This window comes from Castellaniella sp. FW104-7C03, assembly GCF_040276085.1.
Lineage (GTDB): Bacteria > Pseudomonadota > Gammaproteobacteria > Burkholderiales > Burkholderiaceae_B > Castellaniella.
Window position 1 is genome coordinate 287316 of the sequence record NZ_JBELOK010000002.1, and the last position, 113597, is coordinate 400912.

The following is a 113597-nucleotide window of genomic DNA, read 5'->3' on the forward strand; positions in this document are numbered from 1 at the left end:
ATAATGCCAGAGAGGCCAGTTCGAGGAGATCGTTGGATCCGTTGCCCAAGGTGACCCACTGTGCCGGCACTTGATGATGCGCTGCGATATCGATCTTGAGATCAAAACCGTTGGGATCGGGATAACGCCCTTGCAGGTGTTCAACAGCCTGCGCCAGGGCTGCCCGCACGTGCTCGGAGCATCCGAGCGGGTTCTCGTTGGACGCCAGCTTGATGATGCCGGCTGGATCCAGCCCGTACTCGCGGGCGAGCTCTTCGATGGGCTTGCCTGCCTGATAGGGAGCGATCGCCTGCACATGCGCAGGCGCCAAAATCTGGCTCATAGGAATACCTTATTGCCGCGGGTAAGAACCCAGAATCTTGAAGAAAGCCACTTGTTGTCGTAGTTCGGCCAAGGCCAGCGCAACGGGTTCGTCTTGGTGGTGGCCCAGGATATCGACATAGAAATAATATTCCCACTGGCCGGTTCTGGCTGGGCGGGATTCGAAACGCGTCATGGAAACACCGTACTGCGACAGGGGCGCCAACATGTCGTAGACCGCGCCAGCACGGTTGGGGACGGCGAGAATCAGGCTGGTTTTGTCACGCCCGGTAGGGCCGGCATCACGCGGCCCCACGGCCAGAAACCGGGTTTGATTTTGTGGGTCGTCCTGAATACCGCTGGCAACAGCACTGAGGCCCCAGGCGACTGCGGCAGAATCGCCCGCAATGGCGGCGCAACCAGGATTCTCGGAGGCAACCCGGGCGGCCTGTGCATTGCTGGCTACCGGCATGCGCTCGAGGCCTGGATAGTGACGACTGAGCCAGGCCTGGCATTGAGCCAGTGCCTGAGGGTGACCCAGCACCTGGGTAACGCCTTCGAGGCCCCCCGTGCGCGTGAGCAAATTATGGTGAATACGGATCGTGCGCTCGCCCAGCACCTTGAGTGAGGTATTGAGCAGGAGATCCAGACTGTGATTGACAGCACCTTCGGTGGAGTTTTCGACCGGCACCATGCCGACATCGGCCTGCCCGGCCTCGACAGAACGAAAGACTTCGTCGAAAGACTCGCAGCGCAAGCTCTCGATGGCATTGCCAAAGTGCTCAAATGCGGCTTGCTCGGAGAAGGAGCCCTGCGGCCCCAGAAATGCCACAGTAAGAACGCTTTCGAGGCCACGGCAGGCCGAGATGACCTGCCCCCAGATGGCGGCCACTGCCGCCTCGGGGATTGGCCCGTTATTGATGGTTTGCAAGCGTCGAACGATCAGGGCTTCGCGCTCGGGCTTGAGCACCGGGCCCGTGACATCGAAGCGTTTTTTGACATCACCCACCTGCAGGGCTGTCTGGGCCCGCTGGTTGAGCAATACCAGGATTTGCTCGTCGAGCGCGTCGATGCGGGCACGCAGGGGCTCGAGGCTGGCCTGGAGCTTGGCATCAGCCATGGCGCGCCTCGAAGTCCTTCATGAAAGTGATCAGTGCCTGGACGCCGTCGAGGGGCATGGCGTTATACAGGGACGCCCGCATACCACCAACAGACTTATGCCCCTTGAGTGCCAGCAGGCCTGCTGCTTCGGATTCGGCCAGAAAGGCAGCATTGAGGGTTTCGTCACGCAGGAAAAACGGAACATTCATGCGCGACCGCACTGCCGGATGAATCCGGCTCTCGTAGAGTGACGAGGCGTCCAGATATTGATACAAAGTGCGTGATTTGACTGTGCTCGCAGCGTCCATGGCCGCCACACCGCCCTGCTTGATCAACCACTTGAAGACCAGCCCCGCCACATAGATGGCAAAGGTGGGCGGTGTGTTGAACATCGACTGGGCCTTGGCCACTGGGGCGTAATCAAATACCGAGGGGCATTGCGCAGACGCATGGCCGATGAGGTCTTTGCGCACGAACACCAGTGTGACGCCCGCAGGGCCGGCATTTTTTTGTGCGCCGGCATACACCATGCCCAGCCGGGAGAAATCAATGTGCCGCGACAGGATATTGGAGGACATGTCGGCCACGACAGGGACTTCTGGCGCACCCAGGGCTGCCATATCCGGCATCACGGGCTGCTCGATGCCGCCGATGGTTTCATTGGCACACAGATGCAGGTATGCCGCATCCTGGCGCACCTGCCATTGGCTTTGCTCTGGCAGCCAGCACCAGGAGCCATACGTGGCGCCGTCGATTTCCTGGGAGGTCTCTGCGGTGGCGGCGACGGCTATATCACCATAACGCTGGGCCTCGACAAAGGATTTTTTTGCCCAATGGCCACTCAGGACGTAATCAGCACGGCCCAAACCATTGCGCCCAATCAGATTGAGCGGCACCAGAGCATTTTGTGCAGATGCCCCACCCTGCATGAACAGGACTTCAAAATCATCAGGTACTGCCAGCAATGTACGCAAATCGGCCTCGGCCTCATCACGAATACGGCTGTAATGCTTGCCTCGATGGCTCATTTCCATGACGGAGGTGCCACTGCCCTGCCAATCACAGAGATCAGCGGCAGCCTGTTGCAAGACATCCAGAGGCAGGGTGGAAGGCCCTGCCGCGAAATTCCAGGGGCGGTTCATGCGGGATCCTTGGGTGTAACGGAATCATCTGCCGCCGGCGCCGCAGGGGCGGCATCTCCACCCTCGCCACCTGGCTCGTCGGAAGCGTCTTCGGGGGCTTCGTCATCGGCATCGCTTTCGGCCACTCGACGCACCCCAATGAGGCTGCTGTCTTCGTCGACATTGATGAGCGTGACACCCTGAGTGGCACGCCCCATCTCGCGAACTTCGGATACCCGGGTGCGCACCAGTACGCCCGATGTGGTGATCAGCATGATCTCGTCTTCGGGTTGCACCAGTACGGCACCCACCACCTTGCCGTTGCGAGCGGATGTCTGGATGGCGATCATGCCTTTGGTACCACGCCCATGGCGCGTGTACTCGACGATGGAGGTGCGCTTGCCATACCCGTTTTCGGTGGCAGTCAGCACACTTTCGGCTTCGTCTTCAGCCACCAGCAGCGCAATGACAGTCTGGCCGTCTTCGAGGAACATGCCACGGACACCGCGCGCCGCGCGCCCCATCGGGCGCACGTCGTTTTCATCAAAGCGTACCGCCTTGCCGGCATCGGAGAACAGCATGACATCATGCTTGCCATCGGTGAGCTCGGCGCCGATGAGGAAGTCGCCCTCGTCGAGGCCCACTGCGATGATGCCGGCCTTGCGCGGATTGGAGAAATCAGACAACGGTGTCTTTTTGACCGTACCGCGCGAGGTGGCCATGAAGACGAATTGATCTTCGCTGAAGGCCTTGACAGTGAGCACCGCGGTGATGGTTTCACCATCCACCAACGGGAACATATTGACGATCGGGCGCCCCCTTGAGTTACGCGAACCCTGTGGAACCTCCCAGACCTTGAGCCAATAGACCCGACCGCGATCGGAGAAGCACAAGAGATAATCGTGGGTGTTGGCGATGAACAGCTGGTCGACCCAGTCGTCTTCTTTCATCGTGGTTGCCTGCTTGCCGCGCCCGCCACGTTTTTGCGCCCGGTACTCGGACAAAGGCTGGCTCTTGATGTAGCCGCTGCGCGACAGCGTGACCACCATGTCCATGGGGGTGATGAGGTCTTCGGTTTCGAGCTCGGTGGCATTGAACTCGATCTCGGAGCGCCGCGGATCGCTGGCGCTGCCGGAGAATTCGGCTCGGACAGCCTGGAGTTCTTCGCTGATGATGGTGGTGACGCGATCAGGACGTGCCAGGATATCCAGCAAATCAGCAATGATATCCATGATGTCGCGGTACTCGCCGATCACCTTGTCTTGCTCGAGCCCCGTCAGGCGTTGCAGACGCATGTTGAGGATTTCTTGCGCCTGAACCTCGGAGAGCCGGTACAGACCATTGGCCTGCAAGCCAAACTGGGGATCCAGGCCGTCGGGCCGGTAGGCCGATCGCCCGCCAGAAGCGGCGTTGGCGTCTGCACGCGCAAGCATCTCGCGTACCAGAGAGGAATCCCAGTCTTTCTCCATCAGGGACTGACGCGCCACGGGCGGTGTCGGTGCAGCCTTGATGATGGCAATGAAATCATCGATGTTGGCCAGGGCAACCGCCAGGCCTTCGAGCACGTGGCCGCGCTCGCGGGCTTTGCGCAACTGAAAAATGGTGCGACGGGTAACGACTTCGCGGCGGTGCCGCAGGAAGTAGTTCACCATCTGCTTGAGGTTGAGCAAACGGGGCTGGCCATCAACCAGCGCCACCATGTTCATGCCAAAGGTTTCTTGCAGCTGGGTATTTTTATACAGATTATTGAGCACGACTTCGGGGACTTCGCCACGCTTGAGCTCGATCACCAGACGCATGCCGTCTTTGTCGGACTCGTCGCGAATATCGGAGATGCCGTCGATTTTTTTCTCGTTGACCAGTTCTGCAATACGCTCTTGCAGGGTCTTTTTATTGACCTGATACGGAATGGCGTCGATGACGATGGACTGCCGGTTGCCGTGAGGGAGGTCTTCGAAGTGGGCTTTTGCACGCATCACCACCCGGCCACGCCCGGTGCGATAGCCTTCACGGACACCGGCGATGCCATAGATGATGCCACCCGTGGGGAAATCAGGCGCCGGAATGCGCTCGATGAGCTCATCGATGGTGCAATCAGGGTTGCGCAAACAATACAGACACCCTTCAACAACCTCGGACAGGTTATGCGGCGGGATGTTAGTAGCCATACCCACCGCAATACCGGCACTGCCATTTACCAGCAAGTTGGGCAGACGCGAGGGCAGCAACAGGGGCTCCTGTTCGCTGCCATCGTAGTTGGGGCCAAAATCCACGGTGTCCTGATCGATGTCGGCCAGGATTTCGTGCGCAATTTTGGACAGGCGGACTTCGGTGTAACGCATGGCTGCCGCGTTATCGCCATCGATCGAGCCAAAGTTGCCCTGGCCGTCTACCAGCATGTAGCGCAGAGAAAAATCCTGAGCCATCCGGACGATTGTGTCGTATACGGCTGAGTCGCCGTGAGGGTGATATTTACCGATGACGTCACCGACAATACGCGCTGACTTCTTGTAAGCACGGTTCCAGTCGTTGTTCAACTCGTGCATGGCAAAAAGGACACGCCGATGCACAGGCTTGAGGCCATCGCGTACGTCGGGCAATGCCCGCCCGACGATGACGCTCATGGCGTAATCCAGGTAACTACGCTGCATTTCGTCTTCTAACGAAACAGGCAGGGTCTCTTTGGCGAAGGATTCCATTGATATGTCCGAAACCGATAGGCGGGAAACAGCCCGAAGCAATCGGTGATTCTATCATTCACCACCAGAGAGCGATCAGACAGGCAATCTTCTGTGGCAATCGGGCTGCGCGGCCTCATCAACCGACGATCGTTGTGAAAACCCCACAGCCTGGGCGCCCGGCCCGTCTAAATAGGGCTCAGAGTGGCCGACAAAGGGATCAATACTTAACTGCGGCGGCAAAAATGCCTTAAGATTTCGGCTAACACGCATCAAACCCAGCGCAATTCATAGTTTTCCAACTAGACATTGCTATACTGGAAATGTTCTTTCGATATGCGGCGGGGGTTCGCTGCGGTCACTTTCAAGCATCATGCTCAAACGAGGAGAAACATGAATAAACCCTCCAAAATCGCTATTGGACTCGCCATTGCTGCTATGGCTGTCGTGGGTACCGCATCGGCAAGCGACAACTGGGTCAACGTTGATGGCCATGTGTGGAAAGATGCGAGCGGCCAAAACTGCTGGCGCGATGCATTCTGGACTCCGGCAACTGCTGCCGAAGGTTGCGGCTTGCCCGTCGCTGAAGCGCCTGTCGTTGCACCGACTGCCAGCAAGGTCGTGCTCAACGCTGACACATTCTTCGACTTCGACAAGTCCACAATCAAACCCGAAGGCCGTCAGGTCCTGGATCAAGTTGCCCAGCAAGCTGGCACCATCAATCTGGAAACCATCATCGCCGTCGGCCACACCGATTCCATCGGTACCGAAGCCTACAACCAGAAACTCTCCGAGCGTCGTGCAAATTCGGTCAAGCAATACCTGATCAGCAAGGGTGTTGCCGCTGATCGTATCTATGCCGAAGGCAAGGGCGAAATGCAACCCGTCGCGTCCAACAAGACCCGCGAAGGCCGTGCCCAAAACCGTCGCGTGGAAATCGAAATCGTCGGTACCCGCAAGTAATACTGCAGACCGCACGTACTGCCACACCTTCGGGTGTGGCAGTTTTCAAGGCTCCGCGCATGCGCGGGGCCTTGTTCATTTTCGGAACCCAATTCATGCAAACAGCCAACGCCAGCCAGGCGGAGCTCGACAAGTTCAGTGCACTGGCTTCTACCTGGTGGGATCCCGCCGGCCAGCTTAAAACCCTGCACGACATCAATCCCCTGCGTCTCGACTGGATTCGCACCCAGGCGGGGACGCTATCAGGCCAACGCGTCCTGGATATCGGATGTGGGGGCGGCTTGCTCTCCGAGGCACTCGCAGCCGATGGCGCAGAGGTGACCGGTATCGATCTGTCGCAGCCGGCCATCCAGATTGCCCGTTTGCACGGGCACGAATCCAATATCCACGTGCAATACGAGTGCACCAGCGCTGAGTCCCATGCAGCAGAACACGCCGGACAGTATGACGTGGTAACCTGCATGGAACTGCTGGAGCATGTCCCCGACCCCGCTGCCATTGTTCAGGCCTGCGCCCAGTTAGTCCGCCCAGGCGGGCTGGTATGTTTTTCCACGCTCAACCGTAATCCAAAATCGTTTTTGCTGGCGATTGTGGCGGCCGAATACCTGCTGCGCATGGTACCCAGGGGTACGCATGCGTACCAGCAGTTCATCACGCCCAGCGAGCTTGCCAGTGCTGCACGCCAGGCAACGCTAGAAGTCAGCGCACTGGACGGCATCGAATACCATCCCCTGACCCAACACTACTCACTTGGCCGGGACACCAGCGTGAACTACATGATGGCGGCTCGCCGCCCGGAAGCCGACGTATGACACCGCGCATGATTCTGTTTGATTTCGACGGCACCCTGGCAGATACTGCCCCCGACCTTGCAGCAGCCGCCAATTTGCAACGCGGATATCGCGGCTTGCCCGCCCTGGATTACGCCCTGTTGCGTCCACATGCCTCACATGGGGCCCGGGGCCTGCTGAAAGCAGCTTTGGACATCGATGCCAGCCACGCCGACTACGAGCAGTGCCGCCAGCAATTTTTGCAGGATTACGCAAAGACCATGCTGGAACACGCACGGTTGTTTGCCGGGATCGACGAACTGCTGGAACAGCTGTTTCAGGCAGCCACGCCTTGGGGGATTGTCACCAACAAGACTGAGGCACTGACTCTACCCATGGTGCACCATCTGGGGCTTGAGAGCCGCTGCTGTGTCACAGTGGGGGGCGACACCACCGCCCACACCAAACCGCACCCCGAGCCACTGCTGCATGCCGCCCGGCAGACAGGTTTCTTGCCCCAGCACTGTCTGTATGTGGGCGACGATGAGCGCGATATTCTGGCCGGCAAGGCGGCTGGCATGGCCACTGTGGCCGCCGGCTACGGATATTGCTCGCTGGATGACCCCGAGCGTTGGCAGGCCGACGCAGTAGCCCACCAACCCGCCGATCTATGGCCGATTATTCAGGGCTGGACACAGGACGGAAAGATCCGGCCGCGGTAAACAGCACATCAGTGGATGAGTTCAGGGCAGTTTCTGCAGAATCCTGCAGCACGCCAATAATGAAGCCCACCCCCACTACCTGCATGGCGAGATCGTTGGAAATCCCGAACAGGCTGCATGCCACAGGGATCAGCAACAATGATCCGCCAGCAACCCCCGAGGCCCCGCAGGCACACACAGCGGCCACCACGCTCAACAACAATGCCGTAAAGAGATCAACCGAAACCCCCAAGGTATTGACGGCCGCCAGCGTGAGCACGGTAATGGTTACCGCCGCACCAGCCATGTTGATGGTGGCACCCAGAGGAATCGACACTGAATACGTATCTTCTTCCAGGCCAAGTTTTTCGCACAAGGCCATATTGACGGGGATATTGGCCGCCGAGCTGCGTGTGAAAAACGCCGTGACGCCGGATTCGCGCAGGCAAGTGAACACCAGAGGGTACGGATTGGAGCGGATGCGCCAGAAGACAATCAACGGGTTGACCACCAACGCCACAAACACCATACACCCCAACAACACCCCCAGCAGGCGGGCATAATCCAGCAAGGCGTCAAAGCCGGTATCGGCGATGGTGGCTGCCACCAGGCCAAAGATCCCTACGGGTGCTGTGCGAATCACCACACGCACAATAAACGACACACTCTCGGACAAATCCAGCAACATGGTTTTGCTGGCGCCATGCGCGTGACGCAACGCAATCCCCAGACCAACCGCCCAAGCCAAAATACCAATGTAATTGGCCTCCAGCAAAGCATGAACCGGGTTGTCCACGACACTCAGCAAGAGATTTTTCAGCACTTCCAGCACACCGCTGGGCGGGCTGACGGCAGCATCCGTGAGCTGCAACTGGATCGTCAGGGGAAACATAAAGCTGGCCACCACTGCCACCAATGCGGCTGCAAACGTACCCACCAGATACAACATAAGAATGGGGCCTAGCTGCGTCTGCGAACCTTTATGGTGATTGGCAATTGACGCGGATACCAGCACAAACACCAAGATGGGTGCAATCGATTTAAGCGCAGTAACAAACAGATTGCCCAAAAGCCCCACAGATTTGGCCGCCTCAGGGAAACCATAAGCCAGGGCCACACCAGCAAGTAAACCGATGAGAATTTGGCCGACGAGACTCCCGTGTGTCACAAAATGCAGCAAGGGGTGGGATGAATGGGCAGATCGCGCCATAAGAGTGTTCCATACCTGACAAAATTTGGCCGCCATTCTAGCACTCCCCTGCCAGACTGCCGGACGACGAGTGGATACAATAAGCGGAGTGCATTCTGCACAGGGCCTAGATACATCAAATAAGGAACTTCATGGATTCATCCCCGATTCGCATCGGCATCGCCGGCTATGGCAACCTCGGACGTGGTGCACAGGCCGCCATCGCACAGCAGCCCGACATGCAGCTGGTGGGCGTATTTACGCGCCGTAATCCTGCCTCGCTGCAACTGGCCGATCCTTCCATACCCGTGTGGTCGATCGACGAGGCTGCCGCCCGACGGGATGAGATCGATGTCCTGATTTTATGCGGTGGATCCAAGGATGATCTCCCCGTGCAAGGGCCTTCCCTGGCACAGTGGTACACCACCATCGACAGCTTCGATACGCACGCCAAGATCCCGGAATACTTCAGTTCGGTAGATGCCGTGGCGCGAGCACACGGCAATATTTCGATTCTGGCCGTCGGTTGGGATCCGGGCCTGTTTTCCCTCAACCGCCTGATGGGCGAGGCCATCCTGCCTCAGGGCGCAACCTACACGTTTTGGGGCAAAGGGCTCAGCCAGGGGCATTCTGACGCCATCCGCCGGGTGCCCGGGGTAGCCGCCGGCGTGCAATACACGCTTCCGGTACAAGACGCTGTCAATCAGGTTCGGGCCGGGCAGCAGCCCCAGCTCAGCACCCGCCAGAAACACACCCGTGAATGCTTTGTGGTGTTGCAACCCGGTGCGGATAGCGATCAGGTGCGCCAAGCCATTGTCACCATGCCCAATTATTTTGCCGATTACGACACCACGGTGCATTTTATTGATACTGACACCCTGCAGCGCGAACACTCCGGCATGCCACACGGTGGTTTTGTCATCCGCAGCGGGCAGTCTGGCCACGGCGATGGCCAAGTCATGGAGTTTTCACTGAATCTGGCCAGCAATCCGGGGTTTACCTCGAGTGTGCTGGTGGCCTATGCCCGTGCCGCCTGGCGCCTGAAAGCAGCGGGCGAAACCGGCGCCCGAACTGTCCTTGATATTGCTCCCGGCTTGCTGTCACCCAAATCTGCGGCCGATTTGCGCCGCGAACTACTCTAGAGTCTGTTTCATGCCCACACGCCGTCCCGCAGCCAAGCAAGCAAGCGATGCCCACGCAATGGTCGATTTTTGGCAGACGGCGGGGCCAAGCAAATGGTTTGCAAAAAACAAGCAATTTGATGCGGATTTTCGTGAACGATTTGCCCAGGCGCACTTTGCCGCTGCGCATCGAGAGCTGTCCGGCTGGTTGCAAGAACCAGAGTCATCCCTGGCTTTGATTCTGCTGCTGGATCAATATCCACGAAACGCTTTTCGGGACACCGGGCATATGTTTGCCACCGACGGCCTGGCGCTGTGCTATGCCCGGCAAGCACTTCGGCACCTGAAAGACATCGAGCCTGATCTGCGCAATTTTATTTGCCTGCCTTTCATGCACTCCGAAAACCTGCTCACACAGCAGGAATCCATCAATCTTTATCGCCAGCATGCGCCGGACTCGATGCGCTGGGCCCAGGAGCACCACGATATCATCGCGCGCTTTGGCCGGTTTCCCCATCGCAATGCGGCGCTGGGCCGCACCACCACCCTGGCAGAACAGGCGTTTCTGGATGCCGGCGGGTTTTCAGGTTGAATGTGCCCGCCACTGAGCGTACCAGCCATAGCCACTGAGCAACACAACCCCAACCACAACCAGTGCGGCACCCAGCAAAAAACCCGGGCCTATAGGTTCATCCAGTAACCACGCACCCAGCACCACACCAAACAAGGGGGTTAAAAACGAGAAGACCCCCAGGCGTGACGCCAGGTATTTGCGCAGCAACCAAAACCACGTCAGATAGCTGATAAACGCCACAAATACAGTCTGAAACGCCAGGCCGGCCCACACCAGCGGGCTCGGATGAAACGTGGTTTGCCCGGTTGACACGGCAAAGAGCATGATCAAAAAAGAACCCACCACCAGCTGATACATCAGCGACTGGCTGGCGGGCAAAGCAGCCAAAGGCGTTACCCTGACCACCACCGTAGTGGCTCCCCAGGCGGCGCCGCCCAGCAGGGCCAACAGATCCCCCCAGAGCATGGCCGATGCCATCGGATGGGCAGCGGGGCCTTTACGCACCAGAAACGCAATACCCACGCCGGCAAATGCCACCACTACCCCGCTCCACTGAATCCACGCCAGGCGTTCTTCGGCCAGCTTCCAGTGCAAACCTATGGCGGCAAAAATGGGGGCGGTATAGAGCAACACCACCACATGACCCGCCGTGGTAAAGCGCAGGCTCTCACCAATAAAGACGAACTCAAGTGCATACAGGGCACCCACACACATCCCGGGGCGCCAGAGCGAGAGCGCCTGGCTGATGGATTCCCGGCGCCACAACATGACCAGCGCCACCAGCACGCCGCCAAATGCCGTGCGCCAGCCAATCTGGAAAACCGGTGAAAAATCATCTGTGGTGGCCTTGAGGGCAATTTGCTGCATGGCCCAGATGAGACACAACAGCAGCATCAGCCCCGATGCCCGGCCGTCCATGGGTCGACGTTGATCCACCAGAATTTCCTTGGGTAAAGAGAGCCATTGTAGGGCCCCTGTTGCCAGAAGGGCTTCGCTGGCCGGGACAATCCGGGCGGTCTATCATGAACCCATCATTGTTCAACCTGTCCCTCCAAAGGAGTTGCCCCCATGGATTCACCTATGTACCCCAATGCCACCGCCGACCTGGCCAAACGGCGTGCCGAACTTGCCCCCGAGCCTCTGGCTGCTTTCAAGGCATTCAGCAAGGCGGTATTTGCGGCTGGCGCCCTGGACGCGAAAACCAAGCAACTGATTGCCGTGGCTGTAGCGCACGTCACTCAATGCCCGTATTGCATCAAGGGTCACACCGAAGGTGCCTCACGGGCCGGGGCAACCGACACCGAGATCATGGAAGCAATCTGGGTGGCCGCCGAGATGCGCGCAGGCGGTGCGTATGCTCACTCCAACCTGGCGCTGCAAACACTGGATCACCTGCACAACAAATGACACGGCTGGTGCCAAGGCATGCGGTATAGGGCGTGGCCCCACCCACTGATGTGGGGGGCTCGCCTCAGGGTACCTTGCTGATCCAGCTGAAGGTACCAAATTTCTCCTGGATCAGGCGGTTTGCCGTGGCAAGCTCGGGGGGTGTCAGGGTGGATTCCTGCAAGCCATTACGCTGTCGGAAAACATCGATCATCTTCTGGATCAGGCTCTCGCGCGAGAGCCCGGTTTGGCTGCGCAGGGGATCTACCCGCTTGGCGGCCGATGTCGTGCCTTTATCCGAGAGTTTTTCACGGCCTATGCGCAACACCTGCAACATCTTGACCGCATCGATATCGTAGGCCATGGTGACATGGTGCAATACCGCCCCACCCCGGCGAGCCTGTGCCGCCCCACCGATTTTTCCAGCCTCAGAGGTAATGTCGTTGAGCGGCTGATACCAGGCCTTGATGCCTGCGTCGTCCAGGGCCTGCAGCACAAAATCATCCATATAGGCGTATGCATCCTTGAAGCTCATCCCCTCAACCAGGGACAAGGGGGCATAAATTGAGTAGGTGATGGTGTTGCCTGGTTCGATAAACATGGCGCCACCACCACTGATACGGCGCACCACCTGAATCCCGTGGGCTTCGGCTGCGTGGGCGTCTACCTCGTTTTTGAGCGACTGAAAAATACCGATAACGACGGCGGGCGTCGCCCACTCCCATATCCGCAAGGTGGGTGGCCGGCGACCGGCGGCAACCTCGTCCAGCAAGACCTGATCAAGGGCCATATGCTGCAATGGCTGCAAGGGCTGGGGATGCACCAGTTGCCAGTTAAAGTCTGTCCATTGACTGCGCGCGGCTGGGGTTTTCATGCCAGTGCCCTCCGGACAACCACGGCAATGCCCTCTGGGCTGATGCCAAACATCTCGACGTTGGCATCCAGCGCCTGCCGGACATGGCGGGCGATGCCAGCCTCGTCAGTCTCTGCGGGCAAGCCCTCGAGGGCGGCATTGATGCAATCCAGCGCCTCGGGAGGTTCGAGGAAGAAATCCCCGGACAGGCGAACCTGGGCCAGGAGGCCGTTATCAACCGCCAGATCAACCACCACCAGTTTGCCCCCGGGTATTTTGTACTCGCCGTGTCCTGGTGGATGTTCTGGTGTTGTGCTGGTCATGGGAAATCCTGTGTGTGGCGTCGGCTAAGATAAGGTCTTACTTTCCAGCCGCCATTATGACTGCGAACCCCGGCAAAAAACAGGATTCACCCCAAGACGAGGCAGGCCAAACGATGGATCGCTGCGGCCGGCCAAGCGCGGGGTGATGCGCACCCTGCAGGTACGGCCACACCTGGCCGATGATCATCTGGATCATGATTCCCTCCACAGATTTCTCGGCAGCCGTCCGCGGTCCAGTTTGGCCTGGACCAGGCTGGCGGCGTCGGCCTTGGTGATGTCGTGGTCATCGTTGACGTCCCTAAACCCCCCGCCATCCGCGCCCTGATCAAGTAACCTGGCCAACAAAAAGCCGAACCCAATGTTTCAAAAGGTTCGGCCACATTCGACTGCTCTATGTGCCCGCCAACTCAGGCGAGCAGAGCTATCAAATAACTTTGATCATTGACGCTTGAGGGCCTTTCTGCCCTTGCTTTGCTACAAACGATACGCGCTGATTTTCTTCGAGGCTCTTGTGGCCCTGCGCGCCCTGGATGTCGCTGTAGTGTGCGAAGAGGTCCTTGCCACCCGATTCGGGCATGATAAAGCCGAATCCCTTGTCGTTGTTGAACCACTTCACGATGCCGATTTCTGTATTCAATGTAAGTCCTAAGTAGAAGGGAAAAATATCCCCGTACTTACTATAGGGCCTGGGGCAATATAAAGCCAGCTCTGTTACTCAATAACACACAGCGCTACCCCGCCCGCCAAAAGCTGGGGCCAGCAAATAGGAGATCGCCATGCTCACCTATGCGTCCTAAACCTGCATCCTGCGCGCGATCGTTTCGCACCGCAGGCCCAACACACGACCCTTACCCCAACACGCGAATTGGGAACCTCAGAGCCGGTCGCGCAACGGCAAGAGGATCAACAGTGGGGATGATCGGATGTTCGCCAAGGCTTGCACGGATTCGGGCATCAAGAACTTCCGAACCCGAAACGGAAAAAGCAAACGGCACTCAGGTGAAATCCTGAATGCCGTAGCGGCTTGATCTTATTTAAGGCCTGGCGGACAGGGTGGGATTCGAACCCACGGTACGGGAAAACCGTACGCCTGATTTCGAGTCAGGTACATTCGACCACTCTGCCACCTGTCCGGACTTGAATGCGGTCAAGCTGCGCATTCTAGCACAAAACAGGGCGGCTACCGCGATGCGGCGCCTGGCAGAAACGTGCATCAAACCCACCGTGACCATACCCGGGGGGCGCCAGCCGCATGTCAGTTACGCTGCCTTAAGCTCGAAGCTCGGTGAGGCCACCCATGTACGGTTGCAGGGCTTCGGGCACCCGCACGCTACCATCGGCTTGCTGGTAGTTCTCGAGCACTGCCACCAAGGCACGGCCAACCGCCAACCCGGAGCCATTGAGCGTATGCAGGTACTCGGGTTTGGCCTTGGGGCCATCGGGGCGGAATCGTGCCTGCAGGCGCCGTGCCTGAAAATCCAGGCAATTGGACACCGAGGAGATTTCGCGCCAGGTGTTTTGAGCCGGCAGCCAGACTTCAAGATCATAAGTTTTGGCTGAACCAAAGCCCATGTCACCCGCACACAGCAGCACGACCCGATAAGGCAGGCCCAGCGCCTGCAGCACGTGCTCGGCATGGCCTACCATTTCGTCCAGCGCCAGCCAGGATTGCTCCGGATGCACGATCTGCACCATTTCGACCTTGTCGAACTGATGCTGACGGATCAGGCCACGCAGGTCGCGCCCGCCACTGCCCGCTTCCGAGCGAAAACAAGGGGTGTGAGCGGTGAGTTTGAGCGGCAAATCATGCACATCGACGATGCGATCGCGCACGGTGCCAGTGAGGGGGATCTCGGCGGTTGAGATCAGATAAAGGTCTTCGGACTGGCCTTCGTCATCCGGGGTGCTGCCCTGGCCGCCCCGGGTAACCCAAAACATGTCTTCCTTGAATTTGGGCAACTGGCCTGTGCCAAACAAGGTGGAGCTATTGACGATATAGGGGGTGTAGCACTCCTGGTAGCCATGCTGGGTGGTTTGAAGATCCAGCATGAACTGCGCCAAGGCCCGGTGCAGGCGGGCCACAGGCCCGCGCAGCATCATGAAACGGGCCCCCACCAAAGAGCGGGCCGACTCAAAATCCAGCCCCATGGGCTCGGCCAGTGCCACGTGATCTTGTGGCTCGAAGCCCAGGGGCGCCGGATTACCCTCGGCGTCTGCCTTGCCCGGCAACCAGCGACGCACCTCGACGTTATCGGCCTCGGAGGTGCCGTCTGGTACGCTTTCATCGGGCAGGTTGGGAATAGTCATGAGCCACTGGGCAAGCTCTTGCTGCACCAGAGAAAGATCCTGCTCAAGCGCTTTGAGACGATCCGGGAGGGCCTGGGACTCGGCCAGTGCCACGGAGGCATCCTCGCCACGAGACTTGAGTTGTCCAATCTGTTTGGCCAGGGCATTGCGGCGGGCCTGCAGCTCTTCAGTTTGAACCTGCACCGCTTTGCGGCGGGCCTCGAGGGCGTGGTAGCGATCAGTGTCGAAGCTCAGGCCGCGTCTGGCCAGGGCACGTACAACTCGGTCCAGGTCTTTGCGCAACAGATTGGTATCTAGCATGATGGTGGCAGAAAAATGAAATCGCGCCAGAAACACCTGGCGCATTGGGAACAGCATATTGTATTAAATTAAACCACGACACTTAAACCTTCACCGCGTTGCCTCCTGATACCCTCTTCCGATGCAAGACATACACCGCTTTATCCCCGCCAGCCAACTGACAGACCTCCCATCTTTGGACGGCCATCCAAGCACCCGTACTATCGTGACAAGCCCCGATGACGAAAGCAGCCAACCCTTGTGGTGCGCACAGATGCTGCGCCTGGATGCCAGCGGGCTGGTCGCAGGCCAGGAGGGCATGGACTGCATTGGCGTCCTCACCAGTGGCGGGCCATTGCTGCTGATCCGGACAGCATCAGGCAACGAAACCACGGTAGCATCGGGCGGGCGCCTGTATTTTGCAGGCGAAACGCAGTTTCAGGCGGCCAGCCCCGACGGCCCCACCGAGTGGTTTCAGCTGATGCTGGCACGCAAGCAGGCCCATGGCTGTGTAGATGTGCGTAGAGGCGATCAGGCACTGCCCCTGCGGCCTGGCGAAACCCTTTTGCATTGCGTACAGGGCCAGTTTCGGGCCGAGCTTCCGGCGCACCTGGGGGGCCATCAAACCTTGGCGGCCGGTGATACCGTGCACCTTACTTTGGATTACGTGCCTTTTTTTCGTTTGAATCTGCTTGCCCTGACGCCGGATGCGCGCCTGGTGGATGCGCGTGTGAATCAATATCCCACTGCCTGAGCTGATTGAGCTTGTCGCCGATCTTGATTTCGAGCCCCCGGGGAACCGGCTGATACCAGCCGGGCTCATCCATACCATCGGGCAGGTAGGTTTCGCCCGCGGCATAGGCGTTGGGCTCATCGTGGGCATACCGATAGGCGTGGCCATAGCCCAGTTCTTTCATCAGGCGCGTGGGGGCATTGCGCAAATGCACAGGCACTTCGCGGCTGCGATCTTTTTGCACAAACGCCCTGGCCTGCTTGTAGGCCATGTAACCCGCATTGCTTTTGGCCGCGATTGCCAGGTAGATGACTGCCTGTCCCAGCGCCAGCTCGCCTTCAGGGCTGCCCAGGCGCTCGTACGTAAGTGCGGCATCGTTGGCAATCTGCATCGCGCGCGGGTCTGCGAGGCCGATATCCTCCCACGCCATGCGCACGATGCGTCGTGACAGATAACGGGGATCCGCCCCCCCATCGAGCATCCGTGTCAGCCAATAAAGTGCCGCATCCGGATGAGATCCGCGTACTGATTTGTGCAGGGCAGAGATCTGGTCGTAAAACTGATCACCGCCTTTATCAAAGCGCCGGGCATTGAGCATCAGGGCGTTTTCGATGAATGCGGCATCTATCTGGTTGACATCACTGGCCCCGGCCGCTGTGTGGCATTGCTCCAGCAGATTAAGCAGCCGGCGAGCGTCACCATCCGCATAAGCAATCAGGGTATCCACCGCGTTATCGGAAAAACTGAGCGAAACAAGACAGGTTTCTTGTGCCCGCTGAAACAACCGCCTGAGTTCGGGATCTGAAAGTGGCTTGAGCACATAGACCTGTGCCCGGGAAAGCAACGCCGAGTTGACTTCAAAGGACGGGTTCTCGGTGGTGGCACCGATAAAGGTAACCAGACCACTTTCGACAAACGGCAGCAGTGCATCCTGCTGCGCCTTGTTGAAGCGATGAATTTCGTCGACAAACAGAATGGTGGCGCGCCCCTGTGCCTGCTGCTGCCTGGCCTGCTGCATGGCCTCACGAATATCCTTGACCCCGGAAAATACCGCTGACAGGGCAATGAAGGCACAATCAAACGCAGTGGCCATCAGGCGGGCCAGCGTGGTTTTACCCACGCCTGGAGGCCCCCAGAAAATCATGGAATGGGGCTTGCCCGACTGAAACGCCAGCTGCAGCGGTTTGCCTGGGGCCAGCAAATGAGGTTGCCCAATGACTTCGCCGAGCGTGCGCGGGCGCAGGGCCTCTGCCAAGGGAATATTTTGGGGTGCTGCACCCAGCAGCTCGCCTTGTGTGGCCATCAGTTCATCTTGACGAGGTCAACACCCTCGGGCACAACGAACTGAAACTGCGAAGCCGGAATATCCGGATTTGCCTTGAGTGCCATGAACTGAATGTGCGTGGTTTGCCCAAAGGCGTCCAGAAGCTCGAGCCGCTTGGGCAAGCCATCCGCAAACCCGATGTCTACATAGGTAAATCCGGCATCCGGCGTTTTGGGAACGGCCCGCAACCATTGCAAGCCATCACGATCCGGCTGTGACTGCACATTGAAGGCGTCATCCAGAGAGCCCGAGCCAAATAGCAAGGCGGCAGGTGATGCTCCCACCGCCTGCCCGGCCTGGCGCTGGGTCACCTGAGCGAGATCGGGATCGTATTGATAGACGTGCTTGCCGTCGGAGACAATGAGCTGGGCATAAGGTTTACGCACCTGCCAGCGAAATTTGCCAGGCCGCTGAAACGCAAATGTGCCCGTCTGCGACCGCGCCTTGCCGTCTGGGCCTTTTTGCTCTTGCTGAAACTCGCCGGTGGCCGATTTCACCTGATCGACAAAGGTTTGGAGCTGCACCTGAGCGGTATCGACCGCGTGACTGACGCCCGGTGCCAGTGCCAATGCGCAGGACAGCAACAGGCCGGCCCACAAAGGTTGACGCAAAAAAATAAGGGAACTCATGGGCATTACTCGTCTTCGCCGGATTTAGCCGGCACAAGGAGATCGCGGTTGCCATTGGGCTGTTGGGGGCTGACCAAACCCGCACGCTCCATTTGTTCGAGAATGCGTGCCGAGCGGTTATAGCCGATCCGCAGATTACGTTGGACAAACGAAATGGAGGCTCGCCGGCTACGCATAACGACTTCGACCGCCTGATCATAAAGGGGGTCGTTTTCCTGATCGGTGAAGCCCGTGACAGAACTGACGCCATCGCCGGTTTCACCCTCGAGTGTGCCCTCGAGCAGGCCCTCGACGTAATCAGGCTCGCCGGATTCTTTAAGAGACTCGACGACACGATGGACTTCGTCGTCGTGCACAAAGGCCCCGTGTACGCGTGTGGGCACACTGGTGCCTGGCGGCTGATACAGCATGTCCCCCTGCCCCAGCAGGGTTTCGGCACCCATCTGATCCAGAATGGTGCGTGAATCAATTTTGGACGACACCTGGAAGGCAATGCGCGTGGGGATATTGGCCTTGATCAGGCCGGTAATGACATCCACACTGGGACGCTGGGTAGCCAGAATCAGGTGGATGCCTGCAGCCCGCGCCTTTTGCGCCAGACGCGCAATCAGCTCTTCGACCTTCTTGCCCACCACCATCATCAGATCGGCGAGCTCGTCGATCACCACCACGATCATGGGCAGGGTACCCAGGGGCTCGGGCGCATCGGGCGTCAGAGAAAAAGGATTGGGAATGGGTTCGTCTTTTTTCTGGGCGTCGCGAATCTTGGCATTGAATCCCGCCAGATTGCGCACGCCCAGCTTGCTCATGAGCTTGTAGCGTTTTTCCATCTCGGCCACACACCAGTTCAGTGCATTGGCCGCATGGCGCATATCGGTAACTACCGGCGCCAACAAGTGAGGGATGCCCTCGTAGACGGACATTTCGAGCATTTTTGGATCAATCAGGATCAGCCTGACCTGGCTCGCATCGGCCTTGTACAGCAAGGACAGGATCATGGCGTTGATGCCCACTGACTTACCTGAACCCGTGGTACCCGCCACCAGCAAATGCGGCATCTTGCCCAAATCGGCCACCACTGGATTGCCAGCGATATCCTTGCCCAGCGCCATCGTCAGCAACGAACCACTGCTGTGATAAACCTGCGACCCCAGGATCTCGGTGAGACGCACCATCTGCCGGCGCGGATTGGGTAGCTCGAGCCCCATGAGGTTTTTTCCGGGGATGGTCTCGACCACCCGGATGCGCACCAAACTGAGTGCACGCGCAAGATCCTTGGCCAGGTTGACGATCTGGCTGCCCTTGACGCCTACCGCCGGCTCGATCTCGTAGCGTGTGATGACCGGGCCCGACTGTGCAGATACGACCGTGACGGTTACGCCGAAATCGGATAGCTTTTTCTCGATCAGGCGGGAGGTGAATTCGATGGTTTCGGGTGAAACGCTTTCTTGGGCCTGCTCGACGGGATCCAGCAAAGACAAAGCCGGCAAGCTGCCGGCCAGCGCGGGATCTTCTTTGGCGGTAAACAGGGCCTGTTGCTTTTCTTGCTGTACCCGTGGCGAGATAGGCACGGTTTTAACAGTGGGTTCGATGCGCACGGGCTGCTCGTGCACCAGCTGTGTCTGGCGGGTTTCAACGATTTCCTGGCGCTCGGCGGTGGCGGTTTTGCCAGCCCGACGATCCTGCAAGGCATTTTTCCAATCCAGGAGGCGACGAAAGAAGAGCTCGATGCCCAGGCCAACGCGCTCGGAGACATTAAGCCAGGAGAAACCAAAAAACAGACTGGAACCAACAATAATGAAGGCCAGCAAGAGCAAGGTGCCTCCGGCTTGCCCCGCCACCTGGGCCAGGCCGGCCGCCAGCAGATGGCCCAGTTGCCCGCCCGCCCCGGCAGGCAGCGTTACCCCCCAGCTTTGCAAGCGCAGAGACTCGATACCCATGCATCCCAGAAACAACAGGGTAAAGCCGATACCGACCTCCCAGCGAACCCGGGGGAGGAGCTCGGGCACCCGTGTGGGCAGCACGATGCGGGTAAGCCGATAAAAACCCGCCACCACGTGGCGCAGCATCAGGAGCACCCATAGCCAGGCAGAGGCGCCAAACAGATAAAGCAGCAAATCAGCTACGTACGCGCCGAAGGTGCCTCCCCAGTTATGGGTGACACCGGTATAGACCGAATGCGACCAGCCGGGGTCAGCCCGCTGCCAGGTAGCCAGCACGAGGATCAGCCATGCGGCGACCGCAGCCAAAAGGATCCACCGCGCCTCGCGTAGCAGACTGCTCAGGCGTGTTTGCAGTGCTGACGGGCCGTTGCGGACATTGCGCGTCGAGCGCGGAGTGCTTACCGGAATTCTTGCCATCTGGCCATTATAATTGCGGGGTTGATCATGAACGGATTTTCTGTGATGTCTAATGTAAAGCACGCCAAAGTGATGATTTTGGGCTCTGGTCCGGCTGGTTACACTGCCGCAGTGTACGCAGCCCGCGCCAACCTGTCTCCAGTTTTGGTTACTGGCCTCGAGCAAGGCGGCCAACTGATGACCACCACCGAGGTGGACAACTGGCCGGCCGACGTCGCCGGCGTCCAGGGCCCAGACCTCATGCAGCGCTTTATGGAGCACGCCCAGCGATTTAACACCGAAATGGTGTTCGACCACATTGCCAGCGTTGATCTCTCCAAGCGCCCGTTTGTCCTCAATGGCGACACAGGCAACACCTATACCTGCGATGCCCTGATTATCGCCACCGGGGCATCGGCCCAGTACCTGGGCCTCGAAACCGAGCAGGCTTTCATGGGCCGCGGGGTATCCGCATGTGCCACCTGCGACGGCTTCTTCTATAAAAACCAGGACGCGATCGTGGTGGGTGGCGGCAACACAGCCGTCGAAGAAGCCCTGTACCTGTCCAACATTTGCCGTACGGTCACCTTGGTGCATCGTCGCGACAAGTTCCGCGCCGAGCCCATCCTGGTCGACAAAATGATGGAGAAGGTCAATAACGGCAATATGCGGCTGAAGCTGTTCCACCAGTTGCAAGACGTGCTGGGCGACGATTCCGGCGTCACCGGCGCACGCCTTGTGGACACACAAACCGGGAAAACCGAAGATCTCGCCGTCACTGGCGTCTTTATTGCCATCGGCCATAAGCCCAACACGGCCATCTTCGAAGGCCAGGTTGCCATGGAAAACGGCTACATCACCACGCGCAGCGGCCTGCAAGGCCTGGCCACCATGACATCCATACCGGGTGTCTTTGCCGCGGGTGACGTCCAGGACCACGTCTATCGGCAAGCCATCACCAGTGCCGGCACGGGCTGCATGGCTGCCCTGGACGCTCAGCGCTGGCTGGAGAATGAAGGACTCTAAACCAACGCTGTCTGATTTACGCCAGCTGCAGGCCAGTGCCAAGCAGGCTGCGGCGCGCCAGCCCGCAAAGCCTGCCGCCACCCAGCCCCGGGCCAACAACCCGCAGCGGGCCTCTGGCACAGGCGCCAACCCGCCTGCCGGGGCAGTCTCGTCAACTGTTTCCATACTGGATGCAGAAGACCGGGCACTGTTCAAACAGGCGGTGCGGTTTGTGCGCCCGCTGGCCAACCGTGGCCCGAGGTCGCGCGCACTGACACCCCGCGCATCAGAATCCCAGCTGCAGGCCAGGCGGGAACACGCACAGGGTGGGCCTGAAGCACCCCGCCCTGCATTTGGGCCCAGCCACCAAGCTGAGGCTGCCTACCGGTTCTTTAACCCGGACGACCAAGAGTTTCTACGTCATGGATGCGGGCCAGACCTTTTGCGCGGCCTGCGGCGCAACAAATGGCCAAGCCAGGCCACGCTGGATCTGCACGGAAACTCACAAGAACAGGCGGCTGAACGCCTTGACCGCTTCCTGGATGCTTGCCTCACACACCAGATCCGCTGCGTTCGTATTGTGCACGGCAAAGGTATCGGATCTCGTGGAGAGCCCATCCTGAAAGCCTTTGTACGCCAACACCTGTGCCGCCTGAGTGCCGTACAGGCCTGGATCGAATGCGCCGAACGGGATGGCGGTTCAGGTGCCGTCTCTGTCTTGCTGCGGACACCCAAAGAGTCTCACCACACAAGGGAAGCCTCATCTGATGAATACTAGCTGGCTGTATCTGATCATCGCCATCGTGGCCGAGGTGATCGCTACATCGGCACTAAAAGCCTCCAATGGCTTTAGCCGCACGATTCCTTCTGTGATTACCGTCATCGGCTATGGGGTGGCGTTTTACCTCCTGGCACTGGCCCTGCGCACGATTCCTGTCGGGGTTGCCTACGCAGTGTGGTCAGGGGTGGGTATCGTGGCCATTGCCCTGATTGGGCTGGTGTTTTTTGGCCAGGCGCTGGATACCGCCGCAGTTATTGGTGTCGGCCTTATTTTGGCAGGCGTACTGGTGCTGAATGTTTTTTCGGGTGCAGGCGGGCACTAACAGGAATAAAAATCGGGCGTACAAATGAACAGGGCCAACGATGATATCGCTGGCCCTGCTGTTTTTTGTTTTTTATGAGTACTGCCTACAAATGAAAGCGCTGTCTATGCTGCGCTGGTGCCCGATCAGGGCTGTCTCCTCACCTGCATGCTCAGCATTATGCAGGTTGAACGGATAAATAACACCTAGGGATGTCCCGTAGGCTTGTGAGGCTCAGCACCCTCGCCCCCTGGAGGGAGGCCTCCAGGGCGGTTCTGGATCTGCCAATGCTCTGCGGGCTGGGCACTACCGTATAGCAAACCTTGTGCGCGTTCACAGCCCATGGCCATGAGATGGTCACGCTGCGACACAGTTTCAACCCCTTCTGCCACCATATGGATATGCAGCGCACGGGCCAGACCAATCACAGCCGACACAATTGCGGCACTGCGCGACGGTCGCCCCGAGCCTAGCTGGGAAATAAAAGAGCGATCAATCTTGAGCGAGTTGAGCGGAAATTGATGCACATGGCTAAGTGACGAAAATCCGGTACCAAAATCATCCAGCGCAACCCGTATCCCCGCTTTGTTCAGGGTACCCAAAATACGGGCAGCAGCCACCGGGTCTGACAACAGGGAGCTTTCAGTGACCTCGGCGCAGACCTGTTTGAACGGTATTCGATGAAACGACAGCAGCTCAAGAAAGCGGCCGGCAAAATCCTGTCCGTGGAAATGATGCGGGGACAGATTGAGATTGATGACTTGATCAGCCCCCAGAAAGCTGGGGACGACCTGACAGACCTTGTCGTAGATATGCCAGTCGAGGGCCTCGATGAGGCCGGTTTTTTCAGCCACGGGTAAAAAGAGATCAGGGCCCAATACCCCCTTGTCGGGATGAAACCAGCGGATGAGCGCCTCGAAGCTGACAACACGGGCGTCTGCCAGCTGCACGATCGGCTGAAAATACGGTACAAACTGCCCAGTTTCAAGCCCGACACGCAACTGCTGCTCGACATCCAGCACGTTGGTTGCGGTGTCGTGCACCCTGGCATCAAACATCACAAAGCAGCGGCGCCCAGCCGCCTTGGCCTGATACAGGGCAGTATCGGCGTCATGCAGCAGTTCATCGACAGAACAGTAATACCCCTGACCCATGGCAATGCCAATACTGAGGGAGACATGCAGCCGGCGCCCGGCAATTTCGATGGCTTCCTGCATGCGCGCCTGTATTCGCTGCGCCACCTGGCATGCATCAGCAGGCTGTCGGCAATCCACTAAAATAATTGAGAACTCGTCTCCGGCCAGGCGCCCGAGAATATCGGGCGAGCGGACGCAGTCGGCCATCCGGATGGCGACCTCCTGCAAGACACGATCACCTACCTGATGCCCCAACCCATCGTTAAACAGCTTGAAGCGGTCTACATCCAGATATAACAGGGCAAATTGGCTGTCGGTCTGCTGCTTTTGCCGGGCCAGTGCAATTTCGAGCTGGTCGCGCACATAAACCCGATTGGGCAGGCAAGTAAGGGGATCGTGCATGACCTGATGCTGGAGCTGTTGCTGCACGTGCTCGCGCACGGCTATCTGGTGCTGGAGCTCGATGGTGCGCTCACGCACCCGTTGCTCGAGCTGGATGTTCAGCGCCTGCAATGCCTGATCCTGCTGACGCCGCAGCAAGGTAGCAGCGATCTGATACGAAACGAACGTGAGGAGATCGGCATCCTGTCGGGTGAAATGCAGATTGGTGCGATAGCTTTGCACAACCACCACACCAATCACCCCTTGGGTGCCTGTCAGGGGGGCCCCTAACCAGCAAACTGCCGGCTCGCCGTAAGTAGCGGCATGTACTTCACCTCGCGCAATCAGCTGACTGATTTCAGTGTCCGAGAGCAGCACGGTTTGCGCACAACGCATAGCGTACTCGCTCATCCCCCGTCCGAGTGGGCGCTCCCGAGTTCGACAGCTAAAATTCCAACCTGTTGATTTCATGGAGTGTTTCTTCAGAACGCTCCATTACAGATTGGCGTAGGCGGCGTCTGCGGTCGGCTTCTTGACCTTCAGGCTTGCGAGCACCGCCACCTGCTGCGCGTCCATGGCGGAGATCCCGGTGACCGGCGCCTGCCCGGCGAACGCCACTTGATGCGTCTGGATGCGGCTCAAGGCCCAGAGCGCGCGATCAGGGGACTGCACGTCGGGCACGGGCGTCTGCCTCAGGCGTGCGCGCATCACGCGCGCGAGCACCAATGCGATAAAACAGATATAGGCATGCGCCCGAATGCGATCAGGTAGCCGGTGGTAGACGGGGCCGATCTCAATGTCGGATTTGAGCATCTTGAAGCCGCGCTCGATGTCGGCGAGTGACTTATAGCGGGCGATGACTTCGGGGGCTACCAGATCCGGCGTGTTGGTCACCAAGAGCAGCTTGCCGTCCATGGCCCGCGCCAAGGCGAGCGCCTTCGGATCGATGTCGTAGGTGAAGAGTTCGCTTTTGAGATCCACCCGAACGATGCGCCGCAGGTGCGCCTCGCACACGGCGTGATAGAACCGGGCGCGTACGCCCCCGTCCGAGAGCTTGCGGCCCCGATTGCGGCTACCCGAGTCCTGAGCATCAAGCTTGCCGACCCACTGCGCGGCCTGGGCTTCGAGGCCGGCGATCATGACATCGCGCTGGGCCGCCTGCTCGGCAGCCCGTGCACGGTCGTGGGCGACCACCAGGCGCAGATCGTTCCAGCGCAGCTCGTCGACCACCTCCGGATCTTCACTGGCGGCGGCCCGCGCGTTGATAGGAGCAAGCAGTTCTGCGAATTCACCGTACCGGCGCCCAGGCACTGCCAGGATGAATTCCAGCGGAGCTCCCGAGGGCAGCACAACTTTCTGCAGCTCCTCCAGATTATCGAGCGAGAGCAGCCCCCGGTCGGCGACCGCAATCACCCGCCGGATGGGGAAGCGCTCCAGCACCTTAGAGAGCGAGCTCTTCAAGGTTCCCACCTCGGCCGTGTTGCCGGGGAAGACCTCGTGGTAGAGCGGGATACCGTCGGCCGTCTGCACCAGCCCCAGCATGAACTGGCGGGCGATGATGGACTCCTTGGACATGCCGAACATACGGATGTCGCCCGCTTCCTCGGAGAGCCCCTCGGCACGAACAGTCGTCATGTCGTAGAAGACCACCGAGAGGTCATTGTCCACGAGCGGGCGCACGGCTTGTGCCAGCGCCTCATCGATTACGTCCTTATGCTCCAACACCGCGTCCATGGTGCGCAGCAGCTGCTGGTGGGTGACCGCTTCAAGATCCAGCTCGGGAACGCTCACGGTCTTCGTCCAGCGCAGCAACCCGAGCTTGGAGTGGGCGTCGCACAGGCGGTTCATCACCATCAGCCGCAACAGCGCCTCCAGGTCGATTCGGTGACGGGTGCGCTGGCGCAAAACGTGACGCAGGCGATCGAGCCCGAGCTGCTTCCAGATCTGAGTGAGCGCCCAAAGGTCGCCAAACGCCCGAGACGAGTCGAATGTCGCTGTGCCATTACTGGCGTTCAGTTCCAGGCCGAGGATGCGTCCAAGTCCGTCATGCACGGACTTGAGCGGCTCGCCGCTCAGTTGATCGAGACGGCCGAGCGTGGCCACGGTGCGCTGCTTGGGGCGCCCAGCCTCATCGCGATAGGCCTCGACGAGCTGCACGTAGCGGCGCGGGCCTGACTTGGTGACTTTGACGAACATGCCACTACTATATCATCCAACATATCTCCATCACAAGAGGAAGATAGGCTATTACGTGCCATTACAAATAAAAGATCAAAAGTGTTGTGAACCCTCATGAATAGGTGGTCTGCAAGGAAACGATCAGATCAAAGTGTCGAACTCAGGGGCGCTGGCCAATGCGGCCTCCCAGCTCGTCTACATAATAGGGGAAATCCAGCCATCGATTATCAGCAGATTTAAGTGCAATATAAAAATTTTCGACGTTGATGAGCTCGCCCACAGCCTGATGCAGGCTGTGATAAAACTCTTTGGAGCTGATCTGCTCGTGGCTGAGGGCCGCAATGCGGTACAGGGTTGATTGCAGATGTGCTGCCCGCTCGCGCTCTTGTACTTGCTCCTGCAAGCGGGCGTTTACCTGGGCAAGCTCTCTGGTGCGCTCGGTCACCCGGCGCTCGAGAGCCTCCTGGCCCATCTTGCGTTCGACAGCATTGAGCACATGTTCGGCCACAAACGCCAGCACGTCTTGGTCGGACTGCGAATACCCCCTGCCCTTTTGATAGCTTTGTACGGCAAGCACGCCGTACACCTGGCCATCACGACGCATGGGCACGGCCATAAAGTCTATCGACGGGCTGCCGACATTATGGTGACGATCCAGCCCGAGGGCTGTTGTAATTTGCAGCGATGACCCGCGCATGGGCTTGCCATGACGAATCATGCCCACCGTGATGCTGTTTTGAAGTTCTGTTGCGGTGAATTCCTGATCAGGGTGATAAAGCTCGCCGTCGACCTCATCCACAAAATATATAAACCGAAGCGTATCGTGCTGCGGGTTATACAACGCAATAAAGAAATTCTCGGCGTACATCAGCTGCGCAATGCTGCGATGCAAGCCGCTCAGCAGGCTTTGCATGTCGGACGCAGACCCGGCCATATCGGCAATGTCAAACAGCGCCCTCTGCAGGCGCTCGGTGTGTCTGAGCCGCTGCAAGGATGCACGCAACTGCTTCACCAACCCAGCCTTGGGAGGTGTTGCCCCCGCTGATGCGTTAGGATGCACGCGCGCCATGATGCCTCCCGGTGACGCCGAGACGAAATTATTATTAGTGCAGTATAGCGGTAGTAAAAAGCCTGGCGAACACCATCCGTCTATTTATCCAGCACACACACAAAGATACCTACCACGCGATAACGGGCCCCATCATCTGCAGATAACTCGATTGTCCTGAATTCGGGATTATCCGATCGTGGTTTCAGACGGATCATCGTATGCTGCCAGCCCTCTGCAGACGCAATCTTCAGGCTTTCGTATTCTTTAACCGTGTACCTTGAACCCAGATCCGCATCTTCTGGTGTATCGCACTCGACAAGCACAATCCTGCCCTGGCGGCTGCCCCCGTGATCCAGCCGAAAAAGGCAAATGGCACCGTTGGGGATCACTTGGTTCATGGACTCACCGGTTACCTGACAGGCAAAGAGATCCCTGGCAGCCTTCATACTAGGCGGCACACCAATCCAGGTAGTGTCTTGCACAGCCTGCAGTGCGCCAAAGCCTCCTGCCGCCGCTTTCAGATCGTACAGTGGCACCGCGTTTTCATAGGGAAGCAGCTTGGGGGCCTGCCGCAGTTGCACACGGGACGCCGCTGGCTGATATTGCGGAATATATTGCCGCAAGTATTGACGCAGGCCGGTGTCGCAGGCATAAACGAAAGTACCCCGAATACCACGCAGCAGGATCGTTTTATAAATATTCAGGATGTATTCTTTGATGGTCTGATCAGGCATCGCGCGCTGTTGGCCGTTACGGTCGTGGTACTGCGCACGATCAATGGTCAGACAACGCTGCGTCGGGTCATAGCGGATTTCAGGGCCAAAAATAATACCGGCATAATTCAAATCGTAGCCTTGGGTGGTGTGGATGCAGCCGACATCTTCGTGGGCTCCCTGAGTATTGATCCAGTCGTTTGCCGTGCGGTTCCAGCGCAGGGAAACCCCATCGAGGGTCATATCAAACTGATCCGGCTGCTTTTTGCTTGCCCACGGCCAGGCATAACCGGCAATCAGGCGGGACAAGCCAAACGATTGGTCTCGCACACGGACCTCCCGAACCATATCCACCATCGAATCAAACAGCAGAAATTCATAATCCGGTGACCGATATGGCGCACTTTGGCCCAGCTGGATGCTTAATAAACGGTCAATAAACTCAACATACGAAACACCTGCCTTGACCCGAAACTGGGACGACAGCGTCAGATTTCGGGTGTCACGTGAGGTACGCAGCCGCTCGAAGACGGCAGCCGGCGCATCCGAAGGCTTGACAGACTGAGCCTGGTCGTAGAAAAACACGGCCTGGCGGGCTTGCTTGCCTACCCAATCCACCTCCGAACATGTTTGCGGATCCAGACCAAGCGTGCGGCATGCGTTATCAAAGACACCAAAATAAGCCCCCAGATTGACCCGTCTACGCAAGCGATGTGATTCATCAACCAGCACAAGGTCGTACTGATTTCGAGCAAGCTCCGCAGGTGCAATCACCATGCCGGGACTTAAGCCGGCCACTTGCCTGAACGCCTTCTTGAGGGTGGCGCGGAAAGAAGCCATGGGCACAACCAGGGCCATCCGCAAGGCTGGATGGCGGTCACGAAACTGGGTGACCAGATCACGCAAAAGCAGTTCGTCTTCGGAGAACTCACGCAGACTAAGCTCCTCTGCCTTTGAATTCAGCAGCTTGAACAGGAAGATCGCCAGCACCGTTTTACCCGTGCCCGCACCGCCTTCAACCATCAGGGTTTTGATGCCGGGTTGCAAAAGCGATTGCAAAACTGCCAACAGGCCCTGGCGCTGGTCGTATGACAAGGATTTATAAGGTGAGTACTTGAAGATGTCCGAATTACCAATGGACTCGAGCGAGTGCTGTGCCAGGCCCGCCGCCTGCAGTTGATCCCAGGTTTTACGGAAAATACCGTCGTAGAGCTCGTCTTGCTGATAATAATGATGGCTGGCGAGCCCCAGATTGCCGTTCAACAACCGAAACCGGCCATCTGCCGCCATATATTTGATCAGACCTGATTCAATATCCAGCGTGGCCGATTTATTGAACAGGCCGCTGCTGATCAAATGAACGGTATCCAGCCCCTGCTTGGCCGGCGTCTTCAGGTGTGTGGCCATGCGGGTGCTCGTATCACTGGTTTCGCCCACATAAGCAGTGCCAGACGCCTGATTACTGAGCACGTACACCAGCGGCCAGTGGTTGGCTGCATACACGTTGTCTTGCCAGGCATCCAGCTGTGACAGCGCCAGGGGATACCAATCGACGCTAACCAAGGGCGGCTGGTTCATAGCTCGGTGTATTTCCTGGCAGAACCTCGGGCGAGATCCACCGGGTAACGTGATTCGTTTCTGGCAATCTTGGCCAGCACAATATCGCGGACATTCAGCTGGCAGGCATCGGCCAACAGCAAGGCATAAGAAAACACATCGGCCAGCTCATCTGCGATCCGGTCTTTATCCGCAGCCTCGGCCGATTTCCAGAGAAAGGTTTCAAGCAGCTCGGCGGATTCGACATTCAGGGCAATGGCGAGATCCTTTGGATTATGAAACTGTTGCCACTGACGTGCATCTCTGAACGCCCGCAGTTTCTCGATAAGCTCGTCCATCTGTTTGCCCTTGAAAAATCCCCTCAAGCCGCATCATAACGTGGGCAGTCGGACAAGGTACCCGACACGGAGACAGCCAGAAAGGTACGTCGTTGATGCTCATGCGCCCAACTGCGTTATTTGGAAGCACAAATGTCAAACATCACGTCTTTCCAATGACTTTAGCTCGGCGCCTACCTATCATGACCCAACGCTTTTGACGACAGGATGTACGCACAGATGAGCGCTTCAAGCAGCACACAGCAAACCCTCTGGATACGCCAACCCCTGGCCTGTTCAGACCCGGCCGCCTCAGGCGGCATCGTTGTCATGGGCGACAAAATTATCGAACAGGTCGCGGCTGGACAACAGCCCGCACAACAGGTGGATACGGTGTTCGATGCCTCGCAGCATGTACTCCTACCGGGGTTGGTAAACACCCATCATCATTTTTACCAGACGCTGACACGGGCCTACACGGCTGCCCTGAACAAGCCACTGTTTCCCTGGCTAACCACGCTATATGACGTTTGGGCAGGGCTGGACGACGAGCAACTGCGCGTAGCCAGCGAGCTGGCCATGGTTGAGCTGCTGATGTCAGGCTGCACAACGATAGCCGATCACCACTATGTGTTTTCAGGGGCCTTGCAACACGCCATCGACAGTCAGGTAGAGGCAGCCCGATTGGTAGGTGTGCGAGCGGCCCTCACCCGGGGTTCGATGAGCGTCGGACGCGACGAGGGCGGCCTGCCACCGCAATCTGTGGTGCAGGACGAACAAACCATCCTGGATGACAGCGCCCGCCTGATCAAGCAATATCACCAGCCAGGCAACGGCGCCATGGTGACGGTTGCACTGGCACCTTGCTCTCCGTTTTCAGTCAGCCAGGCGCTGATGCGTGCCAGTGCTCAATTGGCCCAGGCGCAGCAGGTACGCCTGCACACCCACCTGGCCGAGACAGAAGCCGAAACCGCATATTGCGAGCGGCTGTTTGGCATGCGTCCACTGGATTATCTGGACGACTGTGGCTGGCTGGGCAAACAGACCTGGCTGGCACACGGCATTCATTTCAACGACAGCGAGATCCGGCGCCTTGGCACCGCAGGCACCGGTGTGGCCCATTGCCCTTCTTCCAATATGGTGCTGGGCAGCGGCCTGTGCCGGACCATCGAACTGGAAGCGGCAGGTGCGCCAGTTGGGCTGGCCGTCGACGGCTCGGCCTCCAACGACCACTCCAACCTCGCCCAGGAGATGCGCCAGGCACTGCTGCTGGGCCGCTTGCGATATTCGCCTGACCAAGTGACTCACGAAGCGGTCATCCGCTGGGCCACACAGGGATCTGCCCGCTGTCTGGGCCGCACGGACATTGGCGGCTTGAAGCCCGGGCAACAAGCCGACCTGGCACTGTTCGGGCTGGACGGCCTGCGATTCTCGGGCGCCGAAAACCCCTTGGCGGCCTTGCTGTTATGCGGGGCTGACCACGCAGACCACGTCATGGTGGCAGGCCAGTGGCGCGTCCGTTCGGGCCAGCCCGAGGGCATCGATCTGGCGGCTCTGCGTAGCCGGCACGAGGCTGCGGCACGACGGCTATGGAGGCATATCCGGCACTGACCAATCCCCTTGCCTACTTACTATATTTCTGGTCGGCAATGCACCGGCCACTGATCTGCACACCAATCTGGAGACACTTCATGACCAACACATTGGAAATACATAAACAAGGACGTCCGGAAGACGAGAACCCCGGACTCCTGGCCAACCTTGCTTTCGGGTTTCAACACGTACTGACGATGTACGGCGGCATCATTGCCGTGCCACTGATTATCGGGGAAGCGGCGGGACTGCCACCGAATGAGCTGGGGCTGCTGATTACCGCCTGCCTGTTTATGGGCGGTTTGGCCACCTTGCTGCAGACACTGGGCATCCCTCTGTTTGGCTCCCAACTGCCTCTGGTTCAAGGCGTCTCGTTCTCGGGCGTCGCCACAATGATTGCCATCCTGAATACTGGCGGTGGTCTCCCGGCAATCTTCGGAGCAGTGATTGCATCTGCGCTCATTGGCTTGCTGATCACTCCGGTGTTCTCGCGCATCATCCGTTTCTTTCCGCCACTGGTTACAGGGATCGTCATCACCACGATCGGCCTCACATTGATGCCGGTGGCAGCCATGTGGTCAATGGGTGGCAATCAGACAGCCCCCGATTTTGGCAGCATGGGGCATATTGGTCTTGCCGCCGGAACGCTGGCAATCGTGCTGGTGTTCAGCCGCATGGGCAATGCCACGCTATCACGCCTGTCAATTTTGCTGGCCATCCTGCTGGGCACAGTGATTGCCGCAGCCACTGACCAAGCTGATTTCTCGCACGTCACCCAGGGTGACTACCTGGGCCTACCCACACTGTTTCATTTTGGTTGGCCTACCTTTGAGGCTGCCGCGATCGTCTCAATGACTATCGTGATTTTAGTGACCCTGGTTGAAACCTCGGCCGACATCCTGGCTGTTGGCGACATTATTGAGACCAAAATTGATTCACGTCGCCTGGGTAATGGCTTACGGGCCGACATGCTTTCCAGCATGATTGCGCCGGTCTTTGGGTCATTCACGCAGAGCGCTTTTGCTCAAAACGTAGGACTGGTAGCCGTTACGGGCGTGAAAAGCCGCTATGTCGTGGCCTTTGGCGGCCTGATCCTGATTGGTCTGGGTCTGGCACCTGTGATGGGCAGGCTGGTGGCCAGCATTCCCGCACCAGTGCTGGGAGGTGCGGGCATTGCGCTATTTGGCACAGTGGCTGCCAGTGGGATCCGGACTTTGGCCCGGGTTGATTACGAGAACAATGCAAACCTGGTGATTGTGGCCACAGGCTTAGGCGCCGGGTTGATCCCGATTATTGCGCCAGGGTTCTATGACGCGTTTCCCACTTGGTTTTCGACCATTTTTCAATCGGGCATCAGCTCTGCAGCAGTGGTCGCCATCATCCTGAACCTGGTGTTCAATCATATGGGCAGACATCAGGCATCCCATGCGGCGCAACCCCCCGCAACCATGAAAGCAGCGGGTTAAGGCTGCACACGCGCCGCCTTAAGGCCTGCACCTGGCGATCCGCGTCCGGGCGGTCAGCCAGACAGCCCGGACACAGCCTTAATTGGACAGCAAGACCGGCACTGTCATGGTAGACAGCAGCGTACGAGATGCACCCCCCATGATCCACTGCCGCATCCGGCTATGCCCGTATGCCCCCATGACAATCAGATCGCTGCCGAGATCGGTGGCGGTATTGAGAATGACATTACCTACGCCAAAGCCTTCGCTGTCTTTTAGCAAATGGCGTGGCTGCGGATAGCCCAGGCTGACGCAGTAGTGGTCGAAATCGGCCTCGGTGAGCCCTTGCTCTTCGAGCATTTCAACGTCGCGGTCGATTTCTAGCACTGCCAGCTTGCGGCACTGCTGCAGCAAAGGCGCAGCGTCGGCAAACGCACGGGCAGCCTCACGGCGCTGATCCCAGCAATACAGGATTTCCTGGCCGATTGTCTCAAACGTACCGTAATTGGGGATCATCAATACTGGACGCCCGGCAGCCATCATCACGGTTTCAGGCAAATTGGGAGCCAGCGCAGCCATACGCTCGGAGCTGGGATTCTTGCTCATGATCAGGAGATTGCAGTAGCGTGCGTGCAAGCTAAGGGCAATGTCGGTTTGCCCGGTAAGACTACGCCATTGTGAGCGAACGCCCGCAGTGGCAGTTGTATCGAGAAACTGCTGGCGCACTGCGTCGTGATCGGTTTGGTAGCGCTGCCGCAAAATGTCTGTGACGTCGGGTGGCAGCATGGTTTCTCCGTGCAAGCGCCCAAAATTGCCGCCCGGGGCATATAGCCCGACCAGCTCGGCATCATGGTGTTTGGCCAGCAGCAAACCGGCATCAACACGACGGCTGCAGTCGTGATCATCACTTAAGTGGACGGCAATACGACCCAACATGACGGTTCTCCTGGTGTTTTAAAACCCACAAACGAAGAAGCTTGGCAACATGATCATCCTACCGGCAAGCACACAAAGGGTAAACAGAAGTGCCTTGCACTGCCAACAGACAGTTTAAACAGGCGATTTCACGAGCAACACCGGGCATTTGGAGAGCGACAACACCCGCCCTGCCACCGAGCCGATGACAGCATCGAGCAACATCCCGCGCCCATGCGCACCCATGACAATCATGCGTGCATCGATTTTTTGGGCATAGTCGACAATTTGCTGGGGTGCGAACCCCACCAGAGAATGGGGCTCGAAGGGTACTCGAGCTTCTTTGAGCACCTGGGTGGTGGGATCGAGCACCTTGGCAGATTCTTCGGCGTACCAGTCGTGGATGGTGTCGTTGTCGATAAATCGCCTGACGTGCACCGGGAGCTCTGGGGTGACGTGCAAAACATGCACTTTGGCGCCTTCAGTTAACAAGCCCTGGGTGACAAACCTGGCAGCGGCAAGGCTGTAGCCCGAACCATCTGTTGCCAACACGATATCAGACATAGTGCACCTCGATGTGTAGAGTGATGAGCCATCACGGGCTGTCGAAAACGGCTGAACATATCAAGCACAAAATGATGATAGCAAAAAAGCTTCGGGCTTCTATTGATCCTCGTCAATCAAAGACGTCATACAAAACATCGGCGACAACGGCTGTGGCTACTGCCACCAGGATCAAGTCCGTGCCCGCGACACGCCATTCGTACCCGGGGTATCTTGGCAGGCGACCCAAGAGCGAGCCAGGCACCATTTTCTTTGCAATTCCCGGAGGGATGGGTTTGCCTCATGCGAGGTTTTGCCGGATACCAGGAGGCAACGCAGAATAGCCGCTCAGGCCGAAATCCAGCGCATACCCGTGCGCCAGGGCAGCGGTTATCCCAGCATAGGCGAGATCGCCAAAATGGTTATCACCCTGCAATCGGCCGTGACGATCTCTATGATCGTCAAAATAGCCAAAATAGCGACCCTTGTCGTCATAACGGCGACCAGCATCATCACCGCGCTGATTGCCCGCGGCCCCACGGCCAGCCTGGGCGCCGTCATCGCGATAGCGGCGTGCATCCGCCCCACCCTTGCTTGCATTACCAGCGCCCACATTATTCTTGCCTGAATTTCCCTGACCAGAATGCGCAGACGCATGCGGGTTGCCCTTGCCGCCATTACCCCCGCTGACAGAATTACTTGCGTGGTTGCCAGACCCTTTGCCTTCAGGTGGTGCCGACTGAGCCGGTAGCGCCACTACACAAGCGGCCAATACGGATGCTGTTAACGCAATACGTGCTTTCATGCTGAGTTCCTCAAATACCGAGACAACTCAAGGGTACCGTCTGTTTTGGGCCAGAGGGTACCCATCATGTAACCGCTTGTAGGGCCCGCCCCCCACAAGGTTGACAGCTTATTTTTTGGGGCTCAGGCGGCCTTGCGTGCCAGCATGGTGGCAAACCGCAACCGGGCGCCATTGTGCATGGTGCCGACGTCCTCGTTGTATTTCACCAGATCCCAGCCTTTATACGCGGCACTTAACTGGCCTTCTCCGAAGGTGAAGGGGAAGTTCATAGGGCAGGGGTAGTCGGGCGTATCCATGGCGCACACGATCAGGTTGTACCCACCAACGCAAGTGTGCTGTTGCATATCGGCCAGTACAGCCTCCACCTTGGCGGCATCGATAAACATCAGTGTCACCGTGCACGCGATAAAATCGTAATCAGTGTCCAGACCGGCCTCGGCGATGTCGTACAGGCGCGGCGTGAGGGTATCGAGGCCCTCTTGGTCGACGACAGACTGCAGCTGCTGGATGGCAGATGGGTTGATATCTACGGCAGTGACCGTAAAACCTTGCTGGGCCAGATACAGTGCATTGCGCCCCGTAGAGCACCCCATATCCAGAGCCAGGCCAGGCTTGACAAGCTGACAGGCTGAGACAACTTCGCTATGTGCGGGGTTCAAGCCATATTTTTGATTCAGATCTGCAGACACGTGCACTCCTTGTTTGATACCCCGGTAGTGTAGGACACGCCTGCCTGATCCGGCCCTAAAACCATGCTTCCGTGATCAGCTCAGACACTAAAAAGCCCCGTTCTCCTGGGAAAACGGGGCTTTTATGGACCTTAATGGATCAGACCAAAACCGCTCACATGTTGTCGATCATGACCTGACCAAACCCGGAGCACGATACCTGGGTAGCGCCTTCGAGCAGACGGGCGAAGTCGTAGGTGACCTTTTTGGACAGAATGGATTTTTCCATGCTGCTGATGATCAGGTCAGCGGCTTCTGTCCAGCCCATGTGACGCAGCATCATCTCGGCCGAGAGGATCTCGGAACCCGGATTGACATAGTCTTTGCCAGCGTACTTGGGGGCCGTGCCGTGAGTGGCTTCGAACATGGCCACGGAATCGGACAAGTTGGCGCCCGGTGCAATACCGATGCCGCCCACCTGGGCCGCCAGCGCGTCGGAGACGTAATCGCCGTTGAGGTTAAGCGTGGCAATGACGTCGTACTCGTTGGGGCGCAGCAAGATTTGTTGCAGGAAGGCGTCGGCAATGACGTCCTTGACCGTAATGTCGCGGCCGGTTTTGGGGTTCTTGAACTTGCACCACGGGCCGCCGTCGATCAGTTGGGCGCCGAACTCGCGTTGGGCCAGACCATAGCCCCAATCGCGGAAGCCACCTTCGGTGAACTTCATGATGTTGCCCTTGTGCACCAGGGTAACCGTGGGGCGATCGTTGTCGATGGCGTACTGGATGGCCTTGCGCACCAGACGCTCGGTGCCTTCGCGCGACACGGGCTTGACGCCAATGCCGGAAGTCTCGGGGAAGCGGATCTTGTCGACACCCAGTTTTTCTTGCAGGAACTGGATCAATTGACGGGCCTTGTCGGATTCGGCCTCGAACTCGATACCTGCATAGATGTCTTCGGAGTTTTCGCGGAAGATCACCATATTGGTTTTCTCGGGCTCACGCACCGGAGAAGGCACACCCTTGAAGTAACGTACCGGGCGCAGGCAGACGTAGAGATCGAGTTGCTGGCGCAGTGCGACGTTAAGCGAGCGAATGCCCCCGCCAACCGGCGTGGTGAGCGGGCCCTTGATGGACACGACGTAGTCGCGCACAGCCTCGAGGGTTTCTTCGGGCAGCCAGACATCAGGGCCGTAAATCTTGGTGGATTTTTCGCCGGCATACACTTCCATCCAATGGATCTTGCGCTTGCCGCCATAGGCTTTGGCTACCGCCGCATCCACCACCTTCAGCATCACTGGGGTGATGTCCTGCCCGGTTCCGTCGCCTTCGATGTAGGGGAGGATGGGTTCATCAGGAATATTGAGGGAAAAATCCGCATTGACCGTGATTTTCTGACCACCGGCCGGGACTTTGATGTGCTGATAAGACATGAGTGCTCCAGTGTTGCTGGGGTTGTTGTTCAAAAGAGGGATCTGTGCGTGGCGTCGCAGTCTTATATAAGAGTTTAACGTAAAGTGGTACGAATGGCCTGACAAACCACCACTGCACCCCACACGTGTTGGAATCCCGCTCCTAACATCTTTTAAAATGCCGCCCTTAAAATATAAGGCATTCGCTCACTATTGGCACGCAATCTGACCCATGTTCAATCCATCCAAAGAGCAAGTCCGGGAATTTTTTACCGGCGCGTGGCGCAAGCGCCGGGACGGCGGTGTGCTGACCCCCCTGGAAACCATGGCTGCCGACCTCGTCGAGCGCCATCCCGAGTACCACGATGATGTGCAAGATCCAGAAGCCGCCACACGCGACTATCCTGTAGAGGCGGGCCGCACCAATCCGTTTTTGCACCTTTCCATGCACCTGGCCATCCAGGAGCAGCTCTCCATCGATCATCCGCCTGGGATCCGGGCGGCCTGGACAGCACTGCTGCACACGCACGATGAACACGAGGCGGCCCACATCATCATGGAAGCACTGGGCGAGGTGGTGTGGGAGGCCCAGCGGCTGGGCAAGCCCCTGGACAACGAACACTATCTTGAACTCATCCGCCGCCACGCCACGACAGGCCCTTCAGCCGGGCGTGGGACGTAAAAAAGGCCCTTTGACTGGGCCTTGATTGCACCGGGCGAACCGCCCGGATACCGCACTTACTTGCGCACAGCCAGCGGCGTGGGCAGCGTGGCCAACCAGGACGAGATGTTGTCGATATCGGTGGCGGACAACTGCATGGCCATCGCACCCATCACTGCATTTTTACGGACATTGGCAGAAGCAGGCTCTCCTCTTTGGCCACGTTGATATGCCACCAAAGCATGCGCCAGATAATCCTGGTGCTGACCCGCCAGGATGGGGTACTCGGGCATGATGGGCGACTTGGCATCCGCCCCGTGACACGACGCACAGGTGAATTTCTCGAAGGCAGCCTTGCCAGCAGAGAGATCAGCTGCTTGTGCGCTGACAGCAAAAAAACCACAACCCAACAGGGCAATCCAGAATGTTTTCATGGGGTCTCCCTATTTGAGGCTGGAGTAATAGGCTGCGACATCGGCCATGTCCTGCTCGGACAAGGTCTTGGCAATGGCATCCATGGTGGGGAAGGATCGCGCACCATTTGAGTATTCTTTAAGTGCCGCCACAATATAGGCCGCGTTTTGGCCGGCGATCATGGGGACATGGTACAACTCGGGATATGCTGCCTTGTACTCGGGGATGCCATGGCAACCAATGCACATGGACACCTTTTGAGCACCCGCCTGAGCATCGCCCTTGATTGCCGGGGCGTCTGCCGCCAGAGCCGAGCCTGCAAACAGGCAGGACACCAGCAAGGCAGCAGCCTGAAAGCCCTGCCCTCTTATTGCTTTTGACTTCATATGGCCTCTTGTCTCGTGTTTCGAATTTTAATGTCGGCATCGACCACCCAGTTTCGGGCCGATGAGGCATGTTGATTGTACGATAGTTGCCCTGACACAGACAGTCATTAACCATTTACCCTTAAAGCATCGACTTAACGACGCGTTTGCACGCCTTTCAACCATGACAAACTTTGCAGTTTCCAGCGAATCCCCGCGTTTTGAGGGCAGCAGCCGTTATGTTGCCACCAGCGCCCTGAAAATGGCCGTCAATGCGGCACTGACGCTGCAGCGCCCTTTGCTTGTCAAGGGAGAGCCAGGCACTGGCAAAACCCTGCTGGCCGAAGAGGTGGCCGCAGCCCTGAACCGGCCCTTGCTGCAATGGCACATCAAATCCACCACCAAGGCGCAGCAAGGCCTGTACGAATACGATGCCGTGTCGCGCCTGCGCGATTCGCAACTGGGAGACGCACGGGTCCACGATATTCACAACTATATTGTCCAGGGCGTGCTGTGGCAGGCGTTTGCTTCCGAAGAACCCTGCGTGGTGCTGATCGATGAAATCGACAAGGCCGACATCGAGTTTCCCAACGATCTGTTGCGCGAGCTCGACCGCATGGAGTTTCATGTATATGAAACCCGGCAAACCATTCAGGCGCGTCATAAACCTCTGATCATCATTACCTCGAACAACGAAAAAGACCTTCCGGACGCTTTTTTGCGGCGGTGTTTCTTTCATTACATCGAGTTTCCGGATCGTGCCACCCTCAGCGAAATCGTGGCCGTTCACTTTCCAGTATTGCAAGAGGACATTTTATCGGCCGCACTGGATGTGTTTTTCCGGCTACGTGAAGTGCCTGGCCTGAAAAAACGCCCCTCTACCTCCGAGTTTCTGGACTGGCTGCGCCTGTTGCTGGCCGAAGCCACCCCACCCACCTCACTGGCCCAAGGCGACATCCCCCCGCTGGCGGGTGCCTTGCTCAAAAACGAGCAGGATCTGTCGCTGCTCAAACGTCTGGCAGCGATGACCCAACGCGGGCGCTAGGACGCAACGGCCATGCCAGGGATCCGGTGGTCAGGGACATATGTGCGGGGTCTGGCAACATGCTGACCGATTTCTTTACGCAGCTGCGGGCAGCCGGCATCCCGGTGTCCATCCAGGAATACTTGAGTTTGCTGGAGCTCCTGTGCAGCCCGGCCGCCCCCATCAGCACTGAAGAGTTTTATCACCTGGCGCGCATGGCGCTGGTAAAGGACGAGACCCGCTACGACCGATTCGACCAGGTGTTTGCCCAGTTTCTCGGGCAGTGGCAGCAACGGGCGGGCCAGCAGGCCATCCCCGAGGAATGGCTGGTCCAGACATTTCGCAAACACCTGACAGACGCCGAAAAAGCAGCCCTGCAAAAACACGGCTGGGATCGCCTGATGGAGATGCTGCGTGAGCGCCTGGCCGAGCAGAAAGAGCGGCATGCAGGTGGCAACAAATGGATCGGTACAGGGGGCTCATCACCCTTTGGACACGGTGGCTATCACCCCGAGGGCATCCGGATCGGCGGGCCTTCCGCCGGCAACCGCACTGCCGTCAAGGTGTGGGAGCAGCGCCATTACCGGGATTACGACGATCAGCAAGCCCTGGGCACCCGCAATTTCAAAATGGCCCTGCGGCGTCTGCGCCGCTTTGCCCGGCAAGGTGCACAGATGGAGCTGGACATGCCTGGCACCATCCGGGGGACGGCCGAGCAAGCGGGCCTGCTGGACCTGCACTGGATGCCGGAGCGCCACAATACGGTGAAAGTACTGATGCTGCTGGATGTGGGTGGCAGCATGGACGACCACATTGCCCGGATCGAGGCGCTGTTTTCTGCTGCCCGCAGCGAGTTCAAGCACCTGGAGGTGTTCTATTTTCACAACTGCGTGTATGAATCCGTGTGGCGGCACAATGGGCGCCAGCGCGATCAGCAGCTATCCACCTGGGATATGTTGCGCACCTATGGCGAAGACTGGCGTCTGATCCTGGTGGGTGATGCCTCGATGAGCCCCTATGAGCTCCTGTATCCAGGCGGATCGATCGAGCATGACAACGAAGAAACCGGCGCAACCTGGCTGCAGCGCCTGCTGGGCCGGTGGCCCCATGCGGTATGGCTGAACCCCGAACCGGCCGGCTCGTGGCCCTACCGGCAATCCATCGCCATCGTGCGCGAACTGATGCACGAACGCATGTTTGGCATGACGATGGACGGCCTGGAGCAGGCCATGCGCTTGCTATCAAAGTAGGCACATGGCTGGCTGCATGGATCAGGCCACCGTGGCCAGCACCTCGGACAAGGTCTGGAAGATCTGCGTGATCTGCTCTTCGGTGATGATCAGCGGAGGCGAAATGGCGATGATGTCGCCCGTATAACGCACCAGCACACCTTTTTCGAAGCATTTTGCGAAGACTTCAGCTGCCCGCGCGCCGGGGGCACCGTCTCTGGGAGCAAGCTCGATGCCGGCCACCAGACCCAGATTGCGCACATCAATGACATGCGGCTGGCCTTTGAGCGCATGGGCAGCAGTCTCGAAAGGCACCGACATTGTCTTGGCACGATCGAAGAGTTTTTCGTCGTGATAGATCTTGAGTGTGGCTCGAACAGCTGCGGTTGCCAGCGGGTGCGCCGAATACGTGTAGCCGTGGAAGAATTCAATCCCCGTGGCACTGGCTTCGATAATGGCGTCATGCACCGACCGGCGTACGGCCACCGCGCCAGCAGGTACTGCGGCATTGCTGATGCCTTTGGCCATGGTGATGAGATCAGGCGTGACCCGGAAGAATTCGCTGGCGGTGGCCGCACCCAGACGCCCAAAACCGGTGATGACTTCGTCAAAGATCAGCAGGATGCCGTGTTTTTCGGTGATTGCACGCAGGCGCTCGAGATAGCCTTTGGGCGGCAACAGCACACCGGTGGAACCCGCCAGAGGTTCGACAATCACGGCGGCAATGGTAGAAGCATCATGCAGGGCAATGATGCTTTCGAGGGCGTTGGCAAAATGCTCGCCACCCCAGGCCGGCTGGCCGTGCGACCAGGCGTTATGAGCCAGATCATGGGTGTGGGGCAGGTGATCCACGCCCGGCAGCAAGACACCCGAAAACGCCTTGCGATTAGGAGAGATACCCCCCACGGAGATACCACCAAAGCCCACACCATGGTAGCCACGTTCGCGGCCAATCAGGCGGGTACGCTGTCCTTCTCCGCGGGCACGGTGATAGGCAACAGCAATCTTGAGTGCGGTATCCACGGACTCGGAACCCGAGTTGGTGAAAAACACGCGATCCAGGCCCTTGGGCATCAGTGCAGCCACGTCTGACGCGGCTAAAAAGGAATCCTCGTGGCCGATCTGGAAACTGGGCGCGTAATCCAGATTGGCGGCCTGCCGGCTGATGGCATCCACAATGGGTTGGCGGCCGTGGCCCGCATTGACGCACCACAAGCCAGAGGTACCATCCAGAATGGTATGGCCATCGCCCGCGGTGTAATACATGCCCTTGGCAGACGTCAGCAACCGAGGGTGTGCCTTGAACTGGCGGTTGGCCGTAAACGGCATCCATAGGTTGGAAAGATCAGGAGCGTGTTTGGCTTCGGTATTCATGGCAGCCTCGTGAGACAGAAACTAGAAAGAAAAGAAACGTGAACGGAATGAACCCATTCTGGTCCGGGCATATACCGAAAGCCATAGACGGTGATACGATCACGAGATAACTGTATTGCTATACTGGCATGCACTGTATTGGCCAGGGCGCCTGTACCCCGCATCGGGGGGCCGGTGAAAGCAAACGCCACCCTTTCAGCCCCTTAAAAAAGATGATTCTGTTCACTCCGGATCGTCGGCGCAAAGATGCACCGACCTTGGTCGAGCAAACGGTCTCGGCAATCGAATCCTCGATCCGCGAAAAGACCCTGCGCCCCGGCATGATCTTGCCCTCGGTGCGGCAGTTTGCCCGCGATCACGGCCTGAGCACCTTTACGGTGATGACGGCTTACAACAGCCTGGTGGCTCGGGGCCTGCTGCAATCACGCCCAGGCGCCTGCTTTCGGGTAAGCCGGCAACGGCAAGTGGCTGCCACACCCGTACCCGATTGGGTCGTCCCCCGCATTGGGGCCTCCTGGTTGCTGGCCGATGTATTTGCCGATCACTCGATTTCAATCAAGGCAGGCTGCGGCTGGCTGCCGCCAGACTGGCACGACGAGTCCGGCCTGCCCCATGCCCTGCGCCAGCTCAGCCGGGTACCCGTGAGCCAGCTGTCTTCATACGGCCATCCGCAGGGCTACCACCCGCTGCGAGAGCACATTGCACACGGCCTGCTTGAGCACGGCCTGGATGTGGATGCCGCACAGATTTTGCTGACACACGGCGCCACGCAAGCACTGGATATCGTTGTGCGCACACTGCTGCGCCCGGGAGACCATGTCGCTGTCGAGTCTCCCTGCTATTCCAACCTGTTGCAGATCCTGGCCATCAATCACATCACTGTGCATGCGGTGCCACGCACCCACGATGGCATCGACGAAGCCGTATTGCACAACCTGGCCCAGCACCACCCGATACGGGCCATGTTTGTAACCACTGTGCTGCAAAACCCGACGGGAGCCAGTTTCTCCATGGCTGGTGCTTTCCGGCTGTTGCAACTGGCCGAGAAGCACTCGATTCTGGTGATCGAAGATGACGTGTCACGCGATCTTCTGCCTGAACCTGGCCCTCTGCTGGCCGCACTGGCAGGGCCTCATCGCGTCATTTATATCTCGGGCTACGCAAAAAGCGTGATGCCCTCCATGCGCGTCGGCTACCTCAGCTGCTCACGCGAACTGATCGAACAATTCACCCGCACCAAGATGTCACTGGGCCTCACCTCGGCTGAAATCATGGAGCGCGCGGTCTACCATGTGCTCAGGGATGGCCGGTATGGCACCTATTTACGCGGCATCCGTGAACGCCTGCACGACGCGCATGATGCAGTTGGCGCCACCCTGCTCAAGCAGGGATTCGAGATCCTTGAAGAACCGGGTGCAGGCCTGTTTCTGTGGGCACGCCCCAAAAACCGGCCTTGCACCAGCAGTGCCATGACAACCCGGGTGGCACGCGCACTCGAGGCAGGCATCTGGCTGGCACCCGGCCACTATTTCCATCCCGAAGGCCGTGAAGAAGGCTGGATGCGTTTCAATGTGGCCTACTCGGGCCACCCGCGTCTCTGGCAGTTTTTCGAGGACGAAGCCCTATATCAGGACGAGGCCCTGCCCTCAAAGCCGCCTGCAAACGCCTCCAGCAGGTAATCCAGCAAGACGCGGACATTGCGGGGAGTACGGGCGGCATACGGACGCAAGGCAAAAATATGATGCCCAAATACACTGACCGGCCGCCAGTCGGGCAGCAATTCAAGCAACTCTCCCGCCTGCACGGCATGTTGTGCGGAGAAATCCGGCAATAAGGCAATCCCCTGGCCCGCGCATGCCATGTCGCGCAGCACTTCACTGTTATTCACGATAAAGACCGGCCGCACCGGAATAGTCACGGCGCGATCCTCGGGCTGCCCATGCCGACGCTCGAAAATCCAGTGCGCAGCGCCCTGCTGGCGCGGATAGTGCAACTGCAGGTGCGTTTCCAGCTGCCAGGGATTCTCGGGTACACCGTACCGGGCCAGATAGCCTGGGCTGGCCACCAGCAGTGTGCGCGTGCGACATAGCTCGCGAGCCACGTAGGTATCCGGCGGTACCTCAATATGCCGCAAGGCCAGGTCAAAGCCCTCGGAGGTGAGGGACACCAGACTGTCGCGCATATCCAGCTCGAGGCGGATCTGCGGATAGCGCTGCATGAATCCCGGCAATCGCCGCACCAACTGCTGGCGGGCAAAGGCCACCGGCGCGGTGATGCGCAAAGTGCCTGCGGGAACAACCGACAGCGACTGCACATCTTCGAAACTACGGGCAATCTGTGCAAAGGGTTCGCGGGTATCTTCCACCAGCCGCCGGCCGGCGTCGGTGAGGCGCACCGATCGGGTGGTGCGAAGCACCAGCGGCACACCCGCGGCTTGTTCGAGCTCGCTGATTCGTTGGCTGATGGCTGACTTGCTGACTGCCAACCGGCGCGCAGCAGCCGTAAAGCTGCCCTGTTGTGCCAACACAATCAGGCAGTGGATGTGCGGCCAAAGCCTGTCAATATTCTTGTAATCCATCTGTCTATTGTTCATTAAATCAAACAATGATTCCAGCGTATCTGGCTATGCAGCGTGAAGACGCATTCCTACACTGGGTTCATACCCAGTTAAACAGCAAACCGAATGCGGAGATTTTCATGCAGGCATATACAGACACAGCCGACGTAGGCCATTACATCAACGGCCAACGTATGCCCGGCAAAGGCCAGCGGACCCAGGCCATCTACAACCCGGCCACCGGTGAAGTGGCCCGCACATTGAGGCTGGCCAATCCAGACGACGTGGAGCAGGCCGTCAGCACCGCGATAGCCGCGTTTCCGGCATGGGCCAATACACCGGCGCCACGCCGCGCCCGTGTGATGTTCAAGTTTCTGGAACTGATGAATGCGCACCGCGAAGAACTGGCGGCCATCATCACTGCCGAGCATGGCAAGGTGTTCAGCGACGCCATGGGCGAAGTGGCCCGCGGCATCGACATCATCGAATTTGCCTGCGGCATCCCTCAGTTGCTGAAGGGTGATTACACCGAGCAAGTGGCCACCGGGCTGGACAACTGGACCGTGCGCCAACCCCTGGGTGTGGTGGCGGGCATCACACCATTCAATTTCCCGGCCATGGTGCCCTGCTGGATGTTTCCGTTGGCGATCGCCTCTGGCAACTGCTTCATTCTCAAGCCCAGCGAGCGTGACCCGTCGGTGTCGCTGCGCGTGGCCGAGCTGCTCAGTGAAGCCGGCCTGCCGGCTGGTGTCTTTACCGTGCTGCAAGGCGACAAGGACACGGTTGACGCGCTCCTGAGCCACCCGGACGTCCAGGCCATCAGCTTTGTGGGCTCTACCCCCATTGCACGCTCCATCTATGAGCGCGGCGCCCACCACGGCAAGCGGGTGCAGGCATTGGGTGGGGCAAAGAACCACATGGTGGTGATGCCCGATGCCGATCTCGAGCAGGCAGTCAATGCCTTGATCGGATCAGCCTACGGCGCAGCAGGCGAACGCTGCATGGCGGTATCCGTGGCGGTACTGGTGGGCGATGCAGCAGATCGCATCGTGCCCATTCTGGCTGAACGCACGCGCAACCTGAAGATCTCGCACGGCATGGATCCCCAGGCCGAAATGGGGCCTGTGATTACTCAGGATGCCTTGCATCGCATCCGCAACTACCTGGACATCGGTGTCAGCGAAGGCGCCCAGCTGGTGCTGGACGGTCGGGATCTGTCCGTGGCGGGTCATGAAAACGGCTACTTCATCGGCGGCAGCCTGTTTGACCACGTTACGCCGGACATGCGTATTTACAAAGAAGAAATCTTCGGCCCAGTGCTGGCCTGCGTGCGTGCACCGGACATTGATGCCGCCATCCGGATCATCAACGAGCACAGCTTTGGCAACGGCGTGGCCTGCTTTACCCGGGACGGCCATGCCGCCCGCGAATTCTCGCGGCGCATTCAAGTAGGGATGGTTGGCATCAATGTACCCATCCCGGTACCCATGGCCTGGCATGGCTTTGGGGGCTGGAAAAACAGCCTGTTTGGCGACATGCACATCTACGGCGAAGAAGGGGTGCGCTTCTACACTCGACAAAAATCCGTGATGCAGCGCTGGCCGGAAAGTGAAACCAAGGGGCCCGAGTTTGCGTTTCCGACGCATAATTAAATAGGTCCATCCCTGGTCGCCCGCCTTCTGCGGCCAGGGGTTTTATTGATCGCTGCCCCCGGCAGCTTTTTTTTTGGCAATCCGCATGTCTGTCGGCCATGTTATGGTCAGAACACTTTGTTCAACGCTTCTGCGCCACCATGATTCGATCCAGCTTTTTGCGGTTTTTCCTGACGCTATCCGGCATTCTGGCCGGCATCGGCCTTGTTCCGGCGCATGCCGGCCAGGAGGCACCACAAACAACTGCAGCGGCGGCACAAGAAATCGTCATGATCGAGGGCGTGACAGAGTATCGGCTACACAATGGCCTGACGATCTTGCTGGCACCCGATGATTCTGCCGCGCAGACAACGGTCAACATGAGCTATCGGGTGGGTTCGCGCAATGAAGGGCCGGGAGAAACCGGCATGGCCCACTTGCTCGAGCATCTGATGTTTCGGGGTAGCCCCGCACATCCCGACGCACTTGCCGAGTTTGCGCGCCGGGGCCTGGCCGCCAATGGTTCAACCACGGTAGACCTGACCAACTACTACGCGACGTTTGCCAGCAACGAAGACACCTTGCGCTGGTATCTGGCCTGGCAGGCCGATGCCATGCTCAATGCACGAATCAGCCGCGCCGACCTGGATGCGGAGATGCCGGTCGTACGCAACGAGATGGAGCAAGGTGAAAACAGCCCCTTTGGCACCCTGCTACAGCAAACCGATGCCGCAGCCTATGTCTGGCATGCCTATGGTCGCAGCGTGATTGGCGCACGCTCCGATGTTGAACACGTGAATATCGACCAGTTGCGGCGCTTTTATCACCGCTACTACCAGCCTGACAACGCCGTGCTTATCGTGACGGGAAACTTCAAACCCGCCCAGGTCCTGTCATGGATCACAGAAGATTTTGGGACGATCCCCCGCCCCGAGCGGCAACTGCCGCCTGAGTACACCGTCGAGCCCGTGCAACAGGGCGCCCGCGCAGTCACCCTGCAACGCATTGGCGGCAGTCCGCTGGCGATTGTCCAGTACCATTTTCCTGCAGCCAACACAGAAACCTATACCGCCTTGTCCATGGGCGTGGATATGCTGTCCGACAGCCCGGCAGGCCCCCTGTATCAGGCGCTGGTTCAGCCAGGCACAGCCAGCGACGTCTTTGGTTTTGCACGGGCGCTGCGCTACCCCGGCTATGCTGTCTTCGGGGCGCAATTGCAGCCCGATACCGACCCTCGCGCAGCCTTGCAAACACTCGAGACCACGCTCGAAACCAGCGGTATCCAGCAACTGGATCAGGCTGCCCTCGATCGCAACCGCACCGCCTGGCTGAATCGCTGGGAGAAAATCTACAATCAGTCGGCGCTTCTGGCAGATGCACTATCCAATGCCGTATCAAGCGGCGACTGGCGGCTATTTTTTACCATGCCCCTGCAGGTCAAGGCGCTGACACTCGAAGACATCCAGAAGCGGCTGCATCAATGGCTGCTGCCCAGCAACCGCACCAGCGGCTTGTATCTGCCTACCGACAAGCCCCGTTATGCCCCCCAGGACACCGCAGATAGCCTGCAACACTGGGTCAGCCAGCTGAAAACCGGCACGCCCCGCCCGGATATCGCGGCCTTTGACACCCGCCCCGAAACGCTGGACTCAGCCACACAGCGCAGCACCCTGGATCTGCCCAACGGCACCGTAAAACTGGCGCTGCTGCCCAAGCCCACACCCGGCCAGCAAGTGCATGCCTATTTGCAGATGCGCTCGGGCACCGTGCAGGAAATGCAGGGATTGGGCCTGGTTCCCGAGGTCACCGCAGCGATGTTGCGCCGAGGAGCCAAGAATCTTACCCGCCAGCAAATCGATGATCGCCTGACGGCGCTGGACACCAATCTGCAGTTCAGCCAATCGGGCAACACGCTTACCATTTCCCTGCGCAGCTCAAAAGCCCATTTGTCCGATGCCTTGGCGCTTACTTTCGAACTGCTGCGCACGGCCAGCTTTCCCGCTGCCGAACTGCAGGAAATCAAAAACAGCGTACTGGGCAACCTGACAGACCAGGCCGCCAGCCCGGCCTGGCTGGTGCGCAATGCCTTGCAGCGCCACGACCAGCCCTGGTCGCCCGAGGATATCCGCTATACCCCCACCAGCGAAGAGCTGCGCAGCGACGCCCAGGCGCTCACCCGCCAGCGGCTTGAAGATTTCTATCAGCGGTTTTACGGCGCCGGCAATATGCTGGCCTCGTTTGTGGGCGACTTCGACCCGGCAGAAGTGAAGCAATCCCTCCAAGCCGGGCTTGCGGGATGGCAGCAAGCACCTGCTTATCAGCGGATTCCCGACCCCTGGTACGCTGTTACCCCAAAGACATATCTGATCCCCGCACCAGGGAAAGCCAATGCCAACTACCTGGCCAGTGTGCCCCTGAAAATCCAGGATGATGACGCACAATGGCCAGCGCTCTGGCTGGCCAATTATCTATTGGGGGGATCTGAGGACTCCCGGCTATGGCAGGCAATCCGGGTGAAAGGCAGCCTGTCGTACACCGTGGGCAGCAGCCTGCAGGTATCGGCCTGGGAGCCATCCGGGTCTTGGACTTTCTTTGCCACCATGGCCGCACAGAACAGCCAGACCCTGCAGAAACAGATGCGTCAGACCCTGAATGACACGCTGCAATCCGGCTTTACCCAGAAAGAGGTTGACCAGGGGGTCAAATCTCTACTGAACTACCTGAAGCTGGGCCGGGCCAGCGACCGCTGGCTGGCTGACCACTGGCTTGAATATCTGGACACGGGCCGCAGTTTTGCGCATCAGCAAAAAGTCATCCAGCAACTGCAGGCGCTGACCGCCGATGAAGTTAATGCGGCCCTGCGATCCTGGCTCAAACCCGATGAACTCAGCATCGCCGTGGCCACTGACGCGCCCGGTTAAGGGCGCGCATTCAGGCCTGATCAGGAGAAGAAATTCTTTACCTTGTCAGTCCAGGATTCGCTTTTGGGCGAGTGACGATCCCCCCCGGTGCTGAGCGAGGCTTCAAACTGGCGCAACAGAGTTTTTTGCTCGTCATTCAGGCGCACAGGGGTCTCGACAGCCACATGGCAATAAAGATCACCGGGATAGCTGGAGCGAATCCCCTTGATCCCCTTGCCACGCAAACGGAAGGTCTTGCCCGTTTGAGTACCCTCGGGGATTGTGATCTCGCCACGGCCGGCCAATGTGGGCACTTCCAGGGTCCCGCCCAGGGCTGCCTTGGTAAACGGGATCGTCAGTTCACAGTGCAGGTCTTCGCCGTCACGCTCAAAAATGCCGTGTGGCTTGATGCGGATTTCTACGTAGAGATCGCCCGACGGGCCTCCGTTGACACCAGGCTCGCCATTGCCTGACGAGCGGATGCGCATGCCATCATCGATGCCCGCAGGGATTTTGACCTGCAGCGTCTTGTTTTTACGGATGCGGCCCACACCATCACACTCTGCGCAGGGATCCGTGATTTCCTTGCCGGTGCCATGGCAGGTGGGGCAGGTTTGCTGCACACTGAAAAAGCCCTGCTGCATGCGCACGGCGCCGTTGCCGCCGCAAGTATGGCAGGTTTGTGGCGCGGTGCCCGGTTTGGCACCAGAGCCATGACAGGTGTCGCAGGTTTCCCAGCTGGGGATACGGATCTCGGTATCGAAGCCGTTGGCGGCTTGCTCGAGACTGATCTCGAGGTTGTATTTGAGGTCGGCTCCGCGGTACACCTGAGGCCCACCCCCTGCCCGGCGCCCGCCCGCGCCACCAAAGATCTCGCCAAAGATGTCGCCAAAGGCGTCGGCAAAGCCACCAGCGCCCCCCATGCCGGCACCACCCGCCGCGTTGGGGTCTACCCCCGCATGACCAAAGCGGTCGTAGGCAGCCCGTTTTTCCGGATCAGACAGCATCTCGTAGGCCTCTTTGGCCTCTTTGAACTTGTCTTCCGCCTCTTTGCTGTCCGGGTTGCGGTCGGGGTGATATTTCATCGCCAGCTTGCGATAAGCCTTGCGGATATCATCGTCCGACGCGTTCTTGGCGACCCCCAGGACTTCGTAGAAATCTCGTTTTGCCATTGGTTTTAATCGTTATCCGTGTGCACTGCTGATAAAAGGCCGCATGCCCGGGCCAGCAACAGGGCCGGAACCGGGCAGGCAGCAGACGGATCTCCCCGGCACACAGGCTGTCTGTTGCCAGGCAGCCGCGCGTACTGGATCAGAGAGATCAGTCGGGTTTCACTTCTTTGAAGTCGGCATCCACGACATTGTCGTCTGCCGGCTTGGCTCCGTCGGCCGCAGTGGCGCCTTCTGCAGCTGCCTTGGCCTGCATGTCGGCGTACATTTTCTCGCCCAGCTTCTGCGAGGCCGTGGCCAGCGCTTCAGATTTGGCATCAATGGCCGATTTGTCATCGCCCTTGGCCGCTTCTTCAAGATCCTTGATCGCCGCTTCGATGGCTTCTTTCTCGGAGGCCTCGAGCTTGTCGCCGTACTCGGTCAGCGACTTGCGTGTGGCGTGCACCAGGCCATCGGCCTGATTGCGTGCCTGGGCAAGCTCGGCGACGCGGTGATCTTCCTCGGCGTTGGCCTCGGCGTCCTTGACCATACGCTCGATTTCGTCTTCGGTAAGACCTGAGCTGGCCTTGATCGTGATCTTGTTTTCTTTGCCTGTGCCCTTGTCTTTGGCAGACACATGCAAGATACCGTTGGCATCGATATCAAACGTGACCTCGATCTGTGGCAGGCCGCGCTGCGCAGGCGGGATACCCTCGAGATTGAACTCGCCCAGCGCCTTGTTGCCGGCAGCGACTTCGCGCTCGCCCTGGAACACCTTGATGGTGACGGCAGGCTGGTTATCATCCGCCGTGGAGAACACCTGCGAGAACCGCGTGGGAATCGTGGTGTTTTTCTTGATCATCTTGGTCATGACACCACCCAGCGTCTCGATACCCAGAGACAGCGGAGTGACATCAAGCAGCAGCACATCCTTGCGATCGCCCGAGAGCACGGAGCCCTGAATAGCGGCACCCGCAGCCACGGCCTCGTCGGGGTTGACGTCCTTGCGAGGATCACGGCCGAAGAACTCTTTGACCTTTTCTTGCACCTTGGGCATGCGGGTCATGCCGCCTACCAGGATGACGTCATCGATCTCCGACACTTTGACGCCGGCATCCTTGATGGCGATACGGCAGGGCTCGATGGTGCGCTCGATCAGATCCTCGACCAGGGCTTCCAGCTTGGAGCGCGTGACCTTCAGGCTCAGGTGCTTGGGGCCCGAGGCGTCGGCCGTGATGTAGGGCAAGTTGATTTCGGTTTGCTGCGTGGAAGAGAGCTCGATCTTGGCTTTCTCGGCGGCTTCTTTCAGACGCTGCATCGCCAGCACGTCCTTGGACAGGTCGGTGCCGGATTCTTTCTTGAACTCGCCGATGATGTAGTTGATGATGCGCATGTCGAAGTCTTCACCACCCAGGAACGTATCCCCGTTGGTAGACAGGACCTCGAATTGCTTCTCACCGTCCACATCGGCAATCTCGATGATGGAGACGTCGAACGTGCCGCCGCCCAAGTCGTAGACCACAATCTTGCGGTCGCCGCGCTCGGCTTTGTCCAGGCCAAAAGCCAGTGCAGCTGCGGTGGGTTCGTTGATGATGCGCTTGACCTCCAGCCCGGCAATCTTGCCCGCGTCCTTGGTGGCCTGCCGCTGGCTGTCATTGAAGTATGCCGGTACCGTGATCACGGCTTCGGTGACTTCCTCACCGAGATAGTCTTCGGCCGTCTTCTTCATTTTGCGCAGGATGTCGGCAGACACCTGCTGGGGGGCCAGCTTTTTGTCCTGGGCTTCTACCCATGCGTCGCCGTTGTCGGCCTTCATGATTTTGTACGGCATCAGGTCGATGTCTTTTTGCACCGCCTTTTCGTCAAACTTGCGCCCGATCAGGCGTTTGACGGCAAACACCGTATTTTTTGGATTGGTCACCGCCTGGCGCTTGGCCGGTGCACCCACCAACACTTCACCATCCTGCATGTAAGCAACAATAGATGGCGTGGTGCGGGTGCCTTCGGAGTTTTCAATGATCTGAACCTTGGAGCCTTCCAGCACAGCCACACAGCTGTTGGTCGTACCCAGGTCGATCCCGATGATCTTGCTCATGTTTGATCCTGTCAATAGTTAGATAAGTGGGCGGCTTGGCCGCCGATGCTTTTAATGTGAGGCCGCTTGGCCGGAATTCAAGACTGCCCTGCAGAGACCATGACCAGCGCGGGACGCAGCACCCGGTCGGCAATCAGATAGCCCTTTTGCAGGCATTGCGCCACAGTACCTTGCGGCTGATCGGAGGGAACGGTGGAGATGGCCTGATGGCGATGAGGATCAAAGGCTTCGCCCGGCTGCGGAGCAACCTCGTGCATCTGATTGCGCTCGAAGGCAGTGTTGAGCTGCCGCAAAGTGGCCTCTACACCCTGTTGCCAGTCGGTTGCCGTTTGATCCGGTTGCGCCAGTGCTGCTTCGAGGCTGTCACGGACAGGAATCAGGCTTTCGGCAAAGGATTCAGTACCAAACTTGCGCGCCTTGGCCACATCGTCCTGGGACCGGCGACGCACGTTCTCGACTTCGGCATGCGCACGCAGCAGCTGATCGTGATATTCGGCCAGCTTGGCCTGAGCTTCCGCCAGAAGTGTGGGAAGGTCTTCTTCGGGCTGCTCGGCAGGCGCCGACGCGGGGGTCTCAGGGGTTTCAGCCGAACCCTGGGCTTCTGCAGCCTGAGGATCCAGGTCTTCCTGGGGTGCCGACATGGTGTGTTCTCCAACAGAAAAATACAGATGGGGATGTATATGAGGGGTAAAGACAGAATTTCAAGAGCACAGATGAGCCTGGCCGGAGATGTGCGACATGCAGCCCCCTGCCCTGCGTGCGTAAGCTTGTGGCAAGCGCTGCGGCCCGCCATGCCGGGGATCAGGACGAGGCCTGGCCTAGCGCGCTGGAGAGCATGCGGGCCGTAATATCGACGATCGGGATGACTCTTTCGTAGGCCATGCGGGTAGGCCCGATGACGCCCAATGTGCCGATCACCTGGCCATCCACGCCGTAGGGCGCGGTAATCACTGAAACGTCTTCAAGGGGCATCAGGCGGGAATCTCCACCTATGTAGATTTGCACCCCTTGCGCCTGGCTGGAGACATCCAGCAAATGCAGGAGATCAGTTTTTTGTTCGAACAAGGCAAACAGGCGCCGCAAGCGATCCATGTCGGCGGTCATCTCGGAGATTTCGAGCAGTTTGCCCTCGCCGGAGATGACCACGGATTCGTCCGCTGTATCGGTGGTGCTGATGCCGGCATCCACGGCCTGCTGCATCAGGCGCGAGATATCCGTGCGCAGCGAGGCGAGCTCGGCCGCCAGCGCAATGCGTACCTCGTGGAAGGATCGGCCTGAGAAATGATGATTAAAAAAATTGGACGCTTCGAGAAGTTCGATCTCGGTGTATTCGCGCGGCACAAACAAAATGCGATTTTGTACATCGCCGTCTGGTGTGACGATGATGAGCAAGACGCGCTTATCGGAGAGCCGGATGAACTCGATGTGGCGAAACACCTGGGTGCGTTTAGGGGTCAGCACGACGCCCGCGAACTGCGACAAATTGGATAGCAGCGTAGCAGCCGCCGTGACCGCCCGGCCGGGTTGTGCCGCCGGCAGGTATTCGGCGATGGGCAGATCGGGCGAGAACTCGTAGGGCCGTACCGTGAGCAGAGAATCCACAAACATCCGGTAGCCGCGGGGGGTAGGCACCCGGCCGGCTGAGGTATGCGGGCTGTGGATCAGGCCCAGGTCTTCGAGGTCGGACATCACATTGCGGATGGTTGCCGGGGAAAGATCAAACACTTTCGACAAGGTACGGGAACCCACAGGCTGGCCGTCCGCTATGTAGCGTTCTACCAGAGCCTTAAGCAATGATTTGGCTCGATCATCCATATTGTGTTTCTCGGTGTCCGGGACATGCCTGACACATCGCCTTGCGGCGCATGCGCCTGCATCCCCCTATAATCGGATACCGACTATTATCCCTTAAACGCACGAGGTACCGGGTTTCATGCACTTTAATACCGTGGCCCTGATCGGCCGCTATCAAGATAGCGGCCTGGACACCCCCCTGAGACGGCTGGGTGCCGTGCTGCAGGCACTGGGCTGCAAGGTGCTCATCGAAGCCGAAACCGGCCGCAATACCGGCGTTACTGATTTCCCGCTGGCCGACTACACAGCCATAGGCCAGCAGGCTGATCTGGCCATCATCATGGGCGGCGATGGCACCATGCTGGCGGCCGCCCGCCGCCTGGCCACCACAAACGTCGCCATGATCGGTGTCAACCACGGACGCCTGGGGTTCATCACCGATATCCCTCTGGACAGCGCCGATCAAGCCATCACCGGCATCCTCAACGGCGCCTACGTCGAAGACGAACGCGTGCTCCTCGAAGGCCGTGTGCTGCGTGGCAACCAGGAAATGGCCTCGGGGCTTGCGCTCAACGACGTCATCATCAACCGCGCAGGCCGCGGTGGCATGATCGAGCTCAAGGTAGAGTGCAATGGAGTGTTCATGCATAGCCAGCGCGCCGACGGCCTGATCATCGCCACGCCAACCGGCTCCACGGCATACGCCCTGTCTGCCGGCGGGCCGATTCTGCACCCTCAGGTCAATGCCCTGGTACTGGTGCCGGTGGCACCGCAAACCTTGTCCAACCGCCCGATCACCCTGCCCGAAGATTCCCACCTCAATATCACCATCCGGGCCCTGGGCCGGGTAGAGTCCGGTGCCAGCGTGCACTTCGACATGCAGGCATTGTCCAACTGCCAGGAAGGCGATCAGATTGTTGTCCGGCGCAGCCCACACCGGGTACGGTTTCTGCATCCGCAGGGCTATAGCTATTTTTCGACACTGCGCAGCAAGCTGAACTGGAACCGCATGCTGCACCCCTGGGACGACCCGGACGAAACCAGCCGCTAACCACCATGCTGCGCACCCTGCACATTCTCGACTTCGTCATCGTCGACCATGCCGAAATCAGCTTCGAGCCTGGGTTTACCGTGTTTTCGGGCGAAACAGGGGCCGGCAAGTCCATTCTTATCGATGCCTTATCGCTGGCCCTGGGGGGCCGCGGAGACGCCAGCCTGATCCGCACAGGCGCCACCCGCACCGAGATCAGTGCCATCTTCGATGCACCGCCCAGCGCCAGCCACTGGCTGGCCGAGCAAGCCATCGAAGGCCCCGAGATCATCCTGCGCCGCATTATCGACACGCAGGGTCGCAGCCGGGCCTATATCAATGGCTCGCCCACCACACTGGGGCAATTGCGCGACCTTGGCGCACTACTGGTGGATATCCATGGGCAGCATGCCCACCAAAGCCTGCTGCACGCAGCCAGCCAGCGCAGCATCCTCGACGATCAAGGCGGCCTGCAGGCGCAGGTGGCGGCTGTCACCGACGCATGGACTGTCTGGCGTGAGGCTCAAGCTGCCCTGCTGGCAGCCCAGGATAACGCCGCCGGGCAAGCGCAGGTTCTGCAGCATCTGCAACAGGACGTCGAGTTTCTCGATGAGCTCTCTCCCGAGGAAGGCGAATGGGACGAGCTATGCAGCCGCCAGACCCGCCTTGCCCACGCGCAGGCACTGCTGGCCGGGGCAGGCCAGGCAATCGAGGCGCTGGAGGGTGAATCCGCCTCGGCAGCCCAGGCCATTCAGGCTGCCATCCAGACCCTGCAATCACTCACGCGACACGACCCGCGTCTCGCAGAACATTGCCAGACGCTCGAATCTGCTCGCATCCTTTGCGCAGAAACCGTCTCTGGCCTGGAGGCCTACGCCAGCCGGCTTGAACTGGATCCCGATGCCCTGGCCCAGGCAGATGCCCGCATGAGCCAAATGTTTGCCGCCGCCCGCCGGTTTCATGTCGAGCCCGAAGAACTCACCGCCCTGCATGCGTCGCTACAAACCAAGCTGCAGGACGCCGCAGCCGGCCAGGATATCCAGGCACTGGAAAACACATGCCAGGCGGCACAAATCCGCTATCACACACACGCACAAGCCCTTGGCGTGGCGCGTCAGGCCATCGCCGAGAAACTCTCGGCCGAGGTAACCGCCGCCATGCAAACCCTGTCTCTGGAAGGGGGACGTTTCGAAGTGGCCCTGCAGGCATGCAAGCCCTCGGCACATGGCCTGGAAACCACCGAATTCCTGGTTGCCGGCCACGCAGGCGTGCCCACGCGCCCATTGGCCCGGGTAGCCTCAGGCGGCGAGCTTGCCCGGATCTCGCTAGCTCTATCTGTGATTGCCAGCCAGGCTGCACGAGTGCCTACCCTGATTTTCGATGAAGTGGATACCGGTATCGGGGGTGCGGTTGCTGAGGTTGTCGGCCGTCTGTTGCGCCAACTGGGGCATCGCCATCAGGTGCTGTGCGTTACCCACCTGGCCCAGGTGGCGGCATGCGCATCGCATCACTATCAGGTCAGCAAGGCCACCCGCCAGAAACAGGTGCGATCCAGCATCCAGACCCTGGACGAATCCGCCCGCGTCGAAGAAATCGCCCGTATGTTGGGCGGCCTGACACTTACCGCAGCCACACGGGATCACGCCCGAGAAATGCTGCGCTTGTCGGCGCAATAAGGATCGTCAGGAAAATTGCCTGGTGGCCGGCACCAGGCAAGCGGCATCAGGCCTTTTTCTGCTTGGCGCATTGAGGGCACATGCCATAGAGCATCATATGGTGGCTCTCGAGAATAAAGCCGTTATCCTTGGCCACCCGCACCTGGCGTTTTTCGATTTCCTCATCCGAGAACTCGACCACGCGCCCGCAATTGGTGCAGATCAGGTGATCGTGGTGATCTCCGTCGTTGAGTTCGAAGACCGCCTTGCCGCCATCAAACTGACTGCGCAGCAGGATGCCGGCTTGCTCGAACTGCGTCAGCACACGATACACCGTGGCCAGCCCGATATCGACGTCTTCGGCGATCAATGCGCGATAGACATCCTCGGCGCTGTGGTGGCGCGTTTCAGCCTTGCGGAAAATATCCAGGATCTTCAGGCGCGGAAATGTCGCCTTCAGACCCATGTTTTTGAGCTCAATCTGATCGTTCATGGTTGAAGTATCCTGGGTACTGCCGCAGAAAGCAAGCGCACTGGTAACGCTAAAACAGGAGCCGGCACAATGACGAATTAAGCGCCACGTGCATGCGTCCATTCGAATTCCCTTTATGATAGCGGTTTTGGTGGCCGCAATCTGCGTGCCGATGATCCACTATGGGGGCTTTTGTGCGTATCCGAGCAAGTCACTTTTCCCGCCAGGCGGGTATCTGCCTGACAGCCAGCCTGCTAACCATTGTTCTGGCCGGCTGCGGCACCACCAACTGGGGATTTCCCTATCGGGCTGCAGTACAGCAAGGCAACTGGATAACCTCCGAGCAAGTATCCCAGCTCGAAGTCGGCATGACACGCGATCAGGTCAGGTTCATCCTGGGTACGCCCACGTTGCAAGACGCCTTCCATGCCCAGCGCTGGGACTACCCGTACTACAACCAGCCCGGATATGGCTCCCAAGAGCTGCGCAATTTCACCGTCTGGTTTGAGAACGACCTGCTGGTGCGCTGGTCGGGCGATGAACAACCCAACCGCCAGCCTTTCCAAAAAGCCGATACAGGTAAAACCGCCATATCATCCGACGACACCAGCCGCGCAGATGACGCGGCCCGTGAAGCCGCCTCTCCTGGCATCAGCCCCGACACTGCCCCCAATACGGGGTTATCAAACACCGGTAGCCAAACCTCCGGCGGCACTGTGCTGCCTCTAGCCACTCCCGACTCCACCAAGGCTCAATAACCATGCGGATTGCAATTGCTGGCGCCTCTGGCCGTATGGGCCGCATGCTGATCGAGGCCGTACTGAACTCCACCGACCTCACTCTTGCTACGGCCCTCGACCGCCCAGGGAGTGAATCCCTGGGGCAAGATGCCGGCCAGTCGGCCGGGGTACGTACCGGGGTAGTCATTACCGATGACGTAAACGCGCTGTCACAGGCCGATTGCCTGATCGACTTCACACGCCCGGAGGGCACACTGGCACACCTTGAAATCTGTGCCGCCCACGGCGTGAAATGCGTCATCGGCACCACGGGCTTTGACACCGAGGGCAAGCAGGCCATCCGGGTTGCCGCACAAAAAACCGCCATTGTCTTTGCGCCCAACATGAGCGTGGGGGTCAATGCCACCATCAAGCTGCTGGATATGGCTGCACGGCTACTTAATAACGGCTACGACGTCGAAGTTTTCGAAGCGCATCATCGCAATAAAGTAGATGCGCCTTCGGGCACTGCACTGGCCATGGGTGAGGCCGTCGCCAACGCCTGGGGCGTCCCGCTGGACGACGTTGCCGACTGGGCCCGCCACGGCCACACCGGCCCGCGCGAAACCGGCCATATCGGCTTCTCGGTGGTACGCGGCGGCGATATTGTGGGCGACCACACGGTTTACTTTTGCGGCACCGGCGAGCGCATCGAAATCACTCACCGATCCAGCAGCCGTGCCACTTATGCCCAGGGCAGCCTGCGCGCAGCACGCTATCTGGCCCGCAAAGAGTTCGGCCTGTTTGACATGCAGGATGTGCTGGCCAGCTGATTAATCCAGCATTACCGGCTCTTGTTCAAGCGCCACCCCAAACTGATCTGCCACAGCCTGTTGCACCGTCTGCGCCAACGCCATGACATCGGCTGCGCAGGCACCTCCATGGTTTACCAATACCAACGCCTGGCGTGGATGCATCCCCACCGGGCCCAACTGGCGCCCTTTCCAGCCTGCCTGCTCAATCAGCCAACCAGCAGCCAGCTTCACGCGGCCATCGGCCTGTGGGTAGGCACGCAAGTCTGTAAACTGCCGGCGTAGCGCCTGCGCCTGCTCGGCGTCCACCACCGGATTCTTGAAAAAACTGCCTGCATTGCCCTGCATTGCCGGATCGGGCAATTTATGCCGCCGGATCTCACAGACGGCATCAAAGACCTGCAAGGCTGTGGGTGTTGCCTTGCCCCAATCAACCACATAGCGCTGCAAATCGGGATATGCCAGCCGTGGTACCCATTGCTTGGGCAGGGCAAAGCGCACCCGTGTGATCAGCCAACGGCCGGCGCCATCACGCTTAAAGCGGCTGTCACGGTAACCAAACCCACACTCGGCGGCCGGCAAGATAGTTTCAAGCCCTGTATAAAGATCCCAGGCCACCACAGAGTGCAGACACTCGCTAAGCTCCAGGCCATATGCCCCGATATTTTGCACCGGTGCCGCACCGACAGTACCAGGGATGAGCGCGAGGTTTTCCAGCCCTGGCCACCCCCGCTGCAAGCAATACGCCACAAACGCGTGCCAAGGCTCACCCGCCGCGGCTTCTATAAGCCAGTAGTCTGCTGTCTCCTGCCACAGCCGTATCCCCTTCAGGGCCACCTGCACTACCCGATGGCCAGGCTGCGGCAACATCACGACATTGCTGCCGCCACCCAGTACAAATAAAGGCGCGCCAGGCAGGCCACAGAGTGAAGGAAGATCAGCTTCATCTTCCAGCCGCGCAACCTGGGCGCGGGCAGGCAAGCCCAGCGTATTGCACGGCTGTAGAGACTGTTCCGTAAAGGCAAGCGACATATTTGGCAGCAGGCTGCCAGGCAGCCCGAGAAGTCAGCAAAAGCGTAAGCATACCCCGCACCTGAGGGCATTTGACAGGGCCAACAAGGATATCGTATAGTTTCGCTCCTGCAAGTTCTCGTATCCGTGCAACGCGGGGCAACCCACCAAAACACGGGTCTTTAAAGCCTTCACCGGTTTGACAGACAAAAAAATGCGATATAGAATGCGTGGCTTAGCTTGATAGCTAACGCGGGAATAGCTCAGTTGGTAGAGCGCAACCTTGCCAAGGTTGAGGTCGCGAGTTCGAGACTCGTTTCCCGCTCCAAATTATGATCTACAGACATCCACTGACGTCTGTAAGTTCTTGATTAAAGGGGCTTTCGCCCCTTTTTTCATTCCAGCGAACGCCACTGGAATCCACCTACAGCCAACGTTTTTGAGTCCCCAAATGAGGCATCAAAATACGGGTGGAACAGATGCCGGATAGTTGCTGGAGCCAGGCGGGAGTCACGACGAGCATTGGCCCTAAGTCGCAACTTGGGAGCTCGAAATGGCACTCTCCGACCTGACCGTCAGGCAAGCCAAGACGATTGGCAAGATCTACACCCTCACCGACACCTGCGGACTTGGCCTCAGGATTTCAGCCGCTGGCGGAAAATCGTGGCAGCTGCGCTACTACTGGCTAGGTACGCAAAAACGCATCATACTGGGGCGCTATCCACAGGTCAGTCTCCGTGAAGCGCGCATCCTGCGTGACCAAGCCCTGGCCCTCGTGGCTAAAGGCATCAATCCTTACGTCGACCGCAAGCAAAAGCAGCACGCGATCAAGCTTGCTTCCAATTACTCCTTCAAGGCCGTCTTCGATGCCTGGTTCACCCATCGCAGTAAAGAACTGAAGGAAGGCAGGAATACCACTCTCTCGCAGATCAAACGCATCTTCAAAAAGGACGTACTGCCCAGCCTTGAGAAGATGTCGATCTACGACATCCGCCGCCCCCAACTCCTGGGCGTCGTAGCAAGAATCGAACAACGGAAGGCTCTCACCACTGCGGAAAAGGTGCGCACTTGGTTGAGACAGCTGTTCCGCTATGCGCTCGTCACCGTAGAGGGGCTGGAGACCAACCCAGCCACGGATCTGAGCGTGGTGGCTGAACCCAAACTGCCGGTGGCCCACAATCCATATCTACTGCTGCCAGAAATACCGTACTTTCTCCAAAAACTCAGGCAATACAATCCGCGCGGTTGGCAAACCCAGCTCGGGATCAGGCTACTGTTTCTGACTGGCGTACGTACTGGCGAGTTACGCCTGGCGACACCAGATCAATTTGATCTGGATCGTGGCCTATGGGTCATTCCCCCTGAAATCGTCAAGCAGCTTCAACGCAAATTGCGCAAGGCCAGCAAACACCCGCAAGACATACCGCCCTACATCGTGCCGCTGTCCATCCAGGCCATCGAGATCGTGCGCTACATCTTGGGCGCTATGCGGCCCACACAACACTACCTGCTGGCACACCGCAGTGACCTCAACAAACGCATTAGCGAAAATACGCTCAATAGCGCCTTGCGTCGGATGGGTTACGCGGAGCAGCTGACCGGCCACGGCATCCGAGCCACCCTTTCAACAGCCCTGAACGAGATCGGTTATCCACCAAAATGGGTAGATGGCCAGCTATCCCATGCCGATCCAGACAAGGTAAGTTCCGCCTACAACCATGCCAGATATGTGGAACCGCGCCGCCGCATGATGCAAGACTGGGCTGACCGCCTAGACCTGCTCGAACAGGGCGAAGTGCAAGCCGCGAGCGCACATCTGACCATTCGCATTGACGGAGTGCCAGCGATGGCGGAAACAGGGAACGAGGCTCTCCTACCCATCGGACCTATTCCATCCAGCACCCCACCCATAGCCGCTACGCCTATTATCGTGACCACGAACAATGGCGGAAATACATTCCAGCGACTACCGCAGGTGCCGCCGGCTCCAACTCATACCCCCGAACCGAAAGTCTCCACAATCCAGCGTGAACGTGAGGAAATGCTGGCGATCTATGAGTCACCGAATAATCTGCCGGTTCCACTGTTCGGCAGGCTGGCCGGGAAGTCCAAGGATCAGATCAACCGCGAGTTGAAGGCCGGCAAGCTGCTGGCCGTCAGCTTGGGCAACCGGGGACAACGCGTTCCCGACTGGCAGTTGGTGCCGCTCAAGCACAATCTGGCTCAGACACTCATGAACCTGTGCCCACACGCAGACTCGTGGGATCTGTACCGCATGCTGACGACTCCGCTTTCTGACCTGGGCGACCGCGCGGCAATTGATGCGGTCACGCCGACCAACGTGCCCGCCACCATCCAGACCATCCTGGGTGTGTACCTTCATACAGCGAAGCCCATCGAGGCCGCTGTCATGTGACCTATGCACGGAGAGCCATGCGGAGCAGTCGGCGGGAGGATACCGTAGCGCTAACCACGGTATTTGCCTTTACCTCTCCTGAGCAAAGTGGCCCCGCGCGGTTCCCGGCATTGTACTCCTGCCTGCACGATCAACTTTCGCGCCAGCCGCATCCTGGAGGTTGCTATACTTCGCACAAGGAGATGGCATACCTCCACCCCAGATGCAAGGTCTGGGAAAACTGCACTTCCAAGATGCTGATGATGCCTGCAGATCCTGATCAAGGACGTTGCAGGCCGTCGCCCGCCGCGCCCGCTGATCTGTGTACTCCACTTGCAGGTCGCGTAGATGCATACGGAAAAAATCTTCTGGTCAACCGAGACCAGGTGCCTTCGCCTTTCATGTGGGCGTCGTGCATCTATCGGACATCACGAGCAGAGCGGGTGTGGCGGCGATGCATGACCATGTACCGGCTTCACGCCATGACCAGTTGGACGGCGGTACCGGGCAGCGTCTGCTGTCCACGTTGATGCAGCTGGATGATCACCTTGGCCGACTGACGTATCTCCTGGCTCTACAGTCGCAGAAGTCGCCCCTGCAGACGTGGTATGCAGATATTACGCCCCTTCAGCAGCGCAGGCTGGCGCAAGATATCCAACGTCTGCATGGTGCCATGAGCGATATCCTTGGCCGCCACGGACTAGCCATTCCGCCTCCTTCAGGAAGCGTTCTACAGGCGTGCTGTGAAGCCGTACACCAGGCAGTAGCCGCGGTGGAAGCACTAACGCCCGGGAGTCAGGCCGCAAGAGTTCGATCGTCTGATGATACTGAGGCGGAATTACGCCGCATTATTGCGCACTTGCTAGCACCGCTGGACGAGATGCTGCGCCCGTTGGAACAGCACGACGCAAACTTCCACTCGGATGACCGCAATCTCGAATACCTATTCAGTATCGCGCGAGCACACGGCCTGTCCGACTTTTATGCACCCTTGACGGCTCTTGCTGATCACGAGTCGGCACCTGGCCTGGTCATCGCCATGCTCGGCTTGTCCAACGCGGGCAAGTCTTCGCTGATCAACCGCCTGGTCGGGGTGCAACTGCTGCCGGTGGGTGTGATGCCCACCAGTGTCGTTCCCGTTCATATCTCCTATGGGGCCCGCGCTTGCGGAGTGGTGCGTCTGTCTAATTCCGTGTCGGAGCCGGTCATGCCAGGCAGGCTGGCGGCATTCGCATCCGATCGCTACAACCCCGGCAATGAGAAGCTGGTGGAGCGGCTGTCCTTCGAGCTGCCGTCGCAGCACCTTGCCGACGGCATCGTTCTGATTGATTCGCCGCCCTGGGCACCTGGAATGGATCCTCCCTTGTGCGACGTCGCACTGGTGGTAATTGACGCCACCGGGCCGCTGACCATGAGCGAGATCCCATTGGTAGACGCATTGACTGAGCAGGGCTCCCAGGCGATCGTGCTACTGAACAAAGCTGACCGACTGACCGACCAGCAGCGCTGGGACATTCTTGGCTATGTCCTGGAGCATCTTGGAACGCGGCACGAGCAGCAGCCTACGGTTTTCCTGACCAGTGCTGGCGATGAGGACTCCGCGCTTTGGCACGATTGGCTGCAGCGAGGATTTGCCCCCTGCCTCGAGCGCCGCGAGGCGCTGCGGCAGACATCACTCCATACCAAGAGAGCACATCTGTCGAGGGCCATGGCCCTCCGCTTGGCGCGACTCAACCGCACGGACTCCAGCCCCAACACAGAGACATCGCATGAAAACGAGGCCATCTTGCTGGCGCAGCGCGAAGGTCTCGATCTACTCGCCACTGCATCACAATCAATGGGTGATTGCGACCTGGAAGCACACATACAAGCCGCTCGCATCATCCGCCAAGTGGTGAATAACGCTGCAGAGCTGGCATGGAGCAGTGGAGAGACCACGCTTGAGCTCGCACCGATGTTTGCAGCATCTGCTGAAGCGCGCATGACGAGCGTGTGCCATGAAGTTATGAGAGAACTGGAGCTTCTCGCCCTGCAATGTAGCGACTTGCTGGCACGAACTCCGGGCCCCCAGTTCCGCTGGCATGTGGCAGACCTGGATACGGCGCCGACCTTCGATCCGGGGAACTTGCCACAGACTGAAGCTATTGCTCGTCCTTGGTCAGCAAGCCTGGGACCATGGGCGTTTCGGTGGCACCTGCGATGGTCCTTGTCTCGCGATCAGCGCCTACTCATTGGGCTGGAGGCGGCACTGGGCGAGGATCTGAAGCAGCTCCAAGACTGGCGCCAACGGGCACTGGTGGATTTGTCCAACGCCTTTTCCCAAGCCTGCGCCGGCCGTTGCGAGGGAGCGGCACGGATCGGCATTGATCTGGCTGGCCTCCAGGCGCGTTATCACTCGATTGCAAGCAATGCCTGAAGGACTGCCGGTACACCATCGTGCGGTGAATGTAGACGGAAGCGTGCTGGAAACGCTTTGGCCTTCGGCAAACCCTCACTGTCCAGCTTGCATTGCGGCGCAAGGTGCTGGCGCACACTATTTCGACAAGGTCTTTGCCCCAAACGCACCGACCGCCACAATCGCAAAATTGATCTCTGAAGATCTGGGGTTTTGCAGCCGACATGGCCGTGTATTGGCGGCGGATGCGAAGCACGCGAAGGCCGTCGCACAGAGTTTTCGCGCAGCTACCGAAAGGATACTGCCGCTGCTTCACCAGTCGGTAACCGACGAACGCTGCGAGCGCCTGTTCTTTCGCTCTGCCCGCCGCTGCCCGGCTTGCTCGGCGGAAGAAGCCGCAGCGGCCAAGGCATTGACACCTATCCGCAAGCGGTGGATGCAGACGATGGAGCCCCTCGGCACAGTAGCACTGCTATGCGAACCGCACTTCCAGATGTTTACTGCGCAGCTGCCGGTAGAACCGCGTGGACATGCCATTCGGCAGTACCTTGATGTACTGGCGATAGCCAATCAGGATATGGAACGCGCGCCGGATGCGGGATTGCCTCGCGCTCTAGCCCTCCTGGGCTATGCCTCCGTCCCGCATCAGACGGACGCGCTCCAGCGCGTCAACGGCGGTGATGCTCACATGCCGATTGAGGATATCCTGGACAATCCGGATGTTTGTCCGATCTGCGAAGCGATGGGCGCGGCGCACACCCACTGGCTGGAAGGGCTTCGGTGGGCGGTCGAGAACGAGGCGGCGGGATGCTTGTGGCTATTCGCACCATGCTGCAAACACCATGTGTTCGACGCGAGTCAACTAGGGCGACCCGATTGGCTCGCACGCATTGCAGCCCTTGCGCTTTCGGGAATGGCTGAGCAGTCGCGCCAGCAACTGGCGAACATCATCCGCATATTGGCCCTTGCGGATCAGCCCCGGCCAAGCTGGTACAAACCGCGCCACCGACGCCGCAAGGCCTCAAACTCAACCGGGTTGCATCTCGCCAAGGACAAGCGTTTTGTCTTACGTTGTCAAGGGTGCGAGGCAGAGGCCGTCGCCCTGGAGCAAGCTTCGGCGGCCTTCCTCGACCTGATGCACCATACACGCTACCGCAACCTGTTGGCGCATGGATATGGCCTATGCCTGGATCATCTGGTGCACGTCCTGCCGGTCGCATCGCCCAACCTGATTCGACCGTTCCTGGGCCAACTACACACGAATCGACTGGAGGCTTTGCGTAATGCTCTGGCGGATCCATCCGGCGCCCCTGGCCGCGAACGTGATGCCGTGCGGCGTTTCCGGGGTTGGTCCGTTGCCCATCAGCACGCATGAATAAAAGACATGCCGACAGCGATGAATACGTTTTGTGCAAGCTACAATGATCCATAGGAGATGGCATTCCTCCGCTCTTGGCGCCATACCAAGGGAAATCGCCGGCCGGCTGATGATGCCTACAGACCTGATGATCCGGGTGTGTAGCGCTGTCATGACAAGGTGCAACGTCTCTCGCATACCAGTCAACGCCACCGAATGCAGCTCGGGCACGTTAGCTGGCGAACTTGCGAGTGCAGTGCCAGGCGGTCTCTCTGCTTCCGGATCTTCCAACACACCGTAACCGGTTGTATTGCAAGAGGATTGCCATGGGTTCATCTATCTCTTCTTCGTCTATTGTCGAGGCACTGCGCCCGCTTGTTGTAGATTGCGGCTCGACGCTGAATTTGCAGTTCTGGGACGGCCGCAGTGAAACTTTAGGCAGCGGCACTGCTGCCGTCACGTTGCACTTCCCCACGCCAAGCGCGGCACTGAGGCTGATTCCGCCCGATCTCGGAGCGCTCGCTCAAGCCTATATCCAAGGCGACATAGACGTTGAAGGGCCAGCACAGGATGTTGTTCGCACGGCGATCAAACTCGCAAGCGCGAGCAGCACAAAGCAGCGTGTCATCAGCCGCATTATCGGCTGGCGCGTCCGGCGACATACCCCGGACAGCGACAAGAGGGCTATTGCCCACCATTACGACGTCTCCAACGAGTTCTATCGTCTGTGGCTCGATAAGCAGATGGTCTATTCCTGCGCCTACTTTCCGACGGGCTCGGAAACCCTAGAGCAGGCCGAGGAAGCTAAGCTCGATCTCATCTGCCGCAAATTGCAATTAAAGCCTGGCGATCGCTTCCTCGACATCGGATGTGGCTGGGGGGCATTACTGCTGTGGGCGCAGCGCCACTACGGCGTAAAAGCCACTGGCGTGACCCTCAGTGAGCGGCAGTTCGAGTATGTGCGCGAGCGTGTACGCGAACTAGGCCTGGAAGATTCGATCGATGTACGCCTACAGGACTATCGCCACATCCCGGGTGAAGGCATATTCGACAAGATCGCGTCAGTGGGCATGTTCGAGCACGTCGGTGTCCAAAATCTGCCCGTGTACTTCGGCACCATCCAGCGCCTGCTAGCCGATGACGGCCTTGTGCTGAACCATGGTATCGCCACGCGCGCGGGGGATGAATCTGTGCGGGATAGCGCCAGTGAATTCATCGACCATTTCGTATTTCCCGACGGAGAACTACCCACGATAGCCCAGGCCGTTGAGGCAATGGAGTCTCAGCAGCTTGAGGTGTTCGACGTCGAGGGCTTGCGCCCGCACTACGCTCGAACGCTGGCGCACTGGGTGGAGCGCCTTGAAGCAAACCGCGATGAAGCCATCAGGTTGGTCGGAGAACAGACCTACCGCGTCTGGCGAATCTACATGGCCGGCAGCGCCCAGGCGTTCGAACTCGGCTGGATCTCAGTTCACCAGCTGTTGGCCGCCAAGCGCACGGTCAGAGGGTTTTCACCTCAGCGCTGGGGCCGTAGCCATATGCTCCCTGCTGCCACCGATGCCCTTCAGCATGAGCGGCATGCATGACAAAGCACGCCACCACACTGAGTGGTGGCGGCCAACCAACGGCGGCACTTCACCGGCACCCGATCTTGAGATGGATACCTTGCACGCACCTTCTTAAGTGGCGCGGGCCGGCGCGCATAGGAAGGGGATGGCGTAGTGGGCCTTGAGAGCCCCCTGCGCTGCCCATTCCTCAGATGCAGCCATGGCTGCGGAAAAATACCCCGAGCCCGTACAAAGTGCGAGGGATACTCAGGAGGTAAATCGTCGCTTATTCAACACAGTGGTATCAGGTCGTAACTCGTAGACGAGCAGCTCACCAGTGGCTATCTCAGTGCTGATAATGGCCTCGGGCGACAGCTGATCCAGAACCATCACCAAAGCGCGCAGGCTGTTGCCGTGGGCCACGATCAGTGAAGCGTCATTGCGCATGACCGCCGGCAGGATCCTCTGGAGATAGAACGGCAGGACACGGGCAGCGGTATCCCGCAGGCTTTCACCCCCGGGCGGCGCCTCATCATAGCTGCGACGCCACCGTTGAACCTGTGACTCACCCCAGTGCGCACATGCCTGATCTTTATTCAGCCCCGTCAACTCGCCGTAATCACGCTCATCGAGCGCCGCATCCGAGGTAATCGGTAAGTTAGGACGGCCAAGATCGTATGCAACACGCTCAGCCGTCTCGCGGGTGCGTATCAATGCCGAGCAAAAGATCCAATCGATGGGCAGCCCGATGTTGCGTAGGCGCACGGCGACTGCCGAGGCTTCAGCCAGGCCCCGAGCGGTCAGCGCCGGATCGCGCCAGCCGGTGAATCGGTTGTCAGCGTTGTATTGGCTTTGTCCGTGGCGGACGAGTGCAAGGTAGCGCCCCATACTCATTGCGCCATCTCCATACGCATTAATGATGATCCCAATAGCCAGTATGACGAAGCAGGCGACTAACCTCTCCAACCACCCAACCACAGCAGGCATCGGCCAGCACCCAAGGCACGACAATGAGTATGGCCCCCAGCCCCTCCAGCAATACCGCTTTGAAGCAGTCACGTCCCATAGTCGTAGCCAATCTCGGCTTTGATCTCGCTAATAGCCAAACCCCTCATACAGCTGTAGGTCTCGTAATTTCCACCAAGAAAGCCCTAATCAGGACTGTCCCTCGCAGAACTCATGTTTGAGTCAGGGAATATCCCTGATCAGTTGCGCACGCGCGGAGGCGAAAAATGAACCGATCTAACAAAGCAGATAAATCTGTATTGGCGTGCCGCAATAGGTATGTCGTCATCACCGCGGAATCTCCGGCGAGCGGGCGAATCACCACTTCAGAACGCCTACATAGGCCAAACCTCGTTGACGTAGTGAAGCCAATACCATAGCCGGCGCTGACCAACGTGAGCATCATATCCAGAGAGGAAACATGCTCAACAACATTTGGCTCCACTTCCAACGGACGAAGCAGGCGCTCCAATTCACGACTATACCCTTCACACATCTGGGGATCACATAGCACCAGCGGATAATGCTTCAACTCGTGTAGAGGTACGTCTCTATACACAAGTAGCGGATGTCGCGCAGGTACGATCAGTACCAATGGTTCCCGCCAAACCGGCTCAGCAATTATGTCGCCACCAACATCTGCCGTATGCGCGAAACCAATCGCTACGTCACCGGATCGCAGTCCCCGTAGCTGTTCAGCCAGAGGCATCTCCGACATTCGTATCTCAACATCAGGATCCTCCTTCCGGCATAGTGCTAGAAACTCAGATAATTGCGGCCCCACTGCGCCATCAGATATCGCGATTCGTATGCTTCCTCGGAAGCCAGCCGCGACCGCTGTCACATTATCTCGCGCCTGTTCAAGAATAATGAATATCCTGCGGACGTCTTGTAAAAATGTAGTTCCTGCGGACGTCAATAGAGTACCTCGTCTATTTCTGTCAAACAGAACTACTCCCAGTTCATCCTCTAGCTCTTTAATAGATCTCGACAAGGGGGACTGTTCAATATGCAAGCGTTCAGCCGCCCGAGTGAAATGGAGTTCTTCTGCAAGCGCAATAAAGCAACGAAGATGTCGCAATTCCATTAGAGCTTCCAAAATTTCGGGGCAAGGCCGCCGCTGCATCCCACCCTGCAACCTATGAGGAAAACTCGGGAGCCGCCACTCGCTGTGGAGGCAACTCAAGAATCAAACGCCCCACTAGCGAGTGACTGTTGCACCTATTTCCACACAAACCGCACGGAACCTTAATCTATAAAATCCACCACATCAGAAAACCGAATTCAGGCTTGACGCAAAGACTGAGACATTAATCTTCCGTGACCCCGATCGTGCCGAATTCAATCGGCGTACGAGAATAGAAGACCCGTAAACCGGGCTCCAAGCGCAGCCTCTCCAAAAAATCATCACACTCACTCGCCGAAACGGCCATCACAACCTCGACCGGCTGATCGGCCAACTCGAAAAACCTCGCAGAATGCAGGCGGTGATGAGCGCCAATGCCTTCTTGGGCTGTAAGAACCGTCGCCCCCTGGATTTCCATGGACTTGGCAAGCTCTATTAACCACTGATGAACTGGACGATGCTCGTGGGTGTAACTTTGGAGCGTATAGAAGGTCAGTTGATAGCCTTTCATGATGTCACCATCCCGAAGCGTTTTCCATTGCGTCGTCATAGCGATTCACCCTTGAGTTAGATACTGAACGAGCCCAATACCGACCAGGACTAGGGCAATGGAACCTGCCACATGAAGGCCGATCTGCAGCGCCGCAAAAGCCAATTCTCGCTGCTGCAATAGCGTACTGACCTCAAGAGAGAACGTGGAGAACGTGGTCAACCCTCCCAAGAAGCCTGTGATAATCGTTAGGCGCCATACAGGGGGCAGACCACCGTGGCCGGCGAAAAATTCGTTCGCCAAGCCAATCAGTAGACCTCCCATCAGGTTCGCAGCCAAGGTCCCCAGCGGAATCGTTGGCCATATGCTGTTCATCTCCATACCCAATATCCAGCGCAATAAGGCACCCAGTGCCGCGCCGATCGAAATACCGATCACGGCGGGGATCATGAATGACTCCACGCAAAAGGAAGGGACGGATACTCGTAGAATGAGGGAAAGGCATTGAAGCTGCAGATCGTTTTCATAAGGCCTGAAAATGTGGATTCGAGGCCTGAAACGGAATCCGAGCATTGCCTGCGGTTCCCGTTCAGGAACTTGCAGGCATCATCAGCCGAAGAGGTTTCGGCGGTTTATGGAGAATGCCATCTCCGAGAAAAAGCTACTGCCAGTACGGTATAGTTTAGCAATGGTGCTTCCTCCGCGCAATGTAAACATTCTCAGGCATCGTCACCAGTCTGGCCTCATCTCGGGAATGATGTTACAGTGGTAATCAGACGGAGATGGCATTCTCCCCTAACTGTCAGCAGACAGGCTGACTAATAATGCCTACGCGTTCCTGAACCGGAACCCGTAGGCATTTTTGTGCGTGTTGCGGTTCGGGCATGAAGACCTTTCATGACAAGGTGACCCATGCACAACAGCTCCTGCGCCATCACTGATCTGGCTGCCAACGAAATCCTAGATTCGCGCGGCAACCCCGCGCTACAAGTTACTCTCACGCTCGAAGATGGAACCACTGCCGTCGCAGGGGTACCTTCGGGGGCCTCTACCGGCGCCTTCGAAGCCCACGAGTTGCGCGATGGTGATAACACGCGCTTCGGTGGCAAGGGTGTGTGGCAAGCCGCTGCCCACGTTACCGATACTATCCTCGAAGCCCTGCGGGGCATGCGCGCTGACTCCCAGCGCGAGATCGACACTCGGTTGATCGAGTTGGACGGCACCGAGTCCAAGTCTCAGTTGGGTGCCAATGCAATTCTGGGTGTGTCGCTGGCGTGCGCGCGGGCCGCTGCGGCCTTCCACGGCCTGCCGCTCTTCCAGTACCTGGGCGGATCCGATGCCCACATACTGCCCGTCCCGATGTTCAACATTCTCAACGGTGGTAAGCACGCCACGCACGGGCCGGATTTCCAAGAATTCAAGCTTGTGCCGCTGGGGGCGCCCACCTTCGCGCAAGCACTGCGATGCGGAGCTGAGGTCTACCACGCTCTGCACGACCTGCTGGTCGCCAAAGGGCTGTCCGCGAACGTAGGCGACGAGGGAGGCTTCGTACCGGAGCTGCCCAGCAACGAAGCCGCCATGGGCCTGATGATGCAGGCAATCGAGCGCGCAGGATACAAGGCGGGGGAGGATGTCTGCCTGGGCCTGGATCCTGCAGCCACCTCGTTCTTTGCCGACGGGCGCTACCGCCTGGAACGCGACAAGCTCGATCTGGATTCGGCAGAAATGACGGCCTACTGGGCAGAGTGGGTGGATCGCTACCCGCTGGTCTCACTCGAAGACCCGCTCGCCGACAATGATTGGAGAGGATTTGCACACCTGACATCGGTGCTGGGCGAACGTGTGCAGGTCGTGGGCGACGATCTCTTCGTCACCAACCCGCGCTTCCTGTCCCGAGGGCTGGCCGAGCACTGCTGCAACAGCATCCTGATCAAGCCCAACCAGATCGGCACAATCACAGAGACCCAGGGCACCGCCCGCATGGCTCTGCGCGCAGGGTACACCTGCATGGTGTCACATCGCTCGGGCGAGACACTGGACACCAGCATCGCGGATCTCGCCGTCGCTCTGAACTGCGGCCAAATCAAGTCCGGCGCGCCGGCGCGCGGCGAGCGCGTCGCCAAATACAACCGGCTGATGGAAATCGAACGCCAACTGGGTGCAAGCGCCACATTCGCGGGGAAGACGGCCTTTCCACGGTTTGGGCAGACACATGCAAATGCCGCGGTCTCCCGACCCGACAAGCTCCAAGGCCGAGAGAGCACTCCATCACGGGGGCTACCAGCCTAAACCAACCTGGAAGAACAAGAAAAGGAGCACCATCATGATCACTTTCAGCGTGCTGTATCCCGGGCCACAAGACGGCGTGTCCCGTGAACAGGCCGAGGTGCCAGAGTTCTTCACCGATCTGAATCTGGATCAGATCATCGGCCACATCACCGCAAAAAAAGGCGAATACAACCTGCAACCTTTCTTCTATCGCTCCCTGGATGAGGCGGATAGCGTGGCCTACCGGCAAGAAGTCATGCACGACCTGGAACGGCCCGCCCTGTATACCTCCTTGATGACTTTCGCCACACAACTGCAAGCGATGCGTGCACGCCTCACACAGGCTGCGAAGCTGTACTACCCCTTGCAGAAACAAGCGTGGTTTCTGTGCGCAACCGAACAATACTACGAAGCCGTCCAGGCCCTGGCGCAAGACCTTGGAAAACTGGAATTTACCTCCCGCGGCATGCAAGCGCTAAAAGCCCATGCAGACAACTACACGCAGGGCGCGAATTTCCAGACACTGGTGGCAGATGCAAAGGCCGCCCGCAGCGCCCTTGCATCGATCCGCTACTGCATCCACATCAAGGGCGACACCTTCACAGTGCTTGAGTACCAAGGCGAAAGCGACTACAGCGCCGAGGTTTCCGCCACGTTCGAGAAATTCCGTCAAGGGGCAGCGAAAGATTACCGAGTTAAATTTCACGATCTGCCGGATATGAACCACATCGAAGCCCAGGTGCTGGAATTCGTGTCCAAGCTGTTCCCGGAGGTGTTCACGCAACTGGATATCTTCTGCCAGCAGCATCAGGGCTACCTGGATGAAACGCTGGCTGTTTTTGATCGCGAAGTCCAGTTCTACACCGCCTACCTGGACTACATGAACACCTTGCGTGGCAAGGGGCTGGATTTCTGCTATCCCGAAGTGGGTCGTGTGAACAAGACTGTGTTTGCTCAAGACACCTACGATCTTGCCCTGGCCGACAAACTCCTGAACCAGGGCAAATCCATCGTGCGCAACGATTTCAGCCTGTGCGACAAAGAGCGCATCTTCATCGTGTCCGGGCCCAACCAAGGGGGCAAGACCACCTTCGCCCGGACGTTCGGCCAGTTGCACTATCTGGCGAACCTGGGGCTGCCGGTGCCCGGCAACGCTGCCAGGCTGTTCCTCTATGACCGACTCTTCGCGCACTTCGAGCGCGAGGAAGACATCCGCAATCTGCGTGGCAAGCTGGAGGACGATCTCGTGCGCATCCACCGCATCCTGCAGGGCGCGACACCCGACAGCATCATCATTATGAACGAGATCTTCACGTCCACGACCCTGCAGGACGCATTGTTCCTGGGTAGTCGGATCCTGGAGCGAATCGTCCAGCTGGATCTGCTGTGCGTCTGTGTCACCTTCATCGACGAGCTCGCGCACCTGAGCGACACCACCGTCAGCATGGTGAGCACCATCGTGCCCGACGACCCCGCACAACGAACCTACAAGGTCGTTCGTCGGCCTGCGGACGGAAAGTCCTATGCGCTGTCGCTGGCCCATAAATACCGCATCGAAGCCCACGACCTGGAAGAGAGGCTGCCATCATGAAAGCATTCCTCATGTATCGTGACCGCGATTTTGACCTACACACGCCCCTGCCATGGAATGAGCCAGACTTGGTGCAGGATCTAGAGCTGGAAACGCTGCTGCACGCGATGGCACAGGAAGACGAATTCCTGTACAAGGTCTCCCGCACCGCGTTGCTCGCGGGCTGTAGCGAACCGGACGAGGTCCTGTACCGGCAGGCCGTGCTGCAGGACTGCCTGGATCATCCCGACGTCGCCCGCTCGCTATATCAGCTTGCCGTAGACACCATCGAAGCCGAGCATAAGAACTACTGGGGGCTGGCCCACTATCCAAGTGGCGTCCTGCATCACTCCGTCGAAGTCATGACGTTACTGGCGACGGCGCTCAAGCAGCTGCGCGCTATCGCTGATGCCCAGGCCAGTACGTTTTCCTCCGAGGGCTTTCGCCGGTTCTTCACCATGCTGCAGCACGAACTGGGAGACGACTACTTTGAGACCATCCAGACGCATCTGAATACACTGAAATTTCGCCACGGCGTGCTGATCAGCGCCCGCTTGGCGGAAGACAACTGCGGGGAAGACTATGTCCTGTGCACACCAAAAGCCCCGCCACACAGCTGGTTGCTGCGCACCTTCGGCAAGAAGCCGCCTTCCTACTCATTCACCCTGGCACCACGCGACGAGAATGGGGCAAGAGCCCTCTCGGAGCTGGGTGACCGGGGCGTGAACCTGGTGGCTAACGCACTGGCGCAATCGACCGAACACATTCTCAGCTTCCTTCTCATGATGCGCACGGAGTTCGCCTTCTACGTCTCGTGCCTGAACCTGCGCGAACAGCTGGCACAGAAGGACGAGCCGGTCTGCTTTCCACGGCCTTCACCCGCCGGGGAGCGAACCCTAACCTGTCGTGGCTTGTATGACGTCTGTCTGACGCTGCATCTACCGCAGCGCGCAGTGGGCAACGATCTCAATGCCGATGGCAAGATCCTGTTCGTCATCACCGGCGCCAACCAGGGTGGAAAGTCCACGTTCCTGCGCAGTGTGGGACTCGCACAACTGATGATGGCCAGCGGCTTGTTTGTCCCGGCCGAATCGTACGCCGCCAACCTGTTCCGCGGCTTGTATACGCACTACAAGCGCGAAGAGGACACCAGCATGAACAGTGGCAAGCTCGACGAGGAACTCGCACGCATGAGTGCCATCGTGGATCACATCCAGCCCGACGCCCTCATCCTGTTCAACGAATCCTTTGCCGCCACCAACGAACGGGAAGGTTCGGAAATCTCCAGCCAGGTTACGCACGCCCTGCTGGCGCATCGGATCAAGGTGTTTTCAGTCTCGCACCTGTACGAATTCGCCCGCGTCCTGTACGAGGAACACCGGCCCGACGCGACGTTCCTGCGGGCGCACCGCGACGAAGGCGGCCAGCGCACGTTCCGGCTGGAAGTGGCTGCGCCGCTTGCCACCAGCCACGGCGCGGATCTGTACGAAAAAATATTCGGCGCAACCACGCCTGGCGACGGTATCCCCCAGGGGCCAGCTGGGCAGGATGCGCCGCCAGCCGACCCCTTGCCCGAAGAAGCGATCAAGGGCGCCTGATCCGGCGATCGACGGCCAGGAAAACCGGCACGGCGGCGAGCTGCACCGCCAGGCAAAACAGGACGGCCAAGTCGACGGACTGGCCGTATAGCGCTCCGATGGCGACGCTGCCGCAAAACCAGAACACGCCGTAGCCGGCTGTGAAGGCACCGAAGGCCGATGCCCGGATGCGCCCAGAAACCATGGGCGCCACCGCTGCCGGAATGATGGACTCGTGTACGCCCATACCCAGCCCCCAGAGGCAGGCCCCCAGCAGCGCGCCCCAGAACCCACCCAGGAAGACCAGTGGCGCAAAGCACGCGGCCGCCAGCGTCAGCACGATGAGCACGCGGAATCCGTAACGGTCGAAAAGCCGCCCGCACACGGGCGCGGCAGCACCGCCCGTCCCCATGGCAACGGCATAGAAAACGGCGATCCACTGGCCGGGCACGGCGTGGCCGTGCGCGAAGTGATAGGCAATGAGGGGATAGTCGGCAAACCCCATCGCCACCAGCCCTGCACCTGCCAGATAGATCCAGAAGACCCGAGGCAGTTGGTCGGAGCCGGTGGAAGCGAATTGCCGCTCCATGTCCTCGGGCGAGGGATAAAGATGGTGCGCCAGGAACACGAAAGCGATATTCAAGGCCGCTGGAATCACCAGCACAGCGAAGGCCTCGCGGTAGCTTCCCTGCAGACCAAGCACTGCGGCCACCGCCAGCGGACCGACGACGGCACCGAACTGATCCAGCATCTCGTGCAGCCCGAACACCCAGCCATAGCCGCCGCCAACCTGAGCCGCGGCATGCGACAGCATGGCGTCTCGCGGCGGGTTGCGGATGGCCTTGCCCACCCGTTCGAGGATGATGAGCACCGCCACCGCGGGCCATGTGTCGGCCAGCGCAAGCGCTGGCACAGCCGACATTTGCAGCAGATAGCCGATGATGGTGATGAGCCAGAACCGCTGGCTGGAATCGGCCAGCCAGCCCGAGAACAGACGTAGCCCGTACCCCAGCAGCTCGCCCAGCCCGGTGACGGTTCCCACCGCCAGCGCCGAGACCTGCAAACCCGCCAGATAGGGCCCCAGGATGCTGCGGGCCCCCTCGTAGGTAGAGTCCGCGAAAAAGCTGACGATACCGATGAGAAAAACGAAGCGGTAAGCGATACGGCTTGCGGATCCGGAGTGCCCTTCGCCGGGTCGTTCAAGTGGCCTCATTGCGGCCCCCAATCTCAGACTATGTGAAGATAGACACCGATCACGGTCACCACGAAACCGCCCGCCAGCATGGCGGCTGCCCATACGATCGGACGGCCATGCGCGGCCCGCGCAATCGAGATCCCAAGCACGCCAAGGCTTACGACAGTCACCGCCAGGACCGGATACCCGCTCACCCCTGTCGCCGCCGCAAAAAACAGTGGCGCCCCCGCCCCCACGAACGAACACATGCCCGCAACTAATGCCATGAACGCCGCCTCCAGGAGGGCGGCTCGCCCCTGGCGCGTTCTGGCCATGCGTCCTCGCACCAGGACGTTGAGCTGCCGGTCGGCGTGCACCAGTTCCCCACGCAGCTGCGCATAGCCAGCCACGAACAGCATGAATGCGCTTTCGACCGCGCTCGCTGCGGCAATGCGAAACGCAAGCGACAGCGTGACCGGCACCACGTCGCCTTGCAGACGATTGGCCGCCAGCATGAGGGTGTTCAGGATCCCGTCGGACAGGCCAAGCGCCACTGGCAGCAACAGTTTGTACCTATGCCGCTTCATCGCGCACGCGGCACATGCTCGACGATATGGGTACCTGCGACCATTTCGTCAGTGCTGTGGACCACCGCACCGGTATCGTTGATGGCAGTGATGAGCGCGTCGTAGTCGATGTGTTCTCCGACCACCGTCACCTCCATGCCGACCGTTTCCACGTCGATTTCCTTGACCGTGATGTTGACTGCCTGAACACCTGGAGAGGCCTCTATGGCGGCAGCAATTTCAATCATGTCGGGCCGTGCCCGGGCCTTATCGACATCAAGCATCACACGGCGCAAGTTCATGGTTTGACTCTCTTCTAGCTGAAATCTAATAAATGGCGCGGCGACAAATCGATCGCCCCCGCAACATCAGTGCCTACTGAAGCTACTGATGAGCTTGATCTGCGGAGAGCCAACCATGTATCCACTGATGCACTATCCGCGTTCGTACGAAGTCGCTACGCGGGGTTTGCCGGTGCACTGGGGTTCAGTCGGAAGTATTCAACCGGCTGGCGAATGCAAAACACCTGCAGGCCCGCAGCCTCGACCGCATGCATCAGCTCATCGCTCTTGCCATCTTCCAACATGAACGTCAGTTCTTCCGGTTCATCGGCAAGCTCAAAAAAATGCGCCGAATGCGAGCGATCATTCTCTCCCACACTCTCAGTATCGGTACGCCGGGTGTGGCGATTGATCCCCAATGTCTTGGCAATTCGCAGAACTGCGTCCAGCACAAGTTCCCCGTGATGGCGGCGTGAGCGCGGCGCCATAAACGTAATTTCATAGCCTTTCATCGTTTCTCTCCAGAGGGCTGACGCAATACCAGCGGCGGCCTGGTAACAGCAAGGTGCGACCAGGCAATATGGCAATGGCAGTAGATAAAAGAGAGACGGGACCGCTTAATGTTGCGGTTTCGCTTCGAAACGGCGAAAACCGGGAACCAAGCGCATCTGCTACCCAAGGGGTATTGACGGAAGGGTAGATCAAGATAGCTCACGAATCCTGTCTCCGAAAACGGATCATCCAGGAGTCATTGGCTTCAAATGCATGAAGCGGTCTATGGCGAACCCCACCGCCGAGCTTTCTAAAGAATTGTATCCAGCTACGCCCCACAAGGCAACACATACCTCCGGGGGAGGCCAGAGGAGAGCGTCGAACAGTAGTAGTCACGGTGGCGGGCTTCACGCACGCCATACCTCCGCATATGCGAGATCAGAATACCGAACAGGCGCCATAGGTAGCCGTATCAGCAAGGAGAAGCACGACCGGCCGCCAACGCCAGCAGATCATGCCAGAGTCGTATTGACTTCTCGACGCGGCGCAGCCAGGTATTCCGGCGACTGCATTTCTGAAAGCCGCGAGACGGTGCGAGAAAACTCGGTCGAGAGTGGCCCACTGACGTACAACAACTCAGGGGCTACCTCTGCAGACAGGATCAACTTCACACACCGGTCATAGAGCACATCGATCAGCCATATGAAGCGCCGAGCCTCGGAGGTCAAATTATCCGGCATCTGAGGCACCCCCGACAGCAGCACGGTGCGGAACTGGCTGGCGATTTCCAGGTAGTCATCTTGTGAATGCAAGCCGCCACACAATTCTTGAAAATCGAACCATACAACGCTACCTGCACGGCGCCGCGCAGGTAGATCGCGAGAATCAATACGCAGAATTGGATCTTCGTCCCTCTTCTCTGCCAAGCTGTCAAAGATCTTGACCATTGCAGCATCCGCCTCGGGGCCAAGCGGCGTATGGTAGATCGTGGTGTCCTCCAGCACTTGGCGGCGGTAATCGACACCATTGTCGACGCAAATCACTTCCAGCCGATCTTTCAATAAGTCGATCGCTGGCAAGAAGCGTTCCCGCTGCAACCCGTCTGGATACAAATCATCAGGCGCAAAATTGGACGTAGTGACGAAACCGATATGATGGGAAAACAACGAATCGAGCAAACGATAAAGAATCATCGCATCGGCAATATCATTGACCACAAATTCATCGAAGCAGATAAGACCATAGCGCTCAGCAATGCGCGCGCCCAGCACACTGAGTGGATCCTGGCTTCCGGACAGCTTATGCAAATCGTGTTGTACCTCACGCATGAATTCGTGAAAATGAAGGCGCGTTTTCGACTCAAATGGAACCGCATTGAAAAAGCAATCCATCAGGAAACTCTTTCCCCTCCCTACGCCACCGTACATATATACGCCTCTCGGGGCATCAGCATGGTTGAGCAGTCTGTTCAGAATATTGGAGTGTTGCCGTTCATACGCCACCCATTCACGCGCACAACGCTCAAGCGATTCAACTGCTCGCAGCTGAGCCGGGTCGCTTGTAAAGCCTCGCGTTTCCAGGGCGCTCTCATAAACCTGCAAAACAGACATAATTTTTCCCAATGTATTTATCTATCTTTACCAACCTGCGATCGGCACTGGTGGAAACACTTTCATGTGCCATTACCCACCGATGGGTTGAGCACACCTACGGTTCAGAAGCCATAAATCGACCCCGCAACCTTCGGACTCAGCGATCATCTCATTTGAGCATCATCCGTTATTTGGAGGCCATTGCTCCTTGCAAAATCAAAAGCAAACTTCCAGGCCAGCGGCTCCAACTGCCGCAACCGGTAGTCAATGAACACGCATGGAATGTCGTCCAGCATGCCTGGGATCGCATACGGCGAGTAGGAAAATGGATTCTCCGCCGCATGCGACGGACGAAATCTAGACAGCACGCCCGCCAGTCGCTGCGCCCAGTCACTAGGTCGAAACCTTCGGCCATCCAAAGTCTCACCATGAATGATCATATAGCAGGCAGAATGATCCATTTAGATATTCCGAATCGGAGACACAACGATCTTTGGAACACATCCGAGCGTACCTGCCGTTGTTACTGCATGCGAGCTAATGACCGACTGACCACGGTGACCTGTGTCTTTTATGTGGAGAAAGGCGCTGGCTACCCGCCAATCCCCCATAGCGGTGATTTTTGGGCAGACACAAAACGTTATCAGGAGTGAACTGCGCCTCACCCAGCACAAATGCTGAGATGAACATATCCCCTCGTAATATGGCGGCCGCAAGCCTATGGTTTCCATCAGTCATGGGCCAGGCGCGTGAGCACGCTCTCAGATCGATCGTGATGGGCTCGTCCCAACCTGTAATGGCCAACGTAGCCACACGCGCGACGTGCATCGTGCGCGTATCAAAAATCTTGCCAAGAAACCGTTCCCCCGTCTTTATCTGACGTAACATCTCTTGTCGCACTTCCGATGGCTTAATGGGGGTGTAAAACCCAAAATGATTTCCGGAATATAGATCGAGGCGAAGTTTGACCAGTTTCTCAACTGGAATTCTGACGACAAGTTTTGGTGTCATGGCGCAGCCCCTTCCAAAGCCGGTATCCGTAAGACCTCCGTGGGCCACGTTCGGATGGAAGCAAACAAGGCTCCACCCGTACGGACAGCCCAATTCGGCAGTTGCACGCCTTTGCACAGATACAGTGGGCAGAGTGCCACGACACGCGATGGAACCCGAAAAATAAACTTTCGAGCCCCACCAGGTGCGTAAGCCGAATTCGATGTCGGGAAAGTGTGACGCCTGGATGTGATCAGGGCATCCGAGAGGCGGAGAACATCGTCTGCAGACGAGCCGTCGTGTACCTGGCGGTACAGATATCCTGCAATGCGCGTCGTTATTGTTAACATCATGCCACCAATTTCGATTCCGTAATACGGACGATGAAATCAGTAGGCATCATCAGCCATTGTCAGGCAATTTGAAGGAGGAATGCCATCTCCTTATCGATGTCATGTTAAGACATGACGCCCGCCTTGGCAATGCCTTACCACACCGTTGACACCAGATACAACCCTCGACCCGGCATGTACCACGCCTCCGGGCAGCTCCCCGCAATCGGCCGATGCCGGTCAAGGATGCTGGTGGTCTTGGGGTACCGCATTGAGCACGGCCAATACCCATCGATGCCCATTCCAATCGAGGCGATTCCAGCATCCATTGTCTTGATGTATCCGACCCGCCTTTCCTTTGAGCTCGTTGACCAGGCCCGTCAACAGCACTCGATTCGTTGCATCGTGGCCGACCATGGCGAAAGCCGGACCAGTCGAGGTCTCCAGCATGGACCAGAACGCACGCATCACACGCCCGCACAGCGTATCCCAGGGCTCTACGCCCGGCGCGGCATCCACGGATCCGAACTGCTGCAATACGGCTGCCCGCGACGCGCCCGTCCACCGGCCATAATCCCTGTCATTCAGGTCGTCGTCCATCTCGACGGGCACACCCGCCGCACACGCTATGGGTCGCGCCGTGTCCAGTGCTCGGCGCAGCGGGCTGGACACTACACGAGACAACATCACACCGGCGAATATCCTGCCAAGTGCTTCGGCTTGCTCGTAACCAAGGTCGGTGAGTTCCGGATCGGCGTGACCTCGCAGACGATCATCGCGGTTGTAAGCCGTCTGGCCGTGCCGAATAAGATACAGTTTTGTAACGCGCTGGTGGCTGACGCTCATGGTCTGACTCCCTGCCCAGTCACCCCGCACACGCTGCACAAATGGCGGCAGTGGGGGGCATTGCCCTAGACTTTCGTTCTCAGGAACGATCTCTCAGGAGTCATCGGCCTCAGTACGAGGCGGTTCCAGGTGAACCCCACCACCCACCGCGCCATTACATCATGTTTCGTCCCGGCGTGCACATCCAGGCCACGGGTATCGCGTAAACTCGACACGCCATCGGAAAGGACAATCTCCATGCACAAAGAAATAGAACGGAAATTCCTGGTCCTGCGTACAGATTTCCTCGGATCTCCCGAAATACCGCGCAAGCATTTCGAGCAGGCCTATCTTCTGCCAGAGGCCCTTCATTATGAATTCAATCGCGAGGATGCTGAATACAAGCTGGACATTTTCTTGAATGGGGAATTTGCCCGCTTGATGCTGTCATTGCGTGTATCGGCCGAAGACCGGATGGCGCTCGATCAGATTCTGTTCTCAGATGATGGCACGCCAAAAGTAAAACCACGCATCCGCATCCTTGACGGCGAAGAGGCAGTGCTCACCCTCAAGGGTAAAGCCTGCGGATTGTCCAGAGACGAGTTCGAGGTTCCCCTACCGCTGGAAATGGCAAAGTTGGCCATCAGGCAGGCAAAATCCAGCTTGCAAAAAACCAGATACTTCGTGCCCATTGGTACCCGGACCTTCGAAGTCGACGTCTACGAGGGCCCGCTGCAAGGCCTTGCAACCGCGGAGGTCGAATTCTCGGAAAGCGAAAATCCCATGGATCTGACACTGCCCGACTGGGTGGGGCGCGACGTGAGCGAGGAGATAGAATATTCCAATGCATGGCTGGCCGAATTCGGGTCTTGTCATTGACATAGGCTTCGTGTATTCTGCTGCTGCAGCACCCGGAGATGACATCCTCCTGAACCGCCACAGTCTGGCTGATGATGTCTGGCACTACCTGGATCGGCCCCTTGACACCAGCGGGAGCGACTTCAGGAAAGGTGGCCACCGGGGCTTCGTTTTGCTTCATCGCGCGGTTCTCCGGCGGTCCTCCATAGCTGGAACATCTGAGGATCGACATGGATTTCAAGCAGCCTGCTACGGCAACCCTCAACTTTCCCGATTCGTCTCAAGCCATCGTGCTGCCTGTCTACAAAGGTACTCGGGGCCCGGACGTCATCGACATCCGAAAACTCTACAGCCAAACCGGCATGTTCACCTACGACCCGGGGTTCATGTCAACCGCCTCCTGCAAATCGGACATCACATTCATAGACGGCGATAGGGGTGAGCTGGCATACCGCGGCTACTCCATCGAAGACCTCGCGCAAAACGCGGATTTCCTGGAAACCTGCTACCTGCTGCTCAACGGAGAACTCCCCAATACGCAGCAAAAGGCAGAGTTCGTCCGTACGGTCACGATGCACACGATGGTGCAAGAGCAAATGCATGCCTTCTTCAGGGGATTCCGGCGGGATGCTCACCCGATGGCAATCCTCGTGGCAGCTGTCGGGGCACTGTCGGCCTTCTATCACGACTCGCTGGATATCAACAATCCCCGGCATCGCGAGATATCGGCCATCCGCATGATCGCCAAGCTGCCCACTTTGGTGGCAATGGCCTACAAATATAGCCTGGGGCAGCCGTTCGTCTACCCGCGCAACGACCTGTCGTATAGCGCGAACTTCATGCACATGATGTTCTCGACGCCCTGTGAACCCTACGTCGGAAATGAGGTCCTGGTGCGGGCGCTCGACCGTATCCTGATACTGCACGCGGATCACGAACAGAACGCCTCGACCTCGACGGTTCGTCTGGCGGGGTCGTCGGGCGCCAACCCATTTGCCTGCATCGCGGCGGGAATCGCCTGCCTGTGGGGCCCCGCGCACGGGGGAGCGAACGAGGCTGCGCTCAACATGCTGGAGCAAATCGGCTCTGCCGATCACATCGGGGAGTTCATCAAACGCGTGAAGGACAAGGATTCCGGCGTAAAGCTGATGGGGTTTGGTCACCGCGTGTACAAGAACTACGACCCGCGTGCCAAGCTGATGCGGCAGACGTGCCACGAAGTACTGAACGAACTGGGCCTGTATAACGATCCACTGTTCAAGCTGGCGATGGCGCTGGAACGGATTGCGCTGGAGGACGAATATTTCGTGTCGCGCAAACTGTATCCGAACGTCGATTTCTATTCGGGCATCGTGCAGCGCGCACTGGGGATTCCAAAATCCATGTTCACATGCATCTTCGCAGCTGCAAGGACAATCGGCTGGATCGCGCAGTGGAACGAAATGATCGCGGATCCGGAACAAAAAATAGGGCGCCCACGGCAGCTCTATACGGGCGAAGCACGCCACCAACTGATACCAATCGCAGAGCGTGCCTGAGCGGGACCACATTCGGATTCTCTGCTTAACTTCTAAAGGCGAGGTCATTCATATGAGGCTATTCAAGATGCAGGACGTTCTCCACAGAATCTTGGCTGTCGCAAAAATGGCGATGCACGGTCGAGAACGAAATCGCCAGATCATCATCACCCCTCGTTGGGATAGCAGATTCGAATACAAGGGTCTGCGAGGATCCCCAGCTGTCGCCAAGCGACGTAGCACACACCATCGGTACTAGAACCAGCGGGTGCCACGGGCGGCCGAGTGCTGCCCCTTCTCAAGGCAGCCCAAACCGAGACACCGGCAGCCTGAAGACAGACTGATCCGATTGACCAGAAAGTCATCTCGCAAGAGATACATGCACCGCTGAAGTTGGCACTATGGTTTCGGGCTGATCTTCAACGGTGCATTTTCCGTCCCGGACTCTTGACACTGGCACCGCATGTAGTATGCTCATTCGTAAGGCGATGGGGTTCGCCACGGCGCTGGCCGGAACTGCCGCAAGGCTGATGACTCCTGACGATTCGAACAACAAGAAGTCAGAAACCGTCAGGAAGCCATATGCAGCCGCTCGCCCGGTTCATTGCTATCAATCTGATCCAGATTGCCTTTTTGCTGGCCTTCGCGCCATTGCTTGAAGGCGTCTTGGCGCGCCTGGAAGAAATCATCCAGGGCAAGCATGGGCCCAGCATCTTCCAGCCGTATTACGATCTCTGGAAACTCTTTGGCAAAGACGAGATCGTCTCCAGGGAAAGCACCTGGATATTCCGCTTTGCCCCGATCGTCCATTTTGCAATGCCGATCTTCGTGGTGATGCTGATTCCGGCACTCACCGACTATCCCCTGTTTCTCGCCTTCGCGGGCGACATGATCGCCGTCGGATTCCTGTTTTCGGCCAGCGGCTTTTTCGTAGCGCTGGCCGCCATGGACACGGGCAACGTCTACGGGCCCATTGGCGCAAGCCGCACGCGCATGGTCGGGTTCCTCGCCGAACCCGTCTACATGGTGGCGTTCTTCGCGCTGTCCTTCGTGGCCAATTCCACCATCCCTTACACCGTGAACGCCAGCTGGGCGCTGTCCTGGGCCAGCATGCTGCAGCCCGCGCACCTGCTGGTATTCGTCGCCTTCCTGCTGCTGGTGCTGGCCGACGAAAAGCGGCTGCCGGTCGACAACCCCGGCGGCAAGGCCGAAACCGCCATGATCGGGCACTCCAACAACCTGGAATATTCGGGCACGGGCGCGGCACTCATGAAATGGGGCAGCGCGATGAAATTCATGGCGGTGCTGATCGTGTTCCTGAACGTCATCCTCACGCCCTGGGGGCTGGCGGCCACGCCGCACTGGGGCGACGTGCTCATGGCGATCCCCAAGGTGCTGGGCAAGATGCTCATATTCCTCATCGTGCTCGCCGTGATCGAGACCACGCTTGCCAAGCTGCGGCTGTTTCGCATCAGCGAATTCCTGGCCTCGGCCTTCGTCATCTGCATCTTTGCCATGGGCGTGCGCCTGGTGGGGGTAGGCTGATGGATACCGCAATTGCCCTGAACGGCTTCATCGCGGCGCTGTTCGTGCTCTTCAGCCTGGGCGTCATCGTCCAGCGCCAGATGCTGAGCACCCTGTACCTGTTCATGCTGCACGCCGTGGCGTTGACCGCATCCGCCATCGTCCTTGGATTCGCCCTGGGCAGCGTGCACCTGTTCTGGGTCGCCGCCATTACCTTCACGACCAAAGTGATTGCCGTGCCCCTGGTGCTGCGCTATTCCGCCGGCAGCGAAATCTATGAACGCCGCGAGGTGGACCAGGTTCTCACCATTCCCACCTCGGTGCTCATTGCCGCGGTGCTCGCCCTCATCGCCTGGATCGTGGCGCAGCCGCTGGTGCAAGCGATCACGGATCGCCCCTTTGCCGCCATGAATCTGCCCACCGGGCTCATCGCCGTGTTCTTTGGCGCCTTCACGGTGGCCGTGCGCCGCGAGGCGGTGGCGCAGCTCATGGGCATCCTCGTCATGGAAAGCGGCGCGTTCTTTGCCTCGATCGCCATCGTCAACGAGCTTTCCATCATCGCCGAAGTCGCCGCCGCCGTGGACGTCCCGATCGCCGCGCTCGTGATCGGCCTGCTGATCCGCAGCATCCACCATGTGACGGGCATGACCCGCGTGGGGCTGCTGGCCGAGCTCAAGGAGCGGCGGTGATGCTGACCTGGATCCTGCTCGTTCCGGCCATTGCCGCGGCGGTCACTCTGTCCAGCCGCCGGGCGGCGCCCTCGATCACGCTGGCGACGTCCCTCATCGTATTCATTCTTTCGTGGGCCGCTGCTGCACAAGTGGAACAAGGCACAGTGCTGCAATCCTTCTACGGCGGCCTCACGCTCGACGCCTTCTCGGCGGTGTATCTCGTGCTGGTGGCCTTCGTCGGGGTGACGGCCGCCCTGTATTCGATCGGCTACCTCCCCGCGCATTACTCAGAGCAGGAAGGAGCGTCGCCCCGCTATCGGGCGTACTGGCCGCTCTACAACCTGTTCATGATGTCCATGCTGGCCGTGCCGCTGCTGGCCAACCTCGCGGTCGTCTGGATCGCCATCGAACTTACCACGGTATTTTCGGCCTTCCTGGTCGCGTACGAAGACCGCACGACAGCGCTCGAAGCGGCGTGGAAGTACGTCGCGCTCACCAGCATGGGGGCCATGATCGCGCTCTTTGGCGTGCTGGTGCTGTACTACGCCGTGCACGATGCCGGCCAGCCCGTGACCTGGCCCGGACTCATCGCGGCGGCACCGTACCTGAAGCCCGCCCTGCTGTCGGTGAGCTTCGTGCTCTGGCTGGTGGGCTTCGGCACCAAGGCCGGGCTGGTGCCCATGCACACCTGGCTGCCCGATGCGCACAGCCAGGCGCCCGCCTCAATCTGCGGCCTGCTCTCGGGCGTGGAGGTGAGCGGCGCCCTCTACATGCTGCTGCGCATCCACCCCGCACTGCTGCGCAACCCCGGTGTTCTGCATCCGCAGGCCTGGTACCTGGTCGCCGGCCTGTTGAGTGTCGCAGCCGCCGCCTTTCTGCTCCTGCAGGTGCACGACTTCAAGCGCCTGTTCGCCTACTCGACCATCGAACACATGGGCGTGATCCTCACCGCCTGCGGGCTGGGCGCCAACGCGCACGAGCTGGGCACCGTGTACCAGTTCTTCGCCCACGCCTTCACCAAGTCGTTCTGCTTCTATGTGGCAGGGCTCGCCACCATCGTCTACGGCACCCAGGAAATCGCCGCCGTGCGCGGACTGCTGCACCGCTCTCCGGTCGTCGGCTGGGCGCTGCTGCTGGGGGGCCTCGCCATCGCCGGTGCACCTCCCTTTGCGCTGTTCATATCCGAATTCCAGATCGTGGCCACCGGCTTCGCCGCGGGCGAGTATGTGGCGACCGGCCTGCTCACGGCGCTGCTGGTGCTGGCCTTCGTGGCAATCCTGTACCAGATCGGCCGCATCGTCTTCGGCGAGCCGGCTCCAACCGAGGCCGAAGCGCACGCCAAGCTGCCTGCAACCAGCCTGGCGGCCGTCGGCATCGCCTTCGTCCCGATGTTCGTATTCGGTTTCTATGTGCCGCCGCCGCTGCTGTCTCTCTTGCGGCAGGCTGCAACGCTGCTGGGAGGTACGGCATGAGTACGCGCACGGAACTGCTGGCCAGGCTGCGCACGCAGCTGCCCAAGGCGGGCATCTGGGATGCCGGGCCCTGGATAGAACTGCGCCCGCCGCTGGCGGCATTGCGGAAGATCGCGGCCGCCCTGGTTGCAAACTTCGGATGCGAATTCGCCACGCTGGTCACGGAGGCTCGTGACGCCGACGACTCGTACATGCTGCTCTATTTCTTCTACCAGCCGCAGGACAGCATCCTGATCGCGATCCGGCTGGCTGCAGGAGCCGATACCCTGGTGCCCGCCATCGGCTCGCAGGTGCATGCGGCTGCATGGCACGAACGGGAGACCGAGGATCTGTTCGGCATTTCGTTCGAAGGCCACCCCTTCCTGGGCGACTACGTCCTGCACGACGCCCTCTGGCCCGAGCGCCTGGCCCCCATGCGCCGCTACTTCGATGCGCGCCTGCGCGTGGCGGGATCGGGCGCCGGCGCGGCCTGGCAGCCCCGGCGCATCCTGCAGCAGGAAGGGGCCATCACCTTCCCGGTGGGGCCGATCTGGGCGGACTACAACGAAGCCGGCTTGTGGCTGCTGGAGACTCCGGGCGAGCAGATCCTGGGTGGCCTGACCCGCTTGTTCTACAAATACCGCGCTGTGGAGAAGATCGCCGAGGGCCTGGTGCCGGATCAGGCGCTGCTGCTGGCCGAACGCTTCAGCGGCAGCGCCGCGTTCGCCCACGCATACGCCTTCTGCCGCGCGCTGGAAACCCTTGCCCATTGCCAGGTACCGCCGCGCGCCCACGTCCTGCGCGCGGTATTCGCCGAGCTGGAGCGCATCCGCTACCATGCCGCCACGATCGCGGAACTTGCCGGCTCCACCTCGCTTGCGGTCGGCAAATCCATGTCGCAGGAACTCGAAGAACAGGTCTTGCGCCTGTCCGGGCAGCTGTGCGGACACCGCTATCTGTTCGGGGTCTGCATCCCGGGCGGACTGGCGCAGTCCCCCGATGCCGGCGCGCTTGCCGCGCTGGGCACGGGGATCGCGGATGCAGCCGACGAATTCGCCCGGCTGGAGCGGCTTTTCGTGCACACGTCCAGCTACCTGGACCGCATCGAGGAGATGGGCACGCTGCGCCCGGAGGTCGCCGACCTGTACGGCGTGGTCGGCCCGGTGGCACGCGCCTCGGGGCGCACGGTGGATCTGCGCCGCGCGCTTCCCTATGGGATTTACAAGACGCGCGCCCCCGAGATCCCGCGCGAGACGGAGGGTGACGGCTACGCCCGGCTGCGCGTGTATTTTGCCGAAATCCGCGCGAGCATGGCGCTCATCCAAACCCTGCTCACGCAGCTGCCCGACGGCCCGGTTGCCACCAGCTGCCCGCCCACCGCAGGCGCGGCGCTGGGCTGGACCGAGGCCCCCGCGGGCGGCACCTTCCATTGGCTGCGCCTGGACGAGAACGGGCGAGTCCGCCGCTGGCGTATCGCGCCGCCGGGGTTCCGCAACTGGCACGCCTTTCACCGGGCCCTGGAAGGCGCCGCCTTCCAGGATTTCCACATCATCATGGCGAGCTTCGGCTTGTCGGTCGCGGAGAGTGACCGCTGATGGCCAACTGGACACTGACCAGCCTCGCACGCGGCATCCGCACCCTGCACTGGCCGCGCAACGCCGATCTGCCGCCAGGGGCGGTACCGGTGCGGCTGCACGGCCTGGCCGCCGCGCCGGCATGGGGCGAGAACGACGCATCCTGGGTGCTGCGCACGGAAGGCTCGCGCGGCCCGCTGCCGGCCCGGTTCCGCCATTCGGTGCACTTTCGCTTCGTGGACGCCGGCGCTGACGGCGCACTCATCGGCGAAGTACGGCTGCTCGACGCGCCGCCCTACAACCTGCACCGCTTCGGCATCTTCGTCACTGCCAGCCCACGCGCTGCCGACGTGCTGCTAGTGGGCGGCCCGGTCACCGAAGCCATGCGCGGGCCGCTGCTGAAGGCCTACGAGGCCATGCCCGATCCCAAGCGGGTCGTGGCGATCGGCGACGAAGCGATCGATGGCGGGGTCTTCGGCAAGAGCTTCACCAGCGCGGGCGGCGTGGCGGAAGTCATCCCCGTGGATTTCATCGTACCAGGCTGCCCGCCGCCGCCTGCCGCCATCATCCAGGGCTTGCGGGCCGCCGCCGGGCAATACGAAGCCGCCGCCCCTGAAATCAACGGGGTGCAAGACGGCGCATCCGCAACGGTGTCGGCTGGGGCAACGTCGCCGGCATCCCCGGCACCGGCTCGCAGGCCCTCTGGAGACAAGCCATGAACGTGCTCGTCTGGGCGTATCCCGTGCTGATTCTCACGCTGCTCGCACTGGCGGCCCCCGGCCGCCGCTCGCAGCGGGCAGGCTTTCTCATCGGCCATTGGGTGACCTGTGCGCTGGTGGCCACCGCCGCCGTGCCGATCCTGGCCACTGGAGCCGTCGCATCGAGCAGCGCCGCTCACTTGGCCATCCTGCCAGGCTTTGGCTTCACGCTCGATCCGCTGCGCGCCTTCTTTCTCCTCATCGCGGCAAGCGTATACGCCCTGTCGGTGACGCTGGTGGCGCGTGATTCACAGCGCTTCGCATCCGCCCGTGCGCGTCTCATCCTCGCCTTCACCACCCTGCTGTTCGCGGGCATGATCACGGTGCTCGTCGCCGCAGGCATCACCAGCCTCATCTTCGCCTGGGAGATCATGTCGCTGTCGCTGGTGGCCCTGGTGTTCCTGGGGGGCGACTCCGCGCATGCCGTACGGGCCGGATTCCTCACCCTGGTGCTGTCCGAAGCCGGAGCGCTGGCGGCGCTCGCCGGCCTGCTGCTGCTCGGGAACGCCGCCGGGACCTGGTCGCTTGCCGGCATCGCCGAAGCCGCCGCGCACATGCCGCCCGGCATCGCCTGGGCCGGGTTTCTGCTCACGTTCTTCGGCTTCGGCGTGAAGACCGGCATCCTGCCCGTCAACATCTGGATGGGAGACGGCTACGCAGCAGCCCCGCGCGGGGTGCTGCCCATCTTCTCAGGCGCCACGCTGAACCTGGGCGTACTGACGCTATGGGTGATCGACGGGCCGCTCGCCATGCACCATCCCGCCATCGCGCTGGTGATGCTCGCCACGGGAGCGCTCACGGCGATCCTGGGCATCATCTACGCCCTGGCCACCCACAGCCTGACACGGCTGCTGACGCAAAGCTCGATCGAAAACCTGGGCATCGTCGTCGCCGCCTCGGGCGCGGGCTTTGCCTTCTGCGCGCTGGGGCACCCCGTGCTGGGCAGCCTGTCGCTGGTCGCGGGCCTCTACCACATGCTCAATCATTCCAGCTACAAGACGCTGCTGTTCCTGGGGGCGGCTGCCATTGGCGAAGCCACGAACACGGACGACCTCAACCGGATGGGCGGCCTGATGCGACGCGTGCCCCTCTTCGGAACGCTGTTCCTCTTCGGCGCATTCGCGATCGCGTCGCTGCCGCCCCTTAACGGCTTCGTGAGCGAATGGCTGGTTCTGCAATCGCTGCTGCGCGTGGTCGAGCTGAGCTCGATTCCCGCGCGCATTGTCTTCGCGCTCTCCGGCGCGCTGCTGGCGCTGACAGCGGGCCTGGCCGTGACCTGCTTCGTCATGCTGCCGGCATCGGCCCTGCTCGGGCTGCCTCGTTCGAACGCAGCCGCGCATGTACGGCGCATGCCCAGGAGCGCCACGATCCCAATGGGCATCCTGCTGGCCGCGTGCCTCGCGCTGGGCATACTGGCAACGGGGGTGATCCCGCTGCTGGGTCGGTTGGTGGGATCGTTGACCGGAGCCGACGCGACCGGCGATCTGGTGCCGGCTTTCCTGCACGGCACACCGGACTTGGCGGCAGGCCTGGTGGATGATCTCACCCAGCTTGGTGTGCAGATCGGACGTGGACTGATACCCCTGCGCGGCCTCGTTATCCTGCATTCGGGCGGCGCCGACACCCCGGTGGTGTACGCCATGTCGACGACATTCATGTTCATCGTGCTCGCCCTGCTGCTGTTCCTGACGTGGCTGCTGGCACGCAAGCTGCACGATCACCACCGCGTCATGCGGCGCACCTTGTGGGACGCGGGCCTGGTGCGGCTGCAACGCGAGATGACGTACACCGCCACTGCCTTTGCCGCACCCGTGCGCGTGATCTTCGACAAGATCCTGCGCCCCGTCGTGGCCGAGCGCGTGGAGCGCCAGGGCGCCTTCATCACGGCGCGCCACCGGGAAGGCGAACTGATCCACATCGTGGACCGCCTGACACTGCGCCCACTGGTGAAGGCAGGCACCTGGATTGCAGCGCAGCTCGCCCGCATGCACCACGGGCCAGTGACGCTGTACGCAGGCTATATCCTGGCTGTCCTGGCAGCCACCCTGCTGGCCGCAGCCGCGGGCCTGGATTGACCATGGAACACCATTCCCTGCAATACTGGCCCGTCTCCCCGAATCCCGGTCTTTCCGGATCTTCAACTTTCCAACGCAAGGAACTCCGTTCATGAGCTACAAAGACATTCCCGCAGGCAGCGACATCCCCGACCATATCAACGTCTACACCGAGATACCTGCCCACGGCCTGCCGATCAAATACGAGCTGAACAAAGCAAGTGGCGAGATTTTCGTGGACCGATTCCTGAGCACGTCCATGGCCTATCCCGCCAACTACGGCTTCATCCCGAACACGCTGAGCGAAGATGGCGACCCGCTGGACGCACTGGTCATCAGCCCGTACCCCGTGGCCCCCGGCGTCACCATCCCCAGTCGTACGATAGGTGTCATGCTCATGACGGACGAGCACGGCCCAGACGCCAAGATCATCGCCGTACCCGACGACACGATCAGCCAGCTGTACCGGGGTGTGCGATCCTGCGATGATCTGCCTCCGGCCCTGCTGGATGAAATCAGCCACTTCTTTGCCAACTACAAAACCCTGGAACCCGGCAAATGGGTCAAGGTGGAAGGTTGGGGGAGCCTGGAGCAGGCCAGGGCAGAAATCCTTAAATCGGCCGACGCACATGCACGAACGGGAACCCACGGGAATTGAAAACCCAGAGCATGAGCCTCCATGCCCACACTAGCACAATGAAAGATGGGGATTATTAGGCGGTGTGTCATGAAGCAATTTGGTATCTTTAAGCAAATAGCCGTATAACCGTCGAGATTTTCTCGGGCCTGTAACCAGGCAGGCCCAGACATTCAATCCGTTAGGCTGTTTGCGATGCAGCTGCATCTTCTCAAAACGCTTCTGCACCCACTGCCACCCCTGCTGATCCTCCTGCTTGGCTACCAGAGCGATCTCTGGGTATTCTTGGACATATCTCTGGAAAATACCCGGACTAACCATAAATACTGTGTTGTCAACTATATGCACTAGCGCTTTAGCATCGTTAATAATCAACCTGTGAGAGTTGATTCCCTCTCCCAGCCAGGACACAAAGCATTCACCCGGTGGAACCTGAGGTGGGTCGCATCTCTCCAAAGCAGTCGAAGCAGCCACTGCCAGGTTAGCTGGAACCGACGGTTTTATCGCAGACGCTTCCATTGGCGATGAGGCCAGACCTGGAGACTCTCCCATCAACGCCATAAGGTCCCCTACTACGTCCCCAGCCTCCAACTGCGTAATAGAGGCAGTGTCATGCACAGTGCTAAGTGCTTTAGAAGATTCTGTGGATGTTGCAATAGACACTGGAATGGGGCTGCTGCTGGCACATGTCGTAGACCCCGGAACAGAGCCTGCATCTGAACCAGGATTGTTAGCTTGGCTCGCACTCATTTCCTCCTCGACGGTACCGGCAAATGGCAACGGGCGCTCAGCGGGTTCCCAAATCAGAGATGGAGACAACCGCAACAAAGTAAAGGTATGGGTCCAACCGGTTGAACTAGTCACGGTTGCGCGCCAAATTGCCCTTCCGTCCGGCGTGGCCTGCAACAGGCGGTGATCCTGCAGCACATTGAACACTGCGGTGTTGTTCGCGGGTATGCCGTCGATACCCTGAGACAATAAGTGCGCTCGCAGCTTGTCCGATACCGTCTTGCTTACCAACCATAGCGAATCCTCGGTGAGCCAGCCATCAGACGCTTCAGGCTGATTCAGCTTCAGTTCTTCCTTGAGCAGGTAGCGCAACCCGTCCACCAGCTTGCGTTGCAGCGCGTGCTTAGGCGCAGTCATGGCGCGCGTCGGATCGCCGCCAAGCTCTTGGGCGACGGAAGCGCGGTCGGCCAGGATGACCAGCTCACCCAACGCCCCGGCATGCTCATACTGCCCAGCCAAGACATAGAGCAGCGCCCCCCATAACTCGGAGTGACCGCTGAGCCAGTCAAGGACTTCCCGGTCGATCACCTGACGGTAGAGTAGGCCTGTCGCGGCGCTGTGCAGGCGATACTCGCGGCCATCGCAGTAGCGGAATCGGTAGGGCTCTCGCAGCGGGCCGTGCCATGGATGCCAGGTGCTGCCATTGGCAAGCTCCACATGCAAATCGACAGCGATTTTCCCAATGTCGTGCAGCAGTGCGGCGTAGGCAACAGCAGCGGTCCACGCTTCGGACTGAACCGCCTGGTCCTCGGGGCTCGCGCCAGCGGGCAGCAAATGGGATTGACGCAGCTTGAGCGCATAGGCCACGATCTCCAGCCCGTGATCCAGCATGCCGCCCGGGTAGGCGTGGTGGTGGCTCTCCGAGGCCGGGAACCGCTGGACTAGTTCGGCGTAGCGCTCCAATGGCACGCGGTACAGGGTGACGAACTGCCTGCGCGAAAGAGAAGTGCGCTGCCAGATGTATTCCAGCAACTTCTGACGGCGAGACGTAGCCAACAATGATGTGGCCGACTCGGGCTGTAGCAACCCTTTTGTAAAAACGGTGGCTGGCACTGGCGACAGAACGGCCCTGGCCAGAGCCCGTTTTCGCTGAAATAGACGGAGCATGTAGGTGTCCTGATAACCGGCTAACCTGAGGCCTTTTGGCCCTTTCGAGATAGGGCCTTTCCCCTTGCACCCATTCCCTTGCCTTTGCCTCTCTGACCCTTTAGCCTTTACGACGGCTTCTGGTATAGGACGGATAGAGAGAGACGCGCCACCATCAATACGGTACGGGGTGCATCCGGCAAGCTCACCTCCTCAGCCACTCCGTTTCGCCAATCGCGCGAGCGCGCTTGATGAGCCGCCTCACTGCAGGCGAAGGCTCCGTCTGGCGCAAAACAAGATGAGTATGTACGGGAATGGGCTCACCCGCCAAGGGGCGCATGACGATGCCCATAGGCTGCAAAGCGACGATGCGAGACATAGCGCCGAAACCAATACCGTAACCGGCCGCAACCAGCAAAGCCATCATGTCAAAGGAGCGCACCCACTCTTGGGAAGGTGGCTTGATCTGCGGACACACCAACAGACGTTCGACCTGCTGACTGACTACCGCATGGTCTTCCATATCCATTAGCACCAATGGGTATTGAGCAGCCTGGGCGATAGGAATTTTGGAAAAGGCCAGCAAGGGGGATCGTACTGACACAGCTGCCGCCAGCACATCCTCCCACAGTACAGCTATTTCCAGAGAACTGATCCGCTTTCGGCCGTCCAGGGACAGCCCGGCACAGTAGCGGCCATCTTCAACACCCCGCAGCTGATTTTCGACCGTGGTCTCCACCAGTCGTACAGGCGTTTCGGGCTCCTCGGCCCGCTGCCAAGCCAATAGAGCCGCCAGTGGCGGCATCAACGCACCTGAGGAGACAGCGATTTGTAACGGTTCAGGAATCATAATCGCGGGCGGAGGGACTCTCTGAAAACCCGAATTCACCCGGAACTTGCTAAGCAGGTTAGGGGAGTCCCTGACCAACATTCCATCGATCTATCTGTTTGCCTTCGTCTGCATGAGCCAGCAGAGATGCCTCTCATTGTACCTGTTTTGGGTACAGGCACCGTGTACCGATAAAAGGTACATGGTGAATCGAACCATTTATTCTCCTGAAATGCGGACGTTAACCACCTGGTTGCGCGAACAGCGTGAGCGCCAGGGGTTGACCATGCGCACCTTGGCCGATCGCTTGGGCAAGCCGCACTCCTTCGTCCAGAAGGTGGAGCAAGGGGAACGCCGACTAGATGTTGTCGAATACCTCTGGTATTGCTCCGCACTTGGTGCACCTCCGAAAGATGGCATCGACCTGATTTCGAACCTCCACATCTCCCTTTCCCTGCAGGAAACCCGCTCTCACAATAAGCGTTGAACCTCCAGAAACCCACCGGCTAAAGCCGCACACACTTGGAGCATTTACGTCGGTTGCCCGTTAAGATAGAATTCCAAGTAAGAATTCTTACCTTACAGGAACGCAACCATGCAAGTCACTGAGAAAGGCCAAATCACGATCCCTAAGCGCCTGCGTGACGCTGTTGGTATCCTGCCCGGCAGCCAGGTGTCCTTCGTGCTGGACGGTGGAAAAATCATCATCCAGAAGGCTGGCACGGGAACGAACGACCGTCGAGCGGCACTCCGTGCGGCGGCGGCCAAAGTGCGCACAAGCCTGGATCAGCCATTCAGGCAAATGGACAGCGAGGCCATCATGGCGTTTTTGCGTCCGGATGACGAACATGCTTGATCTGTCCAAGTACGACGGCTCGGCGGGGTTTCTGGTCGACACCAACATATGGATAGACTGCATGGATCCAGAAAGCCACTGGCACGAGTGGTCCGTGGACCAGATCCAGCAATGCAGCGAACAGGCGCCCCTGCACATCAATCTGGTGATCTACACCGAGTTGCTGATCCCAGGCCCGGATATCGAAGCGCTGGATGTGATGCTCGACGTCTACGGCACGCTGCGCAGCCCCCTGCCATGGTCCTGTGCAGGGCTGGCGGCAAAAGCGTATTTGAACTACCGTCGAGGTGGCGGCACACGCCTTGTTCCGCTGCCCGATTTCTACATCGGCGCCCATGCCGCGGCAGCTAATCTGAGCGTGCTCAGCCGCGACGTGCGGCCTTACCGAAACTATTTCCCGCGCTTGCATTGCATCGGCCCAAGTTAGAGGCAAGAAGACAGCAGGTGACGACCATGGACACAACAACCCGTATCAGCACTGCAGAACGCTTCGGCCGACTCCTCGGCCTCGGCTGGCGCGCCTACGCGCGCGGCGAGTTGCAGGTGTCAAAGCGGCTGGCATCTCAAGGAGTGCCAATAACGGGAGCTGTCGCGCTGCTGTGGTTGGTCAAGCTAACCGCGCTGGGATTGCTGCTCTATGCAGCTTTTTGGCTTGCTATGCTGGTTGTGTTTCTTGTCGCAGGAGCCTGGGTTGCGCGAAATGCAGAGTGGGATGAGCCCGAAACGGAATGGCGTACTGGACCTGCCGGATTTGGCTTGTATCGAGGCGATATACGTATCGACGTCGGAGACCCCTACGAAGAAGACTAGGGGCACCCACGAAATGCTTATCTAAGAGACTTTGATACCGTTCCAGGGCCTTTGCCGCCTGCTGACTTTGCTCCATCCGTAGAGGACGTCATCATCTGCACGAAATTTCCGGCTCGCACGCCGACCCACCCAAGTGCTGCGATCCAAAACCCAGGCAATACGACGAACATTGTTCCTATAACAAAGTTCAATAACATATCCCCAAAACTGTTGTTCAGCCCCATCAGGGGATTGAAATTCGAAACCGGGCGGTTCCAGCCGAACCCCCAGCCATAGAGCGCATCAAGGATCGTACTGTCGATCCAACGGGCGAGCTGAAACCAGAAGTCCACGAAAAAGAGCGCAAACTGCACGATGCTGACAGTGATGACTGTCTTCAAATCGTAAGTGCCCACGACCAGCACGAGCGGAATGCAGATGACAAGCGCCATCTTGAGCAGCGCTAACACCATGGGCAATGCCTGCCTCACCACGTCCATGGCCGGAAACGCCGCCAGTCCCCCGACCGCCATTCCCACGTCGCCTGCGGCGCGCGTCACGACGTTCGGTACGCTTTTATCGACCTGGCCACCATAGTCGGTGTAGATAGAACCCCGGTTGAGCTTCTGCTGCTGCGGCGAGGCGATCGTCCGGATCACGGAATCGTCCACCTCGGCCCGGCTCAAGAATCCAGCCCAACCCGCCAGCCGCGTGAGTAGGTTCGGGTTCACCTGGCCGAGCAGCCGTGCCCGCAGTCCGTCGCCACCATCGGCCCACCACTGCCTGCAAGTCGGATAGCCACCGCCACCGGGGCTCTGTGCGAGCCCCGCATCCCGGTCACTGTCGTAAGGCCAATCCTCACGCGGCGTGCTGGATCGATGGCTATCGTAGTAGCCGGCCGTGTCGGTGAAAAAGTGCGAACCGATCCAGCTCACATCGTGCATCTGCGCCTCATCAAGCTGCGGGCGCTGCATGAACAGCTTGGCACGAGCCGGCCCGTAGCAGTCGTGCGTGAAGTCTGCCACCTCCTGGGCAAGCACGGGATTATCGATGCGTGTCGCGTCGATCTCCATCCTCATTTGCCGCAGATCAGTACCGCAGGGGATCGCTGCAACCGAGGCACCCGTGACGGCTCGCGAGAGTGCATGCATGAAGGCCCACCAGACGGGCAGTTTCGCCGACTGGTTATTGAGCGTGCTGAAAGACTGCGACCAGCCCGTCTCGGCAGGTTGAGGTACGCTGACCTGACACTGGGCGGAGCGCGAACCATCATACTGAATGGTGTTCAGATCTACGTCGATGAACGGTATGCCGGCGAACATCACGACCACAATAGCAACGAACACCCGGTTCTCGATGCGCGCAGCCGAGAGCGCCCCCTTGTTGCCCTCATCGGCCCCTTCGGTACGGGCCCTGAGCCACTCCTGAAGAATGATCGCCAGGAAGGGTAGCGCGAATACCCCGCTGGATACCAGCACCGCCCAAATGCCATTGTTGACGACCCAGGACACCAGCGTCAGGTAATACTCCAGGTAGTCGGTCGTGAAAAGCGTCATGGCCCGAATTTCCCGTCAATCCTGCATCAACAGGCTGGCTTCCAGCGCTACGATGGCGACAATACCGGCGATCTCGCTGCGCACCAGACGACGCCGTGCCTGCGCGTCGGCCTCGCACGCCAGCAGCCGACGACGCATCCAGGCCCAGCCATAGGCCGTAGCGGTGTACAGGCACAGTCGCCACACCAGGAAGTAGCCCGAAGTAGCTGCGAGCCACCGCTTCCAGCCGGCCACGCCGCCAACGAGATGGATGCCGACCATGTTCGCGACTGCGGCGGCAGCGGCGAGCACCACCGTCCAAAGCAGCACCCTCGCCACCCGCCGGCCGAACAACCACCGTGGGCGCCGCCAACTGACGCTCACCGGGTTCACGGGTTGCCTCCGGAATTGCCCTTCTGCAACTGGTCAAGGCGGTCGGGCACCGGATCACCTTCGTAGACTCCACGAGAACCGGCGGCGCGCGTGCCGTGACGTTGGATGATGGCCATGGGCGAGTTGTTCGCCAGCTCGCGCCGCAATTCCAGTTCGGTCTTGAGGTTGCGGATCTCGCGATCAAGCGTGTCGCTCTCCCGGTTCACGGCATCGACTGCAAGTTCGTTGGCCGCCACGTTGGGCTCCTTCTTGCCAGTCAGCAGGGTTCGCTGAAGCAGCAACGCTTTCTCCAGGACGGAGGACAACGCAACTTCGGAGGCTAGGCGCCGCGACAGCAGATCTTGGTCGGGTTCGTCGCGCAGGGCTTCGACAACCCCACGCGTAATCGGCAAGGAAGAACTGCCCGCCTCGCGCAAGTTCTGGAACGTCGTTTTGCGTGAGCCGGAGACCAGCTCTTGCAAAACATCGAGCTTTGCCTCGTATTCCTCCTGGATCAGTGGCGTCAACCCTACGCCGGGCACCGTCTCGGTCTTGGTGCAGGAATCGCATGTGCGCTGTTCCTTCTCACCCAGAACCCGCGTGGCCCACTCCTCGGCTGCCTGCGGCGAGCTCCAAGTCTGGCAAGACAGGCTCGCGCAATTGGCGGGCGAGATGGTGGACGTATCGGCCACGCCTCGACCATTGACCAAGTTGTAGCCCGCACGAGTCACGTCACCTACTACCCGGATCGCGGGCTGGCCCGTGCCACCGGCATTGCCGCCACCCACCCAGGGGACGCCATCATTGCCTCGACGCGTCTCAGCCTGCTCGACAGCCGAGACGGCGTCCGCGCTCCCAACCGAGTCCCGTAGTGCCATGCCTTCGGCCATCTGGCTCCATCCGAGTTGGCCGCCAGCCATGTCGGCCATCTTCTCGGCCATGGCACGACACGTCAGCTTGGAGCGGTCAAAATCCAGCCGTGCTTGCAGCACACCGTTTGTGAGCAGGTTGTAAAGGCCGGGATCGGCGCGCTGGATGATGAGCGCGGGCAGCGAGGCTACGGCGCTGGTGGCGTTCTGGATCACGTTGCTCATGATCTGCTGAAAGCCGTTGGTGATGCCGTTCAGTTGATTGCGCAGCGTCGTCGTGATGCTCATGTCGCCGCAGATCAAATTGCTGTTCCAGCCTGCGCCGACTCCGATCGAGCGCATGCCGGCCGCCCGGCCCATGGAGACCGCACTGCCGCCGCCAACCGAGTACATCACCTCATCGCCGATGACGGAACCACCGGTCTGATAGCCGGTCTGCGCCCACGCCAAGCCGCCCGCCATGAATACCCCGGCCAGAGCCGCCGTGCGCATCAGGCGACACGTCCCAGTCGAGAGATTCATCCGTCCACAAAACTTAATCATTGCAACCTCAGTTGAAATCCGTACTGCCCAGGAACACCTGCCCCATGCGACGGCAGCAACTGTATGGCCTCCAAAGCGCCCAGGCGTAATCACCGCGCAGCGCCTGAGTGCGCACATCGCCATGCGGGAACACTGCACACGAGTTCGACAGCCTGGGGGTCAGTTCCTGCCATTTGCCGCTAGAAGCGTCACCTTCGACCAGGGCACCAGCCGGCCAATAGCCATCATGGGAGCCCGCAAGCAGCGGTTGGTAGACATGCACCTGGCCGCGTCGGGTCACAATGTCGCCGACACGCTGCGCCACGACTGCGCCGCTCTCGTAGTCGTCAACCTGATGCAGGAAGCCTCCGCGCGGGTAGACGCTACCCCACAGGTTCTGTCCAGTGCGGGTGCCGATCTCGCGCATGCCGGGGATCAACGCTTCTGGGTATGCCATCTCGGGCAGGTTGTAGCGCCAGGCGACCGTATCGAGCGTACTGAGCAGATAGGGCATGAAAGCCGTGCCCGCTCCCGCGCAGCTATAGCCAAAGCCTGCGGCAAACTGCCGGAACGCTTCGCCACCCGGATGCCCGATGACATCACTATTTTTGAATTTGGCGAGATTGTTTTCGCTGTCATGGTTGAATGTGCCGTCGCCGCCGGCCTGTGCCGTGGGGTTGGGCAAGCTCATCGCACGCACCTCCACCCACGGGTTTTCGCCGGTGTTCGAGTAGCTCGACACCACGGCGTCCGGGACGTAATGACGCACCTTGACCGAAGTGCGCACCGAGCAACCGTGCCACGAGCAGTACAGCCAATAGCAAAGACCCGTCACCCGATACTCCAAGCAATCGGGAGACAGCGCCGAAGCGATGATCGCCGCAGTATTGAGCGCAAAGGACGGCGAGGTGGCAGCCAGCAGCAGCGCGGCGATGCTGACACGCAGGCGGCGCGCACGCGTCATGGCTGCGCGCTCCGGTGCGCCTCGATACGGGCAATCGCCTTGGCGATATCTGGCTCGCCGTACACCACATAGCGGCCATCCACGATCACCGCCGGGATCGTGGTAACCCCCAGGCTCCAGGCATCGACCACGCCCCGATAGCTGGTTGCAATCCGGTGCCGTAACGCCTCACCGCCTCTCTCCAGGCGCTCTCGCACAATGGCTGCGCTGCGCGAAGGGTCAGCGGGCAGGTTGGCGGCCAACTGCGCTTCGATGCGTGCAGGCTCGTCCAGCACAATGATCCGCACCCCCGCCGGCACCTGCAGCGGATGCCGGCTATCGACGACAGCCAGGACATCGGCAGCAAAGGCCAAGTTACTCAGCAAAGCCACGCACAGACTAATGAGCAGCCAGCAGCACCAGGCATTGAAGCGAGAGAAGATGAGCATGTCGTGCCACCGTCGAGTTGTTCACTGTGATAGTCAACTCCATTGCGACAAACGGCACGACAGACAACACGGCACTGCCACTTCCCGATTGTTCTCTTTTCCCACACAGCCCTACATAAAAGCCTGCAGGCTACCTGGGCATATCGCCGACAAGCTCGACAGGCATCTCGGTGGAAGCACTGCTGGAAGCGGCGACGGGATCGCCGACCGCCAGCATATCCATGGCGGATATCAGGGCATCACCTTCGACAGGCCCCTGCAGCAAGATTGCGTGGTGCGTCTGGCGATCCTGCATACGCAGCGACGGCGTGGCGGCCACTCCACCCTTCGTCGCAGCCTGGGCCTGGGCGCGGATCAGCGCGTTGGGTCGATCGCTTGCCAGGCACTGCTCAATGGCAGGCGTGGCGTCGGGGTAGCGCAGGCCGGTGGGCAAACCCAGGCCATCGCCACGCGTGTGGACATAGATCCACTGGGCCGCACGCCAGAAGGCAGCGCTCCCGCCCGCCTCGCCGACACATTCGGCAAGGCGCGCCTCGGTCGATGCTGCTGGCTCATGCGCGCGTAGCGGCAAATGGTGCCATTGCAGAACCACGTCGGAGTTCTGATCCACCCACTGCGTGAGCACTGGAAAATAGGCCCGGCAAAACGGGCATTCGAAATCTGCATAGAGAGTCAGCACGAAGCGTCCCTGCGGATTGCCCAGCACCCAGGGGGGCGCTACCACCTGTGCATCGTCCTCTGAGGCCGGTGGTGACGCAGGCTCGCCAGGCGATCCGGATAGGAACCAGGTGAGCAGTGCCGCCACCAGTATCGCAGTCACGGCCGGGAACCAGCGAGATCGCCTGCAGAAGTGCCTGCACAAGGTCTGCAACCGGATCGGAGCAAGGTATCTTGGAGTCATTGCACCCTCCAGCGGTTATTGCGGCAGATCTAACGCGGGTGACTCTATGCCGCGCGCCTGATCGATTCTCTCGGCCACTTTGAAGGCGGCGTCAAGTTCGCTGATACCGTACTGCTGCATGAGTTGATAGCGCTCCGCCTTCTCTTCAGGCTCGGTTTGCGCAAGCGCGAGATACAGACTGGGCGGCACGGCGCGAAACAGCACTTCCATGGCCTTCGACAGGATCACCCCTTCGGTGAACTTTCCCGCTTCCTTGCGCGCCGAGAGCATCAGCGCCTTCTGCGCTGGACTCAACTCGCGAAAGCGCGCGATCTTCTCCACCTCGTCGGGGGGCATCGACAGGCACACCCACCACTCGATCATGTTGAGCATGGGCTCAGCCGCGCGCGGCAGGTCGTCGATGTTCTGTGTCGCCAACCAGAACCAGGCGCCAAGCTTTCTCCACATCTTCGTGATCTTGACCACATAGGGCGCAAGCAGCGGATTTTTGGTCACGATATGACCTTCATCCGTCACGTTGATGATCGGGCGACCCAAGTACTGGTCACGCTCCGCGATATTGTTCACTGTGCTGATCAGGCTGATGTAGGCAATAGAGAGCTGCGCGTTGTAGCCCTCGCGGGCATAGGTCGCGAGATCCACCAAGGTGATATCGGCCTCTGGCCAGGGCGTGCCCGGGCGATCGAACATCTCGCCGTCAGTGCCCTGACAGAACATATCCATCGCATCCGCCATCTCCAGTAACCGCCCGCGCCGCATCTCGGGCAGTGTCGGATCCTGGCCGCGTGTGCGCAGCGCATCGCGTACGTCGCGCGTGAGCACCGTGCGCTGCTCGGCCACGCAATGCTCGGCGGCATCGAGAATGCACTGCCGGATGAGCGAGCGGTCAGCCCGCGTCATCCGGGCTTCTTCTTTGTCCTCGCCGCCCGTGATCATGAGGCGCGCGGTAATCTCCAACTCGCCCAGCACGTCGCGCTGCTCGTCGGCCTCGGCGGGCGCAGCCTCCGGCGGCTGATCCTCGTCCAGCGCATCGGCATCAAGCGTCTGCACGGCACTGGGCGTCTCGATCAACCGGCGCGCATCGGCAAAAGGCGCGAGGCTCACCCCCGCTCCCGGCGCAAGCTTGACGCGGTGGACCGTCAGGCCAAGTTTGCGTGCGAAGTCGCTGAACAAGCCAAAGCTGTTGCCAGCCTCCACGATAAAGAGGCGCGGCCGATAGACGGCCGTGACCTGGTTCAGCAAGTTGTTGAGCGTCGCGCTCTTGCCCGAGCCCGTGGGGCCGAACAGGAACAGGTGCGCATTCATCTGCCGATCCAGGCGATTGAGCGGATCGAAGGTGATCGGGCCGCCGCCCCGGTTGAACATCGTGATGCCGGGATGCCCCGTACCCTGGGCGCGTCCCCACACCGGCGACAAGTTCGCCGCGTGCTGCACGAACATCAATTGGGTAAACCATTGCCTGCGGTCCTGGCTGGGGGTATAGCAGCACGGGAGCCAGCGCAAGTAACTATTGAGTGGCGCCACCTCGTCATCCTCGCGCACCGGCTGCAACCCCGCGTTGAGCATCACATTCACCAGATCCAGGCCGCGCCGATCCAGTTCGGCTTCGTTGCGCCCGCGAAGGTAGAAGGCGAGCGTGCCCCGGTAGAGCTTGTGCGCGCTACCGATCAGGGAGCGGGCCTCATGCACGTCCTTGAGCGTCTGCTCGGAGGCCAGGGTCTCGCCCACCGCCTTCTTGGCCAAGTGGTTCAAGTGCGATTCTAGGACGTCCTGGGGCGTGGCGACCATCGTCAGGCACATCATCGTGTCTTCGGGCATCTGGTCGAACAGCGTGTTGATCGCATCGCCCTTGCGGGTTTCACCGGTCAAGTGCCCGGTGCTGGGCGGCGTGCGTAGCCGATCGGTGATGAGCACGCGATGCGGCATGCCATCGAAGTACCAGGTACCGTGCGTTGCGTCTGAGCGTGGCTGTCCGAAGAACAGCCGCTGGCTGAAATCCCGCCCACTGGCCAGCTCGATCTCGCCGTCCTCACCGTCTTGCGTGCTATCAGGGTAGCGTGCCAGCGCATAGAAGCGCTCCCGATCCTCGGCGCCCGGCCCGAGCAGCGTGGGCGCGGGATTGAACCAGCGCAGCAGCCAGTCGTGAATGCTGGCTGCGTCCAGGCGCCGCGCCTGGATGCCGGCGTTCGCCAGCCCGCCGCACAGGCGGTCGCAGACGATGTTCAGCATCTGCTCGGGCGTCTGGCCGCGCCGGTTCACCTGGCCGGTAGAACGGCGGTAGACAACCATGCGCACACGCCGCGTCTGGCCGCGCCAGCGCAGCCTCGTCACGGCGGTATCCTCGAACAGGCCCCCGGGCTTGGCCACGGCCCGTAGGTGATGGGCAAAAAAGCGCAGGTAGAACTCGGTGAATGCCGTGCCGCGCGCCCGTGGCTGCACATAGTCGCGCAAGGTGCGCATGTATTCATCAAAACTGGGCTCGTCCTGGGCGTAAAGCTGAAGTACCCAGGGGTTCTCGTCCAGTTCGTCGAAGCTGTCCTGTAGTGCGTTTTCCAGCGCATCGCGGGCCTGGGCGAGCCACACGGGTTCCCGGCCCTCGGTGCCCAGCGGCGTCAGCTCGTAGAAGGCCGCCACGGACTGCCCGTCCTCCAGCAGCATCGACTTGGACTCGGGCTGGAACTCCACCCAGGGCAGCAACTCCACGAACGAGGGGGCCACGTCGTAGAGCGCCTGCTCGTCGGCCACGGTCGCGGGCTGGCGGCCCTGGACCGCCGCTCCAGGCTCAGGGACACCCGCTTCGCGCAAGGTTTGCACATGGCGCTGCCAGCCGTCTGGTGCGCCATCGTCGGTGGCGTCCCCAGTACCGGCGCCGGACAACCTGGGCCAGGGGAGCTTCCAGCGCATCAATAATCCTCAGTGCGTTCGCCCGGCATGGCGTACTGGATGCGCTGATACAGCGGGAACACCGTCGTGTAGCCTGGCACGGGCACGGGATCGGTGCCCGCAAGGTGCGGGAAGACGTACATCACGAGATCGGGATTGGGCAGGCGCTGGAACTGGCGATGGATCTCGCTTTGCGCGGTGCGCGTGTAGCGCAACTGCTCGGCCGGCGCCGCCTGCACATCGACCTCGGTCAGTGGCCGGCGCAGACTCTGGCGTGCATCGAGCAACTGGCGCCCGGCCACCTGGCCCGTACCTCCACCAGAACCTGCGTCAGCCGCCTGTTGCCAGATGTCCATCATGGTGTGATCGCCATGAGTCAGCAATTCATCCTTGCTGGTGGCGCAGCCGCCCAGCAGAGCAAGGGAGGCGGCCAGAGCAAGGCCCTTGGCGAGGTCAGTCAAGTTCGAGCGCATGAGCTTCTCCTGCACGATGATCGACGCGCCGTCCCTCGGGGTCGAAGTCGATGGCGAGCGGTTTTTCGAGGTGGACAGCGACCTTGGCGCCGGGCTGCACATAGATCGCAGCGAAGGCCTGGCCGTAGAGCTTGTTCACCCAATCGGCCATGTCGCGCACGCCACCGGCCAGGATGCGGCCCACGGCCTCGTTGCCGGAGATGCCGACGGTCCCGACTGAGCCATCGGCCCCTACATAGGACATCTGGCCGCTGTCGCTCTCGATAAGCGAGGCCACGCCGGCGCCAGCCGCCGTGATGAGCGCCTGGCTGCCCAGGTACTGCTGGGCGTTGCTGCGCCGTTCGCCAGAGACGCAGGGGATGCCGTACGGATCGCTGATCCAGCCCAGGCCATCTTGCTGCTGGTTACCCTGCTGTTTGCCGTCGCGGTCTTCGGGGATGGTGCGGATCGTGCCATCGTGAAACACAAATGTGATGCTGCGCACCTGGCCGCGCACGCACGAGAGCGTCCAATCACCCGAGGCCGTGCCCGAGAACACGGCGCCAGCCACATCGGGGATGTCGATGCCGTTGGCCGTGAGATTGTCGGGGCCGACCAGGACTTTGAATGGATACGGGTCGTTCACCGTGCCATCAATCGGCACGCGGCCAATGAGCGCGGTCATCGCCACCGACCCCATCAAAGTCGAGTTGGTCGGCACGGTATAGACGGGCGTGGCGCTCTTGACGCCCGCAGCGCGTGCGCCCGCGTTCGCCACGGTCTGCGCCGTGGCCTCCAGCGTGCGCTGCGCCGGCCCGAAGCTGGTCGGAAAGCTCAGGCTACTGCCTGCCTTGCCGCGCCCGTCGGTCTGCTTCGCATCGTCGGGTTCCACCCAGCGCAGGCCCCCTTCCATGCCGGCCTCATCGCCCTCGCGCAGGCCCAGGCCCACGGGCAGATCAGCGTGGCCGCTGCCACCAATGCTGTCCAGGCGCCGTTGCAAGTCGGCCAGTAGCCCCTGGGTCTGCTGGCGCTCACTTGCGGCCTGCTGCTGGTCACGACGCAGGTTCGAGCGTTCGGATTCGAGCGCCGAACTGACGCGCTGATCGATCGAGTTCTCGCGCTGACGCAGCCGCTGGTTCTCGGCACGCTGGGCCTTGTTGTCGGAAAGCGCGCTCTGAAGCTCGGTGCGCAGTTGCTTGACCTGGCCGACCAGCGTGGCTACGGTGTCGCGCGGCGTATCGCCCTCGATGCCCAGCGCCTTCATTTCCTCGGGCGTGAGCTGGGCGCCCGCATCAACCTGGGACGGTGCGGTCTTGCCGCCGCCCGAGAACAACCGGATACCGACAAACATCACGAGCAGCAGCACCGGGATCATCAGCCACTTCAAAAGGCCGTTACTGCGCATGAGGGGCCTCCTTCCTGTCGCCTTCGGCTTCGGGCGGCGGCAGATTAACAGCCGGATCGAAGCGATTGATGGCCGGGAGCAGCGACTGCGCAAGGCCATGGCCGCGCGTCACCAGGTACAGGACGGTGGTGTCCTCGGGGGCGCCGCGCGGGCCGAGCTTATCGTGCTGAAAGGCGGCGGTCAGGAAGTCGCCCTGCAGCACGCGCGGGTCGAGCGTGACCCAGCCCGCGCCCGTGTTGGTCAGGCGCACGGCCGTGACCCACTGGTCTTCCAGGCACCACGAGGCGAGTGCGACCGCGCGCACCGGCAGTGTCAGCATCAGCGTGGACAGGTTCAGATCGCGGCGCAGATTGACCCGCATGACGCCCGGCAAAGGTTCAACGGTGCGCAGCGGCGCGTAAAGGTTCTGCGCGGCGAAACGCGTCAGGACAACGGGGATCGGGGTTTCGCGCCCTGGCCCCCGCGTCTGCGTCGGGTCTTGCGCGTGCGCCGGTGCTTTGTCGCCCTGCACCGGCTGGTCGCCGTAGCGCGCGGGACTCGTGTCGCCCTGGACGATACGCACCGGCTCCAATTCAGGCTCGCCGTCTTTGGCCGGCTCGGCGGCAATGTCCAGCAGAATCAGCGCGCCGGTGTCGGCGTCTTGCAGTTGCAGCCGCGTAGGTTCGATCGGCGTGCTGGCGCGCAGGTACACCGCGCCAGCCGCGCTTTGCACGCGCAGGCGCTCGCCCACGTCGGCCGGCACGCCCACGCGCACATTGCGGTCGATGAACACGATGCGCTCCTGGCCGACGCGCAGGGGCACGGCCAGCGGCAGGCGCTCCCAGCGCAGAATCTCCACTGCCTGCGCTAGGGGCGCCGCCGCAAGAAACAGCGCGAGCAAGACTAGAACACGGTGCTTCATGGGGCTTCTCCTTGAGGCGCTTGCAGGGATAGGCCGGCGGGTGTGGGGCTGGTCGGCTGCGGCACGGTGATGCGCTGGGGCGTGCCGTCGTAGCAGTCGAGCGCCAACCCGAACGGATTACGCGCGGGGTCGATGTCAACCTTGACGACCTTGATGGGATAGCGCACCAGCGCGCGTTTGACCTGCTCGGCGCCGTAGTATTCATCGGCGCTGATGTCCAGCGTCACCACCCAGTCCCGGTCGGATACCATGCGCACACGCGCCGTGGGATCGTCGCCATAGCCCCGACCGGGGATTTCGTAGATGCCGCGCACCCGCTGGCGCAGCTCGCCCGTGCTGCGCCGGTAATCGAAATCGGCCTTCAGAAACGCCTGGCAGGCTGGAGTGAGGTACGGCGAAAGCGCATGCAGGTTGCGCGGGTAGTCCTCTTCGCCGTTGGATGGCCAGCGGTTCAACTGCTGGAACACGTAGAACGTGAAGGCATAGACCGATTCGGGCGGCACTTCCCACCACTTTCGAGTGCTGCCCGAACGCAGATCGGGCGGAACGTGGATGGTCAGGTCGCGCGGCGCGCTCCACCAGCCCCCACCCATCACCAGGGCGACGATCACCAGCGCGCCCGCGCCCAGGCGCAGCGTCCTGATGTGCGCTTGCAGGTGAGCTATCTCGTTTTTGAAGCGGCTCATCTCATGCTCCTTGGCATGAGCCTTCGGGTGGCCCAGCAGCCCGAGCGCGAGATGAGCGCCTGGCCGCGCACCCAGCCGGCCAACCGCGGATGGCCTGTCGCGATGCGCCACTGAAGCTGGCGGTACAGCCAGGTGTCTGGGCGTCCGCGCTTGAGCCGGCGCAAGATGCCGCCGCCCACGAACACGCCCAGGGCCACGCCCAGGACGATGAATGTGGGCGCAAGCGCAATCGTGCGAAACATCCATGACAGGGGCGCGCCAACCAGCAGGCCGACGCCGCCAGACAGGCCGCAGCAGATCCACAGCTCGTCGGCGGTCAAGCCGCGCACCACCACCGGGTGGCGATTCAGGCGATGCGGCAGGAACGTGACCGTGCCGTCCGCACGGATGTGCTGGTGCTCGGGCATGCCACACCCCCACTTACAGGATGCCGGTGGCTTCGGTGAGCAGCCAGATGCCGATCACGAGCAGCACGGCGCCGATGGCGACGGTCAAGCCGAACTGGCCCCACGTCTTGCGGCCCGTATGGATCTCCGCATAGGTGCCATAGGCGTGGTAGCACACCCCAATGAACATCGAGGCCACCACCAGCAGGGCCACGAGCATGATGATGTCGTAGCCATAGTTGCGGATGGTCTCCATGATGCCGTTGCCGGTGCCGCGCGTCGGGTTCTCGATTTGCGGCAGCCCTTGCGCAACAGACAGCGCGGGCAGCGCGGCGGCGCCCAAGGCCACGGCGGCGCGCCGGGCAAGGCGAATGGTGAGGCGGTTTTGCATGATCAGTCCTTTCAGGAGAGGAGGAAATAAGTCAGCACGAGGTACATCGCGGCAAAACGGATACACACACCCAGGAACTGGCGCTGATTCAGACGGTTCTCGGACCAGCCCACATAGGCCGTCCGGATAGCCCACACTCCCCAGAGCAGCAGGACGGCGAACACGACGCCGACCAGTACGGTCGCCATCGCGGCGGGCATGATGCCGCTATTGGCTTGAAATGCCGAGATCTGCGCGCCGTTCATGGCCGACTCTCCACTGCCGTCGTCGGAGGCAGTGGCGCCTGCGGCTCGAGGCCCCGCTCGGCGCGATAGTCGCCGGCCAGTTCAGCTGGATCGCGCGGCTGGGCGCGTGACGGTGCAAGGTAGTCTTGGATGCCGGCGCGCACGCGTGCCAGGTCAGCCAAAAGCCTTGGATAATCGAAGTGGTAGCGCTCGCCCGGCACGACGGAAGCGTGTGCGGCACTGCCGACGATAGTGTGCTCCAGGGCGCCGAGATGACGCAACGCACCAGCCAACTCGTAGCGCTGTGCCAGGGACTCGGCCCAAACTATTGGAGACTGCCCCATCAGGAGGACTACCAGGAAGAAGGCGGACACACCCTGACGTGCGGCTGTGTGCAGCCAAATCGAAACCATCATCACGCCATTCCCCTGGACAGTCAGTAATGGCTAGATTGTGGGAATCGGAGCTGTCGTAAGCCGCAAACTATAGGGAACCCGACACCACCAACTTGATTTGTCAGTTACCTTCGTGATTCGGTGCCGTGCAAGCGCTCGGAAATGTGATAGGGAGCCGACCATAACGAATATGGATCCAGCAGGGCTACTCAGCGGTACGCCATCTCATCGCGCAAGGCATCCACCACCAACGAGAATGCTGGCGAGGGTTGCCGACGACTGGGGTAATACAGGTAGTACCCTGCAAAGGGAGCACACCAGTCTTGCAATACGCGCACCAGACGTCCTTCCTCTATGTGCGGGTCGAATTCTCCGTCGGGTAACCACGCTACCCCCAGTCCCGCCAGGGCTGCATCCACGATAGTGGGCGAGGTGTTGATAACGAGCTGACCCTCCACTCGAACATTGACCTGCTGGCCCTTGCGCTGGAAGTCCCAGACGAAGAGGCCGCCCCCGGACTGCATCCGCATATTGATGCATCTATGGTTCATCAGATCGCGCGGGTGCTTGGGCTTGGGATGTGTCTTGAAATAGCCGGGGGAGGCTGCGACCGCCATGCGAAGCGGTGGCCCGATCGGCAGCGCGATCATGTCCTTGTCGATGGTGTCCCCCAGCCGAACCCCGGCGTCGAAGCGGTCGGCCACGATGTCGCGAAAGCCGTAGTTCACATCGAGCTCGATCTTGACGTCAGGGTATTCAAGCAGCAGCGGCGCGAGCCTGGGCAGCAGCGTGTGCCGTGAGACGTAGTCTCCGCAGGTGATTCGCACCGTCCCGGCTGGCTTGTCGCGCATCTGCGTGATGTCGTCCAGCTCTGACTCGATCTCATCAAAGCGATGCCCGATGGCGTTCAAAAGCCGTTCGCCTGCCGTAGTGGGGGAAACGCTGCGGGTCGTGCGCGTGAGCAGGCGAATCTTCAACCGCGCCTCCAGACCGCTGATGGCCTGGCTGATTGCTGACTGGGTCACTCCCAGCAATGCTGCGGCACGGGTGAAGCTGCCTTCCCGTGCAACGGTGACGAAATACAGGAGATCGTTGAGGTTGTGTCTGGCCATGAAACCAGTATTTCACGAACAATTAATTAGTACAACTAATAAGGCATTTAAGACTTCATTAGCTAGTCAATGCCCTTCATCTCCGTCATGATGCACGTCGTAGAAAGACTCGACGCGCCGCTGGTGTACGCATCGCCTTCGAGTGTGGTGAGCTGGTGCGGCATGCACCGCTCGATTGAGATAGGAAAGGACATTTATTGTGAATGTAGTTGCTGAAGCCGACAGGGCTGTCTCTCGCCAAGAAGGTGCGGATACGGGGCGCCGTAACTTGCTCAAACTGACGGGTTTGGGGATCGCTGCGATGACCGGGGCCATGACTACGGGGTCGGCCTTCGCGCAGCGCCAGGAGTCGCTTGGCGACAAGTGGGATAAGACCTTTCCCAAAAGCAGCCGCGTGAATCATACGAAAGTCGTCTTCAAGAATCGCTACGGCATCACCTTGGCGGCTGATTTGTATCAGCCAAAGGGCACCAGAGGCAAATTGGCCGCACTCGCTGTCAGTGGCCCCTTCGGCGCAGTGAAGGAGCAGTCCTCGGGCCTGTATGCACAGACTATGGCCGAGCGCGGGTTCATTACGCTGGCGTTCGACCCCTCGTACACCGGGGAAAGCGGTGGTGAGCCACGCAATGTGGCCTCGGCGGACATCAATACCGAGGACTTCAGCGCCGCTGTGGATTTCCTGGGTCTGCATCCAAATGTGGATCGCAACCGCATTGGGGTGATCGGAATCTGCGGCTTGAGCGGCATGGCGCTGACCGCCGCAAGCAGCGATTCTCGTATTAAGGCGGTGGCCACAGCCTCTATGTACGACATGTCCCGCAGCATCAGTCGCGGCTACAAAGACGGCTACACGCTGGAACAACGCCACAAGATCATCGATTACCTCAGCCAGCAGCGTTGGGTGGATGCGGAAAACGGCCGATATGGATTGGGATATCACGAAGTCCCGTTTGACGCGAACGGCAATATCGTGAAGGGGCAGCGCGTCCTTCCCGAGACTCTGCCCTCCAATGCCGACCCGGTTCTGGCTGCCTTCTTTGATTACTATCGGACTCCACGCGGCTTCCATCCCCGCAGCATCAACTCGACCACTGCGTGGACGGCCACAACACCCGTCTCGTTCTTCGGCTTCCCGATGTATGCCAACGTCGGGATGATCTCGCCACGTCCGATCCTGCTGATTGCGGGAGAAAATGCTCACTCACGCTATTACTCGGAAGATGTTTACAAAGGGGCTTCCGATCCCAAGGAGTTGCTGATCGTCCCCGGTGCAGACCACGTCGATCTTTATGACCAAGCGGACAAGATTCCGTTTGACAGGCTGACAGCATATTTCAATCGGCATCTGGTTTGAATGAGCAAAGTACGGCAACGCATTCCATGACGGATCAAGCAAACAGTGCTCTCACCAGCA

At 59.7% G+C, this 113597-nt stretch carries 106 protein-coding genes, 2 tRNA genes, 1 pseudogene and 9 riboswitches (1 of these 118 only partly in view); of the genes and pseudogenes, 44 read left to right on the top strand and 65 right to left on the bottom strand.

Annotated elements, in window-relative coordinates:
- The 4 genes in view from hisC to gyrA are tightly spaced (at most 9 nt apart) and all read right to left on the bottom strand, a layout consistent with a single transcriptional unit that may run on beyond the window.
- Positions 1-322: the 5' end (the start) of a histidinol-phosphate transaminase gene (gene hisC, locus ABS758_RS03330; protein ID WP_350380388.1), read on the bottom strand. Its footprint begins 791 nt before the window's first position; 322 of the gene's 1113 nt are visible here — the first part of the coding sequence; it begins with the start codon at positions 320-322; its stop codon lies off the left edge, out of view.
- 9 nt (positions 323-331) lie between these two features.
- Positions 332-1420, bottom strand: coding sequence for a prephenate dehydratase (gene pheA, locus ABS758_RS03335; RefSeq protein WP_350380385.1), 1089 nt, complete (start codon positions 1418-1420; stop codon positions 332-334).
- Positions 1413-2543, bottom strand: a complete 1131-nt coding sequence (serC, locus tag ABS758_RS03340; protein WP_350380382.1) for a 3-phosphoserine/phosphohydroxythreonine transaminase — start codon at positions 2541-2543, stop codon at positions 1413-1415. The genes pheA and serC overlap by 8 nt, the downstream gene beginning before the upstream one ends.
- The gene (gene gyrA, locus ABS758_RS03345; RefSeq protein ID WP_350380379.1) at positions 2540-5221 is read right to left on the bottom strand and encodes a DNA gyrase subunit A; all 2682 of its coding nucleotides are present in this window, start codon (positions 5219-5221) and stop codon (positions 2540-2542) included. Before gyrA ends, serC begins: the two co-directional genes overlap by 4 nt.
- Positions 5222-5593: 372 nt before the next feature.
- Between gyrA and ompA the strand changes: the two genes are divergently transcribed.
- The 3 genes from ompA to ABS758_RS03360 all read left to right on the top strand — a co-directional run bounded on the left by ompA (position 5594) and on the right by ABS758_RS03360 (position 7655).
- A complete protein-coding gene (ompA, locus tag ABS758_RS03350; protein ID WP_350380376.1) occupies positions 5594-6163 on the top strand; it encodes an outer membrane protein OmpA in 570 nt (189 codons plus the stop codon).
- Between the two features lie 95 nt (positions 6164-6258).
- The gene (gene ubiG, locus ABS758_RS03355) at positions 6259-6975 is read left to right on the top strand and encodes a bifunctional 2-polyprenyl-6-hydroxyphenol methylase/3-demethylubiquinol 3-O-methyltransferase UbiG (RefSeq protein WP_350380374.1); all 717 of its coding nucleotides are present in this window, start codon (positions 6259-6261) and stop codon (positions 6973-6975) included.
- Entirely contained in the window at positions 6972-7655 is a 684-nt protein-coding gene (locus ABS758_RS03360) for an HAD family hydrolase (protein ID WP_350380372.1), read from the top strand. Before ubiG ends, ABS758_RS03360 begins: the two co-directional genes overlap by 4 nt.
- On the opposite strand, the gene sstT is transcribed toward ABS758_RS03360, so the two are convergent.
- Positions 7612-8844: a serine/threonine transporter SstT gene (sstT, locus tag ABS758_RS03365; protein WP_350380369.1), complete on the bottom strand. Its 1233-nt coding sequence runs from the start codon at positions 8842-8844 to the stop codon at positions 7612-7614. The two genes, ABS758_RS03360 and sstT, sit on opposite strands and share 44 nt — an antisense overlap.
- Positions 8845-8975: 131 nt before the next feature.
- Here sstT and ABS758_RS03370 point away from each other — a divergent pair, with 131 nt between their 5' ends.
- The gene (locus ABS758_RS03370; protein ID WP_350380366.1) at positions 8976-9965 is read left to right on the top strand and encodes a diaminopimelate dehydrogenase; all 990 of its coding nucleotides are present in this window, start codon (positions 8976-8978) and stop codon (positions 9963-9965) included.
- A 10-nt stretch (positions 9966-9975) separates the two neighbouring features.
- Positions 9976-10536 (top strand): DUF924 family protein, encoded by a 561-nt coding sequence (locus ABS758_RS03375; protein ID WP_350380362.1) that lies wholly within the window; start codon positions 9976-9978, stop codon positions 10534-10536.
- Here ABS758_RS03375 and ABS758_RS03380 read toward each other — a convergent pair.
- On the bottom strand, positions 10528-11454 hold the full coding sequence (locus ABS758_RS03380; RefSeq protein ID WP_350380360.1) for a DMT family transporter: 927 nt from the start codon (positions 11452-11454) through the stop codon (positions 10528-10530). The genes ABS758_RS03375 and ABS758_RS03380 overlap by 9 nt on opposite strands.
- 132 nt (positions 11455-11586) lie before the next feature.
- Between ABS758_RS03380 and ABS758_RS03385 the strand changes: the two genes are divergently transcribed.
- Entirely contained in the window at positions 11587-11925 is a 339-nt protein-coding gene (locus tag ABS758_RS03385) for a carboxymuconolactone decarboxylase family protein (RefSeq protein ID WP_350380357.1), read from the top strand.
- A 64-nt stretch (positions 11926-11989) separates the two neighbouring features.
- On the opposite strand, the gene ABS758_RS03390 is transcribed toward ABS758_RS03385, so the two are convergent.
- From ABS758_RS03390 to serS, 5 genes are all read right to left on the bottom strand, one after another.
- On the bottom strand, positions 11990-12778 hold the full coding sequence (locus ABS758_RS03390) for a lipoate--protein ligase family protein (protein ID WP_350380355.1): 789 nt from the start codon (positions 12776-12778) through the stop codon (positions 11990-11992).
- Positions 12775-13080: a lipoate-protein ligase small subunit gene (gene lplB, locus ABS758_RS03395; RefSeq protein WP_350380352.1), complete on the bottom strand. Its 306-nt coding sequence runs from the start codon at positions 13078-13080 to the stop codon at positions 12775-12777. Before lplB ends, ABS758_RS03390 begins: the two co-directional genes overlap by 4 nt.
- 424 nt (positions 13081-13504) lie before the next feature.
- Positions 13505-13717 carry a cold-shock protein gene (locus ABS758_RS03400; RefSeq protein WP_350380349.1) on the bottom strand — a complete coding sequence of 71 codons (213 nt, stop codon included), beginning with the start codon at positions 13715-13717 and terminating at the stop codon, positions 13505-13507.
- A gap of 405 nt (positions 13718-14122) precedes the next feature.
- Positions 14123-14213: transfer RNA gene (locus ABS758_RS03405), tRNA-Ser, on the bottom strand.
- Positions 14214-14349: 136 nt separating this feature from the next.
- Positions 14350-15687 (bottom strand): serine--tRNA ligase, encoded by a 1338-nt coding sequence (gene serS / locus ABS758_RS03410; protein ID WP_350380840.1) that lies wholly within the window; start codon positions 15685-15687, stop codon positions 14350-14352.
- Positions 15688-15808: 121 nt separating this feature from the next.
- Between serS and ABS758_RS03415 the strand changes: the two genes are divergently transcribed.
- Positions 15809-16420, top strand: a complete 612-nt coding sequence (locus ABS758_RS03415; protein WP_350380347.1) for a HutD family protein — start codon at positions 15809-15811, stop codon at positions 16418-16420.
- Here ABS758_RS03415 and ABS758_RS03420 read toward each other — a convergent pair.
- The 3 genes from ABS758_RS03420 to ABS758_RS03430 are packed head-to-tail and all read right to left on the bottom strand — an operon-like array spanning position 16320 to position 20712.
- Positions 16320-17702 carry a replication-associated recombination protein A gene (locus ABS758_RS03420; protein WP_350380344.1) on the bottom strand — a complete coding sequence of 461 codons (1383 nt, stop codon included), beginning with the start codon at positions 17700-17702 and terminating at the stop codon, positions 16320-16322. The two genes, ABS758_RS03415 and ABS758_RS03420, sit on opposite strands and share 101 nt — an antisense overlap.
- Complete coding sequence (lolA, locus tag ABS758_RS03425; RefSeq protein WP_350380341.1) at positions 17702-18352, bottom strand: outer membrane lipoprotein chaperone LolA; 651 nt, start codon at positions 18350-18352, stop codon at positions 17702-17704. The genes ABS758_RS03420 and lolA overlap by 1 nt, the downstream gene beginning before the upstream one ends.
- 5 nt (positions 18353-18357) lie before the next feature.
- Positions 18358-20712, bottom strand: a complete 2355-nt coding sequence (locus ABS758_RS03430; protein ID WP_350380339.1) for a DNA translocase FtsK — start codon at positions 20710-20712, stop codon at positions 18358-18360.
- A 45-nt stretch (positions 20713-20757) separates the two neighbouring features.
- Here ABS758_RS03430 and trxB point away from each other — a divergent pair, with 45 nt between their 5' ends.
- From trxB to ABS758_RS03445, 3 genes are read left to right on the top strand one after another with little or no spacing between them, the layout of a single operon-like run.
- The gene (gene trxB / locus ABS758_RS03435) at positions 20758-21717 is read left to right on the top strand and encodes a thioredoxin-disulfide reductase (RefSeq protein ID WP_350380839.1); all 960 of its coding nucleotides are present in this window, start codon (positions 20758-20760) and stop codon (positions 21715-21717) included.
- The gene (locus ABS758_RS03440) at positions 21704-22474 is read left to right on the top strand and encodes a Smr/MutS family protein (RefSeq protein ID WP_350380337.1); all 771 of its coding nucleotides are present in this window, start codon (positions 21704-21706) and stop codon (positions 22472-22474) included. The genes trxB and ABS758_RS03440 overlap by 14 nt, the downstream gene beginning before the upstream one ends.
- Positions 22464-22799 (top strand): DMT family transporter, encoded by a 336-nt coding sequence (locus ABS758_RS03445; protein WP_350380335.1) that lies wholly within the window; start codon positions 22464-22466, stop codon positions 22797-22799. The genes ABS758_RS03440 and ABS758_RS03445 overlap by 11 nt, the downstream gene beginning before the upstream one ends.
- Before the next feature lie 185 nt (positions 22800-22984).
- Here the strand turns inward: ABS758_RS03445 and ABS758_RS03450 are convergent, their stop codons facing one another.
- From ABS758_RS03450 to ABS758_RS03470, 5 genes are all read right to left on the bottom strand, one after another.
- A complete protein-coding gene (locus ABS758_RS03450; protein ID WP_350380332.1) occupies positions 22985-24766 on the bottom strand; it encodes a putative bifunctional diguanylate cyclase/phosphodiesterase in 1782 nt (593 codons plus the stop codon).
- Between the two features lie 24 nt (positions 24767-24790).
- The gene (locus ABS758_RS03455) at positions 24791-26491 is read right to left on the bottom strand and encodes an IS1634 family transposase (RefSeq protein WP_350380330.1); all 1701 of its coding nucleotides are present in this window, start codon (positions 26489-26491) and stop codon (positions 24791-24793) included.
- Positions 26492-26633: 142 nt separating this feature from the next.
- Positions 26634-27542 (bottom strand): GAF domain-containing protein, encoded by a 909-nt coding sequence (locus ABS758_RS03460; RefSeq protein ID WP_350380328.1) that lies wholly within the window; start codon positions 27540-27542, stop codon positions 26634-26636.
- Between the two features lie 80 nt (positions 27543-27622).
- The gene (locus ABS758_RS03465; protein ID WP_350380327.1) at positions 27623-29815 is read right to left on the bottom strand and encodes a DNA/RNA helicase domain-containing protein; all 2193 of its coding nucleotides are present in this window, start codon (positions 29813-29815) and stop codon (positions 27623-27625) included.
- Positions 29812-30132 (bottom strand): nucleotide pyrophosphohydrolase, encoded by a 321-nt coding sequence (locus tag ABS758_RS03470; RefSeq protein ID WP_350380326.1) that lies wholly within the window; start codon positions 30130-30132, stop codon positions 29812-29814. Before ABS758_RS03470 ends, ABS758_RS03465 begins: the two co-directional genes overlap by 4 nt.
- 219 nt (positions 30133-30351) lie before the next feature.
- Between ABS758_RS03470 and ABS758_RS03475 the strand changes: the two genes are divergently transcribed.
- Both ABS758_RS03475 and ABS758_RS03480 read left to right on the top strand, forming a co-directional pair.
- Entirely contained in the window at positions 30352-31722 is a 1371-nt protein-coding gene (locus tag ABS758_RS03475; RefSeq protein ID WP_350380324.1) for an 8-oxoguanine deaminase, read from the top strand.
- A gap of 80 nt (positions 31723-31802) precedes the next feature.
- Positions 31803-33170: a nucleobase:cation symporter-2 family protein gene (locus ABS758_RS03480; protein WP_350380322.1), complete on the top strand. Its 1368-nt coding sequence runs from the start codon at positions 31803-31805 to the stop codon at positions 33168-33170.
- Positions 33171-33248: 78 nt separating this feature from the next.
- Here ABS758_RS03480 and ABS758_RS03485 read toward each other — a convergent pair whose 3' ends face one another.
- From ABS758_RS03485 to icd, 6 genes are all read right to left on the bottom strand, one after another.
- Complete coding sequence (locus tag ABS758_RS03485) at positions 33249-34085, bottom strand: universal stress protein (RefSeq protein ID WP_350380321.1); 837 nt, start codon at positions 34083-34085, stop codon at positions 33249-33251.
- A 114-nt stretch (positions 34086-34199) separates the two neighbouring features.
- Positions 34200-34628, bottom strand: coding sequence for a universal stress protein (locus ABS758_RS03490; protein ID WP_350380319.1), 429 nt, complete (start codon positions 34626-34628; stop codon positions 34200-34202).
- Between the two features lie 112 nt (positions 34629-34740).
- On the bottom strand, positions 34741-34899 hold the full coding sequence (locus ABS758_RS14970; RefSeq protein WP_492304490.1) for an anti-virulence regulator CigR family protein: 159 nt from the start codon (positions 34897-34899) through the stop codon (positions 34741-34743).
- Positions 34900-34908: 9 nt separating this feature from the next.
- Entirely contained in the window at positions 34909-35412 is a 504-nt protein-coding gene (locus ABS758_RS14975; RefSeq protein WP_492304488.1) for a hypothetical protein, read from the bottom strand.
- A gap of 122 nt (positions 35413-35534) precedes the next feature.
- The gene (gene tehB, locus ABS758_RS03500; RefSeq protein WP_350380317.1) at positions 35535-36101 is read right to left on the bottom strand and encodes a tellurite resistance methyltransferase TehB; all 567 of its coding nucleotides are present in this window, start codon (positions 36099-36101) and stop codon (positions 35535-35537) included.
- Between the two features lie 154 nt (positions 36102-36255).
- A complete protein-coding gene (icd, locus tag ABS758_RS03505; RefSeq protein WP_350380315.1) occupies positions 36256-37512 on the bottom strand; it encodes an NADP-dependent isocitrate dehydrogenase in 1257 nt (418 codons plus the stop codon).
- Positions 37513-37723: 211 nt separating this feature from the next.
- On the opposite strand from icd, the gene ABS758_RS03510 reads away from it, so the two are divergent.
- Entirely contained in the window at positions 37724-38173 is a 450-nt protein-coding gene (locus ABS758_RS03510; protein WP_350380313.1) for a DUF1841 family protein, read from the top strand.
- 56 nt (positions 38174-38229) lie between these two features.
- Here the strand turns inward: ABS758_RS03510 and ABS758_RS03515 are convergent, their stop codons facing one another.
- Together ABS758_RS03515 and ABS758_RS03520 are read right to left on the bottom strand one after the other, a co-directional pair.
- Positions 38230-38586, bottom strand: a complete 357-nt coding sequence (locus ABS758_RS03515; protein ID WP_350380311.1) for a c-type cytochrome — start codon at positions 38584-38586, stop codon at positions 38230-38232.
- Between the two features lie 9 nt (positions 38587-38595).
- Positions 38596-38952, bottom strand: a complete 357-nt coding sequence (locus ABS758_RS03520) for a c-type cytochrome (protein ID WP_350380309.1) — start codon at positions 38950-38952, stop codon at positions 38596-38598.
- A gap of 163 nt (positions 38953-39115) precedes the next feature.
- Here ABS758_RS03520 and ABS758_RS03525 point away from each other — a divergent pair, with 163 nt between their 5' ends.
- Both ABS758_RS03525 and ABS758_RS03530 read left to right on the top strand, forming a co-directional pair.
- Positions 39116-39976 carry an AAA family ATPase gene (locus ABS758_RS03525; protein ID WP_350380307.1) on the top strand — a complete coding sequence of 287 codons (861 nt, stop codon included), beginning with the start codon at positions 39116-39118 and terminating at the stop codon, positions 39974-39976.
- Positions 39977-40035: 59 nt separating this feature from the next.
- The gene (locus ABS758_RS03530; RefSeq protein ID WP_350380306.1) at positions 40036-41205 is read left to right on the top strand and encodes a vWA domain-containing protein; all 1170 of its coding nucleotides are present in this window, start codon (positions 40036-40038) and stop codon (positions 41203-41205) included.
- Positions 41206-41226: 21 nt separating this feature from the next.
- Here the strand turns inward: ABS758_RS03530 and aptA are convergent, their stop codons facing one another.
- On the bottom strand, positions 41227-42558 hold the full coding sequence (aptA, locus tag ABS758_RS03535) for an omega-aminotransferase AptA (RefSeq protein WP_350380305.1): 1332 nt from the start codon (positions 42556-42558) through the stop codon (positions 41227-41229).
- A 212-nt stretch (positions 42559-42770) separates the two neighbouring features.
- Here aptA and ABS758_RS03540 point away from each other — a divergent pair, with 212 nt between their 5' ends.
- A complete protein-coding gene (locus ABS758_RS03540) occupies positions 42771-44237 on the top strand; it encodes an aminotransferase-like domain-containing protein (RefSeq protein WP_350380303.1) in 1467 nt (488 codons plus the stop codon).
- On the opposite strand, the gene ABS758_RS03545 is transcribed toward ABS758_RS03540, so the two are convergent.
- Entirely contained in the window at positions 44186-45151 is a 966-nt protein-coding gene (locus ABS758_RS03545) for a LysR family transcriptional regulator (protein ID WP_350380301.1), read from the bottom strand. The two genes, ABS758_RS03540 and ABS758_RS03545, sit on opposite strands and share 52 nt — an antisense overlap.
- A gap of 104 nt (positions 45152-45255) precedes the next feature.
- Between ABS758_RS03545 and ABS758_RS03550 the strand changes: the two genes are divergently transcribed.
- Positions 45256-46767: a CoA-acylating methylmalonate-semialdehyde dehydrogenase gene (locus ABS758_RS03550; RefSeq protein ID WP_350380299.1), complete on the top strand. Its 1512-nt coding sequence runs from the start codon at positions 45256-45258 to the stop codon at positions 46765-46767.
- 140 nt (positions 46768-46907) lie between these two features.
- Positions 46908-49667: a M16 family metallopeptidase gene (locus ABS758_RS03555; protein ID WP_350380298.1), complete on the top strand. Its 2760-nt coding sequence runs from the start codon at positions 46908-46910 to the stop codon at positions 49665-49667.
- 20 nt (positions 49668-49687) lie between these two features.
- Here ABS758_RS03555 and dnaJ read toward each other — a convergent pair whose 3' ends face one another.
- The 4 genes from dnaJ to hrcA all read right to left on the bottom strand — a co-directional run bounded on the left by dnaJ (position 49688) and on the right by hrcA (position 54704).
- Entirely contained in the window at positions 49688-50818 is a 1131-nt protein-coding gene (gene dnaJ / locus ABS758_RS03560; RefSeq protein ID WP_350380296.1) for a molecular chaperone DnaJ, read from the bottom strand.
- A 148-nt stretch (positions 50819-50966) separates the two neighbouring features.
- Positions 50967-52889 carry a molecular chaperone DnaK gene (dnaK, locus tag ABS758_RS03565; protein ID WP_350380294.1) on the bottom strand — a complete coding sequence of 641 codons (1923 nt, stop codon included), beginning with the start codon at positions 52887-52889 and terminating at the stop codon, positions 50967-50969.
- 77 nt (positions 52890-52966) lie between these two features.
- Entirely contained in the window at positions 52967-53530 is a 564-nt protein-coding gene (grpE, locus tag ABS758_RS03570) for a nucleotide exchange factor GrpE (protein WP_350380292.1), read from the bottom strand.
- A 160-nt stretch (positions 53531-53690) separates the two neighbouring features.
- Positions 53691-54704, bottom strand: a complete 1014-nt coding sequence (hrcA, locus tag ABS758_RS03575; protein WP_350380290.1) for a heat-inducible transcriptional repressor HrcA — start codon at positions 54702-54704, stop codon at positions 53691-53693.
- A 118-nt stretch (positions 54705-54822) separates the two neighbouring features.
- Between hrcA and ABS758_RS03580 the strand changes: the two genes are divergently transcribed.
- Together ABS758_RS03580 and recN are read left to right on the top strand one after the other, a co-directional pair.
- Positions 54823-55734 carry an NAD kinase gene (locus tag ABS758_RS03580; protein ID WP_350380288.1) on the top strand — a complete coding sequence of 304 codons (912 nt, stop codon included), beginning with the start codon at positions 54823-54825 and terminating at the stop codon, positions 55732-55734.
- A gap of 5 nt (positions 55735-55739) precedes the next feature.
- The gene (gene recN / locus ABS758_RS03585; protein ID WP_350380287.1) at positions 55740-57389 is read left to right on the top strand and encodes a DNA repair protein RecN; all 1650 of its coding nucleotides are present in this window, start codon (positions 55740-55742) and stop codon (positions 57387-57389) included.
- A 46-nt stretch (positions 57390-57435) separates the two neighbouring features.
- Here recN and fur read toward each other — a convergent pair whose 3' ends face one another.
- A complete protein-coding gene (fur, locus tag ABS758_RS03590) occupies positions 57436-57861 on the bottom strand; it encodes a ferric iron uptake transcriptional regulator (protein WP_350380285.1) in 426 nt (141 codons plus the stop codon).
- A gap of 218 nt (positions 57862-58079) precedes the next feature.
- Here fur and ABS758_RS03595 point away from each other — a divergent pair, with 218 nt between their 5' ends.
- A complete protein-coding gene (locus ABS758_RS03595; RefSeq protein ID WP_350380837.1) occupies positions 58080-58598 on the top strand; it encodes an outer membrane protein assembly factor BamE in 519 nt (172 codons plus the stop codon).
- 2 nt (positions 58599-58600) lie between these two features.
- Positions 58601-59392, top strand: a complete 792-nt coding sequence (gene dapB / locus ABS758_RS03600; protein WP_350380283.1) for a 4-hydroxy-tetrahydrodipicolinate reductase — start codon at positions 58601-58603, stop codon at positions 59390-59392.
- On the opposite strand, the gene murB is transcribed toward dapB, so the two are convergent.
- Positions 59393-60403 (bottom strand): UDP-N-acetylmuramate dehydrogenase, encoded by a 1011-nt coding sequence (murB, locus tag ABS758_RS03605; protein WP_350380280.1) that lies wholly within the window; start codon positions 60401-60403, stop codon positions 59393-59395.
- Between the two features lie 231 nt (positions 60404-60634).
- Here murB and ABS758_RS03610 point away from each other — a divergent pair.
- The 5 genes from ABS758_RS03610 to ABS758_RS03630 all read left to right on the top strand — a co-directional run bounded on the left by ABS758_RS03610 (position 60635) and on the right by ABS758_RS03630 (position 68115).
- Positions 60635-60710: transfer RNA gene (locus ABS758_RS03610), tRNA-Gly, on the top strand.
- A 225-nt stretch (positions 60711-60935) separates the two neighbouring features.
- On the top strand, positions 60936-62798 hold the full coding sequence (locus ABS758_RS03615; RefSeq protein ID WP_113934306.1) for a tyrosine-type recombinase/integrase: 1863 nt from the start codon (positions 60936-60938) through the stop codon (positions 62796-62798).
- Positions 62799-62967: 169 nt separating this feature from the next.
- Positions 62968-63054, top strand: a riboswitch (Fluoride riboswitch).
- 177 nt (positions 63055-63231) lie between these two features.
- Positions 63232-65193: a dynamin family protein gene (locus tag ABS758_RS03620; protein WP_113934307.1), complete on the top strand. Its 1962-nt coding sequence runs from the start codon at positions 63232-63234 to the stop codon at positions 65191-65193.
- Positions 65186-66547, top strand: a complete 1362-nt coding sequence (locus tag ABS758_RS03625; RefSeq protein WP_113934308.1) for a hypothetical protein — start codon at positions 65186-65188, stop codon at positions 66545-66547. The genes ABS758_RS03620 and ABS758_RS03625 overlap by 8 nt, the downstream gene beginning before the upstream one ends.
- A 47-nt stretch (positions 66548-66594) precedes the next feature.
- Positions 66595-66676: riboswitch (Fluoride riboswitch) on the top strand.
- 179 nt (positions 66677-66855) lie between these two features.
- The gene (locus tag ABS758_RS03630) at positions 66856-68115 is read left to right on the top strand and encodes a class I SAM-dependent methyltransferase (protein ID WP_113934309.1); all 1260 of its coding nucleotides are present in this window, start codon (positions 66856-66858) and stop codon (positions 68113-68115) included.
- Between the two features lie 228 nt (positions 68116-68343).
- Here the strand turns inward: ABS758_RS03630 and ABS758_RS03635 are convergent, their stop codons facing one another.
- The 4 genes from ABS758_RS03635 to crcB all read right to left on the bottom strand — a co-directional run bounded on the left by ABS758_RS03635 (position 68344) and on the right by crcB (position 71147).
- A complete protein-coding gene (locus tag ABS758_RS03635) occupies positions 68344-68970 on the bottom strand; it encodes a 2,3-bisphosphoglycerate-dependent phosphoglycerate mutase (RefSeq protein WP_211317261.1) in 627 nt (208 codons plus the stop codon).
- A 283-nt stretch (positions 68971-69253) separates the two neighbouring features.
- On the bottom strand, positions 69254-70168 hold the full coding sequence (locus ABS758_RS03640) for a LysR family transcriptional regulator (RefSeq protein ID WP_113934310.1): 915 nt from the start codon (positions 70166-70168) through the stop codon (positions 69254-69256).
- Between the two features lie 223 nt (positions 70169-70391).
- Positions 70392-70757: a DUF190 domain-containing protein gene (locus ABS758_RS03645; RefSeq protein ID WP_346724948.1), complete on the bottom strand. Its 366-nt coding sequence runs from the start codon at positions 70755-70757 to the stop codon at positions 70392-70394.
- Between the two features lie 6 nt (positions 70758-70763).
- Positions 70764-71147: a fluoride efflux transporter CrcB gene (gene crcB / locus ABS758_RS03650; RefSeq protein WP_113934311.1), complete on the bottom strand. Its 384-nt coding sequence runs from the start codon at positions 71145-71147 to the stop codon at positions 70764-70766.
- A gap of 143 nt (positions 71148-71290) precedes the next feature.
- A riboswitch (Fluoride riboswitch) is annotated at positions 71291-71358 on the bottom strand.
- Between the two features lie 108 nt (positions 71359-71466).
- A riboswitch (Fluoride riboswitch) is annotated at positions 71467-71535 on the top strand.
- Between the two features lie 74 nt (positions 71536-71609).
- Between crcB and eno the strand changes: the two are divergent.
- The 3 genes and pseudogenes from eno to ABS758_RS03665 all read left to right on the top strand — a co-directional run.
- Positions 71610-72890: pseudogene (gene eno / locus ABS758_RS03655) on the top strand (phosphopyruvate hydratase); the annotation flags it as partial.
- 130 nt (positions 72891-73020) lie between these two features.
- Positions 73021-74556, top strand: a complete 1536-nt coding sequence (locus tag ABS758_RS03660) for a MutS-related protein (protein ID WP_113934313.1) — start codon at positions 73021-73023, stop codon at positions 74554-74556.
- Positions 74553-76133, top strand: coding sequence for a MutS-related protein (locus ABS758_RS03665; protein ID WP_113934314.1), 1581 nt, complete (start codon positions 74553-74555; stop codon positions 76131-76133). Before ABS758_RS03660 ends, ABS758_RS03665 begins: the two co-directional genes overlap by 4 nt.
- On the opposite strand, the gene ABS758_RS03670 is transcribed toward ABS758_RS03665, so the two are convergent.
- From ABS758_RS03670 to ABS758_RS03705, 8 genes are all read right to left on the bottom strand, one after another.
- On the bottom strand, positions 76120-77325 hold the full coding sequence (locus tag ABS758_RS03670; protein ID WP_113934315.1) for an MFS transporter: 1206 nt from the start codon (positions 77323-77325) through the stop codon (positions 76120-76122). The genes ABS758_RS03665 and ABS758_RS03670 overlap by 14 nt on opposite strands.
- Before the next feature lie 14 nt (positions 77326-77339).
- Entirely contained in the window at positions 77340-77873 is a 534-nt protein-coding gene (locus ABS758_RS03675) for a hypothetical protein (RefSeq protein ID WP_350380275.1), read from the bottom strand.
- Positions 77870-78154 carry a DUF211 domain-containing protein gene (locus tag ABS758_RS03680; RefSeq protein ID WP_113934317.1) on the bottom strand — a complete coding sequence of 95 codons (285 nt, stop codon included), beginning with the start codon at positions 78152-78154 and terminating at the stop codon, positions 77870-77872. The genes ABS758_RS03675 and ABS758_RS03680 overlap by 4 nt, the downstream gene beginning before the upstream one ends.
- A 155-nt stretch (positions 78155-78309) precedes the next feature.
- Positions 78310-78645 (bottom strand): putative PII-like signaling protein, encoded by a 336-nt coding sequence (locus tag ABS758_RS03685; RefSeq protein WP_113934318.1) that lies wholly within the window; start codon positions 78643-78645, stop codon positions 78310-78312.
- 223 nt (positions 78646-78868) lie between these two features.
- Positions 78869-78937: riboswitch (Fluoride riboswitch) on the bottom strand.
- Positions 78938-79137: 200 nt separating this feature from the next.
- Positions 79138-80235, bottom strand: a complete 1098-nt coding sequence (gene zapE / locus ABS758_RS03690; protein ID WP_113934319.1) for a cell division protein ZapE — start codon at positions 80233-80235, stop codon at positions 79138-79140.
- Between the two features lie 146 nt (positions 80236-80381).
- Positions 80382-80678, bottom strand: coding sequence for a DUF3579 domain-containing protein (locus tag ABS758_RS03695; protein ID WP_113934320.1), 297 nt, complete (start codon positions 80676-80678; stop codon positions 80382-80384).
- A gap of 76 nt (positions 80679-80754) precedes the next feature.
- Positions 80755-81228, bottom strand: coding sequence for a hypothetical protein (locus tag ABS758_RS03700; RefSeq protein ID WP_113934321.1), 474 nt, complete (start codon positions 81226-81228; stop codon positions 80755-80757).
- Between the two features lie 365 nt (positions 81229-81593).
- Positions 81594-81659: riboswitch (Fluoride riboswitch) on the bottom strand.
- Positions 81660-81779: 120 nt separating this feature from the next.
- Entirely contained in the window at positions 81780-82385 is a 606-nt protein-coding gene (locus ABS758_RS03705) for a histidine phosphatase family protein (RefSeq protein ID WP_113934322.1), read from the bottom strand.
- Positions 82386-82472: 87 nt separating this feature from the next.
- Positions 82473-82538: riboswitch (Fluoride riboswitch) on the bottom strand.
- A gap of 84 nt (positions 82539-82622) precedes the next feature.
- On the opposite strand from ABS758_RS03705, the gene ABS758_RS03710 reads away from it, so the two are divergent.
- From ABS758_RS03710 to ppa, 9 genes are all read left to right on the top strand, one after another.
- On the top strand, positions 82623-83243 hold the full coding sequence (locus tag ABS758_RS03710) for a CYTH domain-containing protein (protein WP_113934323.1): 621 nt from the start codon (positions 82623-82625) through the stop codon (positions 83241-83243).
- A 25-nt stretch (positions 83244-83268) separates the two neighbouring features.
- Positions 83269-83331: riboswitch (Fluoride riboswitch) on the top strand.
- A gap of 121 nt (positions 83332-83452) precedes the next feature.
- Positions 83453-84760 carry a citrate synthase gene (gene gltA, locus ABS758_RS03715; RefSeq protein WP_113934324.1) on the top strand — a complete coding sequence of 436 codons (1308 nt, stop codon included), beginning with the start codon at positions 83453-83455 and terminating at the stop codon, positions 84758-84760.
- Positions 84761-85214: 454 nt separating this feature from the next.
- Positions 85215-85286, top strand: a riboswitch (Fluoride riboswitch).
- Between the two features lie 35 nt (positions 85287-85321).
- Positions 85322-86284: a respiratory chain complex I subunit 1 family protein gene (locus ABS758_RS03720; protein WP_113934325.1), complete on the top strand. Its 963-nt coding sequence runs from the start codon at positions 85322-85324 to the stop codon at positions 86282-86284.
- Positions 86284-86952 carry a hypothetical protein gene (locus ABS758_RS03725; RefSeq protein ID WP_113934326.1) on the top strand — a complete coding sequence of 223 codons (669 nt, stop codon included), beginning with the start codon at positions 86284-86286 and terminating at the stop codon, positions 86950-86952. Before ABS758_RS03720 ends, ABS758_RS03725 begins: the two co-directional genes overlap by 1 nt.
- Positions 86952-88406 carry a proton-conducting transporter transmembrane domain-containing protein gene (locus ABS758_RS03730; RefSeq protein WP_113934327.1) on the top strand — a complete coding sequence of 485 codons (1455 nt, stop codon included), beginning with the start codon at positions 86952-86954 and terminating at the stop codon, positions 88404-88406. The genes ABS758_RS03725 and ABS758_RS03730 overlap by 1 nt, the downstream gene beginning before the upstream one ends.
- Positions 88403-89980, top strand: coding sequence for a hydrogenase large subunit (locus tag ABS758_RS03735; RefSeq protein WP_113934328.1), 1578 nt, complete (start codon positions 88403-88405; stop codon positions 89978-89980). Before ABS758_RS03730 ends, ABS758_RS03735 begins: the two co-directional genes overlap by 4 nt.
- The gene (locus ABS758_RS03740) at positions 89980-90678 is read left to right on the top strand and encodes an NADH-quinone oxidoreductase subunit B family protein (protein WP_113934329.1); all 699 of its coding nucleotides are present in this window, start codon (positions 89980-89982) and stop codon (positions 90676-90678) included. Before ABS758_RS03735 ends, ABS758_RS03740 begins: the two co-directional genes overlap by 1 nt.
- Complete coding sequence (locus ABS758_RS03745) at positions 90675-92792, top strand: proton-conducting transporter transmembrane domain-containing protein (RefSeq protein WP_113934330.1); 2118 nt, start codon at positions 90675-90677, stop codon at positions 92790-92792. The genes ABS758_RS03740 and ABS758_RS03745 overlap by 4 nt, the downstream gene beginning before the upstream one ends.
- Before the next feature lie 91 nt (positions 92793-92883).
- Positions 92884-93429 (top strand): inorganic diphosphatase, encoded by a 546-nt coding sequence (gene ppa, locus ABS758_RS03750; RefSeq protein WP_113934331.1) that lies wholly within the window; start codon positions 92884-92886, stop codon positions 93427-93429.
- A gap of 30 nt (positions 93430-93459) precedes the next feature.
- On the opposite strand, the gene mobH is transcribed toward ppa, so the two are convergent.
- Both mobH and ABS758_RS03760 read right to left on the bottom strand, forming a co-directional pair.
- The gene (gene mobH, locus ABS758_RS03755) at positions 93460-95304 is read right to left on the bottom strand and encodes a MobH family relaxase (RefSeq protein ID WP_113934332.1); all 1845 of its coding nucleotides are present in this window, start codon (positions 95302-95304) and stop codon (positions 93460-93462) included.
- A gap of 184 nt (positions 95305-95488) precedes the next feature.
- Complete coding sequence (locus ABS758_RS03760) at positions 95489-96133, bottom strand: LysR substrate-binding domain-containing protein (protein WP_170139942.1); 645 nt, start codon at positions 96131-96133, stop codon at positions 95489-95491.
- A 181-nt stretch (positions 96134-96314) separates the two neighbouring features.
- Between ABS758_RS03760 and ABS758_RS03765 the strand changes: the two genes are divergently transcribed.
- The 4 genes from ABS758_RS03765 (at position 96315) to ABS758_RS03780 (ending at position 97778) form a co-directional block, all read left to right on the top strand.
- Complete coding sequence (locus ABS758_RS03765; RefSeq protein WP_242341887.1) at positions 96315-96599, top strand: helix-turn-helix domain-containing protein; 285 nt, start codon at positions 96315-96317, stop codon at positions 96597-96599.
- Between the two features lie 108 nt (positions 96600-96707).
- Positions 96708-96968 (top strand): AbrB/MazE/SpoVT family DNA-binding domain-containing protein, encoded by a 261-nt coding sequence (locus ABS758_RS03770; protein ID WP_113934334.1) that lies wholly within the window; start codon positions 96708-96710, stop codon positions 96966-96968.
- Positions 96961-97395 (top strand): type II toxin-antitoxin system VapC family toxin, encoded by a 435-nt coding sequence (locus ABS758_RS03775; RefSeq protein ID WP_211317262.1) that lies wholly within the window; start codon positions 96961-96963, stop codon positions 97393-97395. Before ABS758_RS03770 ends, ABS758_RS03775 begins: the two co-directional genes overlap by 8 nt.
- A 26-nt stretch (positions 97396-97421) precedes the next feature.
- Positions 97422-97778: a DUF3742 family protein gene (locus ABS758_RS03780; RefSeq protein WP_113934336.1), complete on the top strand. Its 357-nt coding sequence runs from the start codon at positions 97422-97424 to the stop codon at positions 97776-97778.
- Positions 97779-97795: 17 nt separating this feature from the next.
- Here the strand turns inward: ABS758_RS03780 and ABS758_RS03785 are convergent, their stop codons facing one another.
- The 16 genes from ABS758_RS03785 to ABS758_RS03860 all read right to left on the bottom strand — a co-directional run bounded on the left by ABS758_RS03785 (position 97796) and on the right by ABS758_RS03860 (position 112183).
- A complete protein-coding gene (locus ABS758_RS03785; RefSeq protein ID WP_113934337.1) occupies positions 97796-99313 on the bottom strand; it encodes a conjugal transfer protein TraG N-terminal domain-containing protein in 1518 nt (505 codons plus the stop codon).
- Positions 99314-99328: 15 nt separating this feature from the next.
- The gene (locus ABS758_RS03790; RefSeq protein ID WP_113934411.1) at positions 99329-99676 is read right to left on the bottom strand and encodes a hypothetical protein; all 348 of its coding nucleotides are present in this window, start codon (positions 99674-99676) and stop codon (positions 99329-99331) included.
- Between the two features lie 5 nt (positions 99677-99681).
- Complete coding sequence (locus ABS758_RS03795) at positions 99682-101055, bottom strand: integrating conjugative element protein (protein ID WP_113934338.1); 1374 nt, start codon at positions 101053-101055, stop codon at positions 99682-99684.
- Between the two features lie 28 nt (positions 101056-101083).
- Positions 101084-102019: a TIGR03756 family integrating conjugative element protein gene (locus ABS758_RS03800; RefSeq protein WP_113934339.1), complete on the bottom strand. Its 936-nt coding sequence runs from the start codon at positions 102017-102019 to the stop codon at positions 101084-101086.
- Positions 102016-102447, bottom strand: a complete 432-nt coding sequence (locus ABS758_RS03805; protein ID WP_113934340.1) for a TIGR03757 family integrating conjugative element protein — start codon at positions 102445-102447, stop codon at positions 102016-102018. Before ABS758_RS03805 ends, ABS758_RS03800 begins: the two co-directional genes overlap by 4 nt.
- A gap of 130 nt (positions 102448-102577) precedes the next feature.
- Positions 102578-103348: a DsbA family protein gene (locus ABS758_RS03810; RefSeq protein ID WP_113934341.1), complete on the bottom strand. Its 771-nt coding sequence runs from the start codon at positions 103346-103348 to the stop codon at positions 102578-102580.
- A 15-nt stretch (positions 103349-103363) separates the two neighbouring features.
- Positions 103364-106252: a conjugative transfer ATPase gene (locus ABS758_RS03815; protein ID WP_113934342.1), complete on the bottom strand. Its 2889-nt coding sequence runs from the start codon at positions 106250-106252 to the stop codon at positions 103364-103366.
- Entirely contained in the window at positions 106252-106704 is a 453-nt protein-coding gene (locus ABS758_RS03820) for a TIGR03751 family conjugal transfer lipoprotein (RefSeq protein WP_113934343.1), read from the bottom strand. Before ABS758_RS03820 ends, ABS758_RS03815 begins: the two co-directional genes overlap by 1 nt.
- Positions 106685-108088, bottom strand: a complete 1404-nt coding sequence (locus ABS758_RS03825; RefSeq protein WP_113934344.1) for a TIGR03752 family integrating conjugative element protein — start codon at positions 108086-108088, stop codon at positions 106685-106687. The genes ABS758_RS03820 and ABS758_RS03825 overlap by 20 nt, the downstream gene beginning before the upstream one ends.
- Complete coding sequence (locus ABS758_RS03830) at positions 108078-108989, bottom strand: TIGR03749 family integrating conjugative element protein (RefSeq protein WP_113934345.1); 912 nt, start codon at positions 108987-108989, stop codon at positions 108078-108080. Before ABS758_RS03830 ends, ABS758_RS03825 begins: the two co-directional genes overlap by 11 nt.
- Complete coding sequence (locus ABS758_RS03835) at positions 108986-109675, bottom strand: PFL_4703 family integrating conjugative element protein (protein WP_113934346.1); 690 nt, start codon at positions 109673-109675, stop codon at positions 108986-108988. The genes ABS758_RS03830 and ABS758_RS03835 overlap by 4 nt, the downstream gene beginning before the upstream one ends.
- Positions 109672-110082 carry a TIGR03750 family conjugal transfer protein gene (locus ABS758_RS03840; RefSeq protein ID WP_113934347.1) on the bottom strand — a complete coding sequence of 137 codons (411 nt, stop codon included), beginning with the start codon at positions 110080-110082 and terminating at the stop codon, positions 109672-109674. Before ABS758_RS03840 ends, ABS758_RS03835 begins: the two co-directional genes overlap by 4 nt.
- A 13-nt stretch (positions 110083-110095) precedes the next feature.
- Positions 110096-110452, bottom strand: a complete 357-nt coding sequence (locus ABS758_RS03845; protein WP_113934348.1) for a TIGR03745 family integrating conjugative element membrane protein — start codon at positions 110450-110452, stop codon at positions 110096-110098.
- A gap of 11 nt (positions 110453-110463) precedes the next feature.
- Entirely contained in the window at positions 110464-110697 is a 234-nt protein-coding gene (locus ABS758_RS03850; RefSeq protein ID WP_113934349.1) for a TIGR03758 family integrating conjugative element protein, read from the bottom strand.
- Positions 110694-111092 carry an integrative conjugative element protein, RAQPRD family gene (locus ABS758_RS03855; protein ID WP_113934350.1) on the bottom strand — a complete coding sequence of 133 codons (399 nt, stop codon included), beginning with the start codon at positions 111090-111092 and terminating at the stop codon, positions 110694-110696. The genes ABS758_RS03850 and ABS758_RS03855 overlap by 4 nt, the downstream gene beginning before the upstream one ends.
- Positions 111093-111280: 188 nt before the next feature.
- A complete protein-coding gene (locus ABS758_RS03860) occupies positions 111281-112183 on the bottom strand; it encodes a LysR family transcriptional regulator (protein ID WP_113934351.1) in 903 nt (300 codons plus the stop codon).
- 199 nt (positions 112184-112382) lie between these two features.
- Here ABS758_RS03860 and ABS758_RS03865 point away from each other — a divergent pair, with 199 nt between their 5' ends.
- The gene (locus ABS758_RS03865; RefSeq protein ID WP_113934352.1) at positions 112383-113537 is read left to right on the top strand and encodes an alpha/beta hydrolase; all 1155 of its coding nucleotides are present in this window, start codon (positions 112383-112385) and stop codon (positions 113535-113537) included.
- Positions 113538-113597: the final 60 nt, after the last annotated feature.

Excerpts from the sequence above, each read along its gene's own strand:
- ABS758_RS03385 (WP_350380357.1), top strand. The coding sequence starts at position 11,587 with ATGGATTCACCTATGTACCCCAATGCCACCGCCGACCTGGCCAAACGG.
- ABS758_RS03745 (WP_113934330.1), top strand. The coding sequence starts at position 90,675 with ATGAACGTGCTCGTCTGGGCGTATCCCGTGCTGATTCTCACGCTGCTC.
- ABS758_RS03785 (WP_113934337.1), bottom strand. The coding sequence starts at position 99,313 with ATGACGCTTTTCACGACCGACTACCTGGAGTATTACCTGACGCTGGTG.
- lolA (WP_350380341.1), bottom strand. The coding sequence starts at position 18,352 with ATGAGTTCCCTTATTTTTTTGCGTCAACCTTTGTGGGCCGGCCTGTTG.
- ABS758_RS03620 (WP_113934307.1), top strand. The coding sequence starts at position 63,232 with ATGCATGACCATGTACCGGCTTCACGCCATGACCAGTTGGACGGCGGT.
- ompA (WP_350380376.1), top strand. The coding sequence starts at position 5,594 with ATGAATAAACCCTCCAAAATCGCTATTGGACTCGCCATTGCTGCTATG.
- ABS758_RS03530 (WP_350380306.1), top strand. The coding sequence starts at position 40,036 with ATGCTGACCGATTTCTTTACGCAGCTGCGGGCAGCCGGCATCCCGGTG.
- ABS758_RS03660 (WP_113934313.1), top strand. The coding sequence starts at position 73,021 with ATGATCACTTTCAGCGTGCTGTATCCCGGGCCACAAGACGGCGTGTCC.
- ABS758_RS03615 (WP_113934306.1), top strand. The coding sequence starts at position 60,936 with ATGGCACTCTCCGACCTGACCGTCAGGCAAGCCAAGACGATTGGCAAG.
- ABS758_RS03415 (WP_350380347.1), top strand. The coding sequence starts at position 15,809 with ATGCAAGACATACACCGCTTTATCCCCGCCAGCCAACTGACAGACCTC.
- ABS758_RS03770 (WP_113934334.1), top strand. The coding sequence starts at position 96,708 with ATGCAAGTCACTGAGAAAGGCCAAATCACGATCCCTAAGCGCCTGCGT.
- ABS758_RS03700 (WP_113934321.1), bottom strand. The coding sequence starts at position 81,228 with ATGACACCAAAACTTGTCGTCAGAATTCCAGTTGAGAAACTGGTCAAA.
- ABS758_RS03825 (WP_113934344.1), bottom strand. The coding sequence starts at position 108,088 with ATGCGCAGTAACGGCCTTTTGAAGTGGCTGATGATCCCGGTGCTGCTG.
- sstT (WP_350380369.1), bottom strand. The coding sequence starts at position 8,844 with ATGGCGCGATCTGCCCATTCATCCCACCCCTTGCTGCATTTTGTGACA.
- ABS758_RS03360 (WP_350380372.1), top strand. The coding sequence starts at position 6,972 with ATGACACCGCGCATGATTCTGTTTGATTTCGACGGCACCCTGGCAGAT.
- ABS758_RS03710 (WP_113934323.1), top strand. The coding sequence starts at position 82,623 with ATGCACAAAGAAATAGAACGGAAATTCCTGGTCCTGCGTACAGATTTC.
- ABS758_RS03545 (WP_350380301.1), bottom strand. The coding sequence starts at position 45,151 with ATGAACAATAGACAGATGGATTACAAGAATATTGACAGGCTTTGGCCG.
- ABS758_RS03860 (WP_113934351.1), bottom strand. The coding sequence starts at position 112,183 with ATGGCCAGACACAACCTCAACGATCTCCTGTATTTCGTCACCGTTGCA.
- ABS758_RS03475 (WP_350380324.1), top strand. The coding sequence starts at position 30,352 with ATGAGCGCTTCAAGCAGCACACAGCAAACCCTCTGGATACGCCAACCC.
- ABS758_RS03730 (WP_113934327.1), top strand. The coding sequence starts at position 86,952 with ATGCTGACCTGGATCCTGCTCGTTCCGGCCATTGCCGCGGCGGTCACT.
- ABS758_RS03370 (WP_350380366.1), top strand. The coding sequence starts at position 8,976 with ATGGATTCATCCCCGATTCGCATCGGCATCGCCGGCTATGGCAACCTC.
- ABS758_RS03520 (WP_350380309.1), bottom strand. The coding sequence starts at position 38,952 with ATGAAGTCAAAAGCAATAAGAGGGCAGGGCTTTCAGGCTGCTGCCTTG.
- dapB (WP_350380283.1), top strand. The coding sequence starts at position 58,601 with ATGCGGATTGCAATTGCTGGCGCCTCTGGCCGTATGGGCCGCATGCTG.
- dnaJ (WP_350380296.1), bottom strand. The coding sequence starts at position 50,818 with ATGGCAAAACGAGATTTCTACGAAGTCCTGGGGGTCGCCAAGAACGCG.
- grpE (WP_350380292.1), bottom strand. The coding sequence starts at position 53,530 with ATGTCGGCACCCCAGGAAGACCTGGATCCTCAGGCTGCAGAAGCCCAG.
- ABS758_RS03580 (WP_350380288.1), top strand. The coding sequence starts at position 54,823 with ATGCACTTTAATACCGTGGCCCTGATCGGCCGCTATCAAGATAGCGGC.
- ABS758_RS03810 (WP_113934341.1), bottom strand. The coding sequence starts at position 103,348 with ATGACTCCAAGATACCTTGCTCCGATCCGGTTGCAGACCTTGTGCAGG.
- ABS758_RS03630 (WP_113934309.1), top strand. The coding sequence starts at position 66,856 with ATGGGTTCATCTATCTCTTCTTCGTCTATTGTCGAGGCACTGCGCCCG.
- ABS758_RS03830 (WP_113934345.1), bottom strand. The coding sequence starts at position 108,989 with ATGAAGCACCGTGTTCTAGTCTTGCTCGCGCTGTTTCTTGCGGCGGCG.
- ABS758_RS03550 (WP_350380299.1), top strand. The coding sequence starts at position 45,256 with ATGCAGGCATATACAGACACAGCCGACGTAGGCCATTACATCAACGGC.
- crcB (WP_113934311.1), bottom strand. The coding sequence starts at position 71,147 with ATGATCCCCGCCGTGATCGGTATTTCGATCGGCGCGGCACTGGGTGCC.
- ABS758_RS03625 (WP_113934308.1), top strand. The coding sequence starts at position 65,186 with ATGCCTGAAGGACTGCCGGTACACCATCGTGCGGTGAATGTAGACGGA.
- gyrA (WP_350380379.1), bottom strand. The coding sequence starts at position 5,221 with ATGGAATCCTTCGCCAAAGAGACCCTGCCTGTTTCGTTAGAAGACGAA.
- ABS758_RS03720 (WP_113934325.1), top strand. The coding sequence starts at position 85,322 with ATGCAGCCGCTCGCCCGGTTCATTGCTATCAATCTGATCCAGATTGCC.
- ABS758_RS03795 (WP_113934338.1), bottom strand. The coding sequence starts at position 101,055 with ATGAATCTCTCGACTGGGACGTGTCGCCTGATGCGCACGGCGGCTCTG.
- lplB (WP_350380352.1), bottom strand. The coding sequence starts at position 13,080 with ATGACCAGCACAACACCAGAACATCCACCAGGACACGGCGAGTACAAA.
- ABS758_RS03525 (WP_350380307.1), top strand. The coding sequence starts at position 39,116 with ATGACAAACTTTGCAGTTTCCAGCGAATCCCCGCGTTTTGAGGGCAGC.
- ABS758_RS03670 (WP_113934315.1), bottom strand. The coding sequence starts at position 77,325 with ATGAGGCCACTTGAACGACCCGGCGAAGGGCACTCCGGATCCGCAAGC.
- ABS758_RS03800 (WP_113934339.1), bottom strand. The coding sequence starts at position 102,019 with ATGACGCGTGCGCGCCGCCTGCGTGTCAGCATCGCCGCGCTGCTGCTG.
- ABS758_RS03490 (WP_350380319.1), bottom strand. The coding sequence starts at position 34,628 with ATGTCTGATATCGTGTTGGCAACAGATGGTTCGGGCTACAGCCTTGCC.
- ABS758_RS03725 (WP_113934326.1), top strand. The coding sequence starts at position 86,284 with ATGGATACCGCAATTGCCCTGAACGGCTTCATCGCGGCGCTGTTCGTG.
- pheA (WP_350380385.1), bottom strand. The coding sequence starts at position 1,420 with ATGGCTGATGCCAAGCTCCAGGCCAGCCTCGAGCCCCTGCGTGCCCGC.
- ABS758_RS03685 (WP_113934318.1), bottom strand. The coding sequence starts at position 78,645 with ATGAAAGGCTATGAAATTACGTTTATGGCGCCGCGCTCACGCCGCCAT.
- ABS758_RS03465 (WP_350380327.1), bottom strand. The coding sequence starts at position 29,815 with ATGAACCAGCCGCCCTTGGTTAGCGTCGATTGGTATCCCCTGGCGCTG.
- ABS758_RS03515 (WP_350380311.1), bottom strand. The coding sequence starts at position 38,586 with ATGAAAACATTCTGGATTGCCCTGTTGGGTTGTGGTTTTTTTGCTGTC.
- ABS758_RS03540 (WP_350380303.1), top strand. The coding sequence starts at position 42,771 with ATGATTCTGTTCACTCCGGATCGTCGGCGCAAAGATGCACCGACCTTG.
- ABS758_RS03440 (WP_350380337.1), top strand. The coding sequence starts at position 21,704 with ATGAAGGACTCTAAACCAACGCTGTCTGATTTACGCCAGCTGCAGGCC.
- ABS758_RS03855 (WP_113934350.1), bottom strand. The coding sequence starts at position 111,092 with ATGATGGTTTCGATTTGGCTGCACACAGCCGCACGTCAGGGTGTGTCC.
- ppa (WP_113934331.1), top strand. The coding sequence starts at position 92,884 with ATGAGCTACAAAGACATTCCCGCAGGCAGCGACATCCCCGACCATATC.
- dnaK (WP_350380294.1), bottom strand. The coding sequence starts at position 52,889 with ATGAGCAAGATCATCGGGATCGACCTGGGTACGACCAACAGCTGTGTG.
- ABS758_RS03460 (WP_350380328.1), bottom strand. The coding sequence starts at position 27,542 with ATGGCGCGCGTGCATCCTAACGCATCAGCGGGGGCAACACCTCCCAAG.
- zapE (WP_113934319.1), bottom strand. The coding sequence starts at position 80,235 with ATGTCTGTTTTGCAGGTTTATGAGAGCGCCCTGGAAACGCGAGGCTTT.
- ABS758_RS03780 (WP_113934336.1), top strand. The coding sequence starts at position 97,422 with ATGGACACAACAACCCGTATCAGCACTGCAGAACGCTTCGGCCGACTC.
- ABS758_RS03665 (WP_113934314.1), top strand. The coding sequence starts at position 74,553 with ATGAAAGCATTCCTCATGTATCGTGACCGCGATTTTGACCTACACACG.
- ABS758_RS03420 (WP_350380344.1), bottom strand. The coding sequence starts at position 17,702 with ATGGCCACACAAGGCGAGCTGCTGGGTGCAGCACCCCAAAATATTCCC.
- ABS758_RS03450 (WP_350380332.1), bottom strand. The coding sequence starts at position 24,766 with ATGAAATCAACAGGTTGGAATTTTAGCTGTCGAACTCGGGAGCGCCCA.
- ubiG (WP_350380374.1), top strand. The coding sequence starts at position 6,259 with ATGCAAACAGCCAACGCCAGCCAGGCGGAGCTCGACAAGTTCAGTGCA.
- ABS758_RS03695 (WP_113934320.1), bottom strand. The coding sequence starts at position 80,678 with ATGGATCATTCTGCCTGCTATATGATCATTCATGGTGAGACTTTGGAT.
- ABS758_RS03840 (WP_113934347.1), bottom strand. The coding sequence starts at position 110,082 with ATGCCCGAGCACCAGCACATCCGTGCGGACGGCACGGTCACGTTCCTG.
- ABS758_RS03510 (WP_350380313.1), top strand. The coding sequence starts at position 37,724 with ATGTTCAATCCATCCAAAGAGCAAGTCCGGGAATTTTTTACCGGCGCG.
- ABS758_RS03390 (WP_350380355.1), bottom strand. The coding sequence starts at position 12,778 with ATGAAAACCCCAGCCGCGCGCAGTCAATGGACAGACTTTAACTGGCAA.
- ABS758_RS03760 (WP_170139942.1), bottom strand. The coding sequence starts at position 96,133 with ATGATTCCTGAACCGTTACAAATCGCTGTCTCCTCAGGTGCGTTGATG.
- hrcA (WP_350380290.1), bottom strand. The coding sequence starts at position 54,704 with ATGGATGATCGAGCCAAATCATTGCTTAAGGCTCTGGTAGAACGCTAC.
- ABS758_RS03705 (WP_113934322.1), bottom strand. The coding sequence starts at position 82,385 with ATGAGCGTCAGCCACCAGCGCGTTACAAAACTGTATCTTATTCGGCAC.
- ABS758_RS03635 (WP_211317261.1), bottom strand. The coding sequence starts at position 68,970 with ATGAGTATGGGGCGCTACCTTGCACTCGTCCGCCACGGACAAAGCCAA.
- serC (WP_350380382.1), bottom strand. The coding sequence starts at position 2,543 with ATGAACCGCCCCTGGAATTTCGCGGCAGGGCCTTCCACCCTGCCTCTG.
- gltA (WP_113934324.1), top strand. The coding sequence starts at position 83,453 with ATGGATTTCAAGCAGCCTGCTACGGCAACCCTCAACTTTCCCGATTCG.
- ABS758_RS03555 (WP_350380298.1), top strand. The coding sequence starts at position 46,908 with ATGATTCGATCCAGCTTTTTGCGGTTTTTCCTGACGCTATCCGGCATT.
- ABS758_RS03430 (WP_350380339.1), bottom strand. The coding sequence starts at position 20,712 with ATGGCAAGAATTCCGGTAAGCACTCCGCGCTCGACGCGCAATGTCCGC.
- trxB (WP_350380839.1), top strand. The coding sequence starts at position 20,758 with ATGTCTAATGTAAAGCACGCCAAAGTGATGATTTTGGGCTCTGGTCCG.
- murB (WP_350380280.1), bottom strand. The coding sequence starts at position 60,403 with ATGTCGCTTGCCTTTACGGAACAGTCTCTACAGCCGTGCAATACGCTG.
- ABS758_RS03845 (WP_113934348.1), bottom strand. The coding sequence starts at position 110,452 with ATGCAAAACCGCCTCACCATTCGCCTTGCCCGGCGCGCCGCCGTGGCC.
- ABS758_RS03645 (WP_346724948.1), bottom strand. The coding sequence starts at position 70,757 with ATGACGACGCAATGGAAAACGCTTCGGGATGGTGACATCATGAAAGGC.
- mobH (WP_113934332.1), bottom strand. The coding sequence starts at position 95,304 with ATGCTCCGTCTATTTCAGCGAAAACGGGCTCTGGCCAGGGCCGTTCTG.
- ABS758_RS03675 (WP_350380275.1), bottom strand. The coding sequence starts at position 77,873 with ATGAAGCGGCATAGGTACAAACTGTTGCTGCCAGTGGCGCTTGGCCTG.
- ABS758_RS03640 (WP_113934310.1), bottom strand. The coding sequence starts at position 70,168 with ATGGAATTGCGACATCTTCGTTGCTTTATTGCGCTTGCAGAAGAACTC.
- ABS758_RS03470 (WP_350380326.1), bottom strand. The coding sequence starts at position 30,132 with ATGGACGAGCTTATCGAGAAACTGCGGGCGTTCAGAGATGCACGTCAG.
- ABS758_RS03805 (WP_113934340.1), bottom strand. The coding sequence starts at position 102,447 with ATGCTCATCTTCTCTCGCTTCAATGCCTGGTGCTGCTGGCTGCTCATT.
- ABS758_RS03375 (WP_350380362.1), top strand. The coding sequence starts at position 9,976 with ATGCCCACACGCCGTCCCGCAGCCAAGCAAGCAAGCGATGCCCACGCA.
- recN (WP_350380287.1), top strand. The coding sequence starts at position 55,740 with ATGCTGCGCACCCTGCACATTCTCGACTTCGTCATCGTCGACCATGCC.
- ABS758_RS03480 (WP_350380322.1), top strand. The coding sequence starts at position 31,803 with ATGACCAACACATTGGAAATACATAAACAAGGACGTCCGGAAGACGAG.
- ABS758_RS03735 (WP_113934328.1), top strand. The coding sequence starts at position 88,403 with ATGAGTACGCGCACGGAACTGCTGGCCAGGCTGCGCACGCAGCTGCCC.
- ABS758_RS03445 (WP_350380335.1), top strand. The coding sequence starts at position 22,464 with ATGAATACTAGCTGGCTGTATCTGATCATCGCCATCGTGGCCGAGGTG.
- icd (WP_350380315.1), bottom strand. The coding sequence starts at position 37,512 with ATGTCTTATCAGCACATCAAAGTCCCGGCCGGTGGTCAGAAAATCACG.
- ABS758_RS03765 (WP_242341887.1), top strand. The coding sequence starts at position 96,315 with ATGGTGAATCGAACCATTTATTCTCCTGAAATGCGGACGTTAACCACC.
- aptA (WP_350380305.1), bottom strand. The coding sequence starts at position 42,558 with ATGAATACCGAAGCCAAACACGCTCCTGATCTTTCCAACCTATGGATG.
- fur (WP_350380285.1), bottom strand. The coding sequence starts at position 57,861 with ATGAACGATCAGATTGAGCTCAAAAACATGGGTCTGAAGGCGACATTT.
- ABS758_RS03850 (WP_113934349.1), bottom strand. The coding sequence starts at position 110,697 with ATGAACGGCGCGCAGATCTCGGCATTTCAAGCCAATAGCGGCATCATG.
- serS (WP_350380840.1), bottom strand. The coding sequence starts at position 15,687 with ATGCTAGATACCAATCTGTTGCGCAAAGACCTGGACCGAGTTGTACGT.
- ABS758_RS03820 (WP_113934343.1), bottom strand. The coding sequence starts at position 106,704 with ATGCGCTCGAACTTGACTGACCTCGCCAAGGGCCTTGCTCTGGCCGCC.
- ABS758_RS03775 (WP_211317262.1), top strand. The coding sequence starts at position 96,961 with ATGCTTGATCTGTCCAAGTACGACGGCTCGGCGGGGTTTCTGGTCGAC.
- ABS758_RS03485 (WP_350380321.1), bottom strand. The coding sequence starts at position 34,085 with ATGTTGGGTCGTATTGCCGTCCACTTAAGTGATGATCACGACTGCAGC.
- ABS758_RS03680 (WP_113934317.1), bottom strand. The coding sequence starts at position 78,154 with ATGAACTTGCGCCGTGTGATGCTTGATGTCGATAAGGCCCGGGCACGG.
- ABS758_RS14975 (WP_492304488.1), bottom strand. The coding sequence starts at position 35,412 with ATGAAAGCACGTATTGCGTTAACAGCATCCGTATTGGCCGCTTGTGTA.
- ABS758_RS03815 (WP_113934342.1), bottom strand. The coding sequence starts at position 106,252 with ATGCGCTGGAAGCTCCCCTGGCCCAGGTTGTCCGGCGCCGGTACTGGG.
- ABS758_RS03835 (WP_113934346.1), bottom strand. The coding sequence starts at position 109,675 with ATGAGCCGCTTCAAAAACGAGATAGCTCACCTGCAAGCGCACATCAGG.
- ABS758_RS03455 (WP_350380330.1), bottom strand. The coding sequence starts at position 26,491 with ATGTTCGTCAAAGTCACCAAGTCAGGCCCGCGCCGCTACGTGCAGCTC.
- ABS758_RS03740 (WP_113934329.1), top strand. The coding sequence starts at position 89,980 with ATGGCCAACTGGACACTGACCAGCCTCGCACGCGGCATCCGCACCCTG.